General features: G+C 66.1%; 106 protein-coding genes, 3 tRNA genes, 1 other RNA gene, 1 pseudogene and 1 riboswitch (2 of these 112 cut by a window edge). Of the genes and pseudogenes, 34 read left to right on the top strand and 77 right to left on the bottom strand.

The window, feature by feature from the left end; translation table 11 throughout:
• The 19 genes from carB to rpsB form a co-directional block, all read right to left on the bottom strand.
• Nucleotides 1–2,577, bottom strand: the 5' portion of a protein-coding gene (gene carB / locus ACTIEY_RS08805; protein WP_439518736.1) for a carbamoyl-phosphate synthase large subunit. Its footprint begins 681 nt before the window's first position; the window shows 2,577 of its 3,258 coding nt (coding positions 1–2,577); it begins with the start codon at nt 2,575–2,577; its stop codon lies beyond the left edge, outside the window.
• A gap of 36 nt (nt 2,578–2,613) precedes the next feature.
• Nucleotides 2,614–2,976, bottom strand: coding sequence for a hypothetical protein (locus ACTIEY_RS08800; RefSeq protein ID WP_439518735.1), 363 nt, complete (start codon nt 2,974–2,976; stop codon nt 2,614–2,616).
• 11 nt (nt 2,977–2,987) lie between these two features.
• Nucleotides 2,988–4,154, bottom strand: a complete 1,167-nt coding sequence (gene carA / locus ACTIEY_RS08795) for a glutamine-hydrolyzing carbamoyl-phosphate synthase small subunit (protein WP_439518734.1) — start codon at nt 4,152–4,154, stop codon at nt 2,988–2,990.
• Between the two features lie 165 nt (nt 4,155–4,319).
• Nucleotides 4,320–5,123: a TrmH family RNA methyltransferase gene (locus ACTIEY_RS08790; protein WP_439518733.1), complete on the bottom strand. Its 804-nt coding sequence runs from the start codon at nt 5,121–5,123 to the stop codon at nt 4,320–4,322.
• Nucleotides 5,120–5,767: a ribonuclease HII gene (gene rnhB / locus ACTIEY_RS08785; RefSeq protein ID WP_439518732.1), complete on the bottom strand. Its 648-nt coding sequence runs from the start codon at nt 5,765–5,767 to the stop codon at nt 5,120–5,122. Before rnhB ends, ACTIEY_RS08790 begins: the two co-directional genes overlap by 4 nt.
• The gene (gene lpxB / locus ACTIEY_RS08780) at nt 5,739–6,890 is read right to left on the bottom strand and encodes a lipid-A-disaccharide synthase (protein ID WP_439518731.1); all 1,152 of its coding nucleotides are present in this window, start codon (nt 6,888–6,890) and stop codon (nt 5,739–5,741) included. Before lpxB ends, rnhB begins: the two co-directional genes overlap by 29 nt.
• The gene (lpxA, locus tag ACTIEY_RS08775) at nt 6,887–7,681 is read right to left on the bottom strand and encodes an acyl-ACP--UDP-N-acetylglucosamine O-acyltransferase (protein WP_439518730.1); all 795 of its coding nucleotides are present in this window, start codon (nt 7,679–7,681) and stop codon (nt 6,887–6,889) included. The genes lpxB and lpxA overlap by 4 nt, the downstream gene beginning before the upstream one ends.
• A gap of 19 nt (nt 7,682–7,700) precedes the next feature.
• A complete protein-coding gene (gene fabZ / locus ACTIEY_RS08770; protein WP_439518729.1) occupies nt 7,701–8,141 on the bottom strand; it encodes a 3-hydroxyacyl-ACP dehydratase FabZ in 441 nt (146 codons plus the stop codon).
• On the bottom strand, nt 8,138–9,190 hold the full coding sequence (gene lpxD / locus ACTIEY_RS08765; RefSeq protein WP_439518728.1) for a UDP-3-O-(3-hydroxymyristoyl)glucosamine N-acyltransferase: 1,053 nt from the start codon (nt 9,188–9,190) through the stop codon (nt 8,138–8,140). Before lpxD ends, fabZ begins: the two co-directional genes overlap by 4 nt.
• 11 nt (nt 9,191–9,201) lie before the next feature.
• Complete coding sequence (locus ACTIEY_RS08760; RefSeq protein WP_439518727.1) at nt 9,202–9,708, bottom strand: OmpH family outer membrane protein; 507 nt, start codon at nt 9,706–9,708, stop codon at nt 9,202–9,204.
• A gap of 11 nt (nt 9,709–9,719) precedes the next feature.
• Nucleotides 9,720–12,044, bottom strand: a complete 2,325-nt coding sequence (bamA, locus tag ACTIEY_RS08755; RefSeq protein ID WP_439518726.1) for an outer membrane protein assembly factor BamA — start codon at nt 12,042–12,044, stop codon at nt 9,720–9,722.
• A gap of 13 nt (nt 12,045–12,057) precedes the next feature.
• On the bottom strand, nt 12,058–13,422 hold the full coding sequence (rseP, locus tag ACTIEY_RS08750; RefSeq protein ID WP_439518725.1) for an RIP metalloprotease RseP: 1,365 nt from the start codon (nt 13,420–13,422) through the stop codon (nt 12,058–12,060).
• A 46-nt stretch (nt 13,423–13,468) separates the two neighbouring features.
• Nucleotides 13,469–14,653 (bottom strand): 1-deoxy-D-xylulose-5-phosphate reductoisomerase, encoded by a 1,185-nt coding sequence (ispC, locus tag ACTIEY_RS08745; RefSeq protein ID WP_439518724.1) that lies wholly within the window; start codon nt 14,651–14,653, stop codon nt 13,469–13,471.
• Nucleotides 14,654–14,657: 4 nt separating this feature from the next.
• A complete protein-coding gene (locus tag ACTIEY_RS08740; protein ID WP_439518723.1) occupies nt 14,658–15,479 on the bottom strand; it encodes a phosphatidate cytidylyltransferase in 822 nt (273 codons plus the stop codon).
• Complete coding sequence (gene uppS / locus ACTIEY_RS08735) at nt 15,472–16,242, bottom strand: polyprenyl diphosphate synthase (protein ID WP_439518722.1); 771 nt, start codon at nt 16,240–16,242, stop codon at nt 15,472–15,474. The genes ACTIEY_RS08740 and uppS overlap by 8 nt, the downstream gene beginning before the upstream one ends.
• A 31-nt stretch (nt 16,243–16,273) precedes the next feature.
• Nucleotides 16,274–16,834, bottom strand: a complete 561-nt coding sequence (frr, locus tag ACTIEY_RS08730) for a ribosome recycling factor (RefSeq protein WP_439518721.1) — start codon at nt 16,832–16,834, stop codon at nt 16,274–16,276.
• Nucleotides 16,835–16,877: 43 nt separating this feature from the next.
• On the bottom strand, nt 16,878–17,588 hold the full coding sequence (pyrH, locus tag ACTIEY_RS08725) for a UMP kinase (protein ID WP_439518720.1): 711 nt from the start codon (nt 17,586–17,588) through the stop codon (nt 16,878–16,880).
• Between the two features lie 146 nt (nt 17,589–17,734).
• The gene (gene tsf / locus ACTIEY_RS08720) at nt 17,735–18,622 is read right to left on the bottom strand and encodes a translation elongation factor Ts (RefSeq protein ID WP_439518719.1); all 888 of its coding nucleotides are present in this window, start codon (nt 18,620–18,622) and stop codon (nt 17,735–17,737) included.
• Between the two features lie 111 nt (nt 18,623–18,733).
• Complete coding sequence (rpsB, locus tag ACTIEY_RS08715; RefSeq protein WP_439518718.1) at nt 18,734–19,489, bottom strand: 30S ribosomal protein S2; 756 nt, start codon at nt 19,487–19,489, stop codon at nt 18,734–18,736.
• Nucleotides 19,490–19,815: 326 nt separating this feature from the next.
• Between rpsB and ACTIEY_RS08710 the strand changes: the two genes are divergently transcribed.
• Both ACTIEY_RS08710 and ACTIEY_RS08705 read left to right on the top strand, forming a co-directional pair.
• Nucleotides 19,816–21,087: an FAD-dependent oxidoreductase gene (locus ACTIEY_RS08710; RefSeq protein WP_439518717.1), complete on the top strand. Its 1,272-nt coding sequence runs from the start codon at nt 19,816–19,818 to the stop codon at nt 21,085–21,087.
• An 86-nt stretch (nt 21,088–21,173) separates the two neighbouring features.
• Nucleotides 21,174–22,751, top strand: a complete 1,578-nt coding sequence (locus tag ACTIEY_RS08705; RefSeq protein WP_439518716.1) for an NAD(P)H-hydrate dehydratase — start codon at nt 21,174–21,176, stop codon at nt 22,749–22,751.
• A gap of 8 nt (nt 22,752–22,759) precedes the next feature.
• On the opposite strand, the gene ACTIEY_RS08700 is transcribed toward ACTIEY_RS08705, so the two are convergent.
• Genes ACTIEY_RS08700 through rnr form a run of 3 tightly spaced genes read right to left on the bottom strand, consistent with a single transcriptional unit; the run spans nt 22,760 to nt 26,583 of the window.
• Nucleotides 22,760–23,311: a YggT family protein gene (locus ACTIEY_RS08700; protein ID WP_439518715.1), complete on the bottom strand. Its 552-nt coding sequence runs from the start codon at nt 23,309–23,311 to the stop codon at nt 22,760–22,762.
• Between the two features lie 57 nt (nt 23,312–23,368).
• Entirely contained in the window at nt 23,369–24,271 is a 903-nt protein-coding gene (locus tag ACTIEY_RS08695) for a gamma-glutamyl-gamma-aminobutyrate hydrolase family protein (protein WP_439518714.1), read from the bottom strand.
• Between the two features lie 20 nt (nt 24,272–24,291).
• Nucleotides 24,292–26,583 (bottom strand): ribonuclease R, encoded by a 2,292-nt coding sequence (gene rnr / locus ACTIEY_RS08690; protein ID WP_439518713.1) that lies wholly within the window; start codon nt 26,581–26,583, stop codon nt 24,292–24,294.
• Between the two features lie 34 nt (nt 26,584–26,617).
• Here rnr and ACTIEY_RS08685 point away from each other — a divergent pair.
• Nucleotides 26,618–26,702, top strand: a tRNA-Leu gene (locus tag ACTIEY_RS08685).
• A 55-nt stretch (nt 26,703–26,757) separates the two neighbouring features.
• On the opposite strand, the gene rimO is transcribed toward ACTIEY_RS08685, so the two are convergent.
• The 5 genes from rimO to ACTIEY_RS08660 all read right to left on the bottom strand — a co-directional run bounded on the left by rimO (nt 26,758) and on the right by ACTIEY_RS08660 (nt 32,290).
• The gene (gene rimO, locus ACTIEY_RS08680) at nt 26,758–28,143 is read right to left on the bottom strand and encodes a 30S ribosomal protein S12 methylthiotransferase RimO (protein WP_439518712.1); all 1,386 of its coding nucleotides are present in this window, start codon (nt 28,141–28,143) and stop codon (nt 26,758–26,760) included.
• A 44-nt stretch (nt 28,144–28,187) separates the two neighbouring features.
• Entirely contained in the window at nt 28,188–28,730 is a 543-nt protein-coding gene (gene phaR / locus ACTIEY_RS08675; RefSeq protein WP_439518711.1) for a polyhydroxyalkanoate synthesis repressor PhaR, read from the bottom strand.
• Nucleotides 28,731–28,919: 189 nt separating this feature from the next.
• Nucleotides 28,920–28,996, bottom strand: a tRNA-Val gene (locus ACTIEY_RS08670).
• A gap of 41 nt (nt 28,997–29,037) precedes the next feature.
• On the bottom strand, nt 29,038–31,350 hold the full coding sequence (locus tag ACTIEY_RS08665; protein WP_439518710.1) for a RelA/SpoT family protein: 2,313 nt from the start codon (nt 31,348–31,350) through the stop codon (nt 29,038–29,040).
• A gap of 19 nt (nt 31,351–31,369) precedes the next feature.
• Nucleotides 31,370–32,290: an alpha/beta fold hydrolase gene (locus ACTIEY_RS08660; RefSeq protein ID WP_439518709.1), complete on the bottom strand. Its 921-nt coding sequence runs from the start codon at nt 32,288–32,290 to the stop codon at nt 31,370–31,372.
• A gap of 77 nt (nt 32,291–32,367) precedes the next feature.
• Here ACTIEY_RS08660 and ACTIEY_RS08655 point away from each other — a divergent pair, with 77 nt between their 5' ends.
• On the top strand, nt 32,368–33,138 hold the full coding sequence (locus tag ACTIEY_RS08655) for a 3-hydroxybutyrate dehydrogenase (RefSeq protein WP_439518708.1): 771 nt from the start codon (nt 32,368–32,370) through the stop codon (nt 33,136–33,138).
• Nucleotides 33,139–33,141: 3 nt separating this feature from the next.
• On the opposite strand, the gene ACTIEY_RS08650 is transcribed toward ACTIEY_RS08655, so the two are convergent.
• Nucleotides 33,142–33,810: an SIMPL domain-containing protein gene (locus tag ACTIEY_RS08650; RefSeq protein ID WP_439519428.1), complete on the bottom strand. Its 669-nt coding sequence runs from the start codon at nt 33,808–33,810 to the stop codon at nt 33,142–33,144.
• A gap of 92 nt (nt 33,811–33,902) precedes the next feature.
• On the bottom strand, nt 33,903–34,199 hold the full coding sequence (locus tag ACTIEY_RS08645) for a hypothetical protein (protein ID WP_439518707.1): 297 nt from the start codon (nt 34,197–34,199) through the stop codon (nt 33,903–33,905).
• A 169-nt stretch (nt 34,200–34,368) separates the two neighbouring features.
• On the opposite strand from ACTIEY_RS08645, the gene ompR reads away from it, so the two are divergent.
• Together ompR and ACTIEY_RS08635 are read left to right on the top strand one after the other, a co-directional pair.
• Nucleotides 34,369–35,100 (top strand): osmolarity response regulator transcription factor OmpR, encoded by a 732-nt coding sequence (ompR, locus tag ACTIEY_RS08640; protein WP_439518706.1) that lies wholly within the window; start codon nt 34,369–34,371, stop codon nt 35,098–35,100.
• Complete coding sequence (locus tag ACTIEY_RS08635) at nt 35,100–36,503, top strand: ATP-binding protein (protein WP_439518705.1); 1,404 nt, start codon at nt 35,100–35,102, stop codon at nt 36,501–36,503. The genes ompR and ACTIEY_RS08635 overlap by 1 nt, the downstream gene beginning before the upstream one ends.
• Here ACTIEY_RS08635 and ispF read toward each other — a convergent pair.
• Both ispF and ispD read right to left on the bottom strand, forming a co-directional pair.
• Nucleotides 36,487–36,987: a 2-C-methyl-D-erythritol 2,4-cyclodiphosphate synthase gene (gene ispF, locus ACTIEY_RS08630; protein WP_439518704.1), complete on the bottom strand. Its 501-nt coding sequence runs from the start codon at nt 36,985–36,987 to the stop codon at nt 36,487–36,489. The two genes, ACTIEY_RS08635 and ispF, sit on opposite strands and share 17 nt — an antisense overlap.
• Complete coding sequence (gene ispD / locus ACTIEY_RS08625) at nt 36,984–37,706, bottom strand: 2-C-methyl-D-erythritol 4-phosphate cytidylyltransferase (RefSeq protein WP_439518703.1); 723 nt, start codon at nt 37,704–37,706, stop codon at nt 36,984–36,986. The genes ispF and ispD overlap by 4 nt, the downstream gene beginning before the upstream one ends.
• A 119-nt stretch (nt 37,707–37,825) precedes the next feature.
• Between ispD and mfd the strand changes: the two genes are divergently transcribed.
• The 3 genes from mfd to ACTIEY_RS08610 all read left to right on the top strand — a co-directional run bounded on the left by mfd (nt 37,826) and on the right by ACTIEY_RS08610 (nt 42,354).
• Complete coding sequence (gene mfd / locus ACTIEY_RS08620) at nt 37,826–41,308, top strand: transcription-repair coupling factor (RefSeq protein WP_439518702.1); 3,483 nt, start codon at nt 37,826–37,828, stop codon at nt 41,306–41,308.
• A complete protein-coding gene (gene serB, locus ACTIEY_RS08615; RefSeq protein ID WP_439518701.1) occupies nt 41,305–42,036 on the top strand; it encodes a phosphoserine phosphatase SerB in 732 nt (243 codons plus the stop codon). The genes mfd and serB overlap by 4 nt, the downstream gene beginning before the upstream one ends.
• Before the next feature lie 84 nt (nt 42,037–42,120).
• Nucleotides 42,121–42,354, top strand: coding sequence for a glycine zipper 2TM domain-containing protein (locus ACTIEY_RS08610; RefSeq protein ID WP_439518700.1), 234 nt, complete (start codon nt 42,121–42,123; stop codon nt 42,352–42,354).
• Nucleotides 42,355–42,382: 28 nt separating this feature from the next.
• On the opposite strand, the gene ACTIEY_RS08605 is transcribed toward ACTIEY_RS08610, so the two are convergent.
• On the bottom strand, nt 42,383–42,745 hold the full coding sequence (locus ACTIEY_RS08605) for a translation initiation factor Sui1 (protein WP_439518699.1): 363 nt from the start codon (nt 42,743–42,745) through the stop codon (nt 42,383–42,385).
• Nucleotides 42,746–42,783: 38 nt separating this feature from the next.
• On the opposite strand from ACTIEY_RS08605, the gene ACTIEY_RS08600 reads away from it, so the two are divergent.
• The gene (locus ACTIEY_RS08600; RefSeq protein ID WP_439518698.1) at nt 42,784–44,046 is read left to right on the top strand and encodes a DEAD/DEAH box helicase; all 1,263 of its coding nucleotides are present in this window, start codon (nt 42,784–42,786) and stop codon (nt 44,044–44,046) included.
• Nucleotides 44,047–44,055: 9 nt separating this feature from the next.
• On the opposite strand, the gene ACTIEY_RS08595 is transcribed toward ACTIEY_RS08600, so the two are convergent.
• The 12 genes from ACTIEY_RS08595 to ACTIEY_RS08540 all read right to left on the bottom strand — a co-directional run bounded on the left by ACTIEY_RS08595 (nt 44,056) and on the right by ACTIEY_RS08540 (nt 54,262).
• Nucleotides 44,056–45,258 carry an HD-GYP domain-containing protein gene (locus tag ACTIEY_RS08595; protein ID WP_439518697.1) on the bottom strand — a complete coding sequence of 401 codons (1,203 nt, stop codon included), beginning with the start codon at nt 45,256–45,258 and terminating at the stop codon, nt 44,056–44,058.
• Nucleotides 45,259–45,349: 91 nt separating this feature from the next.
• Nucleotides 45,350–45,424, bottom strand: a tRNA-Val gene (locus tag ACTIEY_RS08590).
• A 63-nt stretch (nt 45,425–45,487) separates the two neighbouring features.
• Nucleotides 45,488–46,189 (bottom strand): DNA polymerase III subunit epsilon, encoded by a 702-nt coding sequence (gene dnaQ / locus ACTIEY_RS08585; RefSeq protein WP_439518696.1) that lies wholly within the window; start codon nt 46,187–46,189, stop codon nt 45,488–45,490.
• Nucleotides 46,189–46,527 carry an ISC system 2Fe-2S type ferredoxin gene (fdx, locus tag ACTIEY_RS08580; RefSeq protein WP_439518695.1) on the bottom strand — a complete coding sequence of 113 codons (339 nt, stop codon included), beginning with the start codon at nt 46,525–46,527 and terminating at the stop codon, nt 46,189–46,191. Before fdx ends, dnaQ begins: the two co-directional genes overlap by 1 nt.
• 10 nt (nt 46,528–46,537) lie before the next feature.
• Nucleotides 46,538–48,409, bottom strand: coding sequence for a Fe-S protein assembly chaperone HscA (hscA, locus tag ACTIEY_RS08575; protein WP_439518694.1), 1,872 nt, complete (start codon nt 48,407–48,409; stop codon nt 46,538–46,540).
• Between the two features lie 36 nt (nt 48,410–48,445).
• Nucleotides 48,446–48,964, bottom strand: coding sequence for a Fe-S protein assembly co-chaperone HscB (hscB, locus tag ACTIEY_RS08570; RefSeq protein ID WP_439519427.1), 519 nt, complete (start codon nt 48,962–48,964; stop codon nt 48,446–48,448).
• A 67-nt stretch (nt 48,965–49,031) separates the two neighbouring features.
• Complete coding sequence (gene iscA, locus ACTIEY_RS08565) at nt 49,032–49,355, bottom strand: iron-sulfur cluster assembly protein IscA (protein WP_291127139.1); 324 nt, start codon at nt 49,353–49,355, stop codon at nt 49,032–49,034.
• Nucleotides 49,356–49,366: 11 nt separating this feature from the next.
• A complete protein-coding gene (gene iscU / locus ACTIEY_RS08560; RefSeq protein WP_382324333.1) occupies nt 49,367–49,753 on the bottom strand; it encodes a Fe-S cluster assembly scaffold IscU in 387 nt (128 codons plus the stop codon).
• Nucleotides 49,754–49,765: 12 nt separating this feature from the next.
• Nucleotides 49,766–50,983 carry an IscS subfamily cysteine desulfurase gene (locus tag ACTIEY_RS08555; RefSeq protein ID WP_439518693.1) on the bottom strand — a complete coding sequence of 406 codons (1,218 nt, stop codon included), beginning with the start codon at nt 50,981–50,983 and terminating at the stop codon, nt 49,766–49,768.
• 34 nt (nt 50,984–51,017) lie between these two features.
• A complete protein-coding gene (gene iscR / locus ACTIEY_RS08550) occupies nt 51,018–51,557 on the bottom strand; it encodes a Fe-S cluster assembly transcriptional regulator IscR (protein WP_428289450.1) in 540 nt (179 codons plus the stop codon).
• Between the two features lie 262 nt (nt 51,558–51,819).
• Nucleotides 51,820–53,943: an excinuclease ABC subunit UvrB gene (uvrB, locus tag ACTIEY_RS08545; RefSeq protein WP_439518692.1), complete on the bottom strand. Its 2,124-nt coding sequence runs from the start codon at nt 53,941–53,943 to the stop codon at nt 51,820–51,822.
• Nucleotides 53,897–54,262, bottom strand: coding sequence for a DUF6172 family protein (locus ACTIEY_RS08540; protein ID WP_439518691.1), 366 nt, complete (start codon nt 54,260–54,262; stop codon nt 53,897–53,899). Before ACTIEY_RS08540 ends, uvrB begins: the two co-directional genes overlap by 47 nt.
• A gap of 78 nt (nt 54,263–54,340) precedes the next feature.
• Between ACTIEY_RS08540 and ACTIEY_RS08535 the strand changes: the two genes are divergently transcribed.
• Entirely contained in the window at nt 54,341–54,946 is a 606-nt protein-coding gene (locus tag ACTIEY_RS08535; protein ID WP_439518690.1) for a 3'-5' exonuclease, read from the top strand.
• Nucleotides 54,947–54,949: 3 nt separating this feature from the next.
• Here ACTIEY_RS08535 and ACTIEY_RS08530 read toward each other — a convergent pair whose 3' ends face one another.
• Nucleotides 54,950–55,162, bottom strand: a complete 213-nt coding sequence (locus tag ACTIEY_RS08530) for a DUF3820 family protein (protein WP_439518689.1) — start codon at nt 55,160–55,162, stop codon at nt 54,950–54,952.
• Between the two features lie 24 nt (nt 55,163–55,186).
• On the bottom strand, nt 55,187–56,389 hold the full coding sequence (locus ACTIEY_RS08525) for a PLP-dependent aminotransferase family protein (RefSeq protein WP_439518688.1): 1,203 nt from the start codon (nt 56,387–56,389) through the stop codon (nt 55,187–55,189).
• A gap of 75 nt (nt 56,390–56,464) precedes the next feature.
• Between ACTIEY_RS08525 and nth the strand changes: the two genes are divergently transcribed.
• Nucleotides 56,465–57,118, top strand: a complete 654-nt coding sequence (gene nth / locus ACTIEY_RS08520) for an endonuclease III (RefSeq protein ID WP_439518687.1) — start codon at nt 56,465–56,467, stop codon at nt 57,116–57,118.
• Here the strand turns inward: nth and ACTIEY_RS08515 are convergent.
• The 14 genes and pseudogenes from ACTIEY_RS08515 to ACTIEY_RS08450 form a co-directional block, all read right to left on the bottom strand.
• Entirely contained in the window at nt 57,104–57,658 is a 555-nt protein-coding gene (locus ACTIEY_RS08515; protein ID WP_439518686.1) for a histidine phosphatase family protein, read from the bottom strand. The genes nth and ACTIEY_RS08515 overlap by 15 nt on opposite strands.
• Complete coding sequence (locus tag ACTIEY_RS08510; RefSeq protein WP_439518685.1) at nt 57,655–58,470, bottom strand: adenosylcobinamide-GDP ribazoletransferase; 816 nt, start codon at nt 58,468–58,470, stop codon at nt 57,655–57,657. Before ACTIEY_RS08510 ends, ACTIEY_RS08515 begins: the two co-directional genes overlap by 4 nt.
• The gene (gene cobT, locus ACTIEY_RS08505; RefSeq protein WP_439518684.1) at nt 58,467–59,510 is read right to left on the bottom strand and encodes a nicotinate-nucleotide--dimethylbenzimidazole phosphoribosyltransferase; all 1,044 of its coding nucleotides are present in this window, start codon (nt 59,508–59,510) and stop codon (nt 58,467–58,469) included. The genes ACTIEY_RS08510 and cobT overlap by 4 nt, the downstream gene beginning before the upstream one ends.
• The gene (locus ACTIEY_RS08500) at nt 59,507–60,964 is read right to left on the bottom strand and encodes a cobyric acid synthase (protein WP_439518683.1); all 1,458 of its coding nucleotides are present in this window, start codon (nt 60,962–60,964) and stop codon (nt 59,507–59,509) included. The genes cobT and ACTIEY_RS08500 overlap by 4 nt, the downstream gene beginning before the upstream one ends.
• Nucleotides 60,961–61,938 (bottom strand): aminotransferase class I/II-fold pyridoxal phosphate-dependent enzyme, encoded by a 978-nt coding sequence (locus tag ACTIEY_RS08495; protein ID WP_439518682.1) that lies wholly within the window; start codon nt 61,936–61,938, stop codon nt 60,961–60,963. Before ACTIEY_RS08495 ends, ACTIEY_RS08500 begins: the two co-directional genes overlap by 4 nt.
• Nucleotides 61,935–62,897: an adenosylcobinamide-phosphate synthase CbiB gene (cbiB, locus tag ACTIEY_RS08490; protein WP_439518681.1), complete on the bottom strand. Its 963-nt coding sequence runs from the start codon at nt 62,895–62,897 to the stop codon at nt 61,935–61,937. Before cbiB ends, ACTIEY_RS08495 begins: the two co-directional genes overlap by 4 nt.
• 14 nt (nt 62,898–62,911) lie before the next feature.
• Nucleotides 62,912–63,493: a cob(I)yrinic acid a,c-diamide adenosyltransferase gene (gene cobO / locus ACTIEY_RS08485; protein WP_439518680.1), complete on the bottom strand. Its 582-nt coding sequence runs from the start codon at nt 63,491–63,493 to the stop codon at nt 62,912–62,914.
• Nucleotides 63,494–63,509: 16 nt separating this feature from the next.
• The gene (locus tag ACTIEY_RS08480; protein WP_439518679.1) at nt 63,510–64,271 is read right to left on the bottom strand and encodes an ABC transporter ATP-binding protein; all 762 of its coding nucleotides are present in this window, start codon (nt 64,269–64,271) and stop codon (nt 63,510–63,512) included.
• Complete coding sequence (locus tag ACTIEY_RS08475; RefSeq protein WP_439518678.1) at nt 64,268–65,272, bottom strand: FecCD family ABC transporter permease; 1,005 nt, start codon at nt 65,270–65,272, stop codon at nt 64,268–64,270. Before ACTIEY_RS08475 ends, ACTIEY_RS08480 begins: the two co-directional genes overlap by 4 nt.
• Complete coding sequence (locus tag ACTIEY_RS08470) at nt 65,269–66,108, bottom strand: ABC transporter substrate-binding protein (protein WP_439519426.1); 840 nt, start codon at nt 66,106–66,108, stop codon at nt 65,269–65,271. Before ACTIEY_RS08470 ends, ACTIEY_RS08475 begins: the two co-directional genes overlap by 4 nt.
• A gap of 38 nt (nt 66,109–66,146) precedes the next feature.
• Nucleotides 66,147–66,710: a bifunctional adenosylcobinamide kinase/adenosylcobinamide-phosphate guanylyltransferase gene (locus ACTIEY_RS08465; protein ID WP_439518677.1), complete on the bottom strand. Its 564-nt coding sequence runs from the start codon at nt 66,708–66,710 to the stop codon at nt 66,147–66,149.
• Nucleotides 66,703–67,524 (bottom strand): ABC transporter substrate-binding protein, encoded by an 822-nt coding sequence (locus ACTIEY_RS08460; protein ID WP_439518676.1) that lies wholly within the window; start codon nt 67,522–67,524, stop codon nt 66,703–66,705. Before ACTIEY_RS08460 ends, ACTIEY_RS08465 begins: the two co-directional genes overlap by 8 nt.
• Nucleotides 67,521–68,820 (bottom strand): annotated as a pseudogene (locus tag ACTIEY_RS08455) (cobyrinate a,c-diamide synthase). The gene ACTIEY_RS08460 and the pseudogene ACTIEY_RS08455 overlap by 4 nt, the downstream one beginning before the upstream one ends.
• On the bottom strand, nt 68,802–70,637 hold the full coding sequence (locus ACTIEY_RS08450; RefSeq protein ID WP_439518675.1) for a TonB-dependent receptor domain-containing protein: 1,836 nt from the start codon (nt 70,635–70,637) through the stop codon (nt 68,802–68,804). The pseudogene ACTIEY_RS08455 and the gene ACTIEY_RS08450 overlap by 19 nt, the downstream one beginning before the upstream one ends.
• Nucleotides 70,638–70,718: 81 nt before the next feature.
• A riboswitch (cobalamin riboswitch) is annotated at nt 70,719–70,972 on the bottom strand.
• Between the two features lie 52 nt (nt 70,973–71,024).
• Here ACTIEY_RS08450 and ACTIEY_RS08445 point away from each other — a divergent pair.
• From ACTIEY_RS08445 to ACTIEY_RS08430, 4 genes are all read left to right on the top strand, one after another.
• Nucleotides 71,025–71,264 (top strand): DUF904 domain-containing protein, encoded by a 240-nt coding sequence (locus ACTIEY_RS08445; RefSeq protein WP_439518674.1) that lies wholly within the window; start codon nt 71,025–71,027, stop codon nt 71,262–71,264.
• Entirely contained in the window at nt 71,261–71,644 is a 384-nt protein-coding gene (locus ACTIEY_RS08440; RefSeq protein WP_439518673.1) for a cell division protein ZapA, read from the top strand. Before ACTIEY_RS08445 ends, ACTIEY_RS08440 begins: the two co-directional genes overlap by 4 nt.
• Nucleotides 71,645–71,716: 72 nt before the next feature.
• Nucleotides 71,717–71,896: non-coding RNA, 6S RNA (ssrS, locus tag ACTIEY_RS08435), on the top strand.
• A gap of 2 nt (nt 71,897–71,898) precedes the next feature.
• A complete protein-coding gene (locus ACTIEY_RS08430) occupies nt 71,899–72,714 on the top strand; it encodes a sulfite exporter TauE/SafE family protein (protein ID WP_439518672.1) in 816 nt (271 codons plus the stop codon).
• Here the strand turns inward: ACTIEY_RS08430 and rraA are convergent.
• Nucleotides 72,711–73,211: a ribonuclease E activity regulator RraA gene (rraA, locus tag ACTIEY_RS08425; RefSeq protein WP_439518671.1), complete on the bottom strand. Its 501-nt coding sequence runs from the start codon at nt 73,209–73,211 to the stop codon at nt 72,711–72,713. The genes ACTIEY_RS08430 and rraA overlap by 4 nt on opposite strands.
• A 283-nt stretch (nt 73,212–73,494) precedes the next feature.
• On the opposite strand from rraA, the gene ACTIEY_RS08420 reads away from it, so the two are divergent.
• From ACTIEY_RS08420 to ACTIEY_RS08405, 4 genes are all read left to right on the top strand, one after another.
• Nucleotides 73,495–73,929, top strand: a complete 435-nt coding sequence (locus ACTIEY_RS08420) for an SWIB/MDM2 domain-containing protein (protein ID WP_439518670.1) — start codon at nt 73,495–73,497, stop codon at nt 73,927–73,929.
• A 143-nt stretch (nt 73,930–74,072) separates the two neighbouring features.
• Entirely contained in the window at nt 74,073–75,905 is a 1,833-nt protein-coding gene (locus ACTIEY_RS08415) for an adenylate/guanylate cyclase domain-containing protein (protein ID WP_439518669.1), read from the top strand.
• An 18-nt stretch (nt 75,906–75,923) separates the two neighbouring features.
• A complete protein-coding gene (locus ACTIEY_RS08410) occupies nt 75,924–77,051 on the top strand; it encodes a phosphatase PAP2 family protein (protein ID WP_439518668.1) in 1,128 nt (375 codons plus the stop codon).
• The gene (locus tag ACTIEY_RS08405) at nt 77,048–78,982 is read left to right on the top strand and encodes a S8 family serine peptidase (protein ID WP_439518667.1); all 1,935 of its coding nucleotides are present in this window, start codon (nt 77,048–77,050) and stop codon (nt 78,980–78,982) included. The genes ACTIEY_RS08410 and ACTIEY_RS08405 overlap by 4 nt, the downstream gene beginning before the upstream one ends.
• 4 nt (nt 78,983–78,986) lie before the next feature.
• Here the strand turns inward: ACTIEY_RS08405 and ACTIEY_RS08400 are convergent, their stop codons facing one another.
• The 3 genes from ACTIEY_RS08400 to ACTIEY_RS08390 all read right to left on the bottom strand — a co-directional run bounded on the left by ACTIEY_RS08400 (nt 78,987) and on the right by ACTIEY_RS08390 (nt 82,133).
• Complete coding sequence (locus ACTIEY_RS08400) at nt 78,987–79,637, bottom strand: Crp/Fnr family transcriptional regulator (protein ID WP_439518666.1); 651 nt, start codon at nt 79,635–79,637, stop codon at nt 78,987–78,989.
• Between the two features lie 6 nt (nt 79,638–79,643).
• Nucleotides 79,644–80,342 (bottom strand): helix-turn-helix transcriptional regulator, encoded by a 699-nt coding sequence (locus ACTIEY_RS08395; RefSeq protein ID WP_439518665.1) that lies wholly within the window; start codon nt 80,340–80,342, stop codon nt 79,644–79,646.
• Nucleotides 80,343–80,429: 87 nt separating this feature from the next.
• Nucleotides 80,430–82,133: a thiamine pyrophosphate-binding protein gene (locus tag ACTIEY_RS08390; protein ID WP_439518664.1), complete on the bottom strand. Its 1,704-nt coding sequence runs from the start codon at nt 82,131–82,133 to the stop codon at nt 80,430–80,432.
• A 39-nt stretch (nt 82,134–82,172) separates the two neighbouring features.
• On the opposite strand from ACTIEY_RS08390, the gene ACTIEY_RS08385 reads away from it, so the two are divergent.
• The 9 genes from ACTIEY_RS08385 (at nt 82,173) to ACTIEY_RS08345 (ending at nt 91,370) form a co-directional block, all read left to right on the top strand.
• On the top strand, nt 82,173–82,823 hold the full coding sequence (locus tag ACTIEY_RS08385; protein ID WP_439518663.1) for a TetR/AcrR family transcriptional regulator: 651 nt from the start codon (nt 82,173–82,175) through the stop codon (nt 82,821–82,823).
• Nucleotides 82,824–82,899: 76 nt separating this feature from the next.
• Nucleotides 82,900–83,907 carry a Bug family tripartite tricarboxylate transporter substrate binding protein gene (locus ACTIEY_RS08380; protein WP_439518662.1) on the top strand — a complete coding sequence of 336 codons (1,008 nt, stop codon included), beginning with the start codon at nt 82,900–82,902 and terminating at the stop codon, nt 83,905–83,907.
• 21 nt (nt 83,908–83,928) lie between these two features.
• A complete protein-coding gene (locus tag ACTIEY_RS08375) occupies nt 83,929–84,420 on the top strand; it encodes a tripartite tricarboxylate transporter TctB family protein (RefSeq protein WP_439518661.1) in 492 nt (163 codons plus the stop codon).
• Nucleotides 84,421–84,429: 9 nt separating this feature from the next.
• Complete coding sequence (locus tag ACTIEY_RS08370) at nt 84,430–85,929, top strand: tripartite tricarboxylate transporter permease (protein WP_439518660.1); 1,500 nt, start codon at nt 84,430–84,432, stop codon at nt 85,927–85,929.
• Nucleotides 85,926–86,756, top strand: coding sequence for a sugar phosphate isomerase/epimerase family protein (locus tag ACTIEY_RS08365; protein WP_439518659.1), 831 nt, complete (start codon nt 85,926–85,928; stop codon nt 86,754–86,756). Before ACTIEY_RS08370 ends, ACTIEY_RS08365 begins: the two co-directional genes overlap by 4 nt.
• A complete protein-coding gene (locus tag ACTIEY_RS08360) occupies nt 86,753–88,111 on the top strand; it encodes an enolase C-terminal domain-like protein (protein ID WP_439518658.1) in 1,359 nt (452 codons plus the stop codon). Before ACTIEY_RS08365 ends, ACTIEY_RS08360 begins: the two co-directional genes overlap by 4 nt.
• Before the next feature lie 28 nt (nt 88,112–88,139).
• Nucleotides 88,140–89,303 carry a Gfo/Idh/MocA family protein gene (locus ACTIEY_RS08355; protein ID WP_439518657.1) on the top strand — a complete coding sequence of 388 codons (1,164 nt, stop codon included), beginning with the start codon at nt 88,140–88,142 and terminating at the stop codon, nt 89,301–89,303.
• Between the two features lie 4 nt (nt 89,304–89,307).
• Nucleotides 89,308–90,492, top strand: a complete 1,185-nt coding sequence (locus ACTIEY_RS08350; protein ID WP_439518656.1) for a dihydrodipicolinate synthase family protein — start codon at nt 89,308–89,310, stop codon at nt 90,490–90,492.
• Nucleotides 90,492–91,370, top strand: a complete 879-nt coding sequence (locus tag ACTIEY_RS08345) for a sugar phosphate isomerase/epimerase family protein (protein WP_439518655.1) — start codon at nt 90,492–90,494, stop codon at nt 91,368–91,370. Before ACTIEY_RS08350 ends, ACTIEY_RS08345 begins: the two co-directional genes overlap by 1 nt.
• Nucleotides 91,371–91,509: 139 nt before the next feature.
• On the opposite strand, the gene ACTIEY_RS08340 is transcribed toward ACTIEY_RS08345, so the two are convergent.
• The gene (locus ACTIEY_RS08340) at nt 91,510–91,785 is read right to left on the bottom strand and encodes a hypothetical protein (protein WP_439518654.1); all 276 of its coding nucleotides are present in this window, start codon (nt 91,783–91,785) and stop codon (nt 91,510–91,512) included.
• 192 nt (nt 91,786–91,977) lie between these two features.
• Here ACTIEY_RS08340 and ACTIEY_RS08335 point away from each other — a divergent pair, with 192 nt between their 5' ends.
• Entirely contained in the window at nt 91,978–92,595 is a 618-nt protein-coding gene (locus ACTIEY_RS08335; RefSeq protein ID WP_439518653.1) for a LuxR C-terminal-related transcriptional regulator, read from the top strand.
• Entirely contained in the window at nt 92,596–94,383 is a 1,788-nt protein-coding gene (locus ACTIEY_RS08330; protein ID WP_439518652.1) for an ATP-binding response regulator, read from the top strand. It begins immediately after the preceding gene.
• A 5-nt stretch (nt 94,384–94,388) separates the two neighbouring features.
• Here ACTIEY_RS08330 and ACTIEY_RS08325 read toward each other — a convergent pair whose 3' ends face one another.
• Entirely contained in the window at nt 94,389–94,700 is a 312-nt protein-coding gene (locus tag ACTIEY_RS08325; protein WP_439518651.1) for a hypothetical protein, read from the bottom strand.
• Nucleotides 94,701–94,920: 220 nt separating this feature from the next.
• On the opposite strand from ACTIEY_RS08325, the gene ACTIEY_RS08320 reads away from it, so the two are divergent.
• Nucleotides 94,921–96,789, top strand: coding sequence for an InlB B-repeat-containing protein (locus ACTIEY_RS08320; protein WP_439518650.1), 1,869 nt, complete (start codon nt 94,921–94,923; stop codon nt 96,787–96,789).
• Between the two features lie 7 nt (nt 96,790–96,796).
• Here the strand turns inward: ACTIEY_RS08320 and ACTIEY_RS08315 are convergent, their stop codons facing one another.
• Nucleotides 96,797–99,328 carry a DUF1631 family protein gene (locus ACTIEY_RS08315; RefSeq protein ID WP_439518649.1) on the bottom strand — a complete coding sequence of 844 codons (2,532 nt, stop codon included), beginning with the start codon at nt 99,326–99,328 and terminating at the stop codon, nt 96,797–96,799.
• Between the two features lie 164 nt (nt 99,329–99,492).
• Nucleotides 99,493–100,743 (bottom strand): MFS transporter, encoded by a 1,251-nt coding sequence (locus ACTIEY_RS08310; protein WP_439518648.1) that lies wholly within the window; start codon nt 100,741–100,743, stop codon nt 99,493–99,495.
• An 86-nt stretch (nt 100,744–100,829) separates the two neighbouring features.
• Here ACTIEY_RS08310 and ACTIEY_RS08305 point away from each other — a divergent pair, with 86 nt between their 5' ends.
• A complete protein-coding gene (locus ACTIEY_RS08305; RefSeq protein ID WP_439518647.1) occupies nt 100,830–101,657 on the top strand; it encodes an AraC family transcriptional regulator in 828 nt (275 codons plus the stop codon).
• Between the two features lie 485 nt (nt 101,658–102,142).
• Entirely contained in the window at nt 102,143–102,415 is a 273-nt protein-coding gene (locus tag ACTIEY_RS08300; RefSeq protein WP_439518646.1) for a hypothetical protein, read from the top strand.
• Here ACTIEY_RS08300 and ACTIEY_RS08295 read toward each other — a convergent pair.
• The 9 genes from ACTIEY_RS08295 to ACTIEY_RS08255 form a co-directional block, all read right to left on the bottom strand.
• Entirely contained in the window at nt 102,399–103,823 is a 1,425-nt protein-coding gene (locus ACTIEY_RS08295) for a coniferyl aldehyde dehydrogenase (protein ID WP_439518645.1), read from the bottom strand. The genes ACTIEY_RS08300 and ACTIEY_RS08295 overlap by 17 nt on opposite strands.
• 80 nt (nt 103,824–103,903) lie before the next feature.
• Nucleotides 103,904–106,510 carry an ATP-dependent chaperone ClpB gene (gene clpB / locus ACTIEY_RS08290; RefSeq protein WP_439518644.1) on the bottom strand — a complete coding sequence of 869 codons (2,607 nt, stop codon included), beginning with the start codon at nt 106,508–106,510 and terminating at the stop codon, nt 103,904–103,906.
• Nucleotides 106,511–106,620: 110 nt separating this feature from the next.
• Nucleotides 106,621–107,403, bottom strand: coding sequence for a GNAT family N-acetyltransferase (locus ACTIEY_RS08285; RefSeq protein ID WP_439518643.1), 783 nt, complete (start codon nt 107,401–107,403; stop codon nt 106,621–106,623).
• Nucleotides 107,396–107,869, bottom strand: coding sequence for a molybdenum cofactor biosynthesis protein MoaE (locus ACTIEY_RS08280; protein ID WP_439518642.1), 474 nt, complete (start codon nt 107,867–107,869; stop codon nt 107,396–107,398). Before ACTIEY_RS08280 ends, ACTIEY_RS08285 begins: the two co-directional genes overlap by 8 nt.
• 1 nt (nt 107,870) lies before the next feature.
• Nucleotides 107,871–108,122, bottom strand: coding sequence for a molybdopterin converting factor subunit 1 (gene moaD, locus ACTIEY_RS08275; RefSeq protein ID WP_439518641.1), 252 nt, complete (start codon nt 108,120–108,122; stop codon nt 107,871–107,873).
• The gene (locus ACTIEY_RS08270; protein ID WP_439518640.1) at nt 108,119–109,393 is read right to left on the bottom strand and encodes a molybdopterin molybdotransferase MoeA; all 1,275 of its coding nucleotides are present in this window, start codon (nt 109,391–109,393) and stop codon (nt 108,119–108,121) included. Before ACTIEY_RS08270 ends, moaD begins: the two co-directional genes overlap by 4 nt.
• Entirely contained in the window at nt 109,390–109,935 is a 546-nt protein-coding gene (gene mobB / locus ACTIEY_RS08265; RefSeq protein WP_439518639.1) for a molybdopterin-guanine dinucleotide biosynthesis protein B, read from the bottom strand. Before mobB ends, ACTIEY_RS08270 begins: the two co-directional genes overlap by 4 nt.
• Nucleotides 109,932–111,377, bottom strand: coding sequence for a threonine synthase (gene thrC / locus ACTIEY_RS08260; RefSeq protein WP_439518638.1), 1,446 nt, complete (start codon nt 111,375–111,377; stop codon nt 109,932–109,934). Before thrC ends, mobB begins: the two co-directional genes overlap by 4 nt.
• Nucleotides 111,377–112,083, bottom strand: partial view of a homoserine dehydrogenase gene (locus tag ACTIEY_RS08255; protein WP_439518637.1) — the 3' portion only. Its footprint extends 616 nt past the window's final position; 707 of the gene's 1,323 nt are visible here — the last part of the coding sequence; the start codon falls outside the window, past its right edge; it ends in the stop codon at nt 111,377–111,379. The genes thrC and ACTIEY_RS08255 overlap by 1 nt, the downstream gene beginning before the upstream one ends.

The following is a 112,083-nucleotide window of genomic DNA, read 5'->3' as shown; positions in this document are numbered from 1 at the left end:
CGAGGCGCGTGGGTTCACTTCCAGCACGAAGATGAGATCCTTCTTCACGCCGTTCTCTTCCACCTCCTGGATGGCGAACTGCACGTTCATCAGGCCGACCACGTTCAAGCCTTCGGCCATGGCCGCCGTCTGGCGCTTTAGCTCGTCCACGGTGGCCTTGCTCAGGTAGTACGGCGGCAGGGAACAGGCGGAGTCCCCACTGTGCACGCCGGCCTGCTCGATGTGCTCCATCACGCCGCCGATGAAAACACGGCCGGTGTGGTCGCGCACCGCGTCCACGTCGCACTCGATGGCGTCATTCAGGAAGCGGTCGAGCAGGACGGGCGAATCGTTGCTGACCTTGACCGCTTCGCGCATGTAGCGCTCCAGGTCGCGCTGCTCATGCACGATCTCCATGGCCCGACCACCGAGCACATAACTCGGGCGCACCACCAGCGGGTAACCCAGCGCAGCGGCCTTCTCCAGCGCCTCCGGCTCGGCGCGTGCGGTGGCGTTGGGCGGCTGGCGCAGGCCGAGCGTGTGCAACAGTTGCTGGAAGCGCTCGCGGTCTTCGGCCGCGTCGATCATGTCCGGACTGGTGCCGATGATCGGTACGCCCGCGGCTTCCAGGCCCAGCGCGAGCTTCAGGGGCGTCTGACCGCCGTACTGCACGATTACGCCCAGCGGCTTTTCCTTGTCGACGATCTCCAGCACATCCTCGAGCGTGAGCGGCTCGAAGTACAGGCGGTCGCTGGTGTCGTAGTCGGTGGAGACGGTCTCGGGATTGCAATTGACCATGATGGTCTCGTAACCGTCCTCGCGCATGGCGAGCGCAGCGTGCACGCAGCAGTAGTCGAACTCGATGCCCTGGCCAATGCGGTTCGGGCCACCACCGAGCACCATGATCTTCTTGTTGCTCGTCGGCTCAGCCTCGCACTCGCCGTCACCATGGCCCTCGTAGGTGGAGTACAGGTAGGCGGTGTCGGTGGCGAACTCGGCGGCGCAGGTGTCCACCCGCTTGTAGACCGGGCGGATGTTCTCCGCGATGCGGCGTTCGCGCACCGCCTGGTCGTTGGTCTTGAGCAGCTTGGCCAGGCGGCGATCGGAGAAGCCCTTCTTCTTCAGGCCGCGCAGCGTGTCGGCGTCGATCGCGTCCAGGCTCGTCTTCTCCAGCGCCAGCTCGATCTTCACGATCTCCTCGATCTGCACCAGGAACCAAGGGTCGATCTTGGTGAACTGGTGCACCTCTTCCATGGTCCAGCCGGCGGCAAAGGCGTCGCCCACATACCAGATTCGGTCAGGGCCGGGTTCGCCGAGTTCACGCTCCAGCGTCTCGCGGTCTTGCGTCTTCTCGTTCATGCCGTCCACGCCCACCTCCAGGCCGCGAAGGGCCTTCTGGAAGCTTTCCTGGAAGGTACGACCCATGGCCATGACCTCGCCCACGCTCTTCATCTGCGTGGTCAGTCGGCTGTCGGCGGTGGGGAATTTCTCGAACGCAAAGCGTGGAATCTTCGTGACCACGTAGTCAATCGAAGGTTCGAAGGACGCCGGGGTTGCACCGCCCGTGATCTCGTTGCGCAATTCATCGAGCGTGTAGCCCACAGCCAGCTTGGCCGCGACCTTGGCGATGGGGAAGCCCGTGGCCTTCGACGCCAGTGCGGACGAACGCGAGACGCGCGGGTTCATTTCGATCACCACCATCCGCCCGTCCTTGGGATTGATGGAGAACTGCACGTTCGAACCACCGGTGTCCACCCCGATCTCGCGCAGAACCGCCAGCGAGGCGTTGCGCAGGATCTGGTATTCCTTGTCGGTGAGCGTCTGGGCCGGCGCCACGGTGATGGAGTCGCCGGTGTGCACGCCCATCGGATCCAGGTTCTCGATCGAGCAGACGATGATGCAGTTGTCCGCCTTGTCGCGCACGACCTCCATCTCATACTCTTTCCAGCCGAGCAGCGACTCCTCAATCAACAACTCATTGGTGGGCGATGCCTCCAGGCCGCGTTTGCAGATGGTCTCGAACTCTTCCGGGTTGTAGGCAATGCCGCCGCCGGTGCCGCCCAGTGTGAAGCTGGGACGGATCACCACGGGAAAGCCCAACGTCTTCTGCACGTTCCAGGCGTCTTCCATGCTGTGCGCAATGCCCGAGCGCGCAGAACCCAGACCGATCTTGGTCATGGCGTCCTTGAACTTCAGGCGGTCCTCTGCCTTGTCAATGGCCTCGGGCGTAGCGCCGATCAATTCCACGTCGTGCCTGGCGAGCACGCCATTGCGCCAGAGATCGAGTGCGCAGTTCAGCGCCGTCTGGCCGCCCATGGTCGGCAGGATGGCGAAGCCGCCTTTGGCGAGTGGTCGCTCCTTGGCGATGATCTTCTCCACCGTCTGCCAGGTGATGGGTTCGATGTAGGTGACGTCGGCCGTGGCCGGGTCGGTCATGATGGTGGCGGGGTTGCTGTTGATCAGCACCACGCGGTAGCCTTCTTCGCGCAGCGCCTTGCAGGCCTGGACGCCGGAGTAATCGAACTCGCAGGCCTGGCCGATGATGATGGGGCCGGCGCCGATGATGAGGACGGTCTGGATGTCGGTTCTTTTGGGCATGGTTCGCGGTGGGTTGCGCCGGGTCAGAGAGGCATCTCAGGCCTGGCGCTGGGTATCCAGTGTGTGGAGCAGCGCCTGCATGCGCTCGGCCGGCACGTTCTTCTGCATCAGTTGAATCAGGCCATCGCCTTCGATCAGCGGACGCAGCACCTCGACCTCTGCGTCGTAGAAGCGGGCGTCCCAAGCTGCCAGCTCGGCGTTGAAGGTCTCGTCGTCCCAGGTCTTGCACTTGGCGAGCAGCGTCACCAGCGGCATGGCCTTCTTCTCCAGGAACGACTTTCGGTAAGGCTTCTGGGCCCAACGTTGCCCGAACCACTCGCGATGTGGCGACTCCAGCGTCAGCATGCGCTTGGCGATCGCTTTCTCCACCGTGTAGACCGGGAAACTGAAGAGCTTCATGGCGTCTGGCCTCAGGCAGCGACAGGCACGCGGGCCTGCATCAGGTCGATGAACCGGTCGAACAGGTAGCCAATGTCGTGCGGACCGGGCGAAGCTTCGGGATGGCCCTGGAAGCAGAACGCGGGCCGGTCGGTGCGGGCCAGGCCCTGGAGCGTGCCGTCGAACAGGCTCACGTGCGTGGGACGCAGCGTGGCTGGCAGCGACTTCTCGTCCACGGCAAACCCGTGGTTCTGGCTCGTGATGGACACGCGGCCGTTGTCGAGGTCTTTCACCGGATGGTTGGCACCGTGGTGACCGAACTTCATCTTGAAGGTCCTGGCGCCACTGGCCAGCGCCAGGATCTGGTGTCCCAGGCAGATGCCGAAGGTGGGCACGCCGCTCTCAATGATTTCGCGGGTGGCCTCGATGGCATAGTCGCAAGGCTCCGGGTCGCCCGGGCCATTGGACAAAAACACGCCGTTGGGCTTGAGCTTGAACACGTCCGACGCCGGCGTCTGTGCGGGCACCACGGTGATCTTGCAGCCGCGCTGTGCCAGCATGCGCAGGATGTTGTGCTTGACGCCGAAGTCGTAGGCGACCACGTGGAACCGTGGTGCGATCTGCTCGCCGTAGCCGAAGCCAAGTTGCCACTCGGTCTGGCTCCAGGCGTACGGCGCTTCCGCAGAGACCACCTTGGCCAGATCGGTCCCGGCCATGTTCGGTGCGGCCCTGGCGGCGGCCAGCGCGCGGTCGCGGTGCGCATCGGTGATGGACTCACCCGCCGGGAGCGCCACGATGCAGCCGTTCTGCGCACCATGCGTGCGCAGGCGGCGCGTGAGGGCACGCGTGTCGAGTTCAGCGATGGCCACGGTGCCTTCGCGGATCAGGTATTGAGAGAGCGTTTCGGTGCTGCGGAAGTTGGAGGCCAGCAGCGGCAGGTCTTTGATGATCAGGCCGGCGGCATGGATGCGGCTGGCCTCGACGTCTTCGGCGTTGATGCCGGTGTTGCCAATGTGCGGATACGTCAGGGTGACGATCTGCTGGCAATAGCTCGGGTCGGTGAGGATTTCCTGGTAACCGGTGAGCGCCGTGTTGAACACCACCTCGCCGGTGGTCTGGCCGGTGGCGCCAATGGAAATGCCTGTAAAGACCGTGCCGTCGGCGAGCGCGAGAAGGGCTTTCGAGTGGACGGGAAGCACGGAATTCTCCAGATGGGGGCTGCAACGTCCTTGCGCCGGCGGCAGGTGCCGCGCAGGCTTCGCACCCGCCTTGCGCCAGCCGTGCCGGGGCAGAAACGGATCAACAACCTGGGGTGAAAAGCCGGGGCGCGCAGGGTTTGCGCCGATTGCGGGTAAACCGTGGGATTATAGCCCGGCGCCCAGTGCGAAACCCCCGCCAGCAATGCGTCCAACGGCGCTGGCGTGCAGGCAGATCGCCGCCGCTGCGGCCACATTGAGCGACTCCTCACCCCCGGGTTGGGCAATGCGGACCGTTTGCGCTGCCTTTGCCTCCAGCGCCTGGCTCACGCCCTGCCCCTCGTGGCCCAGCACCCAGGCACAGGGCCAGGGCAACGATCCCCGGTGCAGCCAATCCCCCTGGTGCGAACTGGTCAAGATGAGAGGCACACCCAGGCCGGCCAGGTCGTCCACCGCCAGGCCCTCCACGAGGTTCAGTCCGAAATGCGCCCCCATGCCGGCGCGCACGACCTTGGGCGACCACAAGGCCGCCGTGCCCTTGAGTGCCAGCACCTGACCAAAGCCGAACGCCGCGGCGCTGCGCAGGATGGAGCCGACGTTGCCGGCATCCTGCAAACGGTCGAGCACCACGCTCGCCGCGCCTGTGTCCAGTCCACCGTCGGCGGGCAGATCCCAGACGAAACCCACGCCCGCCGGCGACTCCAGTCCGCTGATACCGGCCATGAGGGCGTCGGGGACGGTCACGATGTGATCGGACGCGTCGCGCAGGTCGTGGGGTGCCTGGGTCCAGCAGGTCTCGGTGAACACGGCGGTGGCGGGGCGGTGCCCTCGCGCCAGCAGGGCACGGCAGAGATGGTCACCCTCCAGCCACACTTGTCGCTGCTTGCGGTACGCCGTGCTGTCCTGGGCCAGCACACGCAGGCGTTTGAGCAACGGGTTGTCCCGCGATGTGATCGGGGTCGGCGCGGTCAAGGCGCGCCGCTCTCGTCGGCCATGGGCACGCCCAGGGCACGCGCCACCGGTGCAAACGAACGACGGTGCACCGCCAGCGCGCCGTGGGCCTGCAGCGCCCGGAGATGCTCCAAGGTGCAATAGCCCTTGTGGCGGTCGAACCCATACTGAGGATGCTGCAGGTGCAGTTCGCACAGCATGCGGTCGCGCGTGACCTTGGCCAGGATCGAGGCGGCGGAAATCGAGGGCACCAGGGCGTCGCCGGACACGATCGCTTCGCAGAGCACTTCCAGCGATGGCAGGCGGTTGCCGTCCACCAGCACCTTCGCAGGTTTCAGCCGCAGCCCCAGCACAGCCCGCCGCATGGCCAGCATGGTGGCCTGAAGGATGTTGAGCTGGTCAATTTCTTCCACCGTCGCATGCGAAACACTGCAGCAAAGCGCCTTGGCACGGATTTCGTCGTACAGCCGCTCGCGGCGCAGTGCGGTGAGTTGCTTGGAATCGGCCAGGCCCTTGATCGGATGGCGCTCGTCAAGGATGACGGCGGCGGCCACCACAGGCCCTGCCAGCGGTCCGCGGCCAGCTTCGTCCACGCCCGCCAGCAGACCGGGCGCGTCCCAGGGCAGCGAGGCCTGCTCAGCCTTGAAGAACTTTTTCGATCGCATCGGTGGCCAGTCGGGCGGTGTCGCGAAGAAGGGTGTGGTGCAGCGCTTCGAAACGCTGCTGCAAGGTCTGGATTCTCGCAGGTGCGTCCAGCCAGTCCAGCACCGCTTGAGACAGCGCGTGCGCAGTGGCCGCGTCCTGCAGGTACTCCGGCACCACGAACTCGCCGCTGAGGATGTTGGGCAGGCCCACCCAGGGTTGGAGTTGCTTGCGCTTCATGATCTGCCAAGACAGCCAGTTCATGTTGTAGGCAATCACCATGGGGCGCTTGAACAGCGCGGCTTCGAGCGTCGCCGTGCCGCTGGCGATCAGTGTCACGTCACACGCGGCCAGTGCGGTGTGCGACTGCCCGGCCAGCACCTGGACTTCTTCGCCAAGGCCGGCGGCTCGCACCGCCGCTTCAATGCGTTCGCGCAACGCTGGCACCGCCGGCACCAGGAACCGAAGCCCAGGCCGGGCACGCTTCATGATCGCCGCTGCCTCGAAGAAGGTTCTGGCAAGGTACTGCACTTCAGATGCCCTGCTGCCCGGCAGGATGGCAACCACCTCGTCGTCCGCACGCAGGCCCAGTCGGGATCGGGCAGACGCTTGATCGGGTTGCATCGGGATCACCTTCGCCAGCGGGTGGCCCACGTAGGTGGATGCGATGCCGTGCTGCGCGAGCAGTTCGGGCTCGAAAGGAAAGATGCACAGCACGTGGTCAGCGCTGCGGCGGATTTTCTCCACCCGTTCGGCCCTCCACGCCCAAACGGAAGGACAGACGAAATGCACGGTGCGAACACCTTTGCCCTTCAGGGCGGCTTCAAGGTCGAGGTTGAAATCGGGTGCGTCCACGCCAATGAACAGATCAGGTCGATCGGTGGTCATCAACCTCTGGCGGAGTCGATCCCGAATTCCCACGATTTCGCGGTAATGGCGAAGCACTTCCACGTACCCGCGCACCGCCAGCTTCTCGCTGGGCCACCAGGCGTCGAAATCTTGAGCGGCCATGTGCGGCCCGCCAATGCCAAAGCAGTTCAGGTCCGGCCAGCGCTCACGCAAGCCACCGAGCAACAAACCCGCGAGCAGATCGCCCGAGGTCTCGCCTGCCACCAGCGCAAACTGTTTTGGCGCAGGCGCATTCACCGCACGATGCCGCGCTGAGGCGAAACCTTGCCCAGGAAGTCCAGCATCATCGCCACATCCGGCTCGGCATCCGGCGTTCTCTGCGCCAGCTCGCGAATGCGCTCCATCGCCACCTCCAGCTTCAGGTCGTCGCGGTACAGCGCCTTGTGCATGGCTTTCACCGCCGAAATCCGCTCGGGCGAAAACCCTCGGCGGCGCAGGCCTTCGAAATTCATGGAACGTGCTTGCGCGGGCTGCCCCTGGCACATCACGAAGGGCGGCAGGTCGGCGAACAGCAGCGAGCACATGGCGGTCATGGCATGCGCGCCGATGCGCACGAACTGGTGCACCACGGTGAAGCCACCCAGGATCACCCAGTCGTCGACCACCACATGGCCTGCGAGCTGTGAATTGTTGGCAAAGATGGTGTGGTTGCCCACCTGGCAGTCGTGCGCCAGGTGCACGTACGCCATGATCCAGTTGTCATCACCCACGCTGGTGACGGCGCGGTCGCCCGGTGAGCCGATATTGAACGTGCAGAACTCGCGGATGGTATTGCCGTTGCCGATGACAAGCTCGCACGGTTCGCCTGCGTATTTCTTGTCCTGCGGAATGGCGCCCAGCGAGTTGAACTGGAAGATGCGATTGTCGCGACCGATGGTCGTGTGGCCCTCGATCACGCAATGCGCGCCGATGGTGGTGCCCGCGTCCACCTTCACGTGCGGGCCGATCACGGTGTAAGGCCCGACGCCGACCGAACTGTCGAGTTCGGCGGCCGGGTCCACCAGCGCGGTGGCATGGATCAGAGACACAGGGCGCCCTTTTGCCACATCAGGCGATGGTGCGCATGGTGCACATCAATTCGGCTTCGCAGGCCACCTCTTCGCCCACGCGCGTGACGCCCTTGAACTTGAAGATGCCGGCTTTCATGCGGTCCAGCGTCACATCCATCACGAGCTGGTCTCCGGGCTCCACCGGGCGCTTGAAGCGCGCACCGTCGATGCCGGCGAAGTAGTACACCGTCTTGTCATCCGGCGTGACACCCACCGTGTCGAACGCCAGCAAGGCCGCGGCCTGGGCCATGGCTTCGAGCATCAAGACACCCGGCATCACCGGACGGTGCGGAAAGTGCCCCACGAAAAAGGGTTCATTGATGGTGACGTTCTTCAGGGCCTTGATGCGCTTGCCTTTTTCCAACTCCAGCACCCGGTCCACCAACAGAAAGGGATAGCGGTGGGGAAGCTGTTTGAGAATCTGGTGAATGTCCATCATGGCTTGGAAGAAGGTGGTCTGGCGTTTGCGGTCGCCTGTTCGAGCGCCTTGATGCGCTCGCGAAGGCGGTTGAGCTGCTTGAGGGATGCAGCGTTCTTTTCCCAGGCCGCATTGTCGTCGATGGGAAACATGCCGGTGTAGTGCCCGGGCTTGAGCAACGAACGCGTGACCACCGAGGCGGCGGAGACGTGCACGCCGTCAACCAGTCGCAAATGACCCAGCACGACGGCACCACCACCAATGGTGCAATGGGCGCCGATATCTGCACTGCCTGCCACACCGACGCAGCCGGCCATGGCGGTGTGCGCGCCGACCCGCACGTTGTGCCCGATCTGGATCAGGTTGTCGAGCTTCACCCCGTCTTCGATCACCGTGTCGTCCAGTGCGCCTCGGTCGATGCAGGTGTTGGCGCCGATCTCCACATCGTTTCCGATGCGCACGGCACCCAGCTGCTCGATCTTGATCCACCCACCCTCGTGCGGTGCAAAGCCGAAGCCATCCGCACCAACGACGACCCCCGGATGAAGGATGCAACGCTCACCCACGGAGCAACCGTCGCCCAGGTTCACGCGCGAGTGCAGAACGCTGCCCGCGCCCACACGCGCACCCAGCCCCAACACCGAATGCGCTCCCACCCGGGCGCCATCGCCAATCTCGGCCTGGGGACCGATCACGGCAAAGGGGCCCACGTCGACGTCTCGCCCGATTCGCGCCGTGGAATGCAAGCTGGCCAGGGAATCCACACGCGCTGGCTGCACTGGCGCGTGACGCTGCTTCCACCATTGGGTCAGTCGGGCGAAGTAAAGATAGGGGTCGTCGGTGACGATGCAGGCTCCGCGCGCCTGCGCGGCCACCTGGAGCGAAGGCGGTGCGATCAGCGCACCGGCTCGCGTCGTGTCCAGTTGCCCGGCGTAGCGGGCGTGCGAAATGAACGAAAGTTCGTCGGACTCCGCAGAGCCCAGGGGCGCCAACCTCTGAACAGGCTGGGCAGGTGAGCCGAGCAAGGTGCCACCGAGCGCCTGCACGATCTCGCCAAGCAGCACGGCCACGGTGGCGGCCCTTACTTGGCGCTGTCGAGCGTGGACATGACCTTGTCGGTGATGTCCACCCGGGGATTGATGTAGTAGGCCTCGGAGACGATCAGGTCGTACTTGTCTGCTTCTGCGATCTGGCGGACGATGCGGTTGAGCTTCTCGATCACCTGTTGCAGAGCTTCATTGCGACGAAGGTTCAGCTCTTCTTGGAAATCGCGCTGTCGGCGCTGGAGGTCACGCTCCTGCTCGGAAAGCTGGCGTTGCCGAGCGGTGCGCTGCCCCTCAGGCATGGTCGGGCCTTCCTTCTCGAATTTCTCGATGGCAGAACGGAAGGTGTCGGCAGAGCCACGCAGTTCACGTTCGCGTTTGGAGAATTCCTGCTCGAGCTTGGCCGATACCGCCTTGGCCGTGTTGGATTCGCGCAGGATCTTCTCGACATTGACAGCGCCGATCTTGGTGTCTTGCGCGATGGCTGGCGTCGTGATCAACGCCGCGCCCAGCACCAGCGAAAGCAGCGAGTTGCGGGCTAGCATGAAAGTCTTCATCAAAAGGAGGTTCCGATCTGAAACTGGAATTTCTGGATTCTATCGCCTGGGAATTTGCGAATGGGGTTCGCAAGGGCGAAGCGAAGCGGGCCAATCGGTGAGATCCAGCTCACGCCGATACCCACAGAAGCCCGCATGTCTCGTGCATTGGGGCGCGTGTCGTTCTCACCAAGCACATTGCCGACGTCAAAGAAGCCGAACATGCGCAGCGTGCGGTCGTTGCCAGCACCGGGGAATGGCGTGATGAACTCGGCATTGAGCGCGATGCTGCGGTTGCCACCGATGTTGACCTGCTGGCCTGCAGAAAGACCCGAAAGAATCGGTGAGGTCGGGCCAAGGGTGCCCTGGTCAAAGCCTCGCACCGAGCCCAGGCCGCCACCGTAGAAGTTCTTGAACAGCGGATACGGGCGACCGCCAAGACCTTTGCCGTACCCCAGTTCTGCGTTGAAGGCGAGTGTGTATTGCTTGGTGAGGGCAAAGTACTGCTGAACCTGGTAGTTGGCCTTGACGTAGCGCGTGTCGCCAGCGACGCCCAGTTCGGTATTGATTTTCTGCAGGCGGCCCTCGGTGGGCACCAGCGCGCTGTCACGACCGTCACGCGACCAGCCGATCGTGAGCGGGAGCGATGTGCTGCTGTCGCCAAAGGTGTTCGAGTAAGTCTGGTAGGCCTGGGGCAGACCCGTGCCGGGTTCGATGCGCGTCTGCTCCACACCGATGCCGAAGAACACTGTGTCCTGCTCGCTGAACGGCACGCCGAACTTCACGCTCACGCCAGGCGTGATCAGGCGGTAATCGCCACCCTGTTGCGTGTAAGGCGTTGTCGTCTTGTAGTAGGCGTCGAAAGCTCGAGAGATCCCGTCGGTTGTGAAATATGGGTCCACCGTGCTGAGAACGATCTGGCGGTTGAACCGGCTGGTGTTGACGTCCACGCCGAGGTAGTTGCCCGACCCGAACACGTTCTCCTGCCGGATGCCGGCGATGAGCGAAATCTGCTCCGCCTGCGAGTAACCCGCACCCAGCGAAATGTTGCCGGTGGGCTTTTCAGCCACGGTGATCGTCAGGTCCACCTGGTCGGGCGTGCCGGGCACAGGCTGGGTGTCGATCCCCACCTCGGTAAAGAACCCCAGACGGTCCACCCGGTCGCGAGAGAGGCGGATGCGATCGCTGTCGTACCAGGCCGATTCGAACTGCCTGAACTCTCGCCGCACGACTTCATCGCGTGTGCGGTTGTTGCCTTCGACATTGATGCGACGAACGTACACACGACGCGCAGGCTGCGCGCGCAGCACAAAAGCCACCTGCTTGTTCACGCGATCGATGTCGGGCGTGGCTTCGACCTGCGCGAACGCGTAGCCAAAGGTGCCGAAGTAGTCGGTGAAGGCCTTGACCGTCGCCGAAACATCCTCGGCGTTGTAGGCCTCGCCAGCGCGAAGCGTCACGAGCGATTTGAATTCTTCCTGCTTGCCCAGGTATTCGCCTTCCAGCGCCACCGACTTCACCACATACCGGTCGCCTTCGGTGATGTTGAGGGTGATGGACATGTCCTGCTTGTCCGGCGAGATCGCGACCTGGGTCGAATCGATGCGGAACTCCAGGTAACCACGCGTCAGGTAATAGGAGCGCAGGGTCTCGATGTCGGCATTGAGCTTGGCGCGTGAGTAGCGATCCGACTTGGTGTACCAGCTCAGCCAGCTGCCTGTGTCCAGATCGAAAAGGCCGCGCAGCGTCGACTCCGAAAAGGCCTTGTTGCCGACAATTCGGATCTCGTTGATCTTGGCAACTTCACCTTCCACCACGCTGAAGTTCAGGTTGACCCGGTTGCGCTCGCCGGGCGTCACGGTGGTCACGACCTCTGCGGCGTACATGCTGCGGTTGATGTACTGGCGTTTGAGCTCCTGCTCCGCGCGATCGGCCAGCGCCTTGTCGAACGGGCGGCCTTCGGCCAGACCGATGTCGCGCAATGCCTTCTTCAGCACCTCGGCATCGAATTCCTTGATACCGGAGAAGCCCACATCGGCCACCGTGGGCCGTTCCTCGACGATCACCACCAGCACATCACCGTTCACCTGCAGGCGCACGTCGCTGAACAAACCCAGGCCGAACAGCGCGCGGATGGCGGTGGAGCCTTTGTCGTCGTTGTACAGATCGCCGATGCGGAAGGGCAGCGAGGCGAACACCGTGCCAGGCTCCACGCGTTGCAGGCCTTCGACACGGATGTCGCGCAAGGTGAAGGGGTCGACGGCCCACGCAGGCAAGGCCGAAAGCAGGGACACCGCGAGCGCTGAGAGCGTCAGGCCGCGAAGACCGGAGAATTTTGTTTTCATGGAGAGAAAGCGTTCAGCCCGCCAGGCGGACCACATCATTGAACAAGGCGACGGACATGAGTGCCATGAGGACCACGACACCCCCGCGCTGCAGGCGTTCCATCCAGACTTCGGAGACGCTGCGACCGGTCACACCCTCCCAAAGATAATACATCAGGTGCCCCCCATCCAAGACGGGTAACGGGAGCAGGTTCAGCACCCCCAGACTGACGCTGATGAGCGCCAGAAACAGAAGGTAAGAGGTAATGCCCAGGCTGGCGGACTTGCCAGCATAGTCCGCGATCGTGAGCGGGCCGCTGAGGTTCTTCACCGATGCCTCACCGATGATCATCCGTCCCATCATCTTGAGCGTGAGCCAGGACACTTCCCATGTGCGCACCACGCCCTGGATCACACTGTCCACGAGCCCGTGGCTGACGGTGGTCATCTCCGGCGCTGCCCCGATGTAGGCGCCGACGCGCCCGATCCAGGCGCCATCCTGCTGCAGTGGTTCGGGTTTGACCATCAGGACCATCCGCTGCGCACCGCGCTCCACCGTCCAGCGCTGCTCCCTGGGCTGTCCTTCCGGCCCCACCCCGGCCCGAATCAGGGTCCTCAGACTTTGCCCGTCGGATACCGGCGCATCGTCCACGCTGCGCACGAGATCGCCCGATTGCAGACCAGCGGCCGCCGCCGCACCACCTTCCATGACCTCGCCGACCACGGGCGCGCTCCATGGGGCGGTGATCCCGATGCGCTGGAACAGCGAGGCATCGGCTTCTCGCACGTCGAGTTGACTCAGAGGCAGCACCACGGGGCGAGCGCCAGCGCCTTCGCGCGGACTGACCCACAGCGTCACGTCTTCACTGGAGAGAGCGGCCTGTGTGAGGTGCCAACGCAGTTCCTCGAATGACTGGACTTCCTCCGCCTGGTCTCCGGTGGCAGCGATCTGCACGACCCAGTCGCCCCCCTTGATGCCCGCGCGCTCCGCCACAGAGCCGGCCAGGGGTGCCGACAGCACCGGCTTGGGCTCCTCGACCCCGGTCCAGTTGACCACGGCATACAGGAGAACCGCAAGCAACAGGTTGGCCGCCGGACCGGCAGCCACAATGGCCGCTCGCGAGCGCAAGGGCTGGGTGTTGAACGCCAGATGTCGTTCCGAGGCGTCCACGGGCGCCTCGCGCTCGTCGAGCATTCGCACATAGCCACCCAGCGGCAATGCACAGACCACGAACTCCGTCGGGCTGCCCTTCCTGCGCCAGCTCATCAACGGCTTGCCGAAGCCGATGGAAAAGCGCAGGACCTTGACGCCGCAGGCCACGGCCACGCGGTAGTGGCCGTACTCATGGACCGCAATCAGAAGTCCCAGAGCCACCACGAAAGCAACGATTGTGAGCATGGGGAATGGGGTTGTGGAATTTCAGGCCGATGCACGCAAAGGACGTTCAGTGGGCCAGCCGCTCGACCTGAGCTTGAGCCAGGCAGCGCGATTCTTCGTCAATGGCCAACAGATCCGCCAGATGCCCGGGCTTTGAGGGTGCCAGGGCCTGCAAAGTTGCATCGTTGATGACATGGATCTGGTCGAAGCGCAAACGCCCCTCCAGGAACGCGGCCACGGCCACCTCGTTGGCGGCGTTGAGCACGGCGGTGGTGCCGGTTGGACCGTCCAGCGCCTGCCAGGCCAGGCGCAATCCGGGAAACCGCCGGTCGTCGGGCTTCTCGAAGCTCAGGGCACCCAGCGCGGCAAAGTCCAGCGCCGCGGCGCCCGATTCAATGCGCTCCGGCCACGAAAGACCATAGGCGATCGGTCCGCGCATGTCAGGGGTGCCCAGTTGCGCGACCACCGAGCGGTCGTGGTACTGCACCATCGAATGGATCACGCTCTGCGGATGGATGACGACCTCGATCCTGGAACCGGGAAGCCCGAACAGGTAGCTGGCCTCAATGACCTCGAGGGCCTTGTTCATCATGGTGGCCGAATCCACAGAGATCTTGCGCCCCATCACCCAGTTGGGGTGTGCGCAAGCCTCCTGGGGCGTGACGTCCGCCAGGGTCTGAGGATCGCGGGTCCTGAATGGCCCGCCCGACGCGGTGAGCACGATCTTCTCCACCCGGCGCGTCCATGTACCGGGGTCTTCGGGAAGCGACTGGAACACCGCGGAATGTTCACTGTCGATCGGCAACAGCGTGGCCCCGCCCTCCTTCACCGCCTGCATGAACAGGTCGCCGCCCACCACCAGGGCTTCCTTGTTGGCCAGCAGCACCTTCTTGCCAGCTCGGGCAGCGGCCAGGCTGGGCGCCAGGCCAGCAGCCCCCACGATGGCGGCCATCACGGCGTCCACCGCAGGGTCGGTGGCCACATCGCAGAGCGACTGCGGACCAGAAAGCACCTGCACCGCCAGCCCTTCTTCCTGCACGCGCTTCGAAAGCAGCTGCGCGTGCACAGGGCTCGCCATGACGGCGTAGCTTGGCGAAAAGCGCCTGCACTGCGCCAGCAAGGCGTCGACCTGAGTGGCCGCGGTGAGTGCGAAGACCGAATACCGTTCGGGGTGGCGCGCCATCACATCGAGCGTGCTGGTGCCGATGGAGCCCGTCGAGCCCAGGATGGTGACGGCTTGCGAACGTGTCATGGGGTCAGATTGTGATGAGCATCATGGCCAGCGGCAACACCGGCAAGAGCGCATCGACCCGGTCGAGAACGCCGCCATGGCCAGGCAGCAGGGCACTGGAGTCCTTGACGCCGGCACTGCGCTTGACCAGCGATTCCACCAGATCCCCCACCACGCTCATGGCACTCAGGAACACGAGCGAGAGAACCGCCAGGACCGGCCCCAAGGCCCAGAGGCGTGCATAGAGGCTCTCGCCCTGGCCGTCGACCCAGAGCCAGACGCCGGCGAGAAGCATCACGCCGACCAGACCACTGATGGCGCCTTCCCAGCTCTTGCCAGGGCTGATGGCAGGTGCCAGTTTTCGCCGCCCGAACGACTTCCCGCCAAAGTAAGCCGCAATATCGGCCATCCAGACCAGCAGAAGAACCGAGAGCAGAAAGCCCAACCCCACCATGCGCGCCTGCACCAGCGCCAGCCACGCACACGCCATCAGGAACAGCCCACCCCACAGTCGCAGAAACCCAGGCCAGGCGCTCCAGCCAGCCACGCCGCGAGCCAGCATCGCCACCGCGAGCAAGACCCAGAGCGCGCCCACCAGGAGCCAAAGCGGGCGCAAGGACATGGCGAGACCGCCGCCCAACCAGAACAGCGCCATCAAGCCACCCATGCCTGCCCCGATCGCGAGCGATGCCCTGGGACCGCACCCGTTCAGGCGCGCCCACTCCCAACTGCCCGCCACGATCAGCAACAGGGTGAGCCCCGCAAACGGCTCAATGGAGGGATAAAAGAGCGCCGGGAGGAGAACCGCCAACAGCAGCAAGGCCGTGATGACGCGCTGCTTAAGCATGCTGCTGGCCTGCGGCCACCACCTGAACTTCGATTTCTGCCCGCTGTTCTGCGGTCTGCCCGAAGCGGCGCTCGCGGCGGGCAAACTCGGCCATGGCCCGGTCCAGTTCGGCAGCGTCGAAATCGGGCCAGAGACACTCGGTGAACACCAGTTCGGTGTAGGCGGACTGCCACAGGAGGAAATTGCTGATGCGCAGTTCACCGCCGGTGCGGATCAGCAGATCCGGGTCGCCCACATGCGCCAGCGCCATGGCACTGGACAGGTTCTCTTCGGTGATTTCTCGCCCCTGCTGCACCAGTCGTCGCGCGGCCTGGGTCACATCCCAGCGACCACCGTAGTTGAAGCACACGTTTAGCACCAGCACGCGGTTGTGCGCCGTGTCCCGTTCGGCGGCCTCGAGACCCTGCACGACGCGTGCGGAGAGGCCGGACCGATCGCCCGGGAAATGCAGCCGCACACCGTTCTCGCGAAGGCTGGGTACTTCACGTGAGAGTGCCATCACGAGCAGATCCATGAGACCGGACACCTCTTCCACCGGGCGGTTCCAGTTCTCGGACGAGAACGCAAACACCGAGAGCACCGGCACAGCCCGCTCAATGCAGGCCTTGACCACGCGCCGCAGGGCGTCGACGCCTTGCTTGTGCCCCGCCACGCGGGGCAACCAACGCTTTTGCGCCCAGCGACCGTTGCCATCCATCACGATGGCGATGTGCGCGGGCTGCACACCTTGCGGATGGCTGCGTGGCGTATCGGTGTTTGACATCGGGCGCATGGGGGTGTGACGAAGTGACGCGTCAGACCGCCATGATGTCCTGTTCCTTGGATGCGACGAGGCGGTCGACTTCCGAAATCATGCGGTCGGTGAGCTTCTGGATGTCTTCCTGTGAGCGACGGTCGTCGTCCTCGGAAGCCAGCTTGTCCTTCACGAGGCGTTTCACGGCCTCGTTGGCATCACGACGGAGGTTGCGGATCGCAATCTTGGCGGCTTCGCCATCACCTCGAACCACCTTGGTCAGTTCCTTGCGCCTCTCTTCGGTCATGGGCGGCATGGGAACGCGGATGAGATCGCCCTGGCTGGATGGATTGAGCCCGAGGTCCGACTCGCGAATGGCCTTTTCGATCTTTGCGCCCATGCCCTTCTCCCATGGAGCCACGCCAATGGTTCGGGCATCCAGCAAGGTCAGGTTGGCGACTTGCGAGAGGGGCAGCATGGAGCCGTAGTAATCGACATGCACGGTGTCGAGCAACGCCGGATTGGGACGGCCGGTGCGCACTTTGGACAGCCCACTCTTCAACGCTTCCACCGATTGAAGCATCTTGTGCTCGGCGGTCTTTCGGATGTCGTCGGTGCTCATGAATACTCCTCGAAGCGGCGAATAAGAAAACGGAAGAACGCCATCAGACGTGAACCAGCGTGCCCTCGTCGCCGCCCATGACCACCTTGCGCAGCGCACCGGGCTTGAAGATCGAGAACACCTTGACGGGCAACTTCTGGTCGCGGCACAGCGCAAACGCGGTGGCATCCATCACCTGCAGGTTCTTGCTCATGGCTTCGTCGAAAGAGATGGTGGTGTAGCGGGTTGCGCTGGGGTCCTTGTTCGGGTCGGCGCTGTAGACGCCATCGACCTTGGTCGCCTTGAGAACGATCTCTGCGCCAATTTCCGCGCCGCGCAGGGCGGCTGCTGTGTCGGTGGTGAAGAACGGATTGCCGGTGCCTGCCGCGAACACCACCACCTTGCCCTCCTCCAGATACTGCAGGGCCTTGGGGCGCACGTAGGGTTCGACCACCTGCTCGATGGCAATGGCAGACATCACGCGGGCCACCAGACCGGCCTTGTCCATGGTGTCTGCCAGGGCCAGTGAGTTCATCACCGTGGCCAGCATGCCCATGTAGTCAGCGGTGGCGCGGTCCATCCCCACCGAACCGCCCGCCACACCGCGGAAGATGTTGCCGCCGCCGATGACGATGGCCACCTGCACGCCCAGGCGGGTGACCTCGGCAATTTCCTCCACCATGCGAACAATGGTGGCCCGGTTGATGCCGAAAGCGTCGTCGCCCATGAGGGCCTCTCCCGACAGTTTCAGCAGAATCCGTTTGTAGGCTGGCATGCGGCGACTTTCAAAATTCGGAAGACAAGGGCTCAACCGGCAAGTGTAGCGAGGACCCCGGTCTGGTCTGCGGCGTCAGAGTGTAAAAGAGACCCACACGGCACAACGGGCCTCGCGGCCCGTTGTTTCGTGCAACCGCCTCAGGCTCAGGCGCCCTTGGCCGCCGCGACCTGCGCCGCCACTTCGGCAGCAAAGTCGTCGACCTTCTTCTCGATGCCTTCACCCACCACGTACAGCGTGAACGCCTTGACGGTGGTGCCGGCGGCCTTGAGCATCTGCTCCACGGTCTGCTTGTCGTTCTTCACGAAGGGCTGGTTGAACAGCGAGACTTCCTTGAGGTACTTCTGCACCGATCCTTCGATCATCTTGGCGGCGATGTCGGCAGGCTTGCCCGATTCGGCGGCCTTGGCGGTCGCCACCGAACGCTCTTTCTCGATCAGGTCCGCAGGCACGTCAGCGCTGGTCAGCGCGACGGGCTTCATGGCTGCGATGTGCATAGCCGTGTCCTTGGCCGGGGTCTCCTGCCCGTCGAACTCCACCAGTACGCCGATGCGCGTGCCGTGCAGGTAACCCGTGACTTTGCCACCGCCGCTGTAACGCTTGAAGCGGCGAAAGCTCATGTTCTCGCCGATCTTGCCAATCAGGCCCTTGCGCACCTCTTCCAGCGTGGGGCCGAAACCGTCCTGGCTGTAGGGCAGAGCACCAAGGGCCTCCACGTTGGCGGGGTCGTTCTGTGCCACGAGCTTCGCTGCGGCATTGGCGAGCGACAGGAAGCTGTCGTTCTTGGTGACAAAGTCGGTTTCACAGTTGACTTCGATCAACGCACCGGTGGTGCCTTCAATGAAGCTGGCGACGACACCTTCGGCCGTCACGCGGCTGGCGGCCTTGCCGGCCTTGGTGCCCAGCTTGACGCGCAGCAATTCTTCGGCCTTGGCCATGTCGCCATCGGCCTCGGTCAGCGCCTTCTTGCATTCCATCATCGGTGCATCGGTCTTGGCGCGCAGTTCAGCCACCATGCTTGCGGTAATTGCCATTCTTGTTTCTCCTTGGGCCGCGCCCTCTCAAGGCGGCGCGGACGGGTCAATGATTCGGTTGCCTTGTGAAAAAGGGGCTACACGAGCCCCTCTTTCATGGGGGAGGCGTGCTCAGGCGGAAGCGTCTTCCTTGACTTCCACGAACTCGTCGGAACCTTCGGCAGCCACGGCCTTCACGACATCGTTCACCGCGTTGCTGCGGCCTTCGAGGATTGCGTCGGCAATGCCGCGGGCATAGAGCGCCACGGCGCGGGCCGAGTCGTCGTTGCCGGGGATCACGTAGTCAATGCCGACGGGCGAGTGGTTGGTGTCGACCACACCCACCAGCGGAATGCCCAGCTTCTGTGCTTCGAGCACCGCAATCTTGTGGAAACCCACGTCGATGATGAAGATGGCGTCCGGCAGCGCGGTCATGTCCTGGATGCCACCGATGTCCTTTTCGAGCTTTTCCATCTCGCGGGCGAACATCAGCTGCTCTTTCTTGGTCATGCTCTCCAGACCGGCTTCCTTCTGGGCCTGCATGTCCTTCAGACGCTTGATCGAGGTCTTGACGGTCTTGAAGTTGGTCAGCATGCCACCGAGCCAACGCTGGTCGACGAAAGGCACGCCGGCGCGGCGGGCTTCCTGCGCAACGATATCGCGAGACTGGCGTTTGGTGCCGACCATCAGGATGGTGCCGCGGTTGGCAGAGAGCTGGCGAACGAATTTGGCAGCGTCTTCGAAAAGAGGCAGCGTCTTTTCGAGGTTGACGATGTGGATCTTGTTGCGATGGCCGAAGATGTACGGCGCCATCTTGGGGTTCCAGAAGCGGGTTTGGTGACCGAAATGGACACCGGCTTCCAGCATTTCGCGCATGGAGATAGGCATGAGGTAACTTTCCAGAGGTTGAGTCTAAAATCCAGCCCCGATCGCCAGCAACTTGGAACCTTGAAGGTTCGTTCGCGGCGGGCAACACCCGGTTGGGCTGGTTTGCGATTTCGCTTTGACCGATGCGGCAAGGACACCCTGTCCTGGCCTGCCATTGGCAAAGCCTGTCGATTATAGCAGCCCGTCTGGCCTCAAGGTCACCTGCGTCCCCGCTTCATGCCCAACCTCCCGCCCTCCGACTCCCTCGATCTCGACACAGAACCCGAGCCCGACCCTCTCCCCGCACCACCCGGACGTTTGCCGTTGCTGACCGCACGGGGCCTGTCTTGAAGCTCGCTGTAGTGGGTGCGGGTGTGGCGGGCACCACCACCGCGTACGAACTCACGCTCGATGGTCACGAGGTGAAGGTGTTCGAACGTCGGAGCACGATCGCCGAGGAAGCCAGCTTTGCCACTGGGGCCCTGGTTTCTCCAGGCTGGACGTCCGACTGGACAGGCACTCAGGCGCACATCCGCATGCCCTGGGCCAACGGCCGGGGAGACGGACTGCGGCTGGCTGGCCTGCCGGGGTTTCGCGAATGGCCCTGGCTGTGGCAATGGAGACAAGCCGGCCAGGGCGATCGGGCGGTTCTGGCGCAAGGCCACCTTCACCAATTGTTGCGCTACAGCCAGCAGAGGCAACAATCGATCACCAACGAACTGGAGCTCGATCACGACCGCAGCCAGGGCATGCTGGTGTTGTGGCGTGACGCACGCGACGCCGAACTGGCGCAGCCCACCCTGGCGCTTCTTCGGGAAAGCGGCATCGCATTCAAGCAGCTGGACTCGGCTCAGGTGCGCGCCCTGGAACCCGCGCTGAGTGCAGATACCCCTTTGCATGGCGCCGTCGAACTTGGCGGTGAAGGCGTTGCGAACTGCCGCGAATTTGCGCTCCTGCTGCGCGCAGCGGCCCAGGCACAGGGTTGTCGGTTCGAATTCGACTCACGGGCAGTTTCCATGACGCCTCGCTCGGACGGCCATGTGGACATCACCCACGAAGCTGGCGCCGGCCCGCAGACCGAGAAGTTTGACGCCGTGGTGGTTTGCGCAGGTGAGTTCAGCACAACGCTGCTGCAGCCCTTGGGATTGCGCCTGCCGCTGAGGGCCGTGCATGGTCACTCCCTCAGCGCAGCGGTCCGCGAACCGCTGGACGCACCGCTGTCGGCCGTGCTGGACGCACGCAGCGGAATATCGATCGCCCGGTTGGGGCAGCGCGTGCGGGTGGCCGGCGGCCACGAGTTCGGCTCGACCCCGGGGCAGATGTCCAAACCGTCGCTGGCCCGGCTGTACCAGGCGCTGGACGACTGGTTCCCAGGCGCAGTGCGGCTGGGTGGGCCTCGCGGCAGCATCCAGGAATGGCAAGGTGCCCAAGCGTGTCTTCCCGATGGGCTGGCCCTGATCGGGCCGACACGCGTTCCCGGCCTCTGGCTCAACCTGGGCCACGGCGCCAGCGGGTGGTCCGCCGCCTGCGGAAGCGCTCGTGCCCTCGCCGATCGCCTGCAGGGCCGCGAACCCGATGTGAACCTCGTCGGCTTCTCGCCACAGCGATTCGGCCTCTGAAGCACGGGCGACCCGCCCGTGATGAAATGGAAGTTGTTTCTTCCGGGTATGTCGTGACTGCTCCTTCGAGTTCGCAAACATCCAGCGTGACCGCTTCAGGAGTGAGGCCGGTCGACGCAGCACGGCCAGAGGCGCTCTACGACGTTCAGGGCACTCGCCGCATCGAACAACGGGCGCAGGAAAGTCTGCCTCCCCATGCCCTGATGTCGCGCTCGGGCTTTTCTGTGGCCCGACTGGCCCGTGCGCTGGCACCGCACGCAAGGGTCATCTGGGTGGCCTGCGGACCCGGGAACAACGGCGGCGACGGGCTCGTGGCCGCCGCGCACCTGCATCGCTGGTCGCAGCAGCTCGGCACTTCTGTTCAGGTTGTGGTCACGCACTGGACGGGCAATCCCGCCGACGACAGACGGCTGCCAGCCGACGCTCACCTTGCCCTGGAGGGTGCGCGTGAAGCCGGCGTGGCCTTCGCGTCTCAGCCACCCGCCTCGTTCGACCTGGCCATCGATGCCCTGTTCGGCATTGGCGCCTTGCGAACTCTAGAGGGTGAAATCGCCGAATGGCTTGGCGCACTTCGCGACACCTCGAGCCCGGTACTTTGCGTGGACGTGCCCAGCGGCCTCGACGCCGACACGGGGGCGTTGCACGGCTCTGCGGTCACGGGCGTGGGTTCTGCGCGCGGTCTGAGGCACACGCTGTCGTTGCTCACACTCAAACCTGGTCTCTTTACGGCTCAAGGACGGGACAGCGCCGGGCGGGTCTGGCTCGACGAGCTTGGTGTGGCGCCTTCTGCTGAAGTGCCCGTGAGGGCCTGGCTTGCGGGGCATCCCATGCCGGCCGGGGGAACCGCCGCGAGGTCGCACGCAAGCCACAAAGGCAGCTTCGGCGACGTGCTGGTCCTGGGCGGACAAGGCATCGGCGTGGACGGTGCAGGCATGACCGGCGCGGCGGTGCTCGCTGCAAGAGCCGCGCTGCATGCGGGCGCAGGCCGCATCTTCGTCGGACTGCTGCATGCGCCCGGCGAAGTTGAATTGACCTGGGACCCGGTCAGCCCGGAACTGATGTTTCGCCGGCCTGAAAGGCTTCTGGAGCGCGACGTGCTGCGCCAGGGTTGCGTGGTCTGCGGATGCGGCGGTGGGCGAAGCGTGGCAGGCGTATTGCCCCAGGTGCTGTCCGGCGCCACGCGTCTGGTGCTCGATGCCGACGCGCTCAATGCGATCGCGGCAGACGCCGGACTCTGGCCCCTGCTCCGTCAGCGGCAGGCTCGTGGCTGGACGACCGTCATCACGCCGCATCCGCTGGAAGCCGCGCGCCTGTTGGGGAGTGACACGCACAGTGTGATGGCCGACCGGATTGGTGCGGCGCAGAAGCTGGCCGATGAATTCCGCGTGTGGTGCGTTCTCAAGGGTTCTGGAACAGTGCTGGCGGCCCCAGGCGAACTACCCTGGATCAACCCCACGGGCAATGCCGCTCTGGCAACGGCGGGGACCGGGGACGTGCTGGCCGGCATACTGGGAGCGGCGCTCGCGCGCCCCGGTGAGGGAAGCGGCGCGCTGCGCAGCGTGGCAGCGGCAATCTTTCAGCATGGTTGGCTGGCCGATCACTGGCCTCCAGGCTCAACCTTGACGGCCGGCGGCCTGGCTGCGAGCGTGCAGCCCTTGGCTTGAAACGGGGATCAACCCAGAAGCATCAGCCCGACCTGCAACAGGATGATGAGGACCAGCACGGAAAGGTCCACGCCGCCAATCTGGGGAATCACACGCCGCACCGGCCGCAGGATCGGCCCGCACAGCCGCTCCAGCGTGGCCATGACGGGCGACTGCGGCTGGACCCACGACAGGATGGCGTAACCCAGCAAAAGGACCATGAGGCCCTGCAGGAGGGTTCGCACCAGCAGCCGGAGCGCCATCTGAACGACCGTGAACAGCGATGCCTCCAAGCTGAACAAGCCTTCCGACACACTGCTGGCCAGCACCAGCCAGGCAACGCCATACATCAGCGCCAGTAGAAGCGCCGCGATGAGGCTGCCCCAGTCAACGCGACTCTGGGCCAGTGCGCGCGGGAGGATGCGGCGCACCGGCGCCACCAGCCAGTCGGTCAACGCAATGGCGAACCGACCGGGCTGTGCCGACATGTGGATGCGCAACTGGTTCATCCACGCGCGCAACAAGGCGGCAGCCACCAGAAAGAAGAACAGGGTTTCTAGGAGGAAGAAGACGATGCGCATGCGTGAACGTTTCTCTGCCGTGGGGGAAGCGAAGTGTAGGCCCGCCGTCGGTACGACTCAGTCGCCAGAGAGCCGCAGGGGCGCCAGTGGCAGGCGGGGGTCGGGCTCGCGCCCGTCGGCCAGGCGCTGGAGCGCGGCCGCCCGCGAAGCCTCCAGAAAGTCCAGCATGATCGGCGAACTGTCCGCCAGCGCATCACGCTCATGGTGGAACTCCGGGTGCCACTGAACACCACGCGCGTAGGAGTCGCCCGTCCAGCGAATCGCCTCCACCATGCCGTCCAGCGTGGAGACCGCCTCCACCACCATGCCCTTGCCGATCTCGGCCACCGCCTGATGATGGATGCTGGTCACTCGCAACTGGGAAGCGTTGGGATACAGGCGGGTCAATGCGGTACCTTGCAGGAACGTGACGTCGTGTTCGTACTGGTCGTACAGGTCGGTTTCCACGTGGGGATGCGCGGCGGGACATTGCGTGGCAATGTCCTGGTACAGCGTGCCGCCGAAAGCCACGTTGAGCAACTGAGCACCACGGCACACGCCCAGCACCGGCTTCTTTTGCGCAACGAAGGTCCTGAGCAAGGCCAGCTCGTACCGATCTCGCACCACGTCGCCCTGCCAGCGCGGATCGATCGGCGTCTGACCGTAGGTCTGAGGCGCCACATCAGCGCCGCCCTGCAGCACCAGCGCGTCGAGCTCCTGGACCACGTGCTCGACCTTGAGGTGCCGTGCCGCGTGCTTGCTGTCGTGGGCAACGGCCGGCACCATGAAGGCCACGGCGCCGTGCTCCATGATCCAGTGCGCCAGCGATTGTTCGATGTACTGCAGGATCTTGTTGCGGAAACCCAGCTCTTGAGGGACCGAATGCAGCAGGCGCGCCGAAACGCCGATGCGCAAGGGACGCTCGGTGGGGACCGCGGGCAGCTTGCGTCGTGAAGAGGTGGAAATTGCTCGATCGGGCATGCTCGACTCGTCCTGCTGCTTCAGCGACGGCTCTTGCGCGATTTGCTGGCCGCACTGCGCGCGCCACCCCGATCGGTTTTCTTGCCGGCGGCCTTGCGCACCGCCGCCTTCACTTCCTGCACCGGCGCAGGCGCTGCGCCTCTGCGACTGGACGCGTTGCCATCGCGGCCACGTCGAGCCTTGTCGTTGCGACCTGAAGGCGCAGCGCCTTCTGCCGGCCCGGTTTGACCGGTCTTGTCGCGCATGGCGCGCAACAGGAGCTCATCATCGCCACTGACCAGACGAAAGTCGATGCGCCGGCCATCGAGGTCCACGCGACTGACCTGCACCTGGACGCGCGTACCCAGCGCGTATCGAATGCCCGTGCGTTCCCCGCGCAACTCCTGGCGCGCTTCATCGAACCGGAAGTACTCGCCACCCAGCTCGGTGATGTGAACCAGCCCTTCCACATACATCGCATCCAGCGTCACGAACAGCCCGAAGCTCGTGACGGAACTCACCACGCCGCTAAATTCCTCGCCGAGGTGTTCGCGCATGTACTTGCATTTGAGCCAGGCCTCCACGTCACGGCTGGCTTCATCGGCACGCCGCTCATTGGCGCTGCAGTGCAGGCCTGCGGCCTGCCAGGCCAATGTATCCACCGACGGCTTCTTCACCACCTCGCCCACCGCCAGCGGCCTGGCACGGCTGGCCAGGCGCTTGCTCAGCTTGGCATGCGCCTCACCTGGAGTCGGCAGCACTGGCAACTCGTAGCGCTTGCGCGCGAGGATGGCCTTGATCACGCGGTGCACCAGCAGATCGGGGTAGCGTCGAATGGGGCTGGTGAAGTGCGTGTAGGCCTCGAAAGCCAGGCCGAAGTGGCCGCTGTTGATGGGTGTGTAGATCGCCTGCTGCATGGAGCGCAACAGCATGGTGTGGATCTGCTGAGCCTCTGGCCGATCCTTCGTCGCCAGCGCGATCTGCTGGAAATCGGCCGGCTTGGGGTTGTCGCCGATGGTCTGCGAAACGCCCATCGCCTTGAGGTAGTTGCGCAGGATCTCCTGCTTCTCCGGCGTCGGACCCTCATGCACGCGGTACAGGCCCGTGTGCTTGCCCTCGCTGATGAAGTCGGCGGAGCACACATTGGCCGCCAGCATGGCTTCTTCGATCACCTTGTGAGCGTCGTTGCGAGTGCGAGGAATGATTTTCTCGATGCGGCCCGATTCATCGCAAACGATCTGCGTCTCGGTGGTCTCGAAATCCACCGCCCCACGCTCACCCCGTGCCGCCAGCAAGGCACCGTAGACGTCGTGCAGATTGAGAAGGTAGGGCACCAGGGCCTTGCGCTGCGCGGCCTCCGGGCCGCGGGTGTTCTGCAGGATGGCCGCCACTTCGGTGTACGTGAAACGAGCGTGGCTGAACATCACCGCCGGATAGAACTGGTAGGCATGCACTTCGCCCTTGGCGTTGACCAGCATGTCGCACACCATGCACAACCGTTCCACGCCCGGATTGAGCGAGCACAGGCCGTTGGAGAGCTTCTCCGGCAACATGGGAATGACGCGCCGGGGGAAATACACCGAGGTCGCGCGGTCATAGGCATCCACGTCGATCGGCGAGCCGGTCTCCACATAGTGACTCACGTCGGCAATGGCCACGAGCAACCGCCAGCCTTTGCCTTTGCCCACCTTGGCGGGCTCGCAGTACACCGCGTCGTCGAAATCGCGCGCGTCTTCCCCGTCGATGGTGACCAGCGGCACGTCACGCAGATCCACCCGGTGCTTGTGATCGGCAGCGCGCACGTGATCCGGCAATGCGCGGGCCTGTGCCAGGGCCGCATCAGAAAATTCATGCGGCACGCCGTACTTGCGCACCGCAATCTCGATCTCCATGCCGGGGTCGTCGATCTCTCCCAGCACCTCCTTCACACGCCCGACCGGCTGGCCGTACAGCGCCGGCGGCTCGGTGAGTTCGACGACCACCACCTGGCCGGGCTTGGCCGAACCGGTGGCGCCCTTGGGAATCAACACGTCCTGGCCGTAGCGCTTGTCTTCGGGTGCGACGAGCCACACGCCACTTTCTTGCAAAAGACGCCCGATGATGGGGGAGTCAGAGCGTTCGACGATCTCCGTCACGCGGCCTTCGGGCCGGCCCTTGCGGTCCATGCGAACAATGCGCGCCTTGACGCGATCCTTGTGCAAAACCGCCCGCATTTCGTTGGACGGGAGATAGATATCGGCCTGGCCATCGTCGCGGATCACAAAACCATGTCCGTCGCGATGACCGGAGACAACACCTTCGTATTCGGCCAACAGGCTGCTTTTTTCGTTCACTTTTACTCTGCTATAATTTCGGTTTTCCTGAGATGCCCAGGTGGCGGAATTGGTAGACGCACTAGTTTCAGGTACTAGCGCCGAGAGGCGTGGAGGTTCGAGTCCTCTCTTGGGCACCAATCATAAGGGCCAGCAAACGCAAGTTTGCTGGCCTTTTCCTTTTGTGACGTGCCCTCAAACCGGCACTGCCAACAGGTCATGGCCTTGTGCAGCCACGACGCGTGCCTTGGTGAATTCACCGACCTTCAAGGTCTTGCTGATCTTCTCGGGCGGCAGGAGGCGCACGACGCCATCGATCTCTGGTGCATCCGCGTAGCTACGGCCCACACCACCCTTCTTGCCCAGGCCGGGCGCCGAGTCCACCAACACCTGCATGGTCGCGCCGACCCGCTGCTGCAGCTTGGTGGCCGAAACGTCTTCGGCCACTGCCATGAAGCGGGCCCGACGCTCTTCGCGCAGCGCATCCGCAACGGCATCCGGCAATTGATTCGCGGTCGCTCCCGGTACGGGCGAGTACGCAAAACATCCCGCGCGATCGATGCGGGCCTCGCGCAGGAAATCCAGCAAGTGCTCGAACTCGGCCTCGGTCTCGCCGGGAAAACCGGCAATGAACGTGCTGCGCACCACGATCTCCGGACACAGTTCACGCCAGCGTGCGATGCGTTCGAGATTCCTCTCACCGCTGGCAGGCCGCTTCATGCGTCGCAACACGTCGGGATGGCTGTGCTGCAAAGGCACGTCGAGGTACGGCAGGCACAGGCCTTCTGCCATGAGCGGGATGACGTCGTCCACATGGGGATAGGGATAGACGTAATGCAGCCGCACCCACGCACCGTAGCCCCTGGCGATTTCGCCCAGTGAGCGCACCAGGTCGAACATGCGCGTCTTGACGGGTTTGCCGTCCCAGAAGCCGGTGCGGTACTTCACATCGACCCCATAGGCCGATGTGTCCTGGCTGACCACCAGCAACTCCTTCACACCAGCTTCGAAAAGCTTTCGAGCTTCGGTCAGAACGTCACCAATGGGCCGGCTCACGAGATCACCACGCATCGAGGGGATGATGCAGAAGGTGCAGCGGTGGTTGCAGCCTTCGCTGATCTTGAGGTAGGCGTAATGGCGCGGCGTGAGCTTGATGCCCTGAGGCGGCACCAGGTCCACGAAGGGATCGTGCGGCTTGGGCAGGTGCTCGTGCACGGCACTCATCACTTCGTGCGTGGCATGGGGCCCGGTCACCGCCAGCACGCTGGGATGCATCTGGCGCACCAGATTGCCGCCGCCCTCGCCTTCGCGCGCGCCCAGGCAACCGGTGACGATCACTTTCCCGTTCTCGGCCAGGGCTTCGCCAATCGTGTCCAGGCTTTCGCGGACCGCGTCGTCAATGAAGCCGCAGGTGTTCACGATCACCAGGTCGGCACCGGCGAACGTCTTGGAGGTTTGGTAGCCCTCGGCGCTCAGTTGCGTGAGGATGAGTTCGGAATCGGTCAGGGCCTTGGGGCAACCCAGGCTGACGAAACCGACTTTGGGCGCCGAGATGGTCGGCGGGACGAGCGTTTCAGACATGGGTCGATTGTCTCAGACCCGCCCGATGCCCGTGAACGCAAGGACTAGCGCTTGAGCCCGAGCGCTGCAAGCATCTGCTCGCTGTTCTTCTGCATCTGCTCCTGCATCTGCGTGAACGCGTTGCGGGACTGCTCCAGATACGTGCCCATCATCCCCTGCATCATGGGCGACTGCACGTTCATGAACTGCTTCCAGGCCTCGGGATTGACGCCGGTGGATTGCTCCGTCATCTTGTGCTGGAGGTCCATGAAGATCTGCACATTCTTCTCCAGGTAGGAACCCATGAAATCCTGCATGGCATGACCATAGAAGCGGATGATGTTGGCGAGCACCTGCTCGGTGAAGATGGGAACCCCCGCGGTTTCTTCTTCCAGAATGATCTGCAGCAGGATGCTGCGCGTCAGGTCGTCGTTGGACTTGGCGTCGCGCACGACAAAGGGCTCGTTGTCCATGACCAGCGCCTTCACTTCAGCGAGCGTGATGTACGACGAGGTGTCGGTGTCGTACAGACGCCGGTTCGGGTACTTCTTGATCACGCGCACAGCGGGAGCACGCTCACCGCCGCTGTCGGCCTTGGTTTTTTGCACTGAGGACTTTCTGGAAGGAGCGGGCAGGGGCGCCCAACGTCTGCTCGGAGGATACGGCACATTCTAGAAACCCGACCGACACGCGGGAGCATGGGTTTTCCCTGTGCGCGAGCGGCGAAGCGGGCAAAAAAAAGCCCGGCGTGGATGCCAGGCATTTCGGGGCTAGCCTCGCTAGGAGGCAAATCGGATTGGTAGGCGCGATTGGACTCGAACCAACGACCCCCACCATGTCAAGGTGGTGCTCTAACCAGCTGAGCTACGCGCCTACAAACGATTCGAAGCCTCGCAGTATAGCAGTTCGCCGAATCTATTTACGCCGTACTACCCGCACACCCGACACATCGCCCACCACCGACATGGCGCGCGCGACCTGACGCGCGTCGGGCACCTCGATGGTGAAGGTCATCCAGGCAATGCCTTTGACCGACTGCGTCTGCACGCCGATCACATTCATCTTCTCGCGCGCGAACACGTCGGAAATGTCGCGCAGCAGGCCTTGGCGGTCGACCGCCTCGATCGCCACGTCGACCGGGTAGACGGAAGGCTGCGCGTCCCGGCCCCCGTTGTCCTGTCCACCCCATTGAACTTCGATCACGCGGTCCGGATTCTTGCGCTGAAGGTGAGCAAAGTCGGTGCAATCGCTGCGATGGATGCTCACCCCCTTTCCACGGGTGACGAAGCCGCCGATCTCATCGGGCGGCGCCGGCTTGCAGCACCTCGCGAGCTGGGTCATGAGCGACTCCACACCCACCACCAGCACGCCACCGCCCGACTGCGCCGCCGATTTGCGCGGCTTTCTGAGCCAGACCGGCACCTCCGAAGGCGCTTCCGGCTCGGGTGGCCGAAGGTGGGTCTCGATCGCGCGCAACGAGAGTTCGTCCTTGCCGACCTGTTCGAACAAGGCCTGCGCGGAAGCCAGCCCAAGGGCAGCGGCGAGGTCGTCGAACTTCAAGGCAGTCTTGCCTTCCCGCTGCAACAGCTTTTCAACCGCCTCGCGGCCTCTGGCCACTGTCTCTTCCATGGCCTGGGCATTGAACCAGGCGCGCACCTTGCTTTTGGCACGGTGACTCACCAGGTAACCCAGATCGGCATTCAGCCAGTCGCGCGAAGGCCCGCCCTCTTTCGCTGCCGTGATCTCCACGGTCTGGCCGTTCTGCAACGGCGTGTTGAGCGTGACCATGGCGCCGTCCACCCGCGCTCCCCGGCATCGGTGGCCCAGATCGGTGTGCACCGTGTAGGCAAAGTCCACCGCTGTCGCACCCTGAGGCAACTCCACGATGGCCGCGTCAGGGGTGAGTACGTAGATGCGGTCTTCGAAAAGCCCCTGAGCGGCCCCACTCAGGTCACGTTCCCAGGCCAAAAGTTGTCGAAGCACCGCGATCTTGGCGTCGTACTCCGAGCTGGCCGACACGCCCGCGTAGCCTTTGGTCCCGGCCTCCTTGTAGGCCCAGTGCGCCGCCACACCGTGTTCGGCGTGGTCGTGCATCGACTGCGTGCGGATCTGGATCTCGAACGCCCTGCCCTGTTCGTCGCGCACCACCGTGTGCAGCGACTGGTAGCCATTGGCCTTGGGCTTGGCGATGTAGTCGTCGAACTCGTCCGGCAAGGGCGAGAAATGCGCGTGCACATGGGCGAGCACGGCATAGCAGTCCGCCACTTCCGGCACCACCACGCGCAGCGCGCGTATGTCGAAAACCTGTTCGAAGTCAAGCGACTTGCCACGCATCTTCTTGACGATGCTGTAGATGTGCTTGGGTCGGCCCTGCACAGAGGCCTGAACACCCTGCCTGTGCAACGCTTCTTCCAGCCGCTGCCGGACCTGCTCGACGTGCGCTTCGCGTTCCGCGCGCTTTTCATCCAGCAGCTGCGCCACCTGCTTGTAGGTGTGGGGCTCCAGGAAGCGAAACGCCAGGTCTTCCATTTCCCATTTGATCTGCCAGATGCCCAGGCGGTTGGCCAGCGGAGCAAAGACATGCAGCGACTCGCTGGCCAGGGCGTCACCGGGCTCACCTTTGCTCGCAGCAAAGTAGCGAAGCGTCTGCAGGCGAGAAGCCAGGCGGAGCATGACCACCCGCAGATCGCGCGAGAACGCCAGCAGCATCTTGCGCACGTTCTCCGTCTGGCTGGCTGCCAGTTCGGAGACCAGGGTCTTGCCCGGCGCCGTCACGGGCAGGTCCTGCTCTTGCGCGGTCTGGCGTTCGACCTCCTTCTTGGCCTGCACCTCAGCATGTTTCAGGCGCGCCTGACGCTGCAACTGCACCAGCTTGGTGGTCTCCACAGCCAGCGCCGCAAAGTTCTCGCCGAAGGCCTTGGAGATCACTTCCTGGGGCCGGTTCAGGTGCTGGCAGGCGTACACGAGGTAGGCGGCGGCCTGCATCGCTTCAGATCCGCCGATGTCGTTGAGCACGCCAGCCACCGCGTCCGCGTGGGCAAGGATGTTCTCGCCGGTGTCCAGGTGCTCGCTGGCAATCAGTGGTTCGGCAAATGCGCGAGCGCGCGTCAGCGCCTGCGCCTGCTTCGGCAGACTGTCGGACGTGGCGGCCACGATGGCCGACGGTACGGCCTGTGCGGAGCGCGCTTCCGGGACCTCGCCGGATGCAGAACCTGTGGATCGCTTCATGGGTGGACGGACGCCATCGTCATTCGTCCCACAGGAACGAGCGCACCGTTTCAACCTGTTCTGGCGCCACCAGCGTGGGCGCATGCCCAACCCCATCGAAGGTGACGCACCGCGCTTTCGGGCCGCGCGATGCCATCTCGTTCACGGTCGCCTGGGTGAGCAGGTCAGAATGCTGGCCGCGCAACAGCAGCGTGCGAGCGGTGATCGCGTCGTACAGCGCCCAGAGCGCGGCTTCGCCATCGCGCACCATCTGATGGGCCATCGCCTGATCGGGCATGTTGACGAGTGCCTGAACGGGCAGAGCCAGAGCCGGGTCGTAGTGCAACCACCAGCGGCCTTCCCGTTCCCGCAGCATCGGCACCGACAGGTCGCGCCACTGTTCAGGGGTGTGCGGGCCGAACGTGGCCGAGATCGAGGCGAGGTAATCGATCGCGGCCCGCTCGCTGTCGAACGAAGGGTTCTTCCCGAGGTAAGTACCAATCCGCTGCAGCGCTTCCCATTGCACCACCGGACCCACGTCGTTGAGCACCAGACGGCGAATGGACAGCGCGGGCTGCGCGGCCACCGCCATGCCGATCAGGCCACCCATGCTGGTGCCGACCCAGTCGATCACGAGGCCGGGACGTTCTGCACGGAGTTTCAACAGCAGCGCCGCAAGATCGGCTGCGTAGGTGGGCAACTGGTATCCCATGGGGTCGGCGAGCCAGTCGCTGTGGCCACGTCCGGCCACATCCACGGCAATCACGCGGGCGCGTGCGGAAAGCGCGCGCGCCAACGTGTCGAAATCGCGCGCCTGACGCCCCAGTCCGTGCACGCAGATCACCACGTGGTCCTGGTGACCCGACATGCACGACCAGTCCCAATACGCCATGCGACGCGGGGCGCCCGTGGCGGCTGCGGGTGCGCCGACGACGAGAAACTGCAGGGATGGTTCTTGCATGGGAGGGGGCGGCCCAAGGCCTCCGTGATAATGCTTCAAGCGCTTTTCAACCAATCGTAATGGAACTGGAGTACCCCATGCTTGCCAACAAGACCGCCCTCGTCACCGGCTCCACCAGCGGCATCGGGCTCGGCATTGCCAAGGCCCTGGCACGCCAGGGCGCAAACATCGTGCTCAACGGATTCGGCGATGCCGAAGGTCCCAAGGCGGAGATCGCCGCACTGGGCGCCAAGGTGGCCTATCACGGCGCGGACATGAGCAAGCCGGCCGAGATCGAAGCCATGATGGCTTTTGCCGCAGACACCTTTGGACAGGTGGACATTCTGGTGAACAACGCTGGTATCCAGCATGTGGCGCGGGTCGAGGATTTTCCTGTGGAACGCTGGGACGCGATCATTGCGATCAATCTCACCAGCGCGTTTCTGGCGAGCCGTCTGGCCCTGCCTGCGATGCAGAAGGCCAACTGGGGTCGCATCATCAACGTGGCGTCGGTGCATGGTCTGGTGGGCTCGGCCGAAAAGTCGGCCTATGTCGCGGCAAAGCACGGCATCCTGGGGCTGACCAAGGTCACGGCACTGGAAAACGCCACCTCGGGCGTCACATGCAACGCCATCTGCCCAGGCTGGGTGCTCACACCTTTGGTGCAGAAGCAGGTCGATGCCAAGGCAGCGGCGCAGGGCTTGTCCAACGAGGACGCCAAGAAACAGCTTCTCGGGGAGAAGGAGCCTTCGATGCAGTTCACCACGCCCGAAGAGCTTGGCGAACTGGCGGTCTTCTTCTGCTCGCCCGCCGCCAACAACGTGCGCGGCGTGGCCTGGAACATGGACGGCGGCTGGGCCGCCCAATGAACGTCAGCGCAATTGCACGGAACCGGACACCGTCACATTGACGGTGGACTTGCCAGCTTCCACCGGGACCGCCGCGTCCGACATCGCCGCCTTCGCTTCCATCGCCATCATGCGCGGCTGGATCGGGCGGCCTTCCTGATCGGCTGAACTCACGGCCACTTCGCGCAGGCTGTAGCCGGCAAAGCCGAAACCCTTGGCCACATCGCTCGCGCGCTGCTTGAAGCGCTCGATGGCCATGGCCTGGACGTCGGCTTCGAGCTTCTGCCGCGCCTCCCGCGACAGCGAGAAACCCATGTTGCCCATGGTGAGTGTCTGGATCTTGCCGGCGGTCGTACTGATCAGTGCGAAGTCACGGCCTTCCAGCACCAGTTCGGTGCCGCCCATCCAGCCGTTGATCTTGCCGTTGGTGCCGTAGCGTGGGTGCAGGCTGAACTGACCGCTTCGCACCTCCATCTGCTGGGGCTTTGCGCTCGCGCGCGCCACCACGAGTGCCGCTTCCAGCGCCTGCTTGAGCTGGTTCTGCACGGTCCCGGCGTCGGGCCCTTCGCGGGTGGTGTTCAGGCTCATGCTCAGCCAGTCCTGAGGCACTTCCATGAAGCCGCTGGCCGAGATGTTCACCACGTTGGCGGGCACGGGCGCGGTGCCCTGGGCCTGGGCTGGAGCAACGGCCATGAAAGCCAGCGCCATGACGGCCGGAAGCAGGATGCGGGAAGGGGAACGGTGCGAAGAGGAAAAGAGCTTGAGCGGTCGGATCGATGGCAAGTTCATGGCTTGAAGCGGGAGTCATAGGGAGGCTGTTCACGCAGCTGCTCGCGCAAGCGCTGGCGCTCTTCCGCCGAGAGGCGGTAGGGCTTGCTGGTGTCGTCCATGTCGTCGAAGGGCTGACGAAGCGCATCGCGCAGGCGCATGGGCCCACGCGCTTCACTGCTGTCGCCCACCGAGATGGGCAGCACGGTAGCCGGCACATCAGGCGGCAGCGGATGCAGACGTTGACCGTCGTGACCCGCCATCAGTGGACTGATGACCGACAACAGGAACGCGCTCGTCAGAATCGATTTCATGGTGCGCTCAAGTATGAACATGGCGCCGATTGTGTGATGTGGCCCCGATGAAGTCGCTGCCAGCGCGGGCAACATCTGTAACAGCGTGTCAGGAAAATAAAAAATGAGTGCTGACAACCACTTGGCGCTGCCACAATCGAGTTTGTTACATATTTCGGAAGTTGTTCCCATGCCACAAAACAGTGTCCGCCCCAACAAGATTCTTGTCGTCGATGACGATGTCCGCATCCGCGATCTGCTGCGCCGCTACCTGATGCAGGAAGGTTTTGAAGTCATGCTGGCCGAAGACGGCAAAGCCCTGAACCGGGTGCTGCAGCGCGATTCCGTCGACCTGATCGTGCTCGACCTGATGATGCCCGGCGAGGACGGGCTGTCGATCTGCCGCCGCCTGCGCGCCAATGGCGACCGCACCCCCATCATCATGCTCACGGCCAAGAGCGAGGACGTGGATCGGATCGTCGGCCTGGAAGTCGGCGCCGACGACTACCTGGGCAAACCCTTCAATCCGCGCGAATTGCTGGCGCGCATCCACGCCGTGCTTCGCCGCCGCCCGCCCACTGAAGTCCCGGGCGCTCCGTCGCAAGACCAGGAAGTGGTGAAGTTCGGCCCGTTCGAATTCGACCTGAGCCTGCGCACGCTGCGCAAGGACAACGTGGACCTGCCGCTGACCACGGGCGAATTCGCCATGCTCAAGGCCCTTGTCCGCCACCCGCGTCAGCCCCTTTCGCGCGAAAAACTGGCTCAGTTGGCACGTGGCCGGGAGTTCGAACCGTTTGACCGCAGCCTGGACGTGCAGGTCTCGCGGCTGCGCAAACTGATTGAAGAAGACGCCGCATCGCCCCGGTACCTGCAGACCGTCTGGGGTGTGGGCTACGTCTTCGTGCCGGACGGCAATGCCTGATGCCCGACGAGTCACGCGTTCCGTTCGAGACCCAGCCGGCCTCGCTGGAAACAGCGCCCGCGCCGCTGGAGATGCGTCCCAACCGGGGCGTGAGCCTGTTCTGGCGCACCTTTCTGTTTCTGGCGCTGCTTCTGGTCGGCTGCATCGTCGCCTGGCTGCAGACATTCCGGGCACTTGAATACGAGCCGCGCGCGCTGCAGAGCGCCAACCAGCTGGCTTCCCTGGTCAACCTGAGCCGGGCTGCACTGATCCACTCGGACGCCATTGCCCGCGTTTCCCTGATCAAGACCCTGGCCAGCGAGGAAGGCCTGCGCATCGCGCCGCGCGAGCCCACCGACACCTTTCGCCTCTACAACACGGATGCCCTCAGCCGCAACGTGGCCGAGCGGCTGAGCGGCCGGCTCGGGCCGGACACGCTGGTGGCGCGCGAGGTGAATGGCACCCCAGGCTTGTGGATCGGCTTCACCATCGATGACGACCCCTACTGGCTGCTCACCGATCCGTCGCGCATCGGCCCGGTGGCCGGCACCACCTGGCTGATCTGGCTGGGCACGGCCGCGCTGCTCTCGCTCACCGGTGCCGCGCTGATCGCGCGCTTGATCAACCGCCCGCTGAAAAAGCTCTCTTTTGCGGCCAGCCGCGTGCGCGAAGGCGATTTCAATGCCAGCCAGCTCAACGAGACGGTCGCGACCAGCGAGATCCGGGAGGTCAACATCGGCTTCAACCGCATGGCCCAGCGCCTGTCCAAGATCGAGCAGGACCGCGCGCTCATGCTCGCCGGCATCTCGCACGACCTGCGCACGCCGCTGGCGCGCCTGCGCCTGGAAACCGAAATGAGTGTGGACGATCCGCAAGCCCGCGAGCACATGTCGGCCGACATCGAGCAGGTGAATGCGATCATCGACAAGTTCCTCGACTACGCGCGCCCCGACCACATCAAGCCCGAGCGCGTGAACCTCAACCAGGTGGTGGACGCGGCCATCTTCTCGGTGGGGCAGGATCCCAACACCGTGATCACCACCAGCATTCCGCTGCACACCATCGTGATGGGCGATGCGGTGGAACTCCAGCGCGTGTTTGCCAACCTGCTGGAAAACGCGATGCGCTACGGCAAAGATCCCGACACCGGCGTGACGCGGGTGGAGATCGCCGCCAAGGCCAAGGACGACTTCGTGCTGATCAAGCTGCGCGACCACGGCCAGGGCGTGAACCCCGACCAGATCGAACAGCTCACCCAGCCGTTCTACCGCGGCGACGTGTCACGCACGTCGGCCACCGGCACTGGCCTGGGCCTGGCCATCGTCGACCGCGCGATTGCCCGCATGGGCGGGCGTTTTGCGGTGGCCAACAGCAGCACGGGTGGCCTGGCCGCTCACATGAAGCTGGTCAAGGCGTCTTCCTGACCAGCAGGACGACGGCGCGCGCCTCCATGCTCAGCCCTTCTCCGACGGGGCCGATCTTCTCGGCGGTCTTGGCTTTCACGTTGACCTGATCACGGGCCACGCCCAGGGTGGCGGCCATACGCTCGCACATGGCGCCGATGTGCGGCGCCAGTCGCGGAGCCTGCGCCACCACGGTGCTGTCCACGTTGCCGATCTCGAACCCCGCCTCCCGCACGCGCCGGGCAGCTTCGGCCAGCAGCACGCTAGAGTCAGCGCCTTTGAACCGATCGTCCGTGTCCGGAAAGTGGCGCCCGATGTCGCCCAGCGCGGCCGCGCCCAGCAAGGCGTCGGTGATGGCGTGCAGGAGAACGTCGGCATCGGAATGGCCCAGCAGTCCATGGGTGTGTGGAATGGTCACGCCGCCGATGATCAGGGGCCGGCCCGTTACCAGCGCGTGCACGTCCCAGCCCTCGCCAACGCGGAAAGGGGACAGGTGGATGGTCATGAACGGCTCCTGAGAACGGCTTCGGCCAGGGCGAAGTCTTCGGGGTAGGTGACCTTGAAGTTCTGCGCGCTGCCTCGCACCAGCAAGGGGCTTTCACCTGCGCGCTCCATGGCGCTGGCTTCGTCGGTCACGCCCGCAAAACCTTGTTCCCGGGTGGCGGCCAGCGCGGCCCGCAGCGCACCCAGTCGGAACATCTGCGGCGTCTGTGCCAGCCACTTGTGGGAACGCTCCACGGTGGCCGAAACACGACCGCCTTCCTCTGACTTGAGGGTATCGGGCAAAGGCAACGCAAGCAGGCCACCCACCTGGTCGCCCCAACAGGCATCCATAAGAGCCTCCACTTGCTCGCCGGTCACCAGGCACCGCGCGGCGTCGTGCACCAGCACCCAGTCGTCGGGGTGCGCGCCCTCGTCCAGCAAGGCATGCAGGCCATTGAAGACGCTCTCGGCCCGCGTTGCGCCTCCGCATCGCGCCAGCACGGTGCCGATCGGCTGTGAAGACCACCACGCATCTTCGGGCGCAATGACCACCACGCACAGCCCGATCCTCGGCAGCGATCGAAGCGCCGCCAGCGTGTGCATGACCATGGGCTGGCCCGCGATCGGCTGGTATTGCTTGGGAAGTTCGGTTCCCGCCCGGGTGCCGGTTCCCGCGCAGGGGAGCAAGGCGTGGCAGCGGGGTGCGGCGTGGGAGGTCAATTCGGTCGGGGCATCGGCCATGGTGTGCCTGCATTCTAGAATCAGGCCATCACACCCCCTGCCGCACCGGCCGGGGGTGTTCGTCATGGTCGCTTCGCCGTCGCACCCTCAAGTCCTATCCTGTTCGCCACTTTGTCCCCATGGACTTGCCCAAACTCATTCCTGGAAAACGCCACACGCTGCCACTGCCCGGCGGCTCTGCCGACGCCTTGCTGCTGGCCCGGTTGGCCACACGCGAGAAAGGCGCAGGCCGTCTCACCGCCATCGTCACGGCCGACGCCAACGACGCACAGCGCCTCATCGACGAGATGGCGTTCTTTGCGCCCGACTTGCGCTGCGCGCTGTTTCCGGATTGGGAGACCCTGCCCTACGACACGTTCTCACCCCACCAGGACCTGATCAGCGAACGCCTGGCCACGCTCTGGCGCATCTCCCAGCGCGACAAGGAAACCGGCGCTGACGTGGTGCTCGTGCCCGCCACCACTGCGTTGTACCGGCTCGCGCCACCCGCCTTCCTCGCGGGCTACACCTTCCACTTCAAGGTCAAGCAGAAGCTGGATGAAGCGCGGCTGAAGGGCCAGCTCACCCTGGCCGGCTACCAGCATGTGACCCAGGTGGTGAGCCCGGGCGAGTACGCCGTGCGCGGTGGCCTCATCGACCTCTTCCCCATGGGCAGCCTCGTGCCATACCGCGTGGACCTGTTCGATGACGAGATCGACAGCATCCGCACCTTCGATCCCGACAGCCAGCGCAGCCTGTACCCGGTGAACGAAGTGCGCCTGCTCCCGGGCCGCGAATTCCCGATGGACGATGCAGCGCGCGCGCGCTTCCGCAGCCGGTGGCGCGAACTGCTGGAAGGCGACCCGACCAAGAGCCGCATCTACAAGGACATTGGCAACGGCGTGGCCACCGCGGGGATCGAGTACTACCTGCCGCTGTTCTTCGAGGACACCGCCACCGTGTTCGACTACCTGGGTGCCGACGCCACGGTGGTGTTGCACGGGGAACTCGAACCCGCGTTCCAGCGCTTCTGGCAGGACACGAAGGATCGGCACCGCCTGTTGCGCGGCGATCCTGAGCGGCCGGTACTCCCGCCGGACGCCCTGTTCCTGGACGCCGAGCAGTTCTACATCCGGGCCAATCAGCACGCCCAGCTGGTGTTGCGGCCCGTCCAGGCCGGCATGGAACACGGTGCCACCGTGCAACCCTTGGGCGACCTGTCGGTGCTGCGCGGCGCCGAAGACCCGCTCGCGCGACTGCAGGCCCACATCCGCAACACCACCCACCACGTGCTGCTGCTCGCCGAGAGCGACGGTCGGCGCGAGAGCCTGCTGGATTTCCTGCGGGCCAGCGGCCTGAACCCGCCGGTGGTCGATTCGCTGGGCGAATTCCTGGCCAGCGACGAGAAAACCGGCATGGCCACCGCCGCGCTCACGGTCGGTTTCTCCTGGCTCGACGAAGGCATCGACTTCGTCACAGAGACCGAACTCTTCGCTGCTGGCCCCACCACCCGTCGGCGCAAGAAGCAGGAACAGGTCAGCGACGTCGATGCGTTGATCAAGGACCTCTCCGAACTCAACGTGGGCGATCCGGTGGTGCACAACGCCCACGGCATTGGGCGCTACCGGGGCCTGGTGCACATGGACATGGGCGAGAAGAACCCGGACGGCTCGCCCGCGTTGCAGGAGTTCCTGCACCTGGAGTACGCCGACAAGGCCGTGCTGTACGTGCCGGTGAGCCAGCTCCAGCTGATTGGCCGCTACACCGGCGTGAGCGCCGACGAGGCGCCACTGCACCGCCTGGGCAGTGGTCAGTGGGAGAAGGCCAAACGCAAGGCCGCCGAGCAGGTGCGCGATGCAGCCGCCGAACTCCTCAACATCTATGCGCGCCGTGCCGCGCGCCAGGGCCACGCATTCCGCTACTCCGCGCAGGATTACGAGGTCTTTGCCAACGATTTCGGCTTTGATGAAACCGCCGACCAGCGCGCAGCCATCCACGCGGTGATCCAGGACATGATCAGCCCGCGCCCGATGGACCGGCTGGTGTGCGGCGACGTGGGCTTCGGCAAGACCGAGGTGGCCCTGCGCGCCGCGTTCGTGGCGGTGACAGGCGGGCGCCAGGTGGCGTTTCTCGCCCCCACCACCCTGCTGGCCGAGCAGCACTTCCAGACGCTGTCGGACCGGTTCTCGAAATGGCCTGTGAAGGTGGCCGAGATGAGCCGCTTTCGCTCCACCAAGGAGATCAATGCCGCTGCCAAAGGCCTGGCCGATGGTTCGGTGGACATCGTGGTCGGCACGCACAAACTGCTCAGCGAAAGCGTGAAGTTCAAAGACCTGGGCCTGCTCATCATCGACGAGGAGCACCGTTTCGGCGTGCGCCACAAGGAGCAGATGAAGGCGCTGCGCGCCGAGGTGGATGTGCTCACCTTGACTGCCACCCCGATCCCGCGCACGCTGGGCATGGCGCTGGAAGGCTTGCGTGACCTGTCGGTCATCGCCACCGCGCCGCAGCGCCGGCTGGCCATCAAGACCTTTGTCCGCAATGAAGGCAACGGTGTGATCCGCGAAGCCGTGCTGCGCGAACTCAAGCGCGGCGGCCAGGTCTATTTCCTCCACAACGAAGTGGAAACGATCGAGAACCGCCGACAGAAGCTCGAGGAGATATTGCCCGAGGCGCGCATTGCGATCGCACACGGCCAGATGCCCGAGCGTGAGCTCGAGCGTGTGATGCGCGACTTTGTGGCGCAGCGCTACAACCTGCTCCTGTGCTCGACCATCATCGAGACCGGCATCGACGTGCCCACCGCCAACACCATCGTCATGAGCCGGGCGGACAAGTTCGGCCTGGCGCAGCTGCACCAGTTGCGCGGGCGCGTGGGCCGGAGCCATCACCAGGCGTATGCGTACCTCATGGTCCCTGACACCGAAGGCCTGACCAAGCAGGCGTCGCAACGACTCGATGCGATCCAACAGATGGAAGAGCTCGGCAGCGGCTTCTACCTCGCCATGCACGACCTGGAGATACGCGGCGCGGGCGAGGTGTTGGGCGAGAACCAGAGTGGCAACATGCTGGAGGTCGGCTTTCAGCTCTACAACGAGATGCTCAGCGAAGCCGTGCGCTCGCTCAAGGCAGGCCGCGAACCCGACCTGCTTTCGCCGCTCTCGGTCACCACCGACATCAACCTGCACGCACCTGCCCTGCTTCCCAGCGACTACTGCGGCGATGTGCACCTGCGGCTGTCGTTCTACAAGAAGCTCGCCACGGCAAAGAACAGCGACCAGGTGGACGCGCTGCTCGAAGAGATCGTCGACCGGTTCGGCAAGCTGCCGCCGCAGGCGCAGACCCTCATTGACGTGCATCGCCTGCGCTGCATCAGCGCGCCCTACGGTGTGGTGAAAGTGGATGCGGCGCCGGGCGTGATCCAGATCACCTTCCGTGCCAATCCGCCATTCGATTCCATGCGCATCATCGAGCTGATCCAGAAGAACAGGCACATCAAACTCGCCGGCAACGAGAAGCTGCGCATTGAACGCGCCCTGCCAGAAGTGAAAGACCGGGTTCAGATGGTGCGCGACGTGCTGCGCTCGCTGGGCCAACCCATCCAGCAATCCGAACCCGCATGACCGAACCCACCCACACCGAATACGCGCCCGGCCTGACCGTGCGAGGCATCACCCCGCCATTGAAGTTGAGCGATTACAAGCTCATCGCTTTCGACATGGATTCCACGCTCATCAGCATCGAGTGTGTCGATGAGATCGCCGATGCTGTGGGGAAGAAGGCCGAAGTCGCCGCCATCACCGAGGCAGCCATGCGGGGTGAGATCGCCGACTACAAGGAAAGCCTGCGCCAGCGCGTCGGGCTGCTTCGCGGCGTGACCGTGGCCGACATGGAGCAGGTGTACACCGAGCGCCTGCGCATCAACCCGGGCGCTGCCGAACTCATCAACGCCTGCAAGGCGGCGGGTCTGAAGGTGCTGCTGGTGTCGGGCGGCTTCACGTTCTTCAGCGAGCGGGTGCGCCAGACGCTGGGCATCGACTTCACGCGCGCCAACGTGCTCGAGGTGGAGAGTGGCCCGAATTGTGGCCAGCTCACCGGGCGCATGGTGGACCAGCCCTGGGGCGATATCTGCGACGGTGCAGAGAAGCGCCGCACACTGCTCGAAGTGGCTTCGCTGCTGGGCATCGATGCCTCTGAATGCATCGCCATGGGCGACGGCGCGAATGACCTGCCCATGATGGGTGTGGCCGGGCTCTCGGTCGCCTACCACGCCAAGCCTGCCGTGCGCGAGCAGGCCATGGTGGCCATTCACGAGGGCGGACTCGACCGGCTGCTGGAAGTGCTGCGCTGAGCGTTGCGGTGCTCGGTGCGAAAACGCACAGACCACAAGCGGCTTCCGTCGGAAAGTGGCATCACCATCCACAAGGAGACCGCCATGAACACCTCATCTCGCACCACTTCACGTTGGCTCGCCCTGGCCGCATCGCTGGCCCTGGCCGCATCGCTTGCCGCCTGCGGTGGCATGACCCGTCAGCAGCAGAACACCGCGATCGGCGCAGGGGTTGGTGCGGTGGGTGGTTCCGTGCTCACCGGTGGCAGCACCATCGGCACGCTGGGTGGTGCTGCCGTGGGCGGCATCATCGGCAACCAGGTCGAACCCAAGAAATAAGGGCTTCCATCCCAAGCGCACGCGGGCATCAGCCGCCCGCGCGCTTGACCACATGGCCCGCGGCCTGCAGCGCGGTCATCACGCGTTCCACGTGATCGCCCTGCACCTCGATCACGCCGTCCTTCATCGTGCCGCCGGAGCCGCACGCGGCCTTCAAATGCTTGGCCATCGCGGTCAAATCGGCGTGGTCGAGCGCCAGACCCTTCACCAGGGTGACGGCCTTGCCGCCGCGCCCCTTCGTTTCGCGCAAGACCCTGACCACGCCATCGCCCGCAGGCGTCATCTGTTGTTGGCGGCACCGGCACTGCGCGACCGGCTGGCGACACGCCGGGCACATGCGACCCGCTTCGGTGGAGTACACCAGCCCACCGGTTGAGAGCTTGTTCTTCATGGCTGGAGATGGTAGCGGGCGCTACACTGCTCCGATCCATGCCATTCATCGCCCTGGGCCTAGCGCCCGCCCTTGCCCACGCCGCTGCCGAGCTCGGCTTCTCCACACCCACTCCGATCCAGGCCGAGGCGATTCCGGCCGCGCTGTCCGGTGCCGATCTGCTGGCCACCGCCCAAACCGGCTCTGGCAAGACCGCTGCCTATGCCCTGGCCCTGCTGCAAGGGCTTCAGCGCCACACCGCGTCTGCCGGGCGAAAGCCGGTGCGGGCGGTGGTGCTGGTGCCCACGCGTGAACTCGCAGCGCAGGCGGGCGAAGTGGTGCGAAACCTGGCGCAGCAGCTGCCGGTGCGACCCAAGGTGGCCGTGGCGTTTGGGGGCGTCTCGATCAACCCGCAGATGATGGCGCTGCGCGGCGGAGCCGACGTGGTGGTGGCCACGCCTGGCCGCCTTCTCGATCTGGTGGACCACAACGCGCTGGAACTCAACCAGGTGGAATATCTGGTGCTCGACGAAGCCGACCGCCTTCTCGACCTGGGCTTTGCCGAAGAACTGGGGCGGGTTCTCGCGCTGCTGCCGACGAAGCGCCAGAGCCTGTTTTTCTCCGCCACCTTTCCGGCCACAGTCCAGGCCCTGGCTGACAGGCTGCTCGTTCGACCCATCCGGATCGACCTGCCGCCCGCCGAGCCCATGCCCGAAGCGCTGGTCCTGCAAAGAGCCATCCTGGTCGACAGCACGCGGCGCGCCACGCTGCTGCGCCACCTCATCCAGGAACACGACTGGCAACGCGTGCTGGTGTTCGTGGCCACCCAGCACGCGGCCGAACGCCTGGCGGCAAAGCTCCACCGGGGCGACCTTTACGCCACCTCTTTCCACGGCGGCCTGAGCCAGGGTGCTCGTGAGCAGGCGCTGGCCGAATTCAAGGAAAAGCGCTGGGATGTGGTCGTGACCACCGACCTGGCCGCGCGCGGCATTGACATCGCATCGCTGCCTGTGGTTGTGAACTTCGATCTCCCGCGCTCCGCGGTGGATCACGTCCACCGCATCGGTCGCACCGGCCGTGCTGGCGCGGGGGGCGTGGCGCTGAGCCTGGTGAGCCCGGGCACACTGGCCCACTGGCGCCTGATCGAAAAACGCCAGGGCATGAGCCTGCCGCTGGAGGTGTTGCAAGGTTTCGAACCGACCGAAGCAGAGCCTCCCCCATCACCGGGAGGCGGCGGCGTCAAAGGACAGAGGCCGAGCAAGAAAGACAAACTGCGCGCGGCCGCGGCCGCGGCCGCTGCAGCCACCCGCAAGGCGACGTGAGAAGACTGCCTAGAGTCGGGCGAGAAGCCGCGGCACGTTGACCAGCACTTTCACCTCGCCGGGCGGCAGGCTGGCCTTGATCTCGAATGCGGCGTCCTGCGTGTCGCGCAGCGCAGGTTCGCCCAATGGCAAGCCTTGGCGTCCGACGATGGCAAACACCAGCGGCGCATGCGCCCTGGCGCCCCGCCTGACCACCACCCCCAACTCTCCACTGGCCAGGCGCACGTAGCTGCCGGGTGGGTAAAAGCCGATGTGCTTGATGAAGAGCGCCCCCAATGGATCGGGTTGCTGGTCCGGCCCCAGATACAGCTCGCGCGCCACCTGTTGCGACAGAAGGCCGCCCCGGCCCTGGCGGGGACTCAACCGGGCCACATAGCCATCGGCCATCTGCAGAAGGCGATGGGCGGTTCCCGCAATTCGCCTGCCTGCCGGGTAGCCGGTACCGTCAGGGCGCTCGTGGTGCTGCTCCACCAGATCCAGCCACGCAGCGTCCGTCACACCCAGCCGCTTCAAGACTGCCAAACCCGTCAGGGGATGCTCGCGAACCGCCTGCTGCTGGGCGTCCGACAGTGGCTGAGCCTGGCGCGCCATGGCATCGTGGGTGCGTGTCATGCCGATGTTCATGCACAGCGCCGCCCGAAAAAGCGATGCATGGTCTTCACGAGCCACGCCAGCGGGAGATGCCAGCAAGGCGCAAAGGCCGGCCGACAGCATCGCGTGCGTGGTGCTGTAGCCCACGCGCACATCGAACAGCAACTGCACCAGCACCAGCATGCTTTCGTCCGGGTTATCGCACCAGAGCCGTTCTGCGCGTTGCGCCAGGCGTTCGATACGCTCCGGGAACTGCCCGGCACCCTCCCCCTGGTGCAAGAGGGTGGCCAGCGACGCGTGCAGGTCCGGCCAGACCTGGTGCGCACGACCATCGTCATGCGCAGCGGCTGATCGCACTTCGACCATGTGGGTCAAACCGGCAATGCGACTGATGGATTCGTTGCTGCGCACCAGACGGTCGAGTTCGGCCGTGTAGCTGTACGACCAGGCCTGCCAGTCGCTCTCGCGCACCATGGGCGCGTGCAGCATGAGATGGCCGCGGTGCTGTTCAGAGGTAATGGGTTCGCCCTTGCGCAGCAGCAGCACACCCTTCGGATCCCACACATTGACGGGAACCGGCTGGTTCAGTGCGATCACTTCCAGGGGCAGCGGCTTGTACATCCCGTCAATCTAAGCGGCATCCCACCCCGCGAAAGCGCCGATAAGAAGCAGAAAAGCCTGCAAGTTCAAGAACCTGCAGGCTTTCTGGGTCTGGTGGGCGGTGCAGGGTTCGAACCTGCGACCCCTGCCGTGTGAAGGCAGTGCTCTACCACTGAGCTAACCGCCCGATTGATCTGGACCGATCTTTCGGAAGCCTCAGATTATAGCCAGGTTTCTCAGGCCCACTGGCTCACTGCAGCGAGCGCCACAGGGTCCTGCCCTTGCTGGCCTTGTCCAGATCGGCCAGCAGCGCCTCGTGCGCCTGGGCTTCCTGCGGGTTGGCCAGCAGCACGGGCAACTCGAATCGGCTCAGGTCCACCTGTTCAGCCACACCGCCCTCACCCGGGCTGTCACCCAGGTCTATGAGCAGGGCGTCCTGCCCGCGCGTCATGTTGATGTAGACGTCGGCGAGCAACTCGGCGTCCAGCAGGGCGCCGTGAAGGGTGCGGCCGGAGTTGTCGACGCCCAGCCGGTCGCACAGCGCGTCCAGGCCATTGCGCTTGCCAGGGAACATTTCCTTGGCCATCACCAGACTGTCGGTCACGTGCCCAATGACGGTGTGGATCGGTGCCCTGCCCAGGCGCTGCAGTTCCTTGTTGAGGAAGCTGATGTCGAACGGTGCGTTGTGGATGATCAGCTCAGCATCTCGCAGGTAGTCGAGCAATTCGTCCGCGATCGCCGAGAACTTGGGCTTGTCCTTCAGAAACTCGTTGCTGATGCCGTGCACCTTGAGCGCGTCTTCGTGGCTGTCGCGCTCGGGGTTGACGTAGAAGTGCAGGTTGTTGCCGGTGAGCTTGCGATTGAGCAGCTCGACGCAACCGATCTCGATGATGCGATCGCCATTGTCGGCAGACAGGCCGGTGGTTTCCGTATCAAGGACGATCTGGCGCATCAGTGGTTTTCCTTGGCGTGGTTGATCGAGTACTTCGGAATCTCGACCGTCACATCGGCCTGCGCCAGCAGCGCCTGACACGACAGGCGCGAGTTGGGCTCCAGGCCCCAGGCGCGATCGAGCAGGTCCTCTTCCGTCTCGTCCAGATCGTTCAGGCTGCTGAAACCTTCTCGAACGATCACGTGGCACGTGGTGCACGCGGCGCTCATGTCGCAGGCGTGCTCGATGTTGATGTGGTTGTCCAGCAAGGCTTCGCAGATCGACGTGCCCGAAGGCGCCGTGACGGTGGCGCCCTGCGGACAGTATTCGGGATGGGGCAGGATCTTGATCGTGGGCATGGGGTGTTTTTCAGACTTCTTCGAGCTTCTTGCCGGACAGCGCCTGCTGGATGCCGCGGTTCATGCGCAGCGCGGCAAACGACTCGGTGCCCTTGGCCAGCGCAGTGGTGGCAGCTTCGATGGCTGCGGCGTCTTCACTGCCCGCGATGTCGGCCAGCGCGGCCATCAACTGGTTGATCTGCTCAAGCTCTGCAGGGGCCAGCAGGTCGGCATCGGCCGTGAGCGCGGTGCGGGTGGCTGCGATCATGCGATCGGCATCCACACGCGCCTCGACCAGCGCGCGCGACTGGATGTCCTGCTCGGCGGTGGCGAAGCTGTCCTGCAGCATGGCGGCGATCTGCTCGTCGCTCAGGCCGTAGGCGGGCTTCACATCCACGTTCGCTTCCACGCCGCTCCCCTGCTCTCTCGCGCTGACCGAGAGCAAGCCATCGGCGTCCACCGTGAACGTGACGCGAATGCGTGCCGCGCCCGCCACCATGGGCGGAATGCCCCGCAGCTCGAAGCGCGCGAGACTGCGGCAGTCGGCCACCAGGTCGCGCTCGCCCTGCACCACATGCAGGGCCAATGCCGTCTGGCCATCCTGGTAGGTGGTGAAGTCCTGGGCGCGTGCGGTAGGGATGGCGCTGTTTCGCGGCACGATGCGCTCGACCAGGCCGCCCATGGTCTCGATGCCCAGCGAAAGCGGGATCACGTCCAGCAGAAGCAGGTCGCCCTCGCGGCTGTTGCCGGCCAGTGCGTTCGCCTGGATGGCGGCGCCCAGCGCCACCACCTCGTCGGGATTGAGGTTGGTCAAGGGCTCCTTGCCGAAGAAAGTGCCCACCGTTCGGCGAATCACCGGCATGCGCGTGGAACCACCGACCATGACCACGCCTTTCACGTCGTCCTTGGTCACGCCGGCGTCGCGCAGCACCTTGCGCACGGCGGTCATGGTGCGCGCGGTCAGCGCGTCGGTGCAGGCCTCGAGATCGGCCGGGGTGACGGTGTGCTCGATGCTTCCACCCGCCAGCTGGACGCGAAAGGTCTCGCCGCTCGAGGACGACAGCATTTCCTTCACGCGCCGCGCCTCGGCGTGCACGGCGGCGCGCCCCGAAGGATCGAGGGCGGCATCCACCCCCACCTGCGCGAGCACCCAGGCCGCCAGCGCCTGGTCGTAGTCGTCGCCACCCAGGGCGGAATCGCCACCGGTGGCCATGACCTCGAACACACCCTGGGTGAGACGCAGGATGGAAATGTCGAACGTGCCGCCGCCCAGATCGTAGATGGCATAGACGCCTTCGGAGCCGTTGTCCAGGCCGTAGGCAATGGCTGCTGCGGTGGGCTCGTTGATGAGGCGCAGCACGTGGATGCCAGCGAGCTGGGCGGCGTCCTTGGTGGCCTGGCGCTGGGCGTCGTCAAAATACGCCGGAACCGTGATGACCGCACCAAAAAGCTCGTCATCAAAACTGTCTTCTGCACGAAAGCGCAGCGTGGCAAGAATCTCGGCGCTCACCTCCATCGGCGTCTTGCGGCCTGCCACCGTTTCCACCACCGCCATGCCGTCCTGGTCGACCACGCTGTAGGCCAGCCTGTCGACGTCCCCCACCTGCGCGCGATGGCGGCCCATGAGGCGCTTGACCGAACTCACGGTGTTGGCGGGATCCTGAACCTGCGCGGCCAGCGCGTCGTAGCCGATCTGCCGGCCCGAACCACCCTGCGACGCTTCCAGGTAACGCACCACGCTGGGAAGGATCACGCGCCCATCGGCGTCGGGCAGGCACTCGGCAATGCCGTGGCGCACAGCGGCCACGAGCGAATGGGTGGTACCCAGGTCGATGCCCACGGCCACGCGGCGCTGGTGGGGATCGAGGGATTGGCCGGGTTCGGAAATCTGCAGGAGCGCCATGGATCGGGATTCGATTCGGAGACAGGAGACAACCCGCTATTGTCCCAGCACTTCGATCCGGTTCTCCACATCCGAGGCAAAGCGCTCAACGAACATAAGGGCTCTGACCTGGCCGGCCAATGCAGGCCAGTCCTGCCGGTCGTCGGCGAGGGATTGCAGCTCCATCTGCATCGAGCGACGCGTGGCGGCCACCTCATCGGCCATGCGCTCCAGATCGGCGAGGTCGCTGGCCTCTTCCAGGTCTTCGCGCCATTGCATCTGCTGCATCAGGAATTCATGCGGCATCGCCGTGTTGTTCTCGGCCTCGATCGGAGCGCCATGCAGTTCGCACAGGTAAGCTGCTCGCTGCAGGGGATCCTTGAGGCGTTGATAAGCCTCATTGATGCGCACCGACCACTGCATGGCCTGCCGCTGCGACTGGGCGTCGGAGGTGGCGTGGCGGTCGGGATGAACCTCGCGTTGCAGGAGCTTCCAGCGCTCGTCCAGCGCGGTGCGATCGACTTCGAACCGCGGCGACAGGCCAAACAACTCGAAGTCGGTGGATTGCAGATTCAGGTTCATGGAATGCAAAAGCCGCCGGCACTGGACAGCACGGGCGGCTTGAACTGGGTGCGGACAACCATCAGATCCGGAAGCTCTCGCCGCAGCCGCATCGGTCGCGCTCATTCGGGTTGTTGAAGCGGAAACCTTCGTTCAGGCCCTCGCGCACAAAGTCGAGCTGCGTGCCGTCGATGTAGGCCAGGCTCTTGGGATCCACGAGCACCTTCACGCCGTTGTCCTCGAAGACCACGTCTTCAGGCGCAATCTCGTCGGCGTACTCCAGCTTGTAGGCCATGCCCGAGCAACCGGTGGTCTTCACGCCCAGGCGCACGCCCACGCCCTTGCCGCGCTTGGCGATGTAGCGGTTGACGTGCCGTGCGGCGGCTTCAGAGATCGAGATGGCCATGGACGCGGGGATCAGTTGACGTGTTTCTTGCGGTAGTCGTCCACCGCGGCCTTGATGGCATCTTCGGCCAGGATGGAGCAATGGATCTTCACGGGAGGCAAGGCCAGTTCTTCGGCGATCTGGCTGTTCTTGAGCGCAGCGGCCTGGTCCAGCGTCTTGCCCTTGACCCACTCCGTCACGAGCGAGGACGATGCAATGGCCGAGCCGCAGCCGTAGGTCTTGAAGCGCGCGTCCTCAATCACACCCGTCGTCGGGTTGACCTTGATCTGCAGCTTCATCACGTCGCCGCAGGCCGGTGCGCCCACCATGCCGGTGCCCACGGAGTCGTCACCCTTTTCGAATGAGCCGACATTGCGGGGATTCTCGTAGTGGTCAACGACCTTTTCTGAATAAGCCATGGTATTTCTCCTTCAATGCGCTGACCACTGGATGGTGGACAGGTCAATTCCGTCTTTGAACATTTCCCACAGCGGGGACAACTCGCGCAACTTGGCCACGTTTTCCTTGATGGTGGCAATCGCGTAGTCGATCTCTTCCTCGGTCGTCCAGCGGCCGATGGTCATGCGCAGGCTGCTGTGGGCCAACTCGTCGCTGCGACCCAGAGCACGCAGCACATAGCTGGGTTCCAGACTGGCCGAGGTGCACGCAGAACCCGACGACACCGCCAGACCCTTGATGCCCATGATGAGCGACTCGCCCTCGACATAGTTGAAGCTCATGTTGAGGTTGTGCGGCACGCGACGCGTCTCGTGACCGTTGATGAACACCTCTTCCACATCCTTGAGACCAGCGACCATGCGATCGTGCAGCGCCTTGATTCGCTCGTTCTCTGTGTGCATCTCCGCCTTGGCGATCCGATAGGCCTCGCCCATGCCGACAATCTGGTGGGTGGGCAACGTGCCCGAGCGCATGCCGCGCTCGTGACCGCCACCGTGCATCTGCGCCTCGATCCGGATGCGTGGCTTGCGACGCACAAACAAGGCGCCGATGCCCTTGGGGCCGTAGGTCTTGTGCGAGGTCAGGCTCATGAGGTCGACCGGCAACGTCTGCAGGTCGATGTCCACGCGGCCCGTGGCCTGCGCCGCGTCGACGTGGAAAATCACGCCCTTTTCGCGGCAGATGGCGCCAATGGCCGCAATGTCCTGCACCACACCGATCTCGTTGTTCACGAACATGACCGAGGCCAGGATGGTGTCGGGACGGATCGCGGACTTGAAAACTTCCAGATCCACCAGTCCATCGGCCTGCACATCAAGGTAGGTCACTTCGAAGCCCTGACGCTCCAGTTCCCGCATGGTGTCGAGCACGGCCTTGTGCTCGGTCTTCACCGTGATCAGGTGCTTACCCTTGCTCTTGTAGAAGTGCGCCGCGCCCTTCAACGCCAGGTTGTTGGACTCGGTGGCGCCGCTGGTCCAGACGATTTCGCGCGGATCCGCGCCGATCAGTGCGGCCACCTGTTCACGGGCAGTCTCCACGGCTTTCTCTGCTTCCCAACCCCAGGCATGACTGCGCGACGCCGGGTTGCCGAAATGCTCGCGCAACCAGGGAATCATGGCGTTCACCACCCGCGGATCACACGGGTTGGTGGCGCTGTAGTCCATGTAGATGGGGAAGTGCGGAGTGCTCATGGCTTGCGTGAATGGGTTCGGAAAACGATGGCTCTTACTTCGTGGACAGCGCGGCGCCGCCCAGGGCGAACACCGAATTCGGCGCATTCACCCGAATGGGTTTGACCACCGGCGCGCTGGAAATGGCGCGCTTGATCATCGGGGCGTTTTCCACCACCACACCCTTGGCAAGTTGCTCGTCCACGAGCGATTGCAGGGAAACCGAGTCCAGGAAATCCACCATCTTGGCGTTGAGCGCAGCCCACAGTTCATGGGTCATGCAACGATGACCTTCACCCAGGCAGTTTTCCTTGCCACCACACTGCGTGGCGTCGATGGGTTCATCGACCGACACGATGATGTCGGCGACGGTGATGTCGGCCGCCTTGCGGCCAAGGGTGTAGCCCCCACCGGGTCCGCGGGTGGATTCCACCAGTTCGTGGCGACGCAGCTTGCCGAACAGTTGCTCCAGGTACGAGAGCGAAATCTGCTGGCGCTGGCTGATCGCAGCAAGCGTGACGGGGCCGTTGTTCTGGCGCAGGGCCAGGTCAATCATGGCGGTGACCGCAAAGCGGCCTTTGGTCGTGAGGCGCATTTCAAGCTCCTTGAGGTGTTGGCTTGACCGTCGTGGTACGGCTCAGAGGTCGGCTTGCGCCGTCTCGAGCCCCTTCTCCACCCACCCCGACCCTTGAGGGTCTGTTGTCGAAGGCTTTCCCGACTGTTTTCGTCGAGTATACCCTAAAACCCAGTGATCTGGTCGGCATCTTAGCGGGGTCGGGCCGTCTGTCCAGGACAAACTCCCATTGCGACCATGTGGCCACAATGGAGACTGATCAGTTCAAGTCGCGGCAGTTCCCTCAGCCCGGCAGGTTTTCGCGCCCCGCGGCGCCAAACACCTGGGCCTTGAGACGTCCGAGCTGATCCCGGACACCTGCTGCCTTCTCGAACTCGAGGTTGCGGGCGTGTTCAAGCATGAGCTTCTCCAGCCGCTTGATTTCCCGCGCCACGTCCTTCTCGCTCATGTCGTCGATGCTGGCGCGGTGGGCACTCTCGGCGGCCAGGCGATCGGCCTCCTTGCCCGCCTTCTCGCTGTACACACCGTCAATGAGATCCTTGATGCGCTTGTTGATGCTGCGCGGCTCGATGCCCATCGCGAGGTTGTGTTCGATCTGCTTGGTTCGGCGACGGTTGGTCTCGTCCATCGCCTTCTTCATCGAATCGGTGATTCGATCCGCATAGAGGATGGCGCGCCCGTTCAGGTTTCGCGCCGCCCGTCCAATGGTCTGGATCAAGCTGCGCTCGGATCGCAGGAAGCCTTCCTTGTCGGCGTCCAGGATGGCCACCAGCGACACCTCGGGAATGTCGAGCCCTTCGCGCAGCAGGTTGATGCCAACCAGCACATCGAACGAGCCCAGGCGCAGATCGCGCAGGATCTCCACGCGCTCGACCGTGTCGACGTCGCTGTGCAGGTAGCGCACTTTCACGCCGTTCTCGGTCAGGTAGTCGGTCAACTGTTCGGCCATGCGCTTGGTGAGCGTGGTGATCAGCACGCGCTCGTTCTTTTCCACGCGAATCCGGATTTCCTGCAACACATCGTCGACCTGGTGGATGGCGGGACGGACCTCCAGTTCGGGATCCACCAGGCCGGTCGGACGGACCAACTGCTCCACCACCTGACCCGCGTGGGTCTTTTCATAGTCGGCCGGCGTGGCCGACACAAAGACCACCTGGCGCATGCGCTGCTCGAATTCCTCCAGCTTGAGGGGCCGGTTGTCCAGCGCGCTCGGGAGACGAAAGCCGTATTCCACCAGCGTGGTCTTGCGCGCCCTGTCGCCGTTGTACATGCCGCCGAACTGGCCCATGAGCACGTGGCTCTCGTCCAGGAACATCAGCGCGTCCTTGGGCAGGTAGTCGGTGAGGGTGGAAGGCGGCTCGCCGGGCGCGCTGCCCGCGAGGTGGCGCGAATAGTTCTCGATGCCCTTGCAGTGACCCACTTCGCTGAGCATTTCCAGGTCGAAGCGGGTGCGCTGCTCCAGCCGCTGCGCCTCCACCAGCTTGCCCTCACCCACCAGTTGCTTCAACCGGTCTGCCAGTTCCAGCTTGATCGCCTCAACCGCATGCAGCACCTGCTCGCGCGGGGTCACGTAGTGGCTGCTCGGGTAGACCGTGAAGCGAGGGATCTTCTGCCGCACCTTGCCAGTGAGCGGGTCGAACAGCTGCAGGGTCTCGACCTCGTCATCGAAGAGTTCGATGCGGATCGCCATTTCGGAGTGTTCCGCAGGAAACACATCGATGGTGTCGCCTCGCACGCGGAACTTGCCACGGGAGAAGTCCTGCTCATTGCGCGCGTACTGCATGCGCACCAGTTGGGCGATCAGGTCGCGCTGGCCGATCTTGTCCCCAGTGCGCAGCGTCATCACCATCTGGTGGTAACTCTCGGGTTTGCCGATGCCGTAGATGGCCGAGACGGTGGCCACGATCACCACGTCACGCCGTTCCAGGATGCTCTTGGTGCAGGAGAGGCGCATCTGCTCGATGTGCTCGTTGATCGCGCTGTCCTTCTCGATGAAAAGGTCGCGCTGCGGCACGTAGGCCTCAGGCTGGTAGTAGTCGTAGTAGCTGACGAAATACTCGACCGCATTCTTCGGGAAGAACTCGCGGAACTCGCTGTAGAGCTGAGCGGCCAGGGTCTTGTTGGGCGCGAACACGATCGCGGGGCGGCCCAACCGTGCGATCACATTGGCCATGGTGAACGTCTTGCCAGAGCCGGTCACGCCGAGGAGGGTCTGGAACACCTCGCCGTCGTTCACACCTTCCACCAGCTGGCGAATGGCCTCGGGCTGATCGCCGGCTGGCGGGTAGGGCAGGAACAGCTCGAAAGGTGAGCCGGGGAATTTCAGGAACTCGCCCTCCGGGGGCGATTCGCCTTGCCCTTCAGGCAGCGGGTCTTTGGGCGTCGGCGGCAGTGTCGTCTGGGGCATCGGACGATTGTGCCGGATGGTTGCGGTCAGCATCGGCCCTCGGTCTGCGCACGCCCGGCTTGGCCAGGATTTCCACGTAGGCCTGGTCGCCGCCTTCGCGCGCCACAGCATCCAGATGAGCGATGAGGGTGGACAGGTGCACCACCTCGGCGGCGTCTTTCGTCACGCCGAAGCGGCAATCGAAGTCCAGAAAGTCCGCGCCCTCGGGCAAGTCACGACGACGCTCTCGCTTGAGGTATTTGCGGATCTCGTGCTTGACGGCTTCGAGCACCCGGTCGCGATGACGGCCTTCTTGGGTCAAGGGGAAGATTTTTCTCATGGCGGTCGGTCGCGCGCTGTGCGGTCGTGTCTGGGATGAAGGGCGCGATTATGCGCGCCAAGGTATCCTAGGTTGTCCATGCAGCAGCCCCGCGAACAACACCCCACGCCCGACAAGGACGAAATCGCCTTGCTCGACCCCTTCGAGCGCCTGGACCTGGACCGCATCACATTGGTGAGCACGGGTGCGCAGGCGCGCGAAGCCTGCGCTGCACTGACCGACCACGCCGTGTGGGGCTTCGACACCGAGTCCAAGCCCACCTTCGTGAAGGATCAGGTCTCGGACGGGCCGCACATCGTGCAACTGGCCACCCTGGAGCGAGCCTGGGTTTTCCAGCTGCAGGATCCGGCCTGCCTCATTCAGGTGGCCGGCCTGCTGGCCGATGGCCGTCACACCAAGGCCGGATTCGGCCTGGGCGACGACACCCGGCGCATCGTCAGCAAGCTCGCGGTGGAACCTGCCGGTGTGCTCGAACTCAACACGGTGTTTCGCGCCCGCGGGTACCGCAAGGACATGGGCGTGAAGGGTGCCGTGGCCGTGCTGTTCAACCGCCGGTTCATCAAGTCCAAGAAGGCTGCCACGTCCAACTGGGCCAATCCCCGGCTCACCGAAGCCCAGCTCATCTATGCCGCCAACGACGCCTGGGCCGCTGCGCGCGTGCACGAGGCGCTGGGACTCGACTGACACTCAGCGCCGTCGCAACGGTGTCAGGAGTTCGCCCAGGCCGTTGTGGTCAATCTCGTGCATCAGAGCCAGCAGCCGACCGATTTCGCCGGGCGGAAAACCCTCGCGCGCAAACCAGTTCAGGTAACTGCCCGGCAGATCGGCGATAGCGCGCCCCTTGTGCTTGCCATACGGCATTTCCACGCTCAAGAGGCGCTCCAGATCGTCCGGCTTCATGTCTGGCTGTGCTGCCCGAACGCCTCAGAGCGCCTGCCGCAGGCGCCGCACACCGTCCTCGATCTTGTCAACGCCCACTGTGGCAAACGACAAACGCAGCGTCGAGAGATCGGGCTGGCTGGCGTAGAACGGGGCGCCGGGCACAAAGGCCACGCCCTTCTCGATCGCGCGCTTCGCCAGTTCACCACCGTCCTTCACCTTGCCGCCCGCACCCGTGAGGCGGGCCCACACGAACAGCCCGCCCTGCGGTTGCACGAATGAGATGGCGTCGCCGAGTTCGCGTCGCAGCGCGTCACCCATGGCGGTGGCGCGCTCGGCATAGACCTGGCGCACCCGTGCCAGCGTGGCGGGCATGCGGCCGGCCTTCAGGTATTGCGCTGCGGTGGCCTGCGCAAACGTGCTGGTGTGTGCGTCGCTAAACTGCTTGCACATGGTCGCCTTGCCCAGCAGGTCCGCTGGCCCCACCATCCAGCCCACCCGCAGGCCAGGGCTGAGCACCTTGCTGAGCGAGCCGCAATGCACGAGGCGTTCGCGGCTGCCCGGCACGCTGGGGCTCAGCGCGAGCAGGCTGGGCGGCGGCGCGTCGCCGAAATACAGGTCTCCATAGGGGTCGTCCTCCACGATCAGCGTGTCGTGCTTCACCGCCATCTCCAGCACGCGCTGGCGCCGCGCCAGGCTGAGCATGGCGCCACTGGGGTTGCCGAAGGTGGGGATGAGATAGACGAACTTGGGTTTGTGTTGCTCGATCAGCTTTTCCAGCACGTCGGTCTGCACGCCGTCACCGTCCACCGGCGCGCTGATGAGCTCGGCGCCGTAGAGGCGGAAGCACTGGATGGTGGCAAGGAACGTAGGGCCTTCGACGATCACCTTGTCGCCAGGCGATATGAGGGTCTTGCCCAGCAGGTCCAGTGCCTGCTGGCTGCCGGTGGTGACGATCAGGTCGCTGGCACCCACGCCCTGCGCACCCTTGCTGGTCATGAACGCGGAAAGCTGTTCGCGCAGCGGCTGGTAGCCCTCAGTGGCGCCGTACTGCAGCGCCCCGCCCGCTTCTTCGGTAAGCGCGGCATTCACCGCCTCCCGGATGCCCTCCACATCGAACATCGCGCTGTCGGGGAAGCCTCCTGCAAAGCTGATGATGCCCGGCTTGCCCAGCAGCTTGAAGAGCTCGCGGATGGCAGAGGTTTCCACGTTGTTGAGGCGGTCGGCAAAAGGAACGGTGAAAGACATGTCGGTTGCTCGCTTGAAGTCGGGAGAGATAGCCAGCCCGCATTGTCGCCAATTCATTGGATAGACTCAGCGCCGATGAACGCCGCCGCCATCGAAGCCTTCTTCTCCACCCTGAAAGCCGCCAACCCGCACCCGCAGTCGGAACTCGAATACACCACCGTGTTCGAGCTGCTGGCCGCCGTGCTGCTGTCGGCGCAGGCCACCGACGTGGGCGTGAACAAGGCCACCCGCCGGCTGTTTCCCGTGGCGAACACCCCGCAGGCCATCCTGGACCTCGGGCTGGAAGGACTGGAGGGCTACATCAAGACCATCGGCTTGTTCCGCAGCAAGGCCAGGCACCTGATGGAGGCGTGCCGCATGCTCGTGGAACGCCATGGCGGCGAGGTGCCGGACACGCGTGAGGCGCTGGAGGCCCTGCCCGGTGTGGGCCGCAAGACCGCGAACGTGGTGCTCAACGTGGCGTTCGGCCAGCCCACCATGGCGGTGGACACGCACATCTTTCGCGTCGGCAACCGCACCGGCCTGGCGCCGGGGAAGAACCCGCTGGCGGTGGAGCAGCAGCTCATCAAGCGGGTGCCGCCCGCCTACGCGGTGGACTCCCACCACTGGCTGATCCTGCACGGGCGCTATGTGTGCCAGGCGCGCAAGCCGCTGTGCCCGCGATGCTCGGTCATCGCGTATTGCGACTTCCGGCACAAGACGCAGGCCATGGCGTCAGAGCGCCAGTGACGTCCAGCCCCCGGGCTCGGGCGCTTCCTTGGGCCACTGGCTCGCGTCCCGTATGTGCGGGCTGCCGCTCTCCACGATGTGGCGTGCCGCGCGGATCACGCCGGCGTGCGTGATCCACAAGACATCGTTCGAAGGTGAGGGGCGCAGATCCGCCAGGGCGGCGGCCACGCGGTAGAGCAATTGCTGCGTGCTCTCTGCGCCACCGAAGCGGTGGTGCGCGAAGTCGGCCATCCATTCGTCGAACGCGCTGCGTGGAATGTGTTCCCAGGGCTTGAGTTCCCAATGGCCGAAGTCCATCTCGTTCAGCCGCGTGTCGATACGAGCGGCTTGAAGGTCAGGCCTTTCCCCCTGCAGGGCGCCAGCCAGTTGCTGCGCGCGCAGCAGGCCCGACACCCGGACGGGCGTGCCCGCGGGCAGCAGCGGGGCCATGGCCCTGGCGGCTTCCCGAGTGAGCGACACGTCGGCCGTGACGTCGCTCGATCCGTAACAGAGGCCAGGGGTCAACAGGACCTGCGCGTGGCGCAACAGCCAGAGCTTCATACCAGCACCGGCAGGGCCAGCGCCGCGCCCAGGTAGAACAGCACTTCGCTCACCTGCTGGGTCGCGCCCAGCCCATCACCGGTGAAGCCCTGCAGCCGTCGGTGCAGCAGGCGCCACATCCCGCCGAGCGCCAGCAGCGAGCCCAGCACGGCCAGTGCCCAGAGCCCCAGGGCGGGCAAGCGCCAGAACACGAATGCCAGCGCCAGCGTCCACCACACCAGGCCGGCCAGCAAGGCGCCGTTGGTGATGTGCTCGGCCAGCGGTTTGCTTTTGCTTTGCGGCGTGTCGCCCACATGCGGCAAGGTGCGGATGATCACCAGCGGCAGCGCGCGGGAGGTGACGTGTGCCGCGAACAGCGCCAGCACGGCCAGCGTCGTGTCGACCTGCGCGAGCAGCGCCAGCAGCGACACCTTGGCCATCAGCACCAGCACCAGCGCAACAGCGCCATAGCTGCCAATGCGCGAGTCCTTCATGATCTCCAGCGCGCGAACGCGGTCCACGCTGCCCCCCAGGCCATCGGCCAGGTCGGCGAGACCGTCCTCATGGAACGCGCCCGTCAACCACACGCTGAACACCGTGCTCAACACCGCCGCCAGCCACGGGGTGGCCGGCACATCCGGCAAGGCGACAAGAAAGGCGGTCAACACCAGTGCGCTGGACCCACCCACGATCCAGCCCACGCCAGGAAAATGCGCCGCGCTGGCGCGAAGCATCGCCGGGCTGAAACCCACCCAGTTCGCCAGCGGGCCTGTGACGGGAATGCGGGTGAAGAACTGCACAGCCAGCAGGAAGTGGCGAATGAACAAGGTCATGTCTGCAGCGGCTCCTGCGTCCCGCTGCGGGAAACGCCGGCGGCCTCGAAGCTGGCCATCTCGCGCAGCAACCCACAGGCACTCACCAGCAATGGCCACGCCAGCGCAGCGCCCGAGCCCTCGCCCAGGCGCAGACCCAGGTCGAGCAGCGGCTCGGCCTTGAGGTGCGCCAGCATCAGGGCATGGCCGCGCTCACCCGAACGGTGGGCGAACACGCAACGCTGCAACACGTGTGGCTGCAGCTTCGCCGCCACCAGCACGGCCGCACTGGCGATGAACCCGTCGACCACGATCACACGGCGTTCCACCGCGGCCTGCTGCACCGCGCCCACCAGCGTGGCGATCTCGAAGCCGCCGAAAGCCGCCAGGGCTTCCAGCGGCGCGCGGGCCTCGGCATGCAGGGCGAGCACTTCGCGCAGCACCTCGATCTTGCGCACCACGGCATCGGCGTCCAGCCCGGTGCCCGCGCCGGTGACATCGGCCACCACCAGCCCACCCAGTCGCGCCAGCAGCATGGAGGCAGCCGACGTGTTGCCGATGCCCATTTCGCCCAGCAGGAGCGCGTTGCCTGGCAGGCCGCTCACCACGTCGCGCCCGTTGCAGATGGCCGCCTCGCACTGCGCCGCGCTCATGGCAGGGCCCGCCAGTGCGTCGGCCGTCCCGTGCGCAACCTTGCGGATGAGCAGCCCGTCCCGAGGGGCGAAATCGTGGTTGACGCCGCAGTCCACCACGGTGAGGCCGATGCCGTGCTGGCGCGCGAGCACACTCACCGCGGCGCCGCCGGCCAGGAAGTTCTCCACCATCTGCCAGGTCACGTCGCTCGGGTAGGCCGATACGCCGCGCGCGGCCAGGCCGTGGTCGGCGGCACACACCAGCATCTGGGGATCCCGCAACTGCGGCTGCGCGTCGCCCAGGATGGCGCCGACGCGCACGGCCAGCGCCTCGATGCGGCCCAGCGAACCCACCGGCTTGGTCTTGTTGTCCAGTGCGCGTTGCAGCGCCGCAGCGAGTTGGGCGTCGTGGAGATCGGGAACGTTCATGGTGCGGGCTCAATGAGTTGGTCGAGCACGCCGGGCTCGAAATGCCGTTGGATGAAATCGGCCAGACCGTCGAACACCGTCTCCAGCGTGGGCGCGGTGGCACCGAACAGGGCGTGGAGCACGCGCGGGTCTTCGAACAGCCCATGGAGGTACACGCCGAGCACGTTGCCTGCGGCGTTCTGCCAGCCCAGGCCGCCCGGCAACACTTCGTGCGCCAGGTCGCCGGCGGCCGCCATGGCCGGGTGCTGGGCCGTCTGGCCGTGATGGATCTCGTAGCCGGCAACGTCCACGCCCGAGAGCATGTCCCAGCAACCTCTGACCTCGCCGAATGCCACCCTGGCGTGCCGCACGGTCTTGTCGCGCTCGAACTGGGTGACCAGGGGCAGGAGACCGAGCCCGGGGGCGTTGCCGTCGATGCCGTGAGGGTCGATCAGCGCCTCGCCCAGCATCTGCAGGCCGCCGCAGACGCCGAGCACCGCACCGCCTTTCGCCGCGTGCGATGCGATGGCCAGATCGAGCGCCTGCGCGCGCAACCAGGCCAGATCGGCTGTCGTGGCCTTGCTGCCCGGCAGCACGATCCAGTCGGCCGCGGCGCAATCGGCGGGCGTGCGCGCCCAGACCAGGCGCACCCCGGGCACATTCCTGGGCGGCTGGAACTCGTCGAGGTTGCTGATGCGCGGATAGGCGATCACCGCCACGGTCCGGGTCACGGCTCCTGCGGCTCGCGTGCGGTCGTCGAACACCCCATCCTCTTCCGGCAGGCCGTGCTGCCACCACATGGGCAGTGTGGCCACCGTGGGCACACCGGTGAGCTCTTCCAGCTGCTGCGGCGCCGGGGCGAGCAGGCTGGCGTCCCCACGAAAGCGGTTCAAAACGAAGCCCTGGATGAGCGCGCGCTCTCCAGGCGGCAGCAGCGCCCAGGTGCCATAGAGATGCGCGAACGCGCCGCCGCGGTCGATGTCGGTCACCAGCAGGCAGCGGGCGTTCGCATGCAGGGCGACGCGCATGTTCACCACGTCGCTCTCGTGCAGGTTGATCTCGGCCGGGGAACCGGCACCTTCGATCACCACCACGTCGTTCTCTTCCCGCAAGGCGTCGAGCGCAGCGGCCAGTTGCGGCCACACATGCCGGCTGCGGCCGCGCCAGGGCATGGCTGAGAGGTCTTCGCTCACCTGCCCCATCAGGACCACCTGGCTGCGGGTGTCGGCTTCCGGCTTGAGCAGCAGCGGATTCATGCGCACATCGGGTTCAGCGCGCGCGGCCAGCGCCTGGAAGTACTGGGCGGAGCCGATCTCTCCACCCTGCACCACACGGGCGTTGTTGCTCATGTTCTGCGCCTTGTACGGCGCCACCCTCAGACCCTGGCGCGCGTAGTAGCGGCACAGCGCCGTGGTGAGCCAGCTCTTGCCCGCGCCGCTGGTGGTGCCCAGCACCATCACGCAGCGGGCCGTCATGCCGCCGTCTCCGTCTGCGCCAGCAGGGCCACGCGCAAGGCGGCCTGCGCCGGTGGCGACTGCACGCTCAGGCGCCAGTACCCTGGCAGGCCGAAGGATTGCGCATCTCGCAACTTGATGCCATGGGCGCGCAGCGAGGCCTGGTCAATGGATCGCGCCGCCCTGCCGCAGAAATAATTGGCATCGCTCGGCAGGCAACGCCAGCCCAGTTCCAGCAGCAGGTCCACCTGGTGGATCTTCCAGCGTCGAAGCTGTTCGCGGCTGCCGGCCAGCCAGTCTTGCGCTGTCGGCAGCACCCAGGCGCGCAACAGCGCCATGGCGTGGGCGCCGATGGGCCACGACGGGGCGAGTCGTTCGAGTTCGAGGACGTCGCTGCGCGAGCGCACCGGCGCAATCGCATAGGCACCGCGCACGCCTGTGAGGCCCATCGCCTTGTTGGGCGTCCAGAGTTGCCACACCGCATCCAGCGCTTCACCTTTCATGCTGCAGGTCCCCTGCAGGCGCAGTGGCTCGTAAGCCAGATCCAGCACGACCACGGTGTCGCCCGTGAGCACGCGTTGCGCCAACGGCTCGGCCACGCCCATCGGGCTGCTCGGCTCGCACACCCACGCCAGGTGGGCGTTCTCCGGGGCGCCCGCGGGCCCGAGTCGCCAGGCGTTGGCGGCCGCCGCGTAATCCCCGTAGGCCATCTCGGGCAGCCACACGCGCTCCCCACCGTCGCGCGCCACCCAGGCGGTGATGCGTGCGATGAACTCACTGGCGCTGGCGGCGAGCACCACGCGCCAAGCGTCCACGCCATGGAAGCCGGCCAGCGCTTCGCGCAGCGCGGTGTAGGTGGGGTCCGGGTAATGGCGGGCATCGGCCTGCTGCACCGCCTGCAAAACCGGCGGGCAAGGTCCGCAGGCATTGGCATTGGTGGAAAAGTCCCATCGTGGCACGCCCAGATGGTCGGGGCCCCCATGCGTGATCGTCATGGCTGTGTCATCCAGCAGAGCGTGGCCGCCAGCCCCGCGCCGACAGCCAGCAACACCACCACACGCCCGGCCAGCTGGACCGCGCGTTGCGTGTCTGCAGCCTGTGCGGGACGGCCAGCGGGATGCAGCACGTAAACGCCCGGCTTGGCCAGGCGCACGTCCAGTGCCAGCGCCATGGCGGCCATGGGCCAGCCGCTGTTGGGCGACGGCGTGCGCCGGGCCTGCACGGGCCAATCGCGCCACGACCGCGGCGCGCCCAGCAGTCCGAGCAGTGCGCCGGTGATGCGGGCAGGCAGCCACGACAGCACGTCGTCGGCCCGCGCCGCCCACTTGCCGGCCCAGGTCCAGTCGATGCCATCGCGCTGGCCGCGGTAGCCCCACATGGCATCGGCGGTGTTGGCGAACCGGTAGAGCGCCGCGCCCGGCAAGCCGGCGATGGCGAACCAGAACAGCGGTGCCACTACCGAATCGTTGAGGTTCTCGGCCAGCGATTCGATGGCGCTCTCGCGCACCTGCGCTGCATCGAGCGAACCGACATCGCGGCTCACCAGCCAGGACAGGCGCTCGCGCCCTTCGGCCAGCGATTGCGCCAGCGCAGCTTCCACGGCGCGTACTTCGGAGCGCAGCATGCGCCAGGCGAGCAGAGGCTTGAGCAGCACGCCCAGCGCCAGCGCCTGCACCCACCACACCCACTCCCCGATCAGCCAGGACGCCCCCAGCGACAAGCCCATCACCATCGCCGCACCGAGCCACCACGCCGCCGCGCCGAGCACAAAAGGCCGCAGACGCATCGACCCGGCACTGGTGCCGACGCGTCGACCCATGTACGACAGGTAGCGTCCCATGCCCACCACGGGATGCCAGCGCGCGGGCGGCTCGCCGAACATCCGGTCCACCGCGAGCGCGACCAGCACGGCCAGGGGCCATGTGATGGCAGAGGCGTGCAGTTCGGCCCACATGATGGATGGCGATCCTAGTCTTCAATGCCGCGCTGGGCGGGAATGCCGGCCTTGAACGCGTGCTTGACGAGCGTCATCTCGGTCACGGTGTCCGCCAGCTCGATGATTTCCGGCGGGCAGCGCCGACCCGTGATCACGACGTGCACATGCCGGGGACGCTCCCGCAGCGTCTGCAACACATCGTCCAGCGGCAGCCAGCCGTAGATCAGCGGGTAGGTGAGTTCATCGAGTGTGACCATGAAGTGTTCGCCACCGAGGATGGCCGCGCGCGCCTTCTGCCAGCCATCGCGCGCCAGCTGTGCAGAATGTTCGAGGTCCTGGCTCTTCCAGCTGAACCCGTCGCCCAACCCTTCTATGGGCAGTCCCAATTGTTCGAAGACGCGGTGCTCACCAAACCGCGCCGAGGGCACCTTCATGAACTGGAAGATCTTCACCAGCTTGCCATGCACATGCGTGCGGCCGAAGGCGCGCAGCGCCAGGCCGAAGGCCGCGGTGCTCTTGCCCTTGCCGTCGCCGGTGTGCACGATCACCAGGCCGCGGCGTTCGCCTTCGGGCTTCTCGTAGCGCTTCTCGGTGGGGGGCGTCTCTATCTGCATGACGTGGTCCTTGCATTCATCGGGGCAGCGCGACCCACTGGTCGCCCAGCGGATGGATCGCGACGCGGTGGTCAAACACCTCTTCAAGGGCCTGGTGGGTGGCCGGGTCGTCACAGGCACCCTGGTGGAGCACACGGCCGTCGGCCAGCACCACCATCTGGTCGGCGTGCAGTGCCATGCCGATCTCGTGCAGCACGCTCACCACGGTCTTGCCCTTGGACACCAGTTGGCGCACCAGCAGCAGCCAGTCGGCCTGGTGCGGCGGGTCCAGGTTGGCCAGGGGTTCGTCCATCAGGAGCACGTCGGCATTGACCGCCAGCAGGCGCGCGAGCAGCACGCGCTGGCGCTCACCGCCCGACAGCGCGCCCAGCGGCCGGTCGCGCCAGGCCCAGGCCTGCGTGGCGCGCAGGGCCTCCTCCACGGCCGCGCGGTCGGCCTCCGAGGGTGGCGCCAGCCAGGGCTGGTGCGGCAGTCGGCCGAGCATCGCCACGTCCCACACGCTGAGATCGTCGGCGCCCTGCTCGCCCTGCCCCAGCCATGCCAGCCGGCGCGCCCGCTCACGGCCACGCCACTGCGCGAGCGGCCGGCCCAGCAGCAGCACGTCACCGCTGTGGGGCAGCAGCCCCGCCATCGCCTTGAGCAGCGTGGACTTGCCCGCGCCATTGGGCCCTACCACGCTGGTCCAGCGCGCGGCGGGCAGGCTCACGTCGATGCCATGCAGCACCGGCGTGCCGCCCAGCGACACGCCGATGCCGCGTCCCTGAACCGCCGCGCTCACAGCGCACTCCCCGGTTGCCGCCGACGGTGCATCAACCACAGCAGGTAGCTGCCACCCAGCACCGCCGTGAGCACGCCCACGGGCAGTTCCTGCGGCGCGATCACCCAGCGGGCCAGCACATCGGCCGTCATGAGCAGGAGCCCACCCATGAGAGCGCTGAGCACCACCAGCCGGCCATGCGTGGTCTTGACCATGGAACGCACCAGATGGGGCGCGGCCAGTCCCACGAAAGCGATGAGACCGGTCTGAGCCACGGCCGCACCCGTGGCCATGGCGAGCACCGCCACCAGCACGACGCGCACGGCCGCCAGCGGCAAGCCCAGGCTGATGGCGGTGGACTCGCCCAGCGCGAGCCCGTCCAGCACGCGTCCCAGCGACGACGCCACCAGCACCGAGGCGAACAACATGCCGGCCATCACGCCGCAGGCGGCCCAGCCGACAAACCCGGTGCTGCCCAGGGTGAAGCCCTGCATGGCCTGCAGGATGTCGGGCGCGGCGATGGTCACCAGATCGCGCGCCGCGCCCAGCACCACGCCCACGATGACACCGGCCAGCAGCAGGCGCAGCGTGTGCTGCACGCCCTTGGCCAGGGCCAGCGTCAGCACCACGCCGAGCACGGCACCGGCAAACGCGGCTCCGGTCAGGCCCAGTCGCACCAGCCACTGGGTGGCAAAGGGAGACGTGCCGAACAGCGCAAGCGCCAGCGCAACGCCCAGCGCAGCGCCCGAGGCGCTGCCCAGCAGGTAGGGATCGGCCAGCGGGTTGCGGAACAGCCCTTGCGCCACGGCGCCTGCAAGGCCCAGCAGACCCCCGGCCACCCACGCACCCAGCGTGCGCGGCAGGCGGATGTCCCAAAGGATCTGCCAGGCCACGGCATCGTGCCGCGCGTTGAGCACGCTGTCGAAGCCGGTGCTGCCCACGCCCGCGCCCAGCAGCAACATGGCCAGCGCCAGCAGAACAAGGCCGGCGCCCAGCCACAGACTGCGCTTCGCACCCGTCATGGCGCTCCCTTGCGGGAAATGCAGCGAGCCATCACGCGGGCGGCTTCGGCCATGCGCGGGCCCGGCCGCACCAGCACGTCGGACTCTTCTGGTGTGAACACGCAGATGTGCCGCCCTCGAATGGCGCGCAGCCCCGCCCAACCCGGCCGCTGTTCCATGCCCTGCACGTTGCGCGAACCGATCATGATCAGGTCGGGATTGGCGCGCACCACGTATTCCGGGTTGACGCGCGGAAACGGTCCGAGCTGTGGCTCGACGATGTTCTGCACGCCCAGCCGCGTCATCATCTCGCCTATGAAGGACTGCTGGCCAGCCGCGTAGCCGCCGCTGCTCACCTCGTAGTACACGCGCAAGCCGCGCGCACTCGCCGGAAGCGATTGCGCCGCCGCGGACACGCCGGCATCGATGGCGCGCCAGATGCGCAGGGCGTCCGGCACCTCGAGCAACTGTCCGAGCAAGCCCATCACGCGCTGCGCGTCGCGCGAGGTGCGGGGCTCCAGCGCCAGCACCTTCACGCCCAGCGATTCCAGCCGCTGCACCCCACGCGACGAGGTCGCCATCAGCACCACATCCGGCTTCAGGGCCACGATCGCTTCGATGTTCGGGTCGATGCCGCCACCGGTCTGGGGCAGGTGGCGAACCGACTGCGGAAAGTTCGAGTACCGGTCCACGCCGACCAGGCGTTCACAGCGCCCGAGTTCGCAGACCGTCTCCGTGAGCGAAGGCAGCAGCGAGACGATGCGCTGCGGCGACTGGGCCAGCAGCACGGTGACACCCCGGTCGTCGGTGATCTGCAGCGGCGCGGCGTGCAGCCCCACCACGAAACCACCGCACATGAACAGAACGAACCACCGAAGCCGCGTCAACACACATTTCATTTCGAAGCTTTCAAGGTCATCGGCAGTCCCGCCGCCATGAGCGTGACGCGCTCGCAAGCCGCAGCCACCGACTGGTTCAGGCCGCCGAGCGCATCCACGAAGGCGCGCACCTCACGTCCCAGGGGGATCACGCCCAGGCCGATCTCGTTGCTCACCAGCACCAGCGGGCCGGGCGCCAACCGGATGACGCGGCCAAGCCGATCGGCGGGCGCCGCGGCATCCACCGAAGCGCCTTCGGCCGGCATCAAGAGGTTCGTCAGCCACAACGTGAGGCAGTCCACCACCACCAGCGTGTGCGCGGCGCTGTGCCGGTCGATTGCCTCGGCCAGCGCCAGAGGCTCCTCGACGGTGACCATGCGCGGCACCCGCTCGGCGCGATCGCGCTGGTGCCGCGCGATGCGCTCGCGCATCTCGTTGTCCCAGGCCTGGCCAGTGGCGATCAGCACGGCCTGGTGTGCCGGCGCGTTGTCGAGCCACTGCCGGGCGAGGTTTTCCGCGCGGCGCGACTTGCCGCTGCGTTGTCCGCCCAGAATGATTTCACTGCGCGCGATCTCAACCATGGTCGCGCATCCACTGGGTGACGATGCGGTGCATCTGGTCCACGCCATCGGTGAGCGCGGCCGGCCCGGGCTGCAGGATGTCTGCCGATTTGATCTCGAACAGCTGCGCGTTCTTCACCGCGTTCACGTCCTGCCAGCCGGCACGGGCGGACACCTTCTCGGCGCGGAATTTCTTGCCGCACCACGAGCCGATGACGATGTCCGGGTTGCGCTGCACGATCTGCATGCCGTCTCCGATGATCCGGTCCTTGCCGAGAGCCTTCGACGCAAGCTCGGGGAACACATCGTCCCCACCGGCGATGCCCAGCAATTCGGAAACCCAGCGGATACCGCTGATGTGGGGCTCGTCCCATTCCTCGAAAAACACCCGCGGCCGGCGGTGGCCGCTGGCCTGCAGCGTGGCCACCTCATCGCGAATGCCGTCCAGCCGCGCTCGCGCCGCTTCGATCCACCGCAGGCCTTCCTCGGCGCAGCCCACCATCGCCGCCACCTGGAAGAGCATGGAAAAGATCTCGTCGACGCTTCGCTGGTTGAACACCGTCACCTGCACGCCGGCACGAATCAGCGTGGCGGCGATGTCGGCCTGCAGGTCGGAAAAACCGAACACACAGTCGGGCTCCAGTTCCAGGATCCTGTGGGTCTTCGCGCTGAGAAAGGCACTGACCTTGGGCTTTTCTTCCCTCGCACGGCGCGGGCGCACGGTGTAGCCCGAGATGCCCACGATCCGATGTTCCTGCCCCAGAAGATAGAGCCACTCGGTGGTTTCTTCGGTCAGGCAGACAATGCGCTGCGGGCCCAGGGCGGCGCTGTTCATGCCGCCTCCCGCGTGAGGAACAGCGATGCCACGGCCGCCGGGCTGGAGGGAAACCAGGCGTGGAAGTAACTGGCCTGCAGTGAGCCGGTCTGGTAAACGGCCTCGCCAGTCCCGCGCGCTGGTTCGGTGGTGCGCGCAGGTTGCAAAGGGGTCTCGCAGCGCGAATGGTGGAAGGTATGACCGCGCAAGGTGCCGGAAGGCAGCACCAGCTGCTGTGGACCCAGGGCCACCAGGCGCTGCTGCATGGTCACGTTCCCGGGGAGCAGGCCCCACATGGCGTGGGCCTGACCGTCCAGCGTGGTGAGTTGATCAAAGAGCGGCATCATGCCGCCGCATTCTGCCCACACGGGCCGCCCCGCCTGCACATGAGCCGCCAGGCTGGCGCCACAGGTCCGGCCCGCTGCGAGCGTGTTCACGTGCAACTCGGGGTAACCCCCTGGCAACCACACGGCATCGCACACCGGCAGTGGCTCGTCGGCCAACGGCGAGAAGAAGGCGAGTTCCGCCCCCAGCGATCGGAGCACGTCCAGGTTCGCCGGGTAGATGAAGCAGAACGCGGTGTCGCGAGCCACCGCCACAGTCTTGCCCGCCAGCAGCGCAAGCGCGGGCGCGCGAGGCGCCGGCGCATCGAACGCCACGGACCAGCGCGTCGGCGGCGGAGTCCAGGCGCGCCATGGCATCAGGCAACTCGGCAGCCACCGTCAGGCCCAGATGCCTTTCCGGCAGCGTGAACGCGGCATCGCGCATCACAGCACCCAGGAAATCGCCTGCATCGCGGGCGCTCCCACCGGCCAATGCTTCTTCAAGCATCTGTGCATGCCGCTCGCTGGCCACGCGGTTGGCCAGCACACCCGCCCAGGGCAGGCCGGGACGGAAATGCTGCAAACCGAACGCGAGGGCGCCAAACGTGCCCGCCATGGCCGAGGCGTCGATCACCGCCAGCACCGGCAGACCAAAACGTTGTGCGAGATCGGCGGCGCTGGGTTCCCCATCGAACAGCCCCATCACGCCTTCGACGACGATCAGGTCCGACTCGCAGGCCGCTTCATGCAGCCTGGCCCGCGCATCGTCCTCGCCCGTCATCCACAGATCGACGTTGTGCGCGGGCCGACCTGTGGCGAGCGCCAGCCAGTGCGGATCCAGGAAATCGGGCCCGCACTTGAAGGCCCGCACGCGCCGACCGGCGCGCGCATGCAGGCGCGCCAGGGCCGCGGCCACGGTGGTCTTGCCCTGACCGGAGGCCGGGGCAGCCACGAGAACGGCCGGGCACGCCTGTGTCACTTCTTCGGTGCCCAGTTGAGCGTCACGTACGCCGCGCGGCCGGGCTGGTTGTAGCCGTAGGCCGTCTCGTAGAACTTGTCACCGACGTTGTTCAGGCGCAGGGCCAATGACCACTCCCTGCTCAAGGCGTAGCGGGCGTGCAGGTCCACGGTGCCGAAGCCGGGCAGGCGCTGCGTGTTGGCCGCGTTGTCGAAGCGGTCGGACACCAGTTGCAAGGCTGCGCCCCAGTTCCACGCGCCCATGCGGTGGTCCAGGCTGGCCGTCAGAACCTCGTCGGCGCGCCGCTGCAATTTGAGCCGGTTGGCCTGGTTGCGGGCGTCAAGCAGTTCGAGCTGGGTGAACCAGCTCCAGTCGCCGGCCGCACCGGAGTAGGCGATGGACCAGCCCTCCATGCGTGCGCGCGGCACGTTCACCACCACCGGCTGGGTGGTGATGAAGCCGCGCACGCGGTTGTCAAAGCGGGTGAGCTTCACTTCATGCAGACCTGCGGTGTACGTGAGACCCAGTTCGCTGTTCTTGCCGCGCTCAGGCTGCGTCGTGGGATTGCCGTTGAAGAACGGTGACACGTAGTACAGCGTGTTGAACGACGGCATCTTGAAGGATGTGCCATACGCGATGTGCGGACGCCAGTTCGGCGTGAGCTGGTAACCGTAGCTCCCAAAACCGGTGGTAGCGCTGCCGAACTGGGAGTTCTCGTCGCGCCGCACGTTGGCCTGCCAGAGGTGCCGCCCTGCCTGGCCGGTGATGCCGGCGAAGGCCGCGTCCGTGGTGCGCGCGTTCACCGCGTAAGCCTGGGTGCCCGACACCGCTTCCTTGATGGACTCCAGCCCCACGAGCACGTTGCCGAGCGAGGTGTTCCAGTCGTGCTGGACCGTCCATTGCGTTTGCGCCGTGTCGAACACCGAGGGCGCGCCGGGCGCACTGTAGCTGTCGGACTTGTCGTCGCTGCGCGAAAGGCTGAGCCGGGTGCGCGAGTCGGGCGACCACTTGCGCTCCAGGCCCCAGGCGGCCACGCGGGTGGTGGCCACCGATCGCACGTCGAACGTGCCCGGCCCCTGGTCGAAACGGCTCACGCTGTCGGCTTGCGTGAACTGCACGTCGGTCGTCCACCCGGGCGCCATCGCCCAGCGCAGCGACGCAGCCAGGCTGTCCTGATCGAATCCGTCCTTGTCGGGGTTGTGGTTGCCGAACGCGACCCTGGGGTTGGTGGACGAAAAACCATCCTCGCGCAGCGTGCCCAGGCTCAGGTTGTAGGTGACGGTGTCATTGCCCCCGCTCAGCCCGGCGGTGGCGGCGCGGTGCCCGAAGCTGCCCAGCGTGACGCTGGCCTGAGGATGGAAGCCCTTCTGTCCGCGCTTGGTGAAGATCTGCACCACACCGCCCACGGCATCGCTCCCGTAGAGCGCGGACGCCGGGCCCTTGAGCACCTCAATGCGGTCGACGGCGCTCAGGGGAATGTTGTCGAGAACAGCCGATCCCGCGGTGCTGGAGCCGTATCGAACGCCGTCGATGAGCAGCAGGACGTGGCGGGTTTCGGTGCCCCGCACGAACAGGCCCGATTGTTTGCCGAGCCCTCCGTTGGCGCTCATCTGCAGGCCAGCGCGGCGCGCCAGCAACTCGGACAACGAACGACCCGCCGATTGCTCGATGACGTCGGATTCGATCACCACGACATCGCTCAGCACGGCGTCGGTGCGGGTTTCCACCCGCGTGGCGGTGACCACCATTTCCTTGAGCAAGGCGACGGTTTCGGTCTGGGCGTGGGAAGGGAAAGCGGCCAGCGTGGCCAGGGGCAGCACGGCCAGGGGCGCGCGCAGATTGCGGTTTTTCATGAAAAGAGAACACAAGCTTGAGTGCCCTCACCGTCTTCCCCGACGGTGCATGGGCGTCACGGCAGCACGCCCGTTGCCGGGCGCACCACCACCTTGTTGGCCGGTATCCGGGCTGGCAGAACAACCTTCATCGCCTTCCCAGACGACAGGCGATGTCGTCCAGTGGCTGCGTGATGAAAGCGGAGTGGCCGTGGCAGGGTGTGCCGGGCTTCTCGTCTGCTTACCGTTGCGGGGGCAGCGCAGGTTAGGTCCGTCCCGTGGGACATTCCCTCCTGCTTCCCGTTGAACTGCGGCATGTGAACCACACCGCGAGCACCAACAGCGGGCATTCTAAGCCGCAGCGGCTCGAGCCAACCCTACAATGCGAAAACTGCGAACCCTCCGACCATGGCCGATCCCAAGCACCTTGACCAGATCTCCGAGCGTGTGGAGCGGCTGCTGCTGCGCCATGAGGAACTGCAGCGCACCAACTCGCTGCTCGTCGAGCAGGTGCAGGCCCTGCAGGCCGAACGCGATTCGCTCAAATCCCGGCTGATGGCAGCCCGCGCGCGCATCGACGCGCTGCTCGACCGCCTGCCCCCGGGCATGGCCGATGCCATCAAAGGCACACCCAAGGAACGTACATGAGCAAGCCCGGCAGCAAGCAGATCGAAGTGCAGATCATGGGACAGAGCTACCTGCTTTCCTGCCCACCCGGCGGCGAGGCATCGCTGCTCGATGCGGTGGAGCGGGTGGACACCGCGATGTGCCGCATCCGCGATGCTGGCAAGGTCAAGGCGCGCGACCGCATCGCGGTGCTGGCCTCGCTCAACCTGGCGTTCGAGCTGTCTCAGAAGGAAGCCGTGGCTTTCCAGGCGTCTTCCTTCGGCCAACCCGAGAACAGTGCGTTCGCCGAAGCCGGTGGTGCGTTCGACAGCGAACCGCTGGACCCGCAGACGCAGGCCCGCGTGGACGAACTCATGCGCCGCCTGGACCAGACGCTCGACAAGGACGGTCGACTGCTCTGAAGCACCGCTCGTCCATCGCGGGCTTTTCTCGACCGATGGTCCACATCCTGCGCACACCGCGCCTACAATTCAAACCGTCTGCAGTGCGCGCCGGGCTTTATATTTCCTTGAACCAATGCTCATAGAGCCCGGGCTTGGTACATTGCGTGGCTGGTGCGAGCGTCTCGCGTCAGACGAACCCGAAGCCACGCTGCCCTCGCCCACCTGAACCCCGGTTCAGGATGCCGGTCCGGCGGCACTTGCAGACACCCTTCATGCCTTTCGAACCCCTGCTGATCATTGAGCTGGCCGCACTCGGTGTGGCCACTGGATTCCTCGCCGGCCTGCTCGGCATTGGCGGGGGCATGCTGATGGTCCCGTTCATCACCTTCATCCTGGCCGGGCGCGGCGTCGAGGCGGACCTCGCGGTCAAGATGGCCATCGCCACGTCCATGGCCACCATCATCTTCACCTCCATCTCCAGCGTGCGCGCGCACCACAAGCGCGGTGCCGTGCGTTGGGACATCGTCAAGGGCCTGGCCCCAGGCATCGTGCTCGGCTCCATCGCCGCCAGCCTGGGTGTGTTCGCCTTGCTCAAGGGTTCGTGGCTCGCGCTCTTCTTCGCAGCGTTCGTGGGCTTCTCGGCCACCCAGATGCTGCTCGACAAGAAACCCAAGCCCACGCGCACCTTGCCCGGCACACCAGGGCTGGTGGGCGCCGGTGGCGTGATCGGATTCCTCTCTGGCCTGGTGGGCGCGGGTGGGGGCTTCGTCAGCGTGCCCTTCATGACCTGGTGCAACGTCAGCATCCACAACGCGGTGGCAACGAGTGCCGCACTCGGCTTTCCGATCGCGCTGGCCAACGCTGTGGGCTACGTCATTGCCGGCCAGGGTCTGAAGGACCTGCCAGCCGGTTCGGTGGGCTACATCTATGTGCCCGCGCTGGTGGTGATCGCCAGCGTGAGCGTGCTGATGGCGCCGCTGGGCGTGAAGGCGGCGCATGCGCTCCCGGTGAAATCGCTCAAGCGGGTGTTCGCCGGGCTCTTGTACCTGCTCGCCGCCTACATGCTCTACAAGGGAATAACAGCCTAGAGCTGCCGATCGGCCACCACGATGCCATCTTCGTCGGCGTAGAGCCAGTCCCCGGGCCGCACCCAGACTCCCTGGATTCGAACGACCACGTCGCGCTGGCCCTCGTTGCGGCGCTCCGTGGGAAGCGGCACGCTGGCCAGTGCGCAGATGCCGGTGTGGCATTGAGCGAGTTCGGCCACGTCGCGCACGCAACCGTCGATCACCACGCCGGCCCAACCGTTGCGCGCAGCGGCGGCACCCAGGTTGCCGCCGAGCAGTGCGCGACGCATCGAAGCGCCGCCATCAACCACAAGCACCCTGCCCTCACCCGAGCTCTCGACCGCCGACTTCACGAACGAGTTGTCCTCGAAGCATCGGACCGTGACGACCGGGCCAGCAAAACGCGTCACCGCGCCAAAGCTTTTCCACACTGGCGGGAGTACGCGGAAGCTGCCGCTGGTGTCGTTCTTGTGGACGTCGCACAGGTCACAGGTGGCTTTGAATGGCGTGGAGGTCATGGCGAAAAAGAGCGAAAAGGTGAGACGAAAACCGTGAAGCATTGAAGCAGAAACCACGCTTGAACCACAGGGGAAAAGCACCCCGGCCGAGGGCGTGGGCTCGCCCATGCCCCGCAAGTGTTGTTTTCCCGGCCAAAAACCGCCGCTTCCCTTGCGCAATGCTTGAAAAAAACGCGCTCTCCACCTTGGATTGCGCGTGCAACTCCATTAGCATCCGAGACACCAGTGAGAAAGCGCGTTTTCCGCTGGGAAAGCAAGTCAACTTCTAGAAGGAAATTCAACCATGGCAACTGCGAAAAAAGCTCCCGCTAAAAAGGCGGCTCCGGCCAAGAAGGCCGCTCCTGCGAAGAAGGCCGCTCCGGCCAAGAAGGCCCCCGCGAAGAAGGCTGCTCCTGCGAAGAAGGCGGCACCTGCCAAGAAGGCCGCTCCGGCGAAGAAGGCTCCTGCCAAGAAGGCCCCTGCCAAGAAGCGCACCCCCAACGCCGCGTTCATGAAGGCGCTGACCCCCAGCGCTGCCCTGGCCGCGATCGTGGGCAGCAGCCCCCTGCCCCGCACCGAAGTCACCAAGAAGATCTGGGACTACATCAAGAAGAACAAGCTGCAGGACTCGGTGAACCGTCGCATGATCAATGCCGACGCAAAGCTCAAGGAAATCTTCAAGAAGGCCCAGGCCTCCATGTTCGAAATGACCAAGCTGGTCAACGACCACCTGAAGTGATCCCTTCCCGCGCGCCCCATCGCGGTGCGCAGGTTCCCAGCAAAGCCGGCAACCGCCGGCTTTGCTGTTTTTTGCGGGGGCAGATGCGGGCCTCGCGGCGCACATGTGAGAAACTGCAACCAGATGCAAATACCCCCTCAGGCATGACTCCGAGCACCCCATCTCCGACCGCGTCCACTCCCGTCCAGAACGGGCATGTGGAGGCTGTGCCGCCCCTGCCCCAGCAGCGGCACAAGGTGGTTCTGGTGCTCGATCTGGTGGAGTCCGTGCGCCTCATGGCTGCCAATGAGGCCGCCGTCATCAACCAGTGGCGCGGCTTCATGCACCACGCCACCACCCAGGTGCTGCCCAGCTGCCACGGCCGGCTCGTCAAGAGCCTGGGCGATGGCCTGCTGGCCGAGTTCGATCAGCCCACCGAGGCGGTGCAGGCGGCCCTGGCGCTGCACCGCTACTTTGCGCCACTCAACGAGACACTGCCGCCGGCGCAACAGCTCCACCTGCGCGCCGGCATCAACGCCACCCATCTGTATGTGGACGAGAACGATGTGTACGGCCAGGGCGTGAACCTGGCCGCGCGCGTGGCCGATCTGGCCTCGCCGGGCGAGACGCTGGTCACCAGCAGCGTGTTCGACGGCATCGTGGTCGGCGTGGACGCCGAGGTGGAAGACCGGGGTGAGAGTTACCTCAAGCACTGGCCTGAACCGGTCCGCACCTGGCAGCTCTACCCGGTTTCGAGCGGCTCCGCCGCCGTGCGCCCGCGCGTGCCCGAGGGCGTGGCCGCCGACTTCCGGCCTTCGATTGCGGTGGTTCCGTTCGAGACGCGCAGCCACGCGGCCGAGCAGTACGTGATCGGCGAACTGATCGCCGATGGTGTGATCAGTCAGCTCTCGCGCAGCCAGAATCTGCGCGTGATCTCGCGCATGTCGACCACGGCCTTCCGCGGACGACAGCGCTCAGCCGACGAGATCGGCCAGCGGCTCGATGCCACCTTCGTGCTCGGCGGCAGCTACGTGACATACGGCGACAAGGTCGTGATCATGGCCGAGCTCTCCGACAACCGACGCGGTGAAGTGATCTGGGCCGACCGGCTCACGGGTGACACGAGCGATCTCCTTGATTCGCAGAGCACCCTGCTCGACGCGCTGTGCGACGCCTGCGCCAAGGCGCTGCTCAACGACCTGGTGCAGCGCACCCTCGTGCTGCCCGTGCCGCAGCTCGACAGCAATGCGCTGATGCTGGGCGGCATCACGCTCATGCACCGCTCCACGCCGCGCGACCTGCAGCGCAGCCAGCAACTGCTGGAGGCCGTGGTGCAGCGCCACAAGCGGGTGGCCACGCCCTGGGCCTGGCTGGCCAAGTGGCACATCATGCAGGTGGTGCAGGGCCTTTCCGGTGAGCCCGCACGTGACTTCCGGCGTGCGATCGACACCGCCGATCGCGCGCTGGATCTGGAGCCCTCCAGCTCGCTGGCCATGGCCATCAAGGGTCATGCCCTGTGTCACCTGGGCGAGGACGTCGACGCGTCGCGCCGGCTGTTGCTGGAAGCCACGCAGAGCAACCCGAACGACCCGATGGCGTGGCTCTACAACAGCGTGTGGTCGACGATGTGGGGAACACCCGAAGACTCGATGAACGAGGCAGAGAATGCCTTGCACCTCTCACCGCTGGATCCGCAGAAGTACTACTTCGAGATGATGCTGGCCAACAGCTACCTGGCCCTTGGAAGGCTCGAGCAGGCCATCGAGCTGTGCCGCTCCTCACTGCAGAAGAACCGCTTTCACCTGCCCACCATCCGGGCCCTGCTCATTTGCCAGTACGAGCTGGGCCAGATCGAGGAAGCGCGCAAGACCTTCGAGGTGATGCGTGCGCTGCAGCCTGGCCTCACCCTGGCCAAGTACATGGCATCGGGAAGCCAGAGCCCGGTGCGCCAGCGCGCCGCCAAGGCGCTCGCGGGGCTCGGCCTGCCCCATCATTGAAACCAGCAAGGAGTCGATATGAGCGGAGGTGTCAGCGGAGGCGTGAGCGGTGGCGTCAGCGGCGGTGTCAGTGGCGGCGTGAGCGGTGGGGTGAGCGGAGGCGTCAGTGGCGGTGTGAGCGGCGGTGTGAGTGGCGGCGTGAGCGCAGCTGTGGTCTCCGCCGATGCGCTCATCCTCAGCCGCGCCGCGATCGTCGGGCCGTTCCAGGGTTCCAGGCTGCATGTGAACGAGCCTGGGTTCAATCAGCCGGACAACCTGGCACTGTGGGCGGACGGACCGCGCCAGGAGGCGGTGTTCAGCGAACTCGTGGAAGGCCTGCTGTTCAAGACGCGGGCGGCCCAGAAGGATGCGTCGCTGGAGTTCGCCAATCTCCAGTCGGCCAGCGCCCAGAAGAAGACCCTGGTTCGGCTGCGTGCGCCCTCGAAGGCACAGTTCCAGAAGCAGCTGGATCTGGTGGCCGCCTATGCCGATCTTCGCGCCGACCGGGCCGCCGAAATCGTGGACCAGATGGCGCCGCCCATCCTGTTCTTTTCCGCTGTCGTGGGCCTCACGGCGCACCGCCACAAGAAGACCCTGCAACTGATCGATCTGGTCTTCTCGCTCGCCGTGCTGGTGGAAATGCGCTTCAAGCAGATCTTCGCCAGCATCCGCCCGGTGCAGTTCTCGCCGCAGATCCAGCCGATGATCGAAACGCCCGGGCACGGCAGCTGGCCCAGCGGCCACGCAACCGAGGCCTTTGCCGTGGCGGTTCTTCTAGAAGCGCTGATGAATGCAGCCCCTGACGCTGGCAATCCACCCAACGGGACGCGCAATCACGAGCAACTGCAGCGCCTGGCCGCACGCATCGCCACCAACCGGGTGGTTGCCGGTGTGCACTACCCCGTCGACAGCGCGGTGGGCCGGCTGCTGGGCACCGCGCTCGCTGAATTCCTGGTCGCCCGCGCCACCGGCACGCGGGTGCATGAACGCGGCTTCGATGGCCGCCTGTTCGAAGGCCCCAACGGCGAACCGCTGGATTTCAGCCTGCACCAGTCGATGAACGACACGCACGGCCACGCCTACACGCGATCAGCGGGCACGGTGGCCGTGGGCAACGCGCCGCTGTTGAACTGGCTCTGGAAGGAAGCGCTCAAGGAGTGGAAATGAGCGCGCCGGACTGGACGGCGCTGCCCACCGGTGTTTTCACCGGCATCCACTGGAGCGCGCCGGGCGAAATCGACGGCAAGGACCCGTACCTGGCCTGGGCCGAAGCCGACCACTTCGCTGGCTACCGCAAGGGCCGAGGTCAGCGGCCGCCGAAGTGGCTGCCCATCGTGATCGAACTCAGCCCCGGCGCTGACGTGCCTGCCCTCGTGGCGGCATCGTCCACCGCCTGGCTGCAGATTCCCCGCGTGTACCTCATCGTGCCAGGCCTTCGCTTCTGCAGTGCGCGGGTGAAGCCGCGCTTCTTCCAGCGCATGCGCCAGAGCGCACACCTGCGTGGCCTCATCCTGCGCCTCGAGCTCGGCCTGCCCGTGGATGAACACGCCAACGCCATCATCGATCCGTGCACCCACGGATGCCATCCCATTGCGCCGCCGCACCTGCTCACCGGGCCTGTGATGGGTTTGATCGACGGTGGGCTGGCGGTGGCCAACAGCGCCTTCCTCGACCCGAATGGCTGCACCCGGGTGAAGCACTTCTGGCGCCAGGACGCTTACCAGAACGGCAACTGGCCCGGCAACGAACCGCGCCACCGGCAACCGCTGGACCCTGCACGCGCCGGCCCGACGCCGCGCGACATGGGCTATGGCCATGAACTCTCGGGCGCTGCCATCGACGCGGCCATGGCCTTCTACACGCGGAATCAACAACTCGACGAAGACGCGCTCTACCGGCACCTTCAACTCTGGGACCTGAGCAAGCCCGTGAACCACGGCACGCACGTGGCCAGCCAGGCCTGCGGGGCTGGGAATCTGCTGCACCCGGCCGACGACCCGGCCAGCCGCTGCGACATCGTGGCGGTGAAGCTGGACTGGTCCAATGTGCTCGACACGTCGGGCGGCGCCATGAATGTGAGCGTGCTCGACGGCCTGATGTACATCCTCGCGCGTTGCGCGCCGAGCGCCCAGGTGGTGGTCAACATCAGCTGGGGCACGCTGGCTGGTCCGCACGACGGCAGCTCGATCCTGGAAGCGGCCATGGATCAACTCATCGACCTCTACGCCGGGCGGCTGCACATCGCCGTTCCGGCGGGCAATGCCTACCAGAGCCGCACGCACGCCAACGGCGAGCTGCAACTCGGGCGCTCGGCCGAACTGCACTGGCGCATTCAACCGGACGACCGCACGCAGAGCTTTCTGGAAATCTGGCTCGGCAAAGGCGCAGAGAACGTGACGATCACCGTCACACCACCGGGGGGTGGGCCAGCCCTGCCCGAGCGCGGCATCGGCGAGTCGGGCGTCTGGCTGGGCGAAGGTGGGCAGCCGCTGTGCGGCCTGATCTTTCCCAACGATTCCGCACTCGGCAGCCGCGGCACCTGCGCGCTGCTCGCCATCGCGCCCACCTTCAGCCGGCGCGCGGGCAAGGCCACGGCGCCTTTCGGGGTGTGGAAGGTCACGCTGACCCACCACCGCGGCCAGCCGGTGGTGTGGGACGCCTACATCGAGCGCGACGACGTGGCGCTGGGCGTGAACACCGGCGCGCGTCAGTCGTACCTGGAAGACAAGCTCTACGACACCAGCGGCAACATCCACGCCTTCGTGGACGATCCCGCCAACCCGACCCTCATCCGGCGCAGCGGCACCTTCAACAGCCTCTCCACCGGCCAGCGCACGGTGAGTGCGGGGGGCACGCGCCGGCATGCGTCGCCGAGCGGCCACTTTGCGCTCTACTCGCCACGCCGCCCGGACCCGGACCCCGGCCGACCGCAGCGTCCTTTCGTGAAGAAGGTGCCCGACACGCTGTACCCGAGCGACGACAACCCGGCCTTGTGGGGCGTGCTGGGTGCGGGGAGTCTGAGCGGCAGCGTGGTGCGACTGGCGGGCACCAGTTCGTCGTCGCCGCAACTCGCGCGCGGCCTGCTCAACGGCGATTGAATGTCTACCAGCGCGCCGGCAAAGGTTTGATCAACCAGATCCAGCGGTCGCGCACGGCGATGTAGCCGCCGGTCTCCAGGTCTTTCAGCAGGCGGCTCACCATCTCGCGCGAACAGGCCAGGTGCTGCGCCATCTGCTGGTGCGTCAGGCGCTCGCGCAGGCAGCGCTCTCCGTGCTCGTCGGGCACACGGGCCATCTCGTTGAGCAGCCGCACGAGCCGTCCGTAGACATCGATCAGGGCGACACTGCGCGCGCTGTCGGTCGCCAGGCGGGCGCGTCGGATGAGCCGGGCCATGAGTTCCAGCGCGAACTCCGGTTGTGAAGCGATGTAGTCCAGCAAGGTGGCGCGCGAAACCACCGCGCAGGTGCTGGCTTCAGCCGCTTCCACATTGGCCGAGCGGGGTCCCCCATCGAGCGACATCTCACCCACGTACTCAAGCGGTCCGTACATGCCCAGCGTGAGTTCGCGGCCCTGGTTGTCGGAGACGAAGGCGCGCAGCCGGCCTTGCAGCACGATGTAGAGCGTGTCGCCGGTCTCGCCTTCCTGGATCAGCAAGGCCCCACGGCGGTACCGCCGCGAAACGCCGAGGGCGGCAAGGGCTTCAATGTGGAGGGAACTGGGGGGACGGGTCAGGGCGACAGCGGCTGCAGGCATCCAGGCTCACGGGTGGGAAAACTCCGTGGCATTGTGCGGCATGGGCGTGATGATGCGCAAGGCAGGCACCACCGGCGGCAGGCTGTTGATGCGGTGCAGGAGCCGGCGGATGCTTGGGGCGCCGGCCTTCTCCCGCAGCGTCTTGATCTGGCTGCGCACGGTGGATTGCGCAACGCCGTGCTGCTTCGCGATTTCCGGGATCGCCAGACCGCGGCACAGGCCCATGAGCACGGCTTCCTCGCTCGGGCTCAGGTTGAGCGTGCGCGCAAACATGCGCACCGCCAGGTTGTCGCAGGTGCTCTGGCGAGAGAGCAGCACCAGCACCGAGGGCGGGTCCGCCTCCAGCGGGTGGCTCAGTGGGGTGAAGGCCATGGAAAGCTCACGGTCGCCCTGCGTCATGAGCAACAGCCGGCGCTGGCCCCGGAAAGACGCCTCCATGGCCTGCTGGATCTGGCCGGTGAAGCCCGCATTGCTGCCCAGCAGGCTGTTGCCGTAGGACATGATCACGCGGCCACTGGCCAGTTCGTGGCGCGCGAGGTGGTTGGCGTGCAGGATGCGACCCTGCGCATCGATGACCAGCATGCCGTAGTCGATCTCGTCGAAAACCCGCATGAGCACCTGCTGACCCAGGACGGGTCGTGGGTCGGACTTCTCCAGCGGGGTGTCGGCGCTGCCGCTCCAGACTGCATCCGTTGTTTGCCACATGCCGAGCCCCTTGTTGATGGATGGCCCAGTCTAGGCAGGCGGGTGCGCCTCAGGGTGTGTGCAGGTACCCCCGCCTTTGTGATCTATTCACATTCCTGGGCGCAGGGCGTTCTGCCGGATGGCGCTCAGCGTGCCGCGCGTGGTGATCACGTCGACATCGAGCATCACCTCGATGACGCTGCCGCCGGGCGCCGCCAGGGCGCGCTGCAACGCGGCTTCGAACTCGGCCGTGTGCGTGATGCGCTCGGCGGTGTAGCCGTAGGCGCGGGCCAGCGCACAGAAATCCGGGTTGGTGAGTCCCGAACCGCTTTCGCGCGCCGGGTACTCGCGCTCCTGGTGCATGCGGATGGTGCCGAAGCTGCCGTTGTTGAGCAGCAGCACGATGCTCCTGGCGCCATGTTGAACGGCCGTGGCGAGCTCCTGGCCGTTCATGAGGAAGTCGCCGTCGCCCGCAATGGTGAACGCGGTGCGCCCGGTGAGGATGGCCGCGCCGATGCCCGCTGGCACGCCGTAGCCCATGGCCCCGTTGGTGGGCGCGAGCTGCGTCTTGTGGCCCTTGACCAGGCCGTGGTAGCGAAAGAACCGGTGCAGCCAGCTCGCGAAATTGCCGGCGCCGTTGGTGAGCACGGCATCTGCCGGCAAGTGCCGCTGCAGCGTGTGGATGATCGCAGGCATGTCGATGGTGCCCGGCAACACCACGCCGCCGTTGGCTGGATCGATGTTGGCGAGGTAGTCTGCGTGGCAGGCCTGCGTCCAGGCACTCCAGGGTACTTCGGGCGGCGCCGTGAGCACCTCCAGGCTGCGCGCGGCGGCGTTCATGGTGGCGTTGATCGCCAGCGTGGGCTGGTAGACGCGGCCCAGTTCTTCGGCGCTGGCGTGCACGTGCACCAGTTTCTGCCTGGGCAGCGGCGCCTCGATGAGCGTGTAACCACCGGTGGTGGATTCACCCAGGCGCGGACCGAGCGCGATCAGCAGATCGCTTTCGCGCACACGGCGTGCCAGCGCCGGGTTGATGCCCAGGCCCACATCACCAGCGTAGAGCGCATGGTGGTTGTCGAAGGTGTCCTGGAAGCGGAAGGCGTTGGCCACGGGCAGTTGCCAGTTCTCGGCGAAACGTTGCAGCGCAGCGGCCGACTGCGGCGTCCAACCGCCGCCACCCGCAATGAGCAGAGGGCGTTCGCTGGCCAGCAGAAGGCTTCGCAACTCGCGCAACGACCCGGGATCGCTCCAGGCCTGCACGGGCTCCACGCGTGGCAGCGGGAGGGCGTCCACCGTCTGCGTGAGCATGTCCTCCGGCAGCACCAGCACCACCGGGCCGGGTCTCCCATTCATCGCAGTGGTGAAGGCCCGCGCCACGTACTCCGGAATGCGTCGCGCGTCGTCGATGCGCTCCACGCGCTTGGCCATGCCGCGCGTGGACGGCCCGAAGAAAGAGGCATAGTCCACTTCCTGGAAGGCTTCGCGGTCGCGCGCGTCACTCGCCACATCGCCCACGAACAGCACCATGGGCGTGGAATCCTGGAACGCGGTGTGCACGCCGATGGAGGCGTTGGTGGCACCTGGTCCCCGCGTCACGAAGCACACGCCCGGTCGACCGGTGAGCTTGCCCTGCGCCTCGGCCATGAAAGCCGCGCCGCCTTCCTGCCGGTTGGTGACGAACTGGATGCGCCCGGCGTGGGCGTGAAAGCCGTCCAGCACGGCGAGGTAACTCTCACCCGGCACCCCGAAGGCGTGCGTGACACCCTGGGCGATCAGGCATTCGACGAGCAGGTGACCGGCGATCTGGGGCATGCGATTGACTTTATTAACCTATTGGTGAATTATCCGGGCATGAGCTCTGCACCCACACCCCTGCTCGAAGAGCGTCTGCGTGACGCAGACCGATCCCAGAATACCATCCTGATGGCCGCCCGCGACGAGTTCGCAGAGCACGGACTCGGGGGTGCCCGCATGGACCGCATTGCCGAGCGGGCAGGCCTGAACAAGCGCCTCATCTACTACTACTTCGAAGACAAGGAAAAGCTCTTCCAGGCCGTGCTGGAGCAGGTGTACCGCGACATCCGCGAGCGCGAACGCGAGCTCAACCTGTTGCACCTCAAGCCCGAGAGTGCCGTGCGCCGGCTGGTCGAGTTCACCTGGAACTACTACCTCGAGCACCCGGAGTTCCTCACCCTGCTCAACAGCGCCAACCTGCACCGTGCGCGGCATCTGCAACAGTCCGAGCGGGCGCGTCAGCTCAACTCGCCGCTGGTGGCCACCCTCGGGGAAATCCTGGAACGCGGGCGCGTGGAGGGGACGTTCCGGGGCGGGATCGATCCGGTGCAGCTCTACGTGTCGATCGCCGGGCTGTCGTACTTCTACCTCTCCAACAACCACACGCTTTCGGCCATCTTCGGGCGCGACCTCATGACGCCCAAGGCGCACAGCGAACGGCTCTCGCACATGTGCGACGTGATCCTAGGGTATGTCCTTAGAAGCTGAGCGACCGGGCGCCTTGACGCTGCGATTTGCGCCTCCTACGATTCACCAGTCAGTGAATTAACCCTGGAGACAACGCATGAAGACCGTCCTGCCCTTTCGCCAACTGTTGATCACCTCCCTGCTGGCCCTGGCCTCGACCAGCGCCCTCGCCCAGTGGAAGCCCGACCGTCCGATCACGCTGATCGTGCCCTGGGCGCCAGGCGGCTCCACCGACCAGGTTTCGCGCGTGACCGCGGCCGAGCTTGAGAAGCACCTGGGCCAGAAGATCGTCATCATGAACCAGCCCGGCGCATCGGGTTCGGTGGGCACCAAGAACGCCATGGCCGCACCGGCCGACGGCTACACCTGGACCGCGGGTGGCGCGAAGGACCTGGGCACCTACAAGGTGCTGGGCATGCTCGACACGTCTGCCAGCGACTGGAACCTGTACCTGAACGTGGCGCACATCGCCGTGGTGGGCGTCAACGCCGACACGCCGTACAAGACCATGCCCGAACTGCTCGCGGCCATGAAAGCCAATCCGAACAGCATCTCGGTGGCCACGGCCGGCGTGAACTCCAGCGGCCATTCCGCCATCGAGGCGCTTTCTCGCGCGGCCGGCGTGACCTACAAGCACGTGACCTACGACGGTGGGGCCCCCGCCGCAGTGGCCGCAGCCTCGGGCGAAACGCAGGTGACCACGCAGCTGGCCGCCGAGCAGACCGACATGATCCGTGCCAAGAGGATCCGCCCGCTGGCGGTGGTGGGTGACAAGTCGATCGAGATCGAAGGTTTCGGCACCATCCCGCCGCTGTCGCAGTTCATCCCCGGCTTCAAGGACCCGATCAACTACTTCGGCATCTTCGTGCCCAAGGCCGCGCCGCCTGAAGTGAAGCAGACGCTGGACCGGATCTGGGCGACCGAAATGTCCAAGAGCGAGGCGCTGCGCAAGTACGCGCAGTCGCGCGGCGCCATGTTTGCCCCCATGGCGGGCGACGATGCGCAGAAGGCGGTGTTCCCGGCCATCCAGTCCTACGCCTGGACGCAACAGGCCGCCGGCAAGGCCAAGGTGTCGCCCGACACCGTCGGCATCCCCAAGCCCTGAGCTGACGCACCGGAACATCACATGACCGAGGGCGGAACAACCGCCCGCTCCGACCTCTGGGGCGGCGCGGCGTGGACGGGCTTTGGCCTGTTGATCCTGGGGGAATCCCTGCGCATGGACCGCTACGAGGCCATGGGCGCGGTGCTCTACACCATGCCGGGTTTCGTGCCCGGCATGCTGGGCAGCGTGGTGGCCCTGCTGGGCCTGGTGCTCATGCTGCGTGGCTGGCGCCGCAAGCTGCGCGAGACGGCGTCGGGCGAAGACGCCGTGGGGGTCTTCAACCGGCGCATCGCCATCACCATGGCGCTCAGCCTGGTGTACGCGGGCCTGTTGATCGGGCGGGCGCCGTTCTGGCTCGTCACTGCCCTGTTCGTCACCGCGTTCGTGGCGAGCTTCGCGCCGGACGACCAGCCCCTGGCGCGCCGCGCCACCGTGTCCGTGCTCGCCGGTGTCCTCACTTCCGCGGTGGTGACGCTGGTGTTCCAGTACGTCTTCCTCGTCCGCCTGCCCTGACCCCTCCCCATGTTCGACGGACTGCTCCTATTCGGCCATTCGATCGTTCGCTTCGGCACGCCGGAGACGATCTTCTTTGCCCTGCTGGCCTCGCTGGTCGGCGTGGTCATGGGCGCCCTGCCCGGCCTCACGGCCACCATGTCGCTGGCGTTGATGACCACGCTCACGATCAAGCTGCCCCCCGAACAGGCGCTGCTGATCCTCATCTGCACCTACGTGGGCTCCATCTACGGCGGCTCGCGCTCGGCGATCCTGCTCAACATTCCGGGCACGCCGGCATCGGCCGCTTCATGCCTCGATGGCTACCAGCTCGCCCGCCAGGGCATGGCCGGGCGTGCCATGGGCATTGCCACCACCGGTTCGGTCATGGGCACGTTGATCGGCATGTTCTTCCTGGCCGCGTTCACACCGGTGCTGGGCGGCCTGGCGCTCAAGTTCGGTGCCTACGAATTCTTCTGGCTCGCGCTGTTCGGCGTGATCATCGCGGGCACGCTCACGGGTGACGATCCGCTCAAGGGCTGGATCGCCGGCATCGCGGGCCTGTTCATCGCCACCATCGGCCAAGAACCGCAGTACGGCTACGAGCGTTTCGCCTGGGGCGTGCGAGATCTGGCGGGCGGCATCCAGCTGGTGCCCGCGCTGGTGGGCGCCTTCGGTTTTGCCGAGCTGCTCACCGCCATGCGCAACCGGCAGGCGCCGGTGAAGATCAGCGCGTTCGACACCGTGATCCCGAAACTGCGCGACGTGGCGCAGTACTGGCGCACCATCCTGCGCTCGGGCCTCATCGGCACTGGCGTGGGCATCGTGCCCGGCGTGGGCGAGGACGTGGCGGCGTGGTCTTCCTACGCCGCGGCCAAGCGCGCCAGCAAGGAAAAGGAAAAGTACGGCAAGGGCTCGGTGGAAGGCCTCATGGCCGCGGAGACCGGGGACAACGCCTGCGTGCCCGGTGCCATGATTCCTGTGCTCACACTGGCCATTCCCGGCTCGGCGCCCGCTGCCGTGCTGATGGCGGCCATGATCATCCACGGCGTCAAGCCAGGGCCGCTGATCATGGTGGAGAACCCCCAGTTCGTGTACGACGTGGTGGCCATGATGCTGTTCGCCACCATCGGCATCCTCATCTACGGGCTGGTCCTCACCAAGGCGCTGGTTCAGGTGCTGCGCGTTCCCCAGCACCTCATCGTGCCCATCATCTTCGTGCTCTGCGCGGTCGGCAGCTTCGCCATCGCCGGCCGGCTGTTCGACGTGTACGTGATGCTGGCATTCGGCCTCATCGGCTTCTTCCTGCGGCACTTCGGCTACCCCATGGCGCCGCTGGTGCTGGGCATCGTGCTGGGCGACCTGCTCGAGAAGAACCTGCGCCGCGCGCTCATCCTGTCCGATGGCGACCTCTCCCCCTTCTTCACGCGGCCCATCGCCGGCACGGTGGCCGCCATGATCTTTGCCACCATCGGGTGGAAGCTGTGGTCGCTGTACGGGCGCAAATCCTCAGCCAGGGCCGCACCATGAAGCTCTCCCTGTGCAACGAAGTGCTGCTGCCGCTGCCCCTGGACGCGCAATGCCAGGCCGCAGCACGCATGGGCTACGACGCGCTGGAAATCGCCCCTTTCACGCTGCCGGGTGACCCCGAGTCGCTCGACACCGCGGCCGCGCACAAGGTTCGCGGCACCCCTCACAGCCATGGCTTGTCCGTGTCCAGCCTCCACTGGCTGCTCGTGAAACCCGAGGGGCTTTCACTGGTCACCGACGACCAGGCCCTGTTGCGCCGCACGCTGGACCTGCTGCGCCGGCTCATCGACTTCACCGCCGCCTGCGGTGCCAGGGTGCTGGTGCACGGGTCGCCGAAGCAACGTTCGCCGGCGCCCGGCCAGAGCGTGGCCGATGCCACGCTGCGACTGGAGGCCGCGCTGGCCGAACTCGCGCCCCACGCGCAGGCGGCAGGCGTCGTCTACTGCCTGGAGCCACTGGGCCGCTTTGAAACTCCGGTGATCAACACCGTGGCCGAGGCCGCCGCGCTGGTCGACCGCGTGGGCTCGCCCGCTTTGCGCACCATGCTGGATGTAAGCGCCGCTTCGCACAGCGAGAGCGAGCCGGTGCACGACGTGCTGCGGCGATTTCTCGCCAGCGGCCACATTGCCCATGTGCAGCTCAACGACCGCAACCGTCGTGGCCCCGGCCAGGGCGACACCGACCAGCGCCCGGTGCTGCAGGTCCTCAAGGCTAGCGCCTACACCGGCTGGGTGGCCGTGGAGCCCTTCGAATACCTGCCTGACGGCCCGGCCTGCGCCGAAGCCTCCGCGCGCCACGTGCGCGATCTCTGGAACACACTGAAATGACCGCCCCAGCCCTGCGCATCACCGAGGTGCTGCTGTCGCAACGCCATGTCACGCTTCGCCTGCCGTTCCGGTTCGGCGCGGCCACCGTCACGCAATGTCCCCAGGCCTTCGTGCGCGTGCGCGCCGAGTTGGGCGGCCGAACCTTCGAGGGCGCCAGTGCCGAGTTGATGGTGCCGAAGTGGTTCGACAAGTCGCCCGCCCTGACGCACGAGCAGAATTTCGAGCAACTTCGCGAGTCGCTTCGCAATGCCCGCGACGCCTGGCTGGCCACGGGCGAGGCCATGAGCCCGCACGCCCATTCACAGATCGCCAGCGAAGGCGCGCTGGGCGTGTCGCTGGCCAGGGGCCTGCCGCGCCTGGCGGCCCAGTTCGGTCCGGCGCTGTTGGACAAGGCCGTGGCCGACGCCGCCCTGCGCGCTGCGGGTCTTTCATGGGTGGACGGCCTGCGTGCCGGCGTGCTGGGCGACCCATGGAGCCAGCGGCTCGATCTGGCACAGCCCACCCACGTGGTGTTGCGCCACACCGTCGGCCTGGCCGATCGCCTTGCCGACGACGAGCCCGGCCCCGATCCGCAAGACGGCCTGCCCGCGACGATGGAGTCCGCCATCCGCCGGCATGGTCTGCACCACTTCAAGCTCAAGCTCAGCGGCCAGGTCGATGCCGATATGGACCGCCTCGCGCGCATCGCCGCGGTGCTGCAGCGTCTGGGTGTGGACTACCGCGCCACGCTGGATGGCAACGAGACCTTCGCCGACGCCACGGCCCTCGGTGACCACTGGCGAGCACTGCAGGCCAGTCCGACCCTGGCCGATCTCCTTCGGCGCACGCTGCTGCTCGAACAGCCGCTGGCCCGTGCCGTGGCGCTGAAGGAGTCCATCGCATCGCTGCCCATCGATGTGCCCGTCATCCTGGACGAATCGGACGATCACCCCGCCGCGTTCGAAGAGGGCCTGTCCCTGGGCTACCGCGGCATTTCCAGCAAGGCCTGCAAAGGCATCTACCGCTCGCTGGCCAACGCGCACCGCATCGCCAGCGACCCGCGGCTGCTGCTCTCTGGCGAAGACCTCACCTGCCAGGCGGGGCTGGCCGTGCAGCAGGACACCTTGCTGGCGGCCAGCCTGGGCGTGCGGCACATTGAACGCAATGGCCATCACTATGTTGACGGCTTTGGCACGGCGCCGGCTGAAGAGGCACGCGCTTTCGCCCAGGCACACGCGGGCCTGTACGACACAGACCCCCACGGCCGGCCCCACCTTGCGGTGACCGGCGGCCGGATCGACATCGCCTCGCTGCACACCCCGGGCTTTGCCAGCGCAGCCACGCCGCTGTGGCACAGCCTGGACGCCATCCACTGAACTCACCCTGCCTTCACGGAGATCCCACATGGCAACCAAGAAACTCGGCCTCATCATGCACGGCGTGACCGGCCGCATGGGCATGAACCAGCACCTGATCCGGTCCATCTGCGCCATACGCGCGCAAGGCGGCGTAGCGCTCTCGAATGGCGACAGGGTCATGCCCGACCCGATCCTGATCGGCCGCAACGCGGAGAAGATGGAAGCCCTGGCCAAGACCCACGGCATTGCTCGCTGGGGCACCGACCTCGACGCCGCCCTTGCCAACCCGGACGACACCGTGTTCTTCGACGCGGGCACCACGCAGATGCGCCCCACCCTGCTCGCCAAGGCCATCCGCGCCGGCAAGCACGTGTACTGCGAGAAGCCCATCGCCACCAACCTCAATGAAGCGGTGGAGATCGCGCGCCTGGCCGAAGCCTCGGGCCTCAAGCACGGCGCCGTGCAGGACAAGCTGTTCCTGCCAGGTCTGCGCAAGCTCGACATGCTGCGCCGCGCCGGCTTTTTTGGCCGCATGCTCAGCCTGCGCCTGGAGTTCGGCTACTGGGTGTTTGAAGGCGACCTGCAGCCCATCCAGCGCCCGAGCTGGAACTACCGGTCGGAAGACGGCGGCGGCATGATCCTGGACATGATGTGCCACTGGCGCTACGTGCTGGACAACCTGTTCGGCGAGGTGAAGTCGGTCTCGTGCCTGGGCACCACGCACATCCCCCAGCGCTGGGACGAGGCGGGCAAGCCGTACGACTGCACCGCCGACGACGCCGCGTATGCCACCGTCGAACTCACCGGCCACAACGGCGAGCCGGTCATCGCGCAACTCAACATGAGCTGGGTCACCCGCGTCAATCGCGAAGACCTCGTCACATTCCATGTCGACGGCACGCACGGCTCGGCCGTGGCCACGCTGACCGGCTGCAAGGCGCAGAGCCGCGTGAACACGCCGCGCCCGGTGTGGAACCCCGACGTCAAGAACAGCATGAACTTCTCCGAGCAGTGGCAGGACGTGCCGGACACGCAGGTCTACGACAACGGCTTCAAGATCCAGTGGGAGCACTTCATCCGCCACGTGGTGGAAAACGAACCGTACAAGTGGACGCTGCCCGAAGGCGCCAAGGGCGTGCAGCTGGTGGAGGTGGCGCTGCAAAGCTGGAAAGAGCGCCGCTGGGTCGACGTCGAGCCCCTGAAAGTCTGAACCCATGGCCCTCTCACTCCAACTCCCCAACGCCTCCGGGAAGATCGAGGCCTACACCCTGCGCGGCAGCACACCGGTGAAGCCCGCTGCCGGCGTGAAGTTCAACCGCATCGCCTATTCCGCCGCGCACGTGGTGGCCGACCCGCTGGCCGCCATCGACCCCTGGCTGCAATGCGCGGTCGACTGGGACGCGACCATCGCCTACCGCCAGCGGCTGTGGTCGCTGGGCCTGGGTGTGGCCGAGGCCATGGACACCGCACAGCGCGGCATGGGCCTGGACTGGCCGACCTCGCTGGAACTCATTCGCCGCTCGCTCGACGCTGCGAAGGACGTGCCGGGTGCGCTCGTGGCTTCCGGCTGCGGCACCGATCACCTGGTGCTGGAGCAGGTGAAGACGGTCGAGGAAGTCATTGCCGGCTACGAAGAGCAGATGGCCGCCATCGAGAAACTCGGCGGAAAGCTGATCGTGATGGCCAGCCGTGCGCTGGCCCGCGTGGCCAGAAGCCCAGCCGACTACGAACGCGTGTACGACCGCATCCTCAGCCAGGCAAAACAGCCCGTGGTGCTGCACTGGCTGGGCGACATGTTCGATCCGGCGCTCAAGGGCTACTGGGGCAGCAACGATGTCGATCAGGCGATGGACACCGCGCTGGCCGTGATCGCCGCGCACCCCGACAAGGTGGACGGCATCAAGATCTCGCTGCTCGACAAGGACAAGGAGATCGCCATGCGCCGGCGCCTGCCGGCTGGCGTGCGCATGTACACCGGCGACGATTTCAACTACGCCGAACTGATCGCCGGCGATGGCCATGGCAAGGAAGTGACCCATGGCCAGAGCGATGCGCTGCTCGGCATCTTCGACGCCATCGCGCCCGCCGCCAGCGCCGCGCTGGGCGAACTGGCGCAGGGCAACCTGCAGAAGTTCCACGACATCCTCGGCCCCACGGTGCCGCTGTCGCGCCACATCTTTGCCGCGCCCACGCGCTTCTACAAGACCGGCGTGGTCTTCATGGCCTGGCTCAACGGCCATCAGAGCCACTTCACCATGGTCGGTGGTCAGCAGAGCACGCGTTCGCTTCCCCACTTCGCCGAACTTTTCCGCCTCGCCGACGCCGCCAACCTGCTGGAGCAACCCGAGCTGGCCGTGCAGCGCATGAACACGCTGCTGGCGCTGCACGGAGTCGACTGATGCGCGATTTCTCGCAAGACCACCGCTGGCTCTCCATCAACACGGCCACGGTGCGCAAGAGCCATGGCCAGGACCAACCGCTCACCGACATCATCGAAGACTGTGCGCGCCTCGGCATCCGGGCCATCTCCCCCTGGCGCGATCAGGTGGCGGCCAGCGGCCTCAAGGCCGTGAGCGACCTGGTCAAAGCCCACGGCCTGAAGCTCTCGGGCTATTGCCGCGGCGGCATGTTCCCCGCCACCGACGCCGCCGGCCTGCAGGCCGCGCACGACGACAACCACCGCGCCGTGGACGAGGCCTGCGAACTCGGCGCGACGTGCCTCGTGCTGGTGGTCGGCGCCCTGCCCGGCGCGCTGGCTGGCAAGTCTGCCCACAAGGACATCGCACGCTCACGCCAGCAGGTGCAGGACGGCATCGGCGAACTGCTGGGCTACGCGAAAGCCAACGGCATGCCCCTGGCCATCGAGCCCCTGCACCCGATGTACGCGGCAGACCGCGCGTGCGTGAACACCCTGGAACACGCGCTCGACCTCTGCGACCTGCTGGACCCCACGCAAAGCGGCGCGCTCGGGGTGGCGCTGGACGTGTACCACGTGTGGTGGGACCCGAAGCTGCAGGCACAGATCCAGCGCGCTGGAAAGAAAAGACTGCTGGCCTTCCACGTGTGCGACTGGCTCACCCCCACCACCGACCTGCTCAACGACCGCGGCATGATGGGCGACGGCGTGATCGACATCCCGCGCATCCGCGGCTGGGTCGAAGACCAGGGCTATGACGGCTTCAGCGAGGTAGAGATCTTTTCCACCGGAAACTGGTGGAAACGGGATCGCCATGAGGTGCTCAAGACCTGCATCGAGCGGCACCGCAGCGCCGTCTGAGCGGTCACTCCGATTCAGGTCAACCAACCACCCTTCACCCGAGCAAGGTGGACCGCAAGGTGTGGACGAGGAGCGATTTGCTGGTGTTCGCGCTCGCCAGCGCAGAGAAGACCCAGTTCAATGCCATCGCCAACCCAAATCAGCGAAGCGCCACGCTTTCGGTGCTTGCAGAGAGCGACTTGGCGCCCGCCGAAGCGCCGCGTGCCTGCAATTCGTCGGGCAGCAGGAAGGTGCCCGACGTGCGCTGCTGCATCCGACGCTGCTCGCCGCGTTCGGTGATGTCGTTGAGCACGGAGACGAACCACATCAGCAACAGGCCAGCCGCAGCGGCCGACAGCCAGATCCAGAGGTGGGAAAAGTAGCTCTGCCATGAGTCGTCTCTGCGGTTGGCCAGGTGGGTGTTCATGTGGTTCATGCTGGGCTCCTCGGGGCGTTGTGGGTGTTGGACGCATGATTCCAGCGCGCCACGCGCCAGCGTGTCGGTACAGGGCGGCGCGTGCTGTAGGACGATGCTGACGCTCGACCACGCGAACCGGGCAGGGAGCACGCCACCTGCCCCTTGGGGCAGTGTCCAAAAGTGCTGGGCCGGGTCAGAATCGGGACGTCCATGAACCTCCTCCTGATCGATGACCACCCGATGTTTGGCGTCGGGTTCGTTCACGCCCTCACCCACCTGCGCCCGGGCATCGATGCCAGGGCGGTGCTGCATCTGGAACAGGGGCTCGAACTCGCGCGCAGCTGGTCCGGGCTGGACGTGGTGCTGATCGACTACCGCCTGGCCGGCGACGATGGTCTGGCCGGACTGCGTCGATTCGGCATGCACCATCCACTGGTGGCGCGGGTGCTGATCTCTGGCCAGGAAGACCCACACCTGCAGGCACAGGCGCGCACTGCCGGCGCCGCCGGCTTCCTGGGCAAGTCGCTGCCCATTGCCGACATCCTGGCCGCGCTGGAGAGGATCGTCGGCGGTGGCGAACATTTCCCCTCATCCACGCCCGCCGTCTTCGCGGACCGGGGTGTGCCAGCCGCCGCGCCGGGTCCCACCGCGCGCCAGCTGGAGGTGCTGCTGCTCATCGCGCGGGGCCAGCAGAACAAGCAGATCGCGCACGAACTGGGCATTGCCGAGCGCACCGTGAAACTGCACGTGACCGCGCTGCTGGACGCGCTCGGTGCACGCAACCGCACGCACCTGCTGGTGCTGGCGCGCGATTCGGGCCTGGTCTGAATGGACGACAGCCCGCGCAGCACCCCCACGCCGACCGCGCTGGAGGTCGACCAGATCGACCGGCTCGTGCGCACCACGCCGGTGGCCTGGACGCTGAGCACGCTGGGCGCGTTGATCTGCTACTTCCAGTACGTCGACGATCACCCCGGCTCGGGCCTGGACTGGTGGCTGGGCACTTTCTGTGCGATCGCCACGCTGCGGCTCATCACCGCCCTGCTGGTGTACCGGACGCCACGTTCCATGACCCTCATTCGCTGGTGGCTGGCCAGCACGCTGCTGCATGCCGCGCAATGGGGGCTGCTGAGCGTGGTGCTGCTCACGCCCGGCAGCCCGCAGGCGGAATCGGTCCTGCACATCACGCTGGTGGCCATCGCCATGGGGGGCGTGGTGCGCCTGCCCGGTTTTCGTCTCACGCTCATCGCCCACGTGGGTCTGGTGCTGGGCCCCTTGATCCTGCGCGACCTGTGGACGGGCAGCGCACATCATGCGCTGCTGGCGTTCCTGGTGTTCCTCATCGGCATCTACGCCCTGGTGAGCGGGCGCAACCAGACGGTGGCCCTGCGAGAGATCCACGTGCAGCGCCAGCGAAACGAGGAATTGATTCTTGCGCTGCAGCGGGAAAACGAACGCAGCGAGGCCGCGCGCAACGCCGCTGAAGCGGCGAACGCCTCACGCACCCGCTTCTTTGCCGCCGCCAACCACGACTTGCGTCAGCCGCTGAACGCCATGCGCCTGCTGTCGCAAACCCTGGTGGAACGGGGCCAACAGGTGGATGTGCCTGCGGTGTCGGCGCACCTGGTCGAATGCGTGGAGGGCATGGCGCAAGTGATCGACGACCTGCTGGAGATCACCCGGCTGGACGTGGGCAACGTGGTGCCGCAGTGGTCTGCCTTCTCGCTGGACGAGCTGGTCCGCGAATGCTGCCGGCCGCACGAGCCCCTCGCGCTGGCCAAGGGTCTGCGCCTGGAGATCGACGTGCCCCCGATGGCCGTGCGCAGCGACCGCGCCCTGCTGGCCCGCGTGCTGAGCAACCTGGTCTCCAACGCCATCCGCTACACCGAGCAAGGCTCGGTGCGCGTCTCGTGCGCCTTGTCGAGCGATGCGGGCCACGCCTGGCTCGATGTGGAGGACACCGGTATCGGCATCGACGACGAGGACCTGCCGCGCATCTTTGAAGAGTTCTACCAGGTGGGCAACCCGGCGCGGGACCGCCACCAGGGGCTGGGCCTGGGACTGGCCACCGTGAAACGACTCAGCGACCTGCTGTCGATGGATGTGTCGGTGCTGAGGTCGGCACCCGGACACGGGAGCGTCTTCTCGCTGAAGTTGCAGCGCGTGCCGATGGATGAGGCGCTGGCGCTCGCGCCGGTCGCTGGAGCGTCCGACGGCGCGCTGCTGCCGGGCCACCACGTGCTCGTGATCGAGGACGACGCGGATTCGCGCACCGCGCTGGCGGGCCTTCTGCGTTCCTGGGGATGCGAGGTGCAGGCCGCGCCGGATGCCGCCTCCAGCCTGGCGCAACTGCGCGCGGGTTTCCGGCCCGACGCGCTCGTGGTCGACCTGCGCCTGCCCGATGGCGCCAGCGGCATCGATGCGTTGCGGGAAGTTCGCGCGCTGCTGGGCGAAGACGTCCCCGCGGTGATGGTGACGGGGGACGCCGGCAGCGCCCACCTGGGGCTGGCGCAGGAAGCCGGTCTCACGGTGATGGTCAAGCCCGTGCGACCGGTCCAGTTGCGCGCGTTCCTTGGCCAGGTGTTTGCCAGGGATCACGGGCAACCGGCGGCCTGAAGGCCTCAGCGCAACAGCGGGTTGCGCGCGGGAGGCCCGCCTTTGCGGCTGCACACCGCCTCCGAGACGGATCGCCCGAGAACGCTGATCGATCCCCCGACGAAGCAGTTGAACTCCTGTCCCGTCTTCGTGCGCACGGCATATCGAGTGGTGGTGCCGTCGTTGACGCGGTTGCTCACCGTGAATGCGTCCTTGTCCAGGTTGAGTGCAAAGGCGGTGCGATCGACGATGGCCTCGTCGGTCACGGCGATGGAGGCACAACCGCCAGCGAACAGTGCGGTGGCGAGGGCGGGTACCCAGAGTCTGGGTGATGGCATGGGATCTCCTGACATGGAAAGGATGTGGCTCACGCCCCGGGATGCCAGGGCGCCAGGCGACAGCAACTGCCGCGAGGCCATCCTAGGCAGCACGCTGCTTCTGCGGAACAGCACCTTCGGGCAGGTGATGCGTGCGCGCGTCGCCCTGCCCGATGGTGCTATGGAGGCAGACGCCCTTCGTTCCTAGCATCCGCCCCTTGACCAACCCAGGAGCAGATGAATGAAATTGCAAGGTTCGATCGGACTCTGGTCCGTGCTGGTGGCGGCCGCGTTGTCGGCCTGTGGAGGCACCGGCGGTGATGGCAACGTGCCAATTCCGGGCACCAGCCGGCTTGATGTGAGCGTGGTGGGCAGCGGCGCCGTGAGCTCGCTGCCGGAGGGGCTCGACTGCAGCGATGCGTGCGGTGCTCCGTTTGCCACAGGCAGCACGGTGGTGCTCACCGCAACGCCAGCGGCGGGCCAGCAACTGGCCAGCTGGGCCGGCGCCTGCAGCGGCGCCGCGCTCACCTGCACCGTGACGATGGACCAGGCGCGCTCGACCACCGCCACCTTCGCGCCCACCAATGCCACCCGGTTCGGCCTGTCGGTTTCGCGCACGGGCAATGGCGGCGTGACGTCCTCGCCCGCCGGCATCGACTGCGGCAGCACCTGCGAAGCGCAGTACGCAGCAGGCACGCTGGTCACACTCACCGCCACACCGGCGTCGGGCCAGGTGTTCGATGGCTGGAGCGGCGCCTGCCGCGGCCAGGCGCTCAGCTGCGACGTCACGATGAGCGCGGCGCGGGCCGTGGCCGCTGCATTCCGCGCGGCGCCCACGCAAGGAAGCTGGGGCGAGCTCGTGCGCCTGGCCGGCGCTGGTGCAGCCACACCGGTGGTCGCCATCGACGACGCCGGGCGCGCCACTGCGGTGTGGCGCCAGCTGGACGCGGGAACCACCCAGCACCACGTGTGGAGCAGCCGGGCGGCCGCAGGAGGCGCATGGTCCACGCCGGAGCGGCTCGAATCCAACGCCGGCAATGTGAGCGAGTTGCGGCTGTCGGTGGACGCGACCACGGGCCGGGGCATGCTGGTGTGGATCCAGACCGGGCCCACCGTGGACCTGCACTCGCGGCCCCTGGATCCAGTGACCGGCTGGGGCAGCGCCGCGCTGGTGGAGAGCAGCACCGGCCAGGTGGGCGTGAGCAGCGTGGGCGTGGACGGGAATGGGAACGCGGTGGCGGTCTGGTCGCAGATCGGACCGGCGACGCGCTTCAGCATCTACGCCAACCGGTACTCGCCCGGCGGTGGCTGGAGCTCGCCGCTGCTGATCGAGACCAACGAGGTCGTGGGCAGCGTGGATGGAGATCCCATCGTGGCCGTCACGCCCACCGGCGATGCGGTGGCAGTGTGGAAGCGCTCGGGGGGCGGCGGCGACCTGTGGGGGAACCGATTCACGCTCGGCGCCGGCTGGGGAACAGCGAGCCAGATCGTGGCCGATGCGGGCGCCAGCCAGACGATCGGCCGGCACGACCTTGCACTGGACACCAGCGGCAACGGCCTGCTGGTCTGGGGTCAGCTCGACATCTCGGGCGGCGCGGGCAACAACGCGATCTGGTTCAAGCGCTTCACCGGGGGCAGCTGGCAGAGCGGCGTGAGCACCGTGGCAACGGCGGTCCCCAACACTCAAGGCTTCGTGAGCACGCCCGTGCTGCACATGAACGCCGGTGGCGCGGCCGTGGTGGCCTGGGGCGACGTGGACAACTCGCTGCGCGCCGCCAGTGCTGCGCCTCAGGCCGTGGCTTTCGGCAGCCCCGCCACGCTGCGCAACGCGGGCAGCGGACCGTGGGACAGCCTGCCCGTCATCGGCATGGACGACGCGGGCGGCGCCATGGTGGCCTGGGTGGAGCCGGTGGGCAGCAACGTGACTGTTTCACGCCTCACGCCGGGTTCGGGCTGGTCTGCAGCGGAAGTGGTGGAGCCCTACCCCGACCCTTCCTACAACCCGGCGCTGGCCATGAACGCGAGCGGCAACGCGGTGCTGGGGTGGGGCCAGTTCTTCCCCGACACGGGCACGCAGATCGTGCTGCGTCGCTGGAACTCGGGACGGTGATCGTTGCTCAGGCCGCGGCAGATTCCGCCGGACGCGACGGCGACGCGGCGTCCGGCTTCTGCATGGCCTTGAGCGCCTTCTTCACCACGCCCTGCGCGTCGATCGGCCGCAGCAGCCGGTTGGCGATCAGGCGTTCGCAGCTGCGCTTGGTCATCGAGTGCGGACGACCGCCCCGGCTGACGAACATGAACAGCGTGCCTTTGCTGCTGGCCCAGATCAGCTGGGCACGCAGCCATTCGCGGCGCGAGAACAGGTCGACCCAGTCGCCCTCGCGCAGACCCGACAGGATGGCCGCCGCGTTGACGTCGATGCTCTCTTCTTCGCTCAGACCGATCACCTCTGCATCCGCATCGATCCCGCTGTCGGTCGGCACGGCGCGGGCGGGTTCCACCAGTTCGCCGTAGTCGGTGGGCAGCGTGTCCTCGAAACCGGCGGCTTCCAGCTCGCGCTGGCCCAGCCACGGCTGCGCTTTGGGCCGGGGCTTGCGCTGCTCCGCCGTGGCAGGGAGGGTTTCGTCGAGTTCCATGGACATGGAGCTCGGAATCTCCGGGGCCGCCGCCTCCAGTGGTACCGGATCGGAGTTGTTGGCGTCGTTGCGGATGCGCGCACGGCGCAGGCCCAGCACGGGCTGGTGCAGGCGCATCAATGCATCGAAGAAGGGCTTGGTTTCCTCGCGCGTCTTGCCCAGCATTTCCAGGCCCGCATGCAGCTTTGCCAGCATGCCGGGAATGATGGCGAAGAGTTCCTTGGGCCGTTTGAGCGTGACCTCTTTCTTCACGCTCCAGAGCAGGTTGGACACCGTCTTGCGGTAACCACCCGGGTCCGCCTGCGACGCGGTGTCGTTGAGCTGGGCAGAAGCGATCACGAGCGCCCAGGGACCATAGAGAAAGTCGAGGATCACGCCGGGGGCGTTGTCGACATCCGGGCGCTGGCTGAGGTCCCACGCGATCTGGTCGGCCAGGGCCTGGCGTTCCTCGGCGTAGCGGATGGACTGCAGCCCCGGGTCCTGCACCAGCAGTTCCTGGCGGTCTTCCTCTTCCCAGATCGCCTTGAGGCGGCTGTGCACCTGCGCAAACGGCTCGGGCTCGCTGCTGCCATTGGCGTTGAGGTCGTTGAAGGCCTTCTGCACTGGCAGGAAGAACGCCTCGAACTCGCTCGAGAATTCGTCGTTGTACTTGAAGCTGCGCTGCGCCACGCCTTCGAGCAGGCGACGACCCGGGTGGTTGTCTTCATTGAAAAAGCGCGGGTTGCCGAGCGCCAGTCGCAGCAACGCGGGCTCCAGCGCCACCACGGCTTCGCGCACCGGCGCGAGCAGCAGGGGATCGCTGGCCACCTGGGCAACGAGCGTGCGCACCAGGTCCAGGCCCACCGCCTGCGCCACCCGCTGCGCCTTCTGCTTGAGGTGCATGAGCACGCGTGCGCGCTCGTGGGCGGCGGCAAATTCCCCCCAGGCCTTGCGGCTGAGCTGGCTGGCCGTGCCCACCTCGCGCGCCGGCCGGTCCACCACCGGCAGGTCGCGGTAGCGGGTGCTCTGCTCCAGGATCATCGATTCGTCGAGAACCGGAATCGCAGCGAACGCTTCGATGGCGGCGAGCTCTTCGCTCACCTGATCGTAGTAGTCGTGCGTGAGCGGCTGGTCGTAGTGGCTGCCGCCCTGGCTCAGGAATTCGTGGAACACCTCGTGGTCGACATGGGTGTTCAGTCGAGCCAGCTCGGGCATGGGCGGCAGGCTGTCGGCCATGGCCCAGGAAGGCCGGCTGGGCAGACTCACCGGACCATTGATGTCGTGCCAGTGGCTGGCGCCCGAGCCACCCGACGTCGCGCCGAGTTCGCCCACACGGCTGGAGAGCCCGCCCGAGCGCGTGGACAGGCCACCCGACCGCGTGGACTGCCCGCCCTCGGTGGCCAGCCGCACTCGGTAGCCGGCCTCCCGGACGTTGGCGCGTTGCAGGATCAGGGAAACCCGCTCGTAAAGTTTCTGCAGTTCACGTCCCAGGGGCTCGCCCATGTGGCGCAGCCACAAGCCCCGCATCTGCGGGTCCTGCTCGACGATGGCCATGGTCTCGCGCAGGGCCCGGACAAAGACCGAGGGACGCATGGGATTGCGCTCCGGCTGCACCGTGGGCAGGTTCAGCACCGAGCTCATGAGTGCATCGAGCACGGTAAGCTGCTGCTCCACCGCCGGCAACAGGCTGTGCACCAGACGGGCCGATTCAAGCGATTCGTTGACGGCCTCTTCCTCCACCAGCGAAAGCAGCGAGGACTCGCCCAGCAGCGCCGGGCGAGAGGTCTGCACTTCAGGGGCAGCCTCGATGGCTTCGTGAAGGTGCTGCGGGAAAGAGGAGCCCCAGTGGATCTTGTTCTGCAGCAACCCCCACCAGGCCAGGGCCAGCCGGTCGCGCTGCTTCACGTCCTTCGACGCCTTCTCGGCCGCCTGCAGGCTGGCGATGGCCGCGTCAATGCAGCGCGCAATCAGGTCTGAAGCACTGTTGCGAGCTTCCTGGAAGCACTGCTGCAGCAATCGGGAGGGCACCGTCATGGACTCGGTCTGCGGTGGTCTGCCGCGGGATGGGGAAAGGGCAAGGCGTTGTTATACCTGTTGCATCGGCAACCGGCATGACCATCTGGAGTGCCGCCTCCACCGGAGGTCGCATGGCAGCCACCGCTGCGCGGACGGCCCCTTCGATATGCAGAAAAAAGACTTCAGGTGCTGGCGACCGGCACCACCACGGTGCGCCGCACACGCCGCACGTTGAACGCACTGGCGATCAGCACCAGCTGCACCAGCGCCAGGCCAAGCAGCACGCCGCGGAACTGGCCTTGGTCCATCAGCACACCAAAGATCAGGGGCGCAATCGCCTGTCCGATGTCCAGCCCCGAATAGACCACGCCATACACGCGGCCGGTGGCGTTCTCGGGGGTGGATTTCTTCACCAGCAGATCGCGCGAAGGCCCCGCAATGCCGGAGGTGAAGCCCATGGCGCCGAAGAGCACCGGCACCGCAGCGGCCGGCACATCGCCCAATGCCAGCACAAGGGCCACTCCCGCCGCCAGCCCGAAGCCCACGCCCACCACGCGCTCGCACCGGGCCGGGTCCGAAGCCAGGAACCCGCCCAGCACCATGCCACCGGCCGCGCACAGCATGTAGGTGGTGAGGCACACCGCCACCAGCGCCAGCGGTACGCCGTGCAACTGGCCAGCGGCCACGGGTGCAAACGCCTGCACCACGCTGAGTGCCATGGCGTAGAAAAAGAAGAAGCCGAAGCACATCCACACGGCCGGAATCTGCATGAACGCCATGGGGTTCTCGGTGGGCTGGGCGCTGCCGCCAGATACCGGTCTGGGAGCGGCGGGCAGGCTCAGGCGTTCGCGCTGGAACCACAGCACGGCGAGCACCGCGAACGCCAGCACGCCCGCGCTGGCCAGCGCCACGCGCCACGAAAAGGCAAAGGCGATGGACACCATCATGGCCGGCGCGAGCGCCCAGCCCAGGCTGCCGGTGATGCCGTGCACGCTGTAGGCATGGCCCAGGCGAGGCGCACTCACCTTGCGATTGAGCAGGGTGTAGTCCACCGGGTGGAACACGCCATTGCCCACGCCCGCGACCACGGCGAAGAACGCCAGCATCCAGTAGCTGGTGCTGGCCGCGTAGCCAAAGGCCGCGATGCCCAGCAGCGTGAGCCCGGCAAACAGCACGGGGCGCGGGCCGAAACGGTCCACCACGAAGCCGGAGGTGGCCTGCACCGCGCAGGACGTGACGAAGAACACCGTCATCAGGAAGCCCAGTTCGGCGTAGCTGGCGTTGAACGCGTCCTTCAGCCAGGGAAACAGCGGAGCCAGCAGCAACTGGCTGAAGTGACTGATCAGGTGGGCCAGGCCCACTAGGCCGATCAGGCTGGCGTCCTGCCGGAAGGCCACCGGGGGCAAGGGATGGGCGGTGCTTGAGGAATTCATGGGCCGATCGTAGACTCAAGCGCCTGTGCCGAATCGCGACGATCTGACAGCTTTCCACGAATACCTGCCAACCCATTCTGCGACCCATGCCTGCTTCTCGCCGCCTGCATCCCGCCCGGATGGACGACTTCGATCCGTTCACGCCCGATGCCGCGCGGCCGGTGCGCGTGCGTTCCCGCGCCCTGAGCGCCGACACCCACTTCGAACCTCACAGCCACCCCTGGGGCCAGCTGGCCTATTGCGCCACCGGCATCGTGCAAGTGATGGCGGTGCCAGACGATCCCGGGCTGCAGGCGGTCACCTACATCGTGCCGCCCTCACGCGCGGTGTGGATCGCACCGGGCATGCGACACGCCGTCACGGTGCGTGAGGCCGCCGAGCTGCGCACGCTCTACATCCACGGCGGCGCAACGCCCAGGGGCTGGAACGATTGCCGCATGATCGTGGTGTCGCCCCTGCTGCGCGAACTGATCCAGGCCATGGACGCGGCCACCCGCCGCGCCGCCGAACCCGCCCGCGACCGCCTGCTGGCCAATCTGGTGCTGGACGAACTGGCCCACGCCGACACCCAACCCCTGGGAGTGCCGCTGCCGCGCGACAAGCGCCTGCGTGCCCTGTGCGAAGCGGTGCTGCACGCACCCGGCGAGCGGGCCACGCTGGCCGAGTGGGCGGCCGACACCGGCGCGAGCGAGCGCACGGTGGCGCGGTTGTTCCGGGACGAGCTGGGCACCACCTACCAGCGTTGGCGACAGCAGGCAGTGATTGCACACGCCCTGCCCTTGCTGGCGCGTGGCGTGCCCATCGGCCAGGTGGCGGCCGCCACGGGTTATGCCAGTGACAGCGCGTTCAGCGCGATGTTCAAGGCCGCCATGGGGCACCCACCGACGCGGTGGAGCGCACAGGTGCAGGGCTAGGGGCTGGGCGACCGGCCGCGGGGAGAGCGCCCGCTGTCGTTCGTGCGGGGAGATTCCCATCGGGGAGAGGCACCGCTGTCGCTGGTGCGCGCAGTGTCCATTCTGGAGGTCACTCCGCTGTCGGAGGTGCGCGCGCTGTCGGGCGGCGGCGACTGACGCGCCAGCACCTCCTGGAAGTTGAGAGGGGGAACGCTGGCAGGCGCAGCAGCCGGGCTCTCTGCGGTGGTGGGCTGGGGTGAATCGGACTGGATCAAGCGAGCTCCTTTCTTCAAACGACGTTTCTGGAAGAAGCGGCACCTTAGAGGCATCGGTTCCGGTCGTGCGGCGGCAGCCCCGTCCAACCCCTCGACACGATGGAACAGCCGTTGCGGAACACGAATTGCCCATTCCGCCGGGGTGTTGCCAGGCACACCCCTTGCTTCTGCGAAGGGGCCGTCAAAGGCCTGTCACACCCATGAGACAACATGCAAGCTGGAATGACCCGCATGAGCACCCTCCACCGTTTCGCCAAGACCCCCCAGGCCTGGGAAGCGCTGGCGCGCCCAGATCTGGTGGGCCGGCGCGCGCACACCCTGCTGCTCATGGCCAATGGCCGGCGCAGCGTGCAGGAGTTGTCTCTGTTGCTGGGCGAGGACGTGGCTGAGCTGGCGATCCAGCTTCAGCAGCGTGGTCTTCTGCTGAGCGCTTCGGCGCACCTCGCCAGCGCGGAGGTGGACGACGAGGAAAGCGCCACCGGCCGGCTCAGAGCCAGCGTCTGAGCAAGCCCATCACGCGGTCAAAAGCCTGGCCATAGGGCGGGTAGAACAGCTGTCCCATGGCCCAGCGCGACTGCACCAGCACCGGCTTTTGCTGCGTGAAACGCAGAAAGCCGGATTCGCCGTGGTACGAACCCCAGCCGCTTTCGCCCACGCCGCCAAACGGCAGGCCTTCGTGGGCGACGTGCATGAGGGTGTCGTTCACGGTCACGCCCCCGCTCACCGTGTTGCGCAGCAGGCGGTCGCGCGCGACGGTGTCGGTGCCGAACCAGTACTGCGCCAGCGGGCGTGGACGCGCGTTGATGAAGGCGATCGCTTCGTCCAGCGTGTCGTAGGGCAGCACGGGCAGGATGGGACCGAAGAGTTCTTCCTTCATCAAACGAAGTTCCGGCGCGGGGTTGAACACCAGGGTGGGGTTCATCTGGCGCCCGGGCGCGCTGGATCCAGCAGCCATCGGCGCCACGTCGACCACTCTCGCACCCTGCTCGCGCGCTTCGTCAAGCACGGCCTCCAGTCGCGCGAGGTGGCGATCGCTCACGATGGCAGCGTAGTCGGGGTTTCCGGCGATGGTGGGGAACAGCCTGGCCACCGCCGCAGCGTAGGCCTGCTGGAACGCGGCCTCCTGGCCGCGCGGCAGCAGCACGTAGTCGGGTGCGATGCAGGTCTGGCCGGCGTTGAGCAGCTTGCCGTGGGCGATCTTGATGGCCGCGTCGGTCAGGTCGCAGGATGCATCAATGACACACGGCGACTTGCCGCCGAGTTCGAGCGTGGTGGGCGTGAGGTTGGCGGCGGCGGCGGCCGCCACCATGCGCCCGACCGACGTGGAACCGGTGAAGAACAGGTGATCGAAAGGCAAGGCCGAAAAAGCCTGAGCCACGTCGGCACCGCCCAGCACCACGCTGAACTCTTCGGCGGCAAAGTCCTGCTGCACCAGCGAGGCCATCAGCGCCGACGTGTGCGGCGTGAGCTCGCTGGGTTTGAGCATCACCCGGTTGCCGGCGGCGAGCGCCGTGGCGGCGGGCCCCAGGTTGAGCTGCAGCGGGTAGTTCCAGGGGCCGATGATGCCCACGACGCCCAGCGGCTGGCGCTGGATGTGGCCACGGGCGGGCAGCAGGTACAGGGGCGTGGCCACGCGCCGGGACTTCATCCAGCGCGGCAGCTCCTTGTGAAGTTGCCCGATGGCGGCGCGCAGCACGAAGAGGTCGGCCGCCTCGGTGAGCTGACGAGAACGCACGCCAAAGTCCGCTTCGATCGCCTCGGACAAGGCAGCGGCATGCGTTTCGATCAACGAACGCAGGCGCCCCAGCCGGTCGCGCCTCAGCGTCAGCGGCACGTCGATCTGCGCGCGACTGGCGTGGTACTGCGCGTCGAACAGTGCCTGCAGGGGAATGGTGGGAGGTATCTGCGTCATGAAGGCCATGATAGGCCGCGGCCTTCCGCAAGGGTAGAGCCGGGACCCCATCCGCGATGGATGGCGCTCCGGCTCGCCGCTCAGGCTTCGGCCACGGCGTCGCCGAACTGGAACACACCGGGATCGCGCACCGGGTCGACCTCCACCGGAATCACCGACTTGGGTGGATACCGGCCTTCCAGCAGGAACTTCGAGAGCGGGTTCTCGATGCGCTGCTGGATGGCTCGCTTGAGCGGACGCGCGCCGAACACCGGATCGAAGCCGACCTTGGCCAGTTCGGCCAGCGCGGCGGGAGACACCTGCAGGCGCAGGTCCATCTTCGCCAGGCGCGCTTCCAGCACCTTGAGCTGGATCGCGGCGATCGACTCGATGTGTTGCGCGTCCAGCGCGTGGAACACCACGGTCTCGTCGATGCGGTTGAGGAACTCCGGCCTGAAGTGATTCTTCAGTTCGTCCCAGACGGCCTCCTTCACCTCTTCGTAGGGCGAGCCGACCATGGCCTGGATCATGGGCGAGCCGATGTTGCTCGTCATGACGATCACGGTGTTCTTGAAGTCCACCGTGCGGCCCTGGCCATCGGTCAGGCGGCCGTCGTCAAGCACCTGCAGCAGCACGTTGAACACGTCCGGGTGGGCTTTCTCCACTTCGTCCAGCAACAGCACGCTGTAGGGCTTGCGCCGCACGGCTTCGGTGAGGTAGCCGCCCTCTTCGTAGCCCACGTAGCCGGGTGGCGCCCCGATCAGACGCGCCACGGAGTGCTTCTCCATGAACTCGCTCATGTCGATGCGCACGAGGTGGTCTTCACTGTCGAACAGGAAACCGGCCAGCGCCTTGCACAGTTCGGTCTTGCCCACGCCGGTGGGGCCGAGGAAGAGAAACGAGCCGGTGGGGCGGTTCGGATCGGACAGGCCCGAACGCGAACGGCGGATGGCGTTGGCCACGGCGGCAATCGCCTCGTCCTGGCCCACCACGCGCTCGTGCAGCTTGCCTTCCATCAGCAACAGCTTGTCGCGCTCGCCCTGCATGAGCTTGGACACCGGGATGCCGGTGGCGCGCGCCACGACCTCGGCGATCTCTTCTGCGCCCACCTGCGTGCGCAGCAGTTGCGGGCGGCCGCCCTCCTTCTTGCCGGTTTCGGCGGCCTGAGCTTCCTTGAGCTGCTTCTCGAGTTCCGGCAACTTGCCGTATTGCAGCTCGGAGACCTTCGCCAGATCGCCCTTGCGGGTCAACTCGGTGATCTGCAGGCGCACGCGGTCGATCTCCTCGCGCAGGTGTGCCGAACCCTGGGCCTGGGCCTTTTCGGCCTTCCAGATCTCGTCGTAGTCGGCGATTTCCTTGCGCAGGCGCTGGATCTCTTCCTGGATGAGGGCAAAGCGCTTCTGCGAGGCTTCGTCCTTCTCCTTCTTGACGGCCTCGGCCTCGATCTGCAGCTGGATCAGGCGCCTGTCCAGACGGTCCATCACCTCGGGCTTGGAATCGATCTCGATCTTGATCTTGGAAGCCGCTTCGTCGATGAGGTCGATCGCCTTGTCGGGCAGAAAGCGGTCGGTGATGTAGCGGTGGCTCAGCTCGGCAGCGGCCACGATGGCCGGGTCAGTGATGTCGACGCCGTGGTGCACCTCGTACTTTTCCTGCAGGCCGCGCAGGATGGCGATGGTCGCTTCCACGCTGGGCTCGCCCACCAGGATCTTCTGGAAGCGGCGCTCCAGCGCAGCGTCTTTCTCGATGTACTTGCGGTACTCGTCCAGCGTGGTCGCGCCCACGCAGTGCAGTTCGCCCCGCGCCAGCGCCGGCTTGAGCATGTTGCCGGCGTCCATCGCGCCTTCGGCCTTGCCAGCGCCCACCATGGTGTGCAGCTCGTCGATGAAGACGATGGTCTGTCCCTCGTCCTTGGCCAGTTCGTTGAGCACGGTCTTCAGGCGCTCCTCGAACTCACCGCGGAACTTGGCACCGGCCAGCAGCGCGGCCATGTCCAGGCTGAGCACGCGCTTGCCCTTGAGCGAATCCGGCACTTCGCCCGCCACGATGCGCTGGGCCAGGCCTTCGACGATGGCGGTCTTGCCCACACCAGGTTCGCCAATCAGGACCGGGTTGTTCTTGGTGCGCCGCTGCAGCACCTGGATGGCCCGGCGGATCTCGTCGTCGCGGCCGATCACGGGATCGAGCTTGCCCATGCGGGCGCGCTCGGTGAGGTCCAGCGTGTATTTCTTGAGCGCTTCGCGCTGGCCCTCGGCCTCGGGGCTGTCCATCTTCTGGCCGCCACGCACCGCGGTGATCGCCGATTCCAGGCTCTTGCGGTTCAGGCCGTTCTCGTTGGCGATGCGGCCGAGCTCGCCCTTGCTGTCGGTCAGGGCGAGCAGGAACAACTCGCTGGCGATGAACTGGTCGCCGCGCTTGATGGCCTCCTTTTCGGTGGCCTGCAGCAGCTTGCTCAGCTCCTGGCCGACCTGCACCTGGTCCTGACCCTGCACTTCAGGCAGGCGCTTCACGGCCGCCTCGGTCCCTTTGATGAGACCGGGCACGTTGACGCCCGCGCGCTGCAGCAGGGACTGGGGTCCATCGGCCTGGCGCAGCAGGGCCAGCAGCAGGTGGGCCGGTTCGATGTAGGCATGGTCGGCACCGAGCGCCAGCGTCTGGGCTTCGCTCAGGGCTTCCTGGAACTTGGTGGTGAGTTTGTCGAGTCGCATGGGTGGGCACTCCGGGTATTCAGAACTTCACCGCACATGGGTGTGTTCGGCCCATTTTCAAGCCGCAGACGCCGCGCGCCTGCGCACGCGCGCCGTTCGCTTGACCCAGATCAACCGCCGGGCGGTTGCGTGCGACGCCAGTAGGCGTAGGGCCAGGCGGTGACAAAGCCGAGCCGACGGTACAGCGACAGCGCGGGCGCATTGCCGGCATCGACCTGGAGAAAAACGCGATCAACGCCGCGGCGTTGCGCTTCCTCAGCCATGGTGCGAAGCAGGCGTCCCGCAAGCCCCCTGCCCCGGTGCGCGGCGGCCGTGCGCATGCCGTGAACGCCCAGCCACCCATGGCCGAACGAAGCCGCGCCGCAGGCCAGCGTCTGGCCGTTTTCGCGCCAGCTGGCAAACAGCGTCCCCGCCGCCCGAGCGAGTGAGCGGGCGCGGCTGGCCCCATCGACCGGATCCAGCCCTTCGCCCAGGTACATCGCCAGCCAGGCGGCATCGGGCGCAGCGGCCAGCTCACCGGGCAGACCGGCGGGCATCGCCAGCAGATCGTCCACGCGGGCGGTCTGCGTCAACGTCGGTTGGCGGCGCGTGAAGCCCTGCCTCTGCAAGGCACGGTGCATCGTCTGAAATGCGGCAACGTCCGGCAGGCGGAAGACGGGCGAGAAACCGCGCACCTCGTAGCGTTTCACGATGGCATTCAGGGCATCGGGTTCGGGCTGCACGTGCGACAGCGGCACCGCACTGTGGGCGCGTCCCACGGTCCCGCCGTCCATGGGCAGCAACCAGCCAGGGAACATCTCCACCGCCTCGGGCGCCACGGCCTGCAGCGTGGCACGCTCGAGCGATTCGATGTCGGCCTCGCGCAAGCGCCCGCGGGTCACCTGCTCAGCCATTCTTCGCCTCGATGCCCCAGCGTGCGAGTGCCGCGTCGTCGCTCACGCGCGCGTCCACCCAGCGTGCGCCTTCGGGCGTCAGTTCCTTCTTCCAGAACGGCGCCTGGGTCTTGAGGTAGTCCATGAGGAACTCGCAGGCCCGAAAGCTCTCGCCCCGGTGCATGGAGGTCACCGCCACCAGGACAATCTGGTCCAGCGGCTGCAGCAAGCCGACGCGGTGGATCACGCGGGCGCCCAGCACATCGAATCGCTCGAAGGCCTCGTCGATCATGGCTTCGATCGACTTCTCGGTCATGCCAGGGTAATGCTCCAGCTCCAGGGTGCTCACACTCAGGCCGTCGTTGCGGTCGCGCACCGTTCCGATGAAGCTGCACACGGCGCCCACGCGGGGGTCGTGCTCGCGCAACTTCGCCACTTCGGTCGAGAGGTCGAAGTCCGCGGTCTGGATGCTGACGCGTGCGGCCATCTCAGCCCCCGGTGACCGGCGGGAAGAAACCGACTTCGGCGCCCTCGCTCAGCGCAGCCGACTCGTTGCTCATGGTCTGGTTCAGCGCCACGCGCACCGACCTGGCCGGTGCCAGGGCCTCGGCGTAGGCACCGCCGCGCGCCAGCAACTCTGCGCGCAGTTCGCCCAGGGTGGCGGCCCGCGTGTCGACCGACTCGGCGCTGATTCCAAGGGTTTCGCGCAGAGAAGCGAAGTAACGCAGTTGGACTCTCATGCCAGCAGTTCCGCAAACGAAAGGTAGGACACCAGGTCGCCGTGCGCGATGGTGGTGCCGGCCGGGTTGTCCACCAGTCCGTCGCCCCACACCGCGGACGTCAGCACACCCGAACTCTGGTTGGGAAACAGGTCGAGCCCGCCCGCCGCATTTCGGCGGACGCGCAGGAACTCGCGGCGCCTGTCGGCACGCTCCACGCTGAAGTGCGCTGGCAGCCGGGTGGCCACCGGCAACGCCCGTGCGCTGTCGATCGGCACGCCCTGCAGACGCAAGAGGAACGGCCTCACGAGCAGCAGGAAGGTGACGAAACTGGAGACCGGGTTGCCAGGCAGACCGATGAAATGGCATTCCCCCGCATCGCGCCGCACGGTGCCGTAAGCGAACGGCTTGCCCGGTTTCATCCCGATCTGCCACAGGTCCAGGCTGCCGAGTTGCTGCACCGAAGGCTTGATGTGGTCTTCCTCGCCCACGGAGACGCCACCGCTGGTGAGGATGAGGTCGTGGTGATCGGCGGCGGTCTTCAGAGCGGCCAACGTGGCGTCGCGCTGATCGGGCACGATCCCCAGGTCGCTCACTTCGCAGCCCATGCGGCGAAGCAGCGCGCGCAGGAAGAAACGGTTGGAGTTGTAGATGGCGCCAGGCTTCATGGACTCGGGGGGCACGTCCCCCGGCATCACCAGTTCGTCACCGGTGGAGAACAGCGCCACGCGGGGCCGCGCCATCACCGACAGCCGGGCTTGACCCAGGCTGGCTGCCAGGCCCAGGCTGGCGGGCGAAAGTCGATGGCCGCGCGAGAGCACCACGGCGCCCCGCGTCACGTCTTCCCCCGCGCGACGCACCCACTGGCCGGCGTCCGGCACCGCCTGGATGTGTACGCCGTGGATGTCGCCACCGACCTCGATGGTGTCTTCCTGCATCACCACCGCATCGGCACCGTCGGGCATGGGCGCGCCTGTGAAGATGCGCGCGCAGGTGCCGGCTTCCAGCGCGTGGCCCGCGTGGCCGGCAGCGATGCGCTGGCTCACGCGCAGCACGACACCGGGCGCGGTGACGTCGGACGCCCGGAGGGCATAGCCGTCCATGGAAGAGTTGTCGTTCGGCGGAACCTGCAAGGCAGAGACCAGATCCTCGGCCAGCACCCTGCCATCGGCGTCAAAGGTGGCCACCGTCTCCACGGATTCGAGCGCGTGCACGCGAGCGAGCAGCTCGGCCATGGCGGCGTCGAGCGACAACAGGGGCGCGCGGCTGGCGGGCTTCTGGGGGGCGTTCATCTGGGGCTGTTACCTGGGTCGAGGCGGCGGTATTCGAAGCGTTCCGCATTGTCGAGCAACCAGGCAGCCACGTCATCGGCACGGTTCAAATCCAGCACGGGCCGCAGGGCGGGTTCGGGCAGGGCCTGGGGGCTGTCGGTGGCGATCGCCACCACACCGTTGTCTGACGGATACCTCACCGGCACGCCACTGGCCTCGCGCCAGACTTCGATCTTGGGAAGGTCACTTTCCTTGAAGCCTTCAACCAGCACCCAGTCCACATCCGGATGCAGCTCGGCAAGCAGGAGGTGCACGTTGTGTTCCACCCGTTCAGGGAGTTCGCGCATGACCACCACGCGGCGCGGCGAGGCGGCCAGCACCTCGAAGGCACCCGCCTCCCGGTGGCGCCAGGTGTCCTTGCCGGGGTGGTCGATGTCGAAGCGGTGGTGCGCGTGCTTGATCACCGAGACGCGCTGGCCGCGAAAGCGCAGCGCGCCGATGAGCTGTTCGACCAGCGTGGTCTTGCCCGATCCGGAGAAGCCTGCGAAGCCGGCGACCTTCATGCGCGGCGTTCGCAGCGCTCGGCGATGTACGCCTGCACGGCGGCCGTGTCGGCCTGCAGCACCACCACGCGCCGGGGAAGCTGCTCGATGCCGTCGAACTGGGGTGGACGGTCGGGCTGGCGACCCAGCGCCTCGACGATGGTCTCGGCAAACTTGATGGGCAGAGCGGTCTCCAGCACGATCATCGGCACGGCCGGGTCACGGTGTTCACGTGCCACCTTCACACCGTCGGCGGTGTGGGTGTCGATCACCACGCCATGACGCTCATGCACGTCGCGGATGGTGGCCAGGCGGTCGGCATGCGTGCTCTTGCCGCTGCGAAAACCGTAGCGGCTGGCAGCCTCTGCGAAGGCCCGTTCTGCGCCCAGCTCGAACCGGCCCGTGCTCACGAGGCTGTCGCCGAACAGGGCTTTGACCCGCATGCCGTCGCGCCCGAGCAGGTCGAACACGAAGCGCTCGAAGTTGCTGGCCTTGGAGATGTCCATTGAGGGGCTGGACGTCTCGTGCGTGTCGGCGCTGGCGCGCACGCGGTAAACGCCGGTGCGGAAGAACTCGTCGAGCACGTCGTTCTCATTGGTGGCCACCACCAGCTGGCCGATGGGCAGGCCCATCTGCCGCGCCACGTGGCCCGCACACACGTTGCCGAAGTTGCCGGAAGGCACGGTGAAGTCGACCTGGTCGGTGTCCTTCGAGGTCGCCTGGAAGTAGCCGGCGAAGTAGTACACCACCTGGGCCAGCAGACGCGCCCAGTTGATCGAGTTCACCGTTCCGATGCGGTAGGCGTGCTTGAAGGCGAGGTCGTTGCTGACGTCCTTGACGATGTCCTGGCAGTCGTCAAACACACCCTCCACGGCGATGTTGTGGATGTTCTCGTCCATCAGGCTGAACATCTGCGCCTGCTGGAAGGGGCTCATGCGGCCGTGGGGACTGAGCATGAACACGCGCACGCCCCGCTTGCCCTTCATGGCGTATTCCGCTGCGCTGCCGGTGTCACCGCTGGTGGCACCCAGGATGTTGAGTTCTTCACCCCGTCGGCCGAGTTCGTACTCGAACAGGTTGCCCAGCAACTGCATCGCCATGTCCTTGAACGCCAGCGTGGGCCCGTTGGACAGCGCCTCCAGGTAGAAACCAGCATCAAGTTTCTTCAAGGGCACGATCTGCGGTGTGCCGTAAACCGCTTCGGTGTAGGTCTTCTCGCACAGCGCCCGCAGGTCTGCCGGGGGAATGTCGTCGATGTAGAGCAAGAGAATCTCGAACGCCAGCGCCGCGTAGCCGCCCGCAACGCCGCCATGGAACACGCCGCGCAGACGGGCGAGCATCGCAGCGTCCACCTGCGGATAGTGTTCCGGCAGGTAGAGGCCTCCATCGGGCGCGAGGCCTTCCAGAAGAATTTCGCAGAAGCGCTTGCGCGCCGGGTCTCCGCGCGTGGACAGGTACCGCATCAGTTGAGTTCTTCCTTGCGGATGCGCACGATGGGCGCCAGCACGGTGGGCAATTGCTGCAACTGCGCCAATGCGTCGTCCATGGTGCCTTCGCGCGTGTTGTGCGTCAGGATGATCAGGTCGGTCGAGGTGCCGCCCTCACCGCTCACTTCGTCGGCTTCGCGCTGCAGCACGGCATCGATGCTGATGCCGGCACCCGCCAGCAAGCCGGTCACCCTGGCCAGCACGCCGGCTTCATCGGCCACGCGCATGCGCAGGTAGTAGCTCGTCACCACCTCACGCATGGGGAGCACAGCCAGGTCGCTCATGGCGTCGGGCTGGAAGGCAAGGTGCGGCACGCGGTGGTGCGGGTCGGCGGTGTGCAGGCGAGTGATGTCGACCAGATCGGCGATGACGGCACTGGCGGTGGGCTCGCTGCCTGCCCCCTTGCCGTAGTACAGCGTGGCGCCCACGGCATCGCCATGCACCACCACCGCGTTCATGGCACCTTCCACATTGGCAATGAGCCGCTTGGAAGGCACCAGGCTCGGGTGCACGCGCAGTTCGATGCCCTGCGACACCCGTTTGGTGATGCCCAGCAGCTTGATGCGGTACCCGAGTTGCTCGGCGTACTTGATGTCCGTGGCGCCGAGCTGCGTGATGCCCTCGACGTAGGCCTTGTCGAACTGCACCGGAATGCCGAAGGCGATGGCGCTCATGAGCGTGA

The sequence above is a fragment of the Hydrogenophaga sp. genome (assembly GCF_051858985.1).
GTDB lineage: Bacteria > Pseudomonadota > Gammaproteobacteria > Burkholderiales > Burkholderiaceae_C > Hydrogenophaga.
The sequence above is the reverse complement of the archived record's forward strand: the minus strand, read 5'-3'. Positions and strand labels throughout refer to the sequence as shown.

Bases quoted from the DNA above. Each gene is read 5' to 3' on its own strand.
- ACTIEY_RS08285 (WP_439518643.1), bottom strand. From the start codon at position 107,403: ATGGCTGAGCAGGTGACCCGCGGGCGCTTGCGCGAGGCCGACATCGAA.
- ACTIEY_RS08390 (WP_439518664.1), bottom strand. From the start codon at position 82,133: ATGCCCCAGATCGCCGGTCACCTGCTCGTCGAATGCCTGATCGCCCAG.
- cobT (WP_439518684.1), bottom strand. From the start codon at position 59,510: ATGAACGTTCCCGATCTCCACGACGCCCAACTCGCTGCGGCGCTGCAA.
- ACTIEY_RS08610 (WP_439518700.1), top strand. From the start codon at position 42,121: ATGAACACCTCATCTCGCACCACTTCACGTTGGCTCGCCCTGGCCGCA.
- ACTIEY_RS08605 (WP_439518699.1), bottom strand. From the start codon at position 42,745: ATGAAGAACAAGCTCTCAACCGGTGGGCTGGTGTACTCCACCGAAGCG.
- dnaQ (WP_439518696.1), bottom strand. From the start codon at position 46,189: ATGCGCCAGATCGTCCTTGATACGGAAACCACCGGCCTGTCTGCCGAC.
- ACTIEY_RS08535 (WP_439518690.1), top strand. From the start codon at position 54,341: ATGCAGCAGCCCCGCGAACAACACCCCACGCCCGACAAGGACGAAATC.
- ACTIEY_RS08525 (WP_439518688.1), bottom strand. From the start codon at position 56,389: ATGTCTTTCACCGTTCCTTTTGCCGACCGCCTCAACAACGTGGAAACC.
- ACTIEY_RS08460 (WP_439518676.1), bottom strand. From the start codon at position 67,524: ATGAACAGCGCCGCCCTGGGCCCGCAGCGCATTGTCTGCCTGACCGAA.
- ACTIEY_RS08355 (WP_439518657.1), top strand. From the start codon at position 88,140: ATGGCAACCAAGAAACTCGGCCTCATCATGCACGGCGTGACCGGCCGC.
- ACTIEY_RS08645 (WP_439518707.1), bottom strand. From the start codon at position 34,199: ATGAAATCGATTCTGACGAGCGCGTTCCTGTTGTCGGTCATCAGTCCA.
- ACTIEY_RS08445 (WP_439518674.1), top strand. From the start codon at position 71,025: ATGGCCGATCCCAAGCACCTTGACCAGATCTCCGAGCGTGTGGAGCGG.
- ACTIEY_RS08270 (WP_439518640.1), bottom strand. From the start codon at position 109,393: ATGAACGCCCCCCAGAAGCCCGCCAGCCGCGCGCCCCTGTTGTCGCTC.
- ACTIEY_RS08700 (WP_439518715.1), bottom strand. From the start codon at position 23,311: ATGCGCATCGTCTTCTTCCTCCTAGAAACCCTGTTCTTCTTTCTGGTG.
- ACTIEY_RS08660 (WP_439518709.1), bottom strand. From the start codon at position 32,290: ATGCAAGAACCATCCCTGCAGTTTCTCGTCGTCGGCGCACCCGCAGCC.
- rraA (WP_439518671.1), bottom strand. From the start codon at position 73,211: ATGACCTCCACGCCATTCAAAGCCACCTGTGACCTGTGCGACGTCCAC.
- ACTIEY_RS08300 (WP_439518646.1), top strand. From the start codon at position 102,143: ATGAGCACCCTCCACCGTTTCGCCAAGACCCCCCAGGCCTGGGAAGCG.
- ACTIEY_RS08800 (WP_439518735.1), bottom strand. From the start codon at position 2,976: ATGAAGCTCTTCAGTTTCCCGGTCTACACGGTGGAGAAAGCGATCGCC.
- ispF (WP_439518704.1), bottom strand. From the start codon at position 36,987: ATGACCATCCACCTGTCCCCTTTCCGCGTTGGCGAGGGCTGGGACGTG.
- serB (WP_439518701.1), top strand. From the start codon at position 41,305: ATGACCGAACCCACCCACACCGAATACGCGCCCGGCCTGACCGTGCGA.
- ACTIEY_RS08365 (WP_439518659.1), top strand. From the start codon at position 85,926: ATGAAGCTCTCCCTGTGCAACGAAGTGCTGCTGCCGCTGCCCCTGGAC.
- ACTIEY_RS08315 (WP_439518649.1), bottom strand. From the start codon at position 99,328: ATGACGGTGCCCTCCCGATTGCTGCAGCAGTGCTTCCAGGAAGCTCGC.
- rpsB (WP_439518718.1), bottom strand. From the start codon at position 19,489: ATGCCTATCTCCATGCGCGAAATGCTGGAAGCCGGTGTCCATTTCGGT.
- ACTIEY_RS08430 (WP_439518672.1), top strand. From the start codon at position 71,899: ATGCCTTTCGAACCCCTGCTGATCATTGAGCTGGCCGCACTCGGTGTG.
- rnhB (WP_439518732.1), bottom strand. From the start codon at position 5,767: ATGCGATCGAAAAAGTTCTTCAAGGCTGAGCAGGCCTCGCTGCCCTGG.
- nth (WP_439518687.1), top strand. From the start codon at position 56,465: ATGAACGCCGCCGCCATCGAAGCCTTCTTCTCCACCCTGAAAGCCGCC.
- iscU (WP_382324333.1), bottom strand. From the start codon at position 49,753: ATGGCTTATTCAGAAAAGGTCGTTGACCACTACGAGAATCCCCGCAAT.
- ACTIEY_RS08655 (WP_439518708.1), top strand. From the start codon at position 32,368: ATGCTTGCCAACAAGACCGCCCTCGTCACCGGCTCCACCAGCGGCATC.
- ACTIEY_RS08760 (WP_439518727.1), bottom strand. From the start codon at position 9,708: ATGCTAGCCCGCAACTCGCTGCTTTCGCTGGTGCTGGGCGCGGCGTTG.
- ACTIEY_RS08295 (WP_439518645.1), bottom strand. From the start codon at position 103,823: ATGACGCAGATACCTCCCACCATTCCCCTGCAGGCACTGTTCGACGCG.
- ACTIEY_RS08515 (WP_439518686.1), bottom strand. From the start codon at position 57,658: ATGAAGCTCTGGCTGTTGCGCCACGCGCAGGTCCTGTTGACCCCTGGC.
- ACTIEY_RS08340 (WP_439518654.1), bottom strand. From the start codon at position 91,785: ATGAACCACATGAACACCCACCTGGCCAACCGCAGAGACGACTCATGG.
- ispD (WP_439518703.1), bottom strand. From the start codon at position 37,706: ATGGCCGATGCCCCGACCGAATTGACCTCCCACGCCGCACCCCGCTGC.
- ACTIEY_RS08405 (WP_439518667.1), top strand. From the start codon at position 77,048: ATGAGCGCGCCGGACTGGACGGCGCTGCCCACCGGTGTTTTCACCGGC.
- ACTIEY_RS08395 (WP_439518665.1), bottom strand. From the start codon at position 80,342: ATGTGGCAAACAACGGATGCAGTCTGGAGCGGCAGCGCCGACACCCCG.
- ispC (WP_439518724.1), bottom strand. From the start codon at position 14,653: ATGACACGTTCGCAAGCCGTCACCATCCTGGGCTCGACGGGCTCCATC.
- thrC (WP_439518638.1), bottom strand. From the start codon at position 111,377: ATGCGGTACCTGTCCACGCGCGGAGACCCGGCGCGCAAGCGCTTCTGC.
- ACTIEY_RS08310 (WP_439518648.1), bottom strand. From the start codon at position 100,743: ATGAATTCCTCAAGCACCGCCCATCCCTTGCCCCCGGTGGCCTTCCGG.
- rimO (WP_439518712.1), bottom strand. From the start codon at position 28,143: ATGTCTGAAACGCTCGTCCCGCCGACCATCTCGGCGCCCAAAGTCGGT.
- ACTIEY_RS08440 (WP_439518673.1), top strand. From the start codon at position 71,261: ATGAGCAAGCCCGGCAGCAAGCAGATCGAAGTGCAGATCATGGGACAG.
- rseP (WP_439518725.1), bottom strand. From the start codon at position 13,422: ATGCTCACAATCGTTGCTTTCGTGGTGGCTCTGGGACTTCTGATTGCG.
- ACTIEY_RS08320 (WP_439518650.1), top strand. From the start codon at position 94,921: ATGAAATTGCAAGGTTCGATCGGACTCTGGTCCGTGCTGGTGGCGGCC.
- ACTIEY_RS08370 (WP_439518660.1), top strand. From the start codon at position 84,430: ATGTTCGACGGACTGCTCCTATTCGGCCATTCGATCGTTCGCTTCGGC.
- ACTIEY_RS08400 (WP_439518666.1), bottom strand. From the start codon at position 79,637: ATGCCTGCAGCCGCTGTCGCCCTGACCCGTCCCCCCAGTTCCCTCCAC.
- ACTIEY_RS08415 (WP_439518669.1), top strand. From the start codon at position 74,073: ATGACTCCGAGCACCCCATCTCCGACCGCGTCCACTCCCGTCCAGAAC.
- ACTIEY_RS08305 (WP_439518647.1), top strand. From the start codon at position 100,830: ATGCCTGCTTCTCGCCGCCTGCATCCCGCCCGGATGGACGACTTCGAT.
- ACTIEY_RS08475 (WP_439518678.1), bottom strand. From the start codon at position 65,272: ATGACGGGTGCGAAGCGCAGTCTGTGGCTGGGCGCCGGCCTTGTTCTG.
- pyrH (WP_439518720.1), bottom strand. From the start codon at position 17,588: ATGCCAGCCTACAAACGGATTCTGCTGAAACTGTCGGGAGAGGCCCTC.
- ACTIEY_RS08600 (WP_439518698.1), top strand. From the start codon at position 42,784: ATGCCATTCATCGCCCTGGGCCTAGCGCCCGCCCTTGCCCACGCCGCT.
- ACTIEY_RS08500 (WP_439518683.1), bottom strand. From the start codon at position 60,964: ATGACGGCCCGCTGCGTGATGGTGCTGGGCACCACCAGCGGCGCGGGC.
- fdx (WP_439518695.1), bottom strand. From the start codon at position 46,527: ATGCCCACGATCAAGATCCTGCCCCATCCCGAATACTGTCCGCAGGGC.
- ACTIEY_RS08595 (WP_439518697.1), bottom strand. From the start codon at position 45,258: ATGTACAAGCCGCTGCCCCTGGAAGTGATCGCACTGAACCAGCCGGTT.
- ACTIEY_RS08345 (WP_439518655.1), top strand. From the start codon at position 90,492: ATGCGCGATTTCTCGCAAGACCACCGCTGGCTCTCCATCAACACGGCC.
- cobO (WP_439518680.1), bottom strand. From the start codon at position 63,493: ATGCAGATAGAGACGCCCCCCACCGAGAAGCGCTACGAGAAGCCCGAA.
- bamA (WP_439518726.1), bottom strand. From the start codon at position 12,044: ATGAAAACAAAATTCTCCGGTCTTCGCGGCCTGACGCTCTCAGCGCTC.
- mobB (WP_439518639.1), bottom strand. From the start codon at position 109,935: ATGAAGGTCGCCGGCTTCGCAGGCTTCTCCGGATCGGGCAAGACCACG.
- cbiB (WP_439518681.1), bottom strand. From the start codon at position 62,897: ATGTGGGCCGAACTGCACGCCTCTGCCATCACATGGCCCCTGGCCGTG.
- ACTIEY_RS08470 (WP_439519426.1), bottom strand. From the start codon at position 66,108: ATGTGCGGTGGTTTCGTGGTGGGGCTGCACGCCGCGCCGCTGCAGATC.
- fabZ (WP_439518729.1), bottom strand. From the start codon at position 8,141: ATGATGGACATTCACCAGATTCTCAAACAGCTTCCCCACCGCTATCCC.
- ACTIEY_RS08695 (WP_439518714.1), bottom strand. From the start codon at position 24,271: ATGCCCGATCGAGCAATTTCCACCTCTTCACGACGCAAGCTGCCCGCG.
- hscA (WP_439518694.1), bottom strand. From the start codon at position 48,409: ATGGCGCTCCTGCAGATTTCCGAACCCGGCCAATCCCTCGATCCCCAC.
- ACTIEY_RS08635 (WP_439518705.1), top strand. From the start codon at position 35,100: ATGCCCGACGAGTCACGCGTTCCGTTCGAGACCCAGCCGGCCTCGCTG.
- ACTIEY_RS08325 (WP_439518651.1), bottom strand. From the start codon at position 94,700: ATGCCATCACCCAGACTCTGGGTACCCGCCCTCGCCACCGCACTGTTC.
- ACTIEY_RS08665 (WP_439518710.1), bottom strand. From the start codon at position 31,350: ATGAAGCGATCCACAGGTTCTGCATCCGGCGAGGTCCCGGAAGCGCGC.
- uvrB (WP_439518692.1), bottom strand. From the start codon at position 53,943: ATGCCCCAGACGACACTGCCGCCGACGCCCAAAGACCCGCTGCCTGAA.
- ACTIEY_RS08465 (WP_439518677.1), bottom strand. From the start codon at position 66,710: ATGGTTGAGATCGCGCGCAGTGAAATCATTCTGGGCGGACAACGCAGC.
- ACTIEY_RS08280 (WP_439518642.1), bottom strand. From the start codon at position 107,869: ATGGCCGCACGCGTCAGCATCCAGACCGCGGACTTCGACCTCTCGACC.
- ACTIEY_RS08375 (WP_439518661.1), top strand. From the start codon at position 83,929: ATGACCGAGGGCGGAACAACCGCCCGCTCCGACCTCTGGGGCGGCGCG.
- ACTIEY_RS08350 (WP_439518656.1), top strand. From the start codon at position 89,308: ATGGCCCTCTCACTCCAACTCCCCAACGCCTCCGGGAAGATCGAGGCC.
- ACTIEY_RS08450 (WP_439518675.1), bottom strand. From the start codon at position 70,637: ATGAAAAACCGCAATCTGCGCGCGCCCCTGGCCGTGCTGCCCCTGGCC.
- ACTIEY_RS08650 (WP_439519428.1), bottom strand. From the start codon at position 33,810: ATGGCCGTTGCTCCAGCCCAGGCCCAGGGCACCGCGCCCGTGCCCGCC.
- ACTIEY_RS08555 (WP_439518693.1), bottom strand. From the start codon at position 50,983: ATGAGCACTCCGCACTTCCCCATCTACATGGACTACAGCGCCACCAAC.
- ACTIEY_RS08740 (WP_439518723.1), bottom strand. From the start codon at position 15,479: ATGCTTAAGCAGCGCGTCATCACGGCCTTGCTGCTGTTGGCGGTTCTC.
- ACTIEY_RS08510 (WP_439518685.1), bottom strand. From the start codon at position 58,470: ATGACCTTGTTCATTCGCCACTTCCTGCTGGCTGTGCAGTTCTTCACC.
- ACTIEY_RS08420 (WP_439518670.1), top strand. From the start codon at position 73,495: ATGGCAACTGCGAAAAAAGCTCCCGCTAAAAAGGCGGCTCCGGCCAAG.
- moaD (WP_439518641.1), bottom strand. From the start codon at position 108,122: ATGAGAGTCCAACTGCGTTACTTCGCTTCTCTGCGCGAAACCCTTGGA.
- iscR (WP_428289450.1), bottom strand. From the start codon at position 51,557: ATGCGCCTCACGACCAAAGGCCGCTTTGCGGTCACCGCCATGATTGAC.
- ACTIEY_RS08330 (WP_439518652.1), top strand. From the start codon at position 92,596: ATGGACGACAGCCCGCGCAGCACCCCCACGCCGACCGCGCTGGAGGTC.
- iscA (WP_291127139.1), bottom strand. From the start codon at position 49,355: ATGGCCATCTCGATCTCTGAAGCCGCCGCACGGCACGTCAACCGCTAC.
- ACTIEY_RS08530 (WP_439518689.1), bottom strand. From the start codon at position 55,162: ATGAAGCCGGACGATCTGGAGCGCCTCTTGAGCGTGGAAATGCCGTAT.
- frr (WP_439518721.1), bottom strand. From the start codon at position 16,834: ATGAGCACCGACGACATCCGAAAGACCGCCGAGCACAAGATGCTTCAA.
- ACTIEY_RS08410 (WP_439518668.1), top strand. From the start codon at position 75,924: ATGAGCGGAGGTGTCAGCGGAGGCGTGAGCGGTGGCGTCAGCGGCGGT.
- ACTIEY_RS08360 (WP_439518658.1), top strand. From the start codon at position 86,753: ATGACCGCCCCAGCCCTGCGCATCACCGAGGTGCTGCTGTCGCAACGC.
- ACTIEY_RS08335 (WP_439518653.1), top strand. From the start codon at position 91,978: ATGAACCTCCTCCTGATCGATGACCACCCGATGTTTGGCGTCGGGTTC.
- ompR (WP_439518706.1), top strand. From the start codon at position 34,369: ATGCCACAAAACAGTGTCCGCCCCAACAAGATTCTTGTCGTCGATGAC.
- ACTIEY_RS08495 (WP_439518682.1), bottom strand. From the start codon at position 61,938: ATGACGATCACGCATGGGGGCCCCGACCATCTGGGCGTGCCACGATGG.
- mfd (WP_439518702.1), top strand. From the start codon at position 37,826: ATGGACTTGCCCAAACTCATTCCTGGAAAACGCCACACGCTGCCACTG.
- tsf (WP_439518719.1), bottom strand. From the start codon at position 18,622: ATGGCAATTACCGCAAGCATGGTGGCTGAACTGCGCGCCAAGACCGAT.
- ACTIEY_RS08385 (WP_439518663.1), top strand. From the start codon at position 82,173: ATGAGCTCTGCACCCACACCCCTGCTCGAAGAGCGTCTGCGTGACGCA.
- ACTIEY_RS08380 (WP_439518662.1), top strand. From the start codon at position 82,900: ATGAAGACCGTCCTGCCCTTTCGCCAACTGTTGATCACCTCCCTGCTG.
- clpB (WP_439518644.1), bottom strand. From the start codon at position 106,510: ATGCGACTCGACAAACTCACCACCAAGTTCCAGGAAGCCCTGAGCGAA.
- ACTIEY_RS08540 (WP_439518691.1), bottom strand. From the start codon at position 54,262: ATGAGAAAAATCTTCCCCTTGACCCAAGAAGGCCGTCATCGCGACCGG.
- uppS (WP_439518722.1), bottom strand. From the start codon at position 16,242: ATGTCAAACACCGATACGCCACGCAGCCATCCGCAAGGTGTGCAGCCC.